A 113,108-nucleotide genomic window follows, 5' to 3' on the forward strand; every position below is an offset into this window, starting at 1 on the left:
AACTTAGTTTCTTCTTTTGCAATTTTGGCTTGTAAAAGACATTTGATAATTCTATTGTTTTTTTTGGCTTGTTTGTCAATTTCTTTTAAGGTTTTTAAAGAGTCTACACCGTGAATTAAATCTACAAAATGAGCCATATATTTTACCTTATTACGCTGTAAATGACCAATCATGTGCCATTGAATGTCTTTTGGTAAAACATCATATTTATCAACCATTTCCTGAATTTTATTCTCTCCAAAAATACGCTGACCAGCATCATAAGCTTCTTGTAAGTCTTTAATAGGTTTGGTTTTAGAAACTGCAACTAAGGTTACATTTTCAGGAATGGATTGCTTTATTTTTAATAAGTTTTCTTTAATCATATTTGGGTTCAAAAGTTCAGAGGTTCAAAAGTTTAAATTTTAAAAAGTTACAGAATTTTCTTTCTACTTAATACTAAGTACTTACTACTAATTACTTATTACTAATTACTAACTACTAACTAATAACCACTAATTCCTTAACAAAGTAATAATCTGTTTTGCCAATTCTAATCCTATTCTATCTTGCGCTTCTTTTGTTGCTGCACCAATATGCGGAGTTAAAGAAATTTCTGGATTCATTAATAACTGAACAGCGGGTGTTGGTTCTGTTTCAAAAACATCTAAACCCGCAAATTGTACTTTACCGCGTTCTATTGCTTTTACCAAATCTACTTCATGTAAAACTCCACCTCTAGACGTGTTTATGATTCCAACTCCATCTTTCATTGTATCAATTTCAGATTCAGTAATAATATAATCTTCTTGATCTGGTATATGTAAGGTTATAAAATCTGCTTCTTTTAATAGTTCTAGTTTATCGATGGTTTCAATAGTAAAAACAGCTTTTTGTCCATTAAAAAATTCTAATGTAATGGGCGCACTTTTTACATCGTCATCAGTTGCTAAGACATGCATTCCTATACCAATAGCTATTTTAGCAACTTCTTGTCCTATTCTTCCAAAGCCAATAATACCAATTGTTTTTCCTCTTAATTCCGTTCCTTGTGAATAGGCTTTTTTCAATGCATTAAAACGAGTATCTCCTTCTAAAGGCATTTCTCTGTTAGAAGAATGAAGAAAACGAACCATTCCGAATAAATGAGCAAAAACCAATTCTGCTACAGAACTAGAAGAAGCCTCTGGTGTATTAATTACCAACAATCCATTGTCTTCTGCATAATCAACATCAATATTATCTAAACCAACGCCACCACGACCAATTAATTTTAAACTAGGACATGCTTCTATTAATTCTTGTCTTACTTGAGTTGCACTTCGTACTAAGATTGCATCAATATTGTGTTCATTAATATAATTTTCTAATTGATTTTGAGCAACTTTTACTGTAATTACTTCAAATCCTCCTTTTTCTAAAGCATCTAATCCGCTTTTAGAAATTCCATCGTTTGCTAATATTTTCATTCTTAAATATGTTCAAAATTTAAAATTTATAGTTCAAAGTTTATTAATACTCAAAATTTTGAATATTAAATTTAAAACTTTAAACCTTTTTTACTAAGGCTTGCATTACATCTACCAAAGCTTGTACGCTATATAAAGGCAATGCGTTGTACATACTTGCTCTATAGCCACCAACACTTCTGTGTCCGTTTAATCCACTAATTCCTGCGGCTGCCCACATGGTATCGAATTTTTCTTTTAAAGATTCATCTGTTAACGTAAAAGTAGCATTCATTGTACTTCTATCTTCTTTGGCAACAACTCCTTTAAACAAAGGATTTCTGTCTATTTCTGTATATAAAAGTGCGGCTTTTTTATTGTTTACTTCTTCAATAAATTTAACACCACCTAAATCTTTTAACCACTGTAAGGTTAACATAGAAACATACACTGCAAATACAGAAGGGGTATTAAACATGCTGTCTTTATCTATGTGGATTTGATAATTTAACATAGATGGAATGTGTCTTTCTACTTTTCCTAAAATATCTTCTTTAATGATAATTAAAGTAGCTCCTGCAGGACCCATATTTTTTTGTGCACCGGCATAAATAAGGTCAAATTTTTCAAAGTCTAATTGGCGAGAAAAAATATCTGAACTCATGTCACAAACCAACGGAACATTTGTTTCAGGAAAACTTTTCATTTGTGTACCAGCAACTGTATTGTTACTTGTACAGTGAAAATAATCTGCATCTTCTGGTATTGTATATCCTTTAGGAATATAATTGTAACCTTTATCTTTAGAAGATGCTACTTCAATAACTTCACCAAATGCTTTTGCTTCTTTTTGAGCTTTATCTGCCCAAGTTCCTGTATTTAAATACGCTGCTTTTTTATCTAATAAATTATAAGCAACCATTAAAAATTCTAAACTTGCACCACCTTGTAAAAACAAGGCTTGGTATCCTTTATTTTCTAATCCTAACAATTCTAAGGCTAACGAACGTGCTTTTTCTATAACTGCTACAAAAGGTTTACTTCTGTGAGAAATTTCTATTAATGACAAATTATCATCATTAAAATTTAGAATTGCTTCTGATGCTTTTTGCAACACCTCCTGTGGTAAAATACAAGGACCTGCACTAAAATTATGTTTTTTCATACTCTTAAGTTCAATATTTAATGTTTAGATTCAAAGTGGTAACACTTTGAGAACTTTGCGAAAAACTTAGCGTCTTCGCGGTTAATTTTAAAACTTCTCTGCGAGAGTTATATGGTTGATAAAAATTCTAATGTATTTACACCATCTGCATAATCTGTTAATGCAGGATGCTGTGTTTGACCAAAAGCAATTTCATTTTCTATAAAATCTTTGGCTACAACACATTGAATCTTTTCTCTGTCTTGATGTAATTTTATTTTTAAATCTATTTCGTTGTCATAATATTCATAAAATATAGTTGCAATAGGAGAGGAGTAGCTTTCATCTTCTTTAATCATCAGAAATCCGTTTTCTAACAAATCAAACAAACTCATCAAATAAACTGCTTTGTTGTAGTCGTAATTATTAGCATACTTGGCATTTTCAATAATCTCTTTTTTAGCGTACATTCCTGTAAAAAATGCTTCAAAATTATAATTTTTTGGCACAAATAATTTAGAAACAGATCTACAGCCCAATCCAAAATATTGAAAAACATCATCAGATAAATTAATAAAATCTTCTGCAGTTTCATTTCCGGTGATAACAGCCACAGAATTTCTACTTTTTCTGATAATATTTGGTTTATTTTTGAAATAATATTCAAAATAACGCGCAGTATTATCGCTTCCGGTGGCGATTACTGCATCAAAATTTGACAATTTTTCTTCTGTAAAAGTGATTTTTCCTTTAAAATTAGGTTCAACATACTCTAAATACTTCGCTAAAAAGGGTAATAAATGTTTGTCGTTAGAAGATTGTTTTACCAACACTTCATGACCAGAAATTAATACGGATAAAAAATCATGAAAACCAACTAAAGGGATGTTTCCAGCCATAACAACGGCTACTTTTTTAGCTTGATTAGGGTTTAAATTAACACTTGTAATAAGTTTATTTAACTCTTTTTCATTCAGAGATTTACTCCAATTATTTAAGCTAAACAAAATATTCTCTTTTGTAAACCAGGAATTGTTTTCCTGCGCCAATTTAATTTGATGTAAAAACCCATCAAAAAAGATTTCGTTATAATCTACACCGTCAATTTTATGTGTTTTTTCGTTAGAAAACTGTCTTAAAAAGTCTCCTAATTTTACGAATGCAGAAATTCTATTTTGAATACTAATCATTTATTTTGGTTGTCTATTATTTTGGCTTTATTTTTGCAATTGCAAATGTACAAAAACAGAAAAGAAAATTATGGCAATTATTATAACAGATGAATGTATAAATTGTGGCGCTTGCGAACCTGAGTGTCCAAATACAGCAATATACGAAGGAGCAGATGATTGGAAATATTCTGATGGAACAGATTTAAAAGGTAAGGCAGTTTTACCAAATGGTAAATCTGTGAACGCAGATGAAGACCAAGAACCTGTTTCTGATGAAATATATTTTATTGTACCAGATAAGTGTACAGAATGTAAAGGTTTTCATGATGAACCACAATGTGCGGCAGTTTGCCCTGTAGATTGTTGTGTACCAGATGATGATGTGGTAGAAACTGAAGAAGAGTTGTTAGAAAAACAACGCTTTATGCATAATGAATAGGTTTGCTATCTAAAATAAAGATAAATAAAAACGCCGAAATCAATTTGATTTCGGCGTTTTTGTATTCTATATTAAATAAAGTTCTATAACTTAAATCCTATTCTAGCAAAGAAATAAGATCCATCTGATCCCATTTGTACAGAATCGGCTAAACCACCTTGATCTGTCCAACCATCAAATTGTGGAGTAGGGTAAATATTAAAAATATTATTACCTCCAATAGTAAAGTTTAATTTGTCTGTAAAAGCATAACTTAAACTTAAATCTGTTGTAATACTACTCTCATACGTATCTGTTGCAACTAGATAAAGAGCATCAGCTTCAGCTTGTGTAGTAGGAGGAGAATCAACCCATTGAAAATCTTGTAATTGTACTTCACTAAATTTAGTGAAATTAAGGGCGGCATTAAATTTTTTGTAAGTATAGCCTAAATTTAATCCAAATTTATGATCTGGAGCAGCAGCATTTAAATATGCTTGAGAGAATGGACTAAAGAAAGTTAATTCTGCTTCTTCTGCGCTTAAACCTAATTTAGTTTGTAAAGTTTCTGGAGTGTTAATGCTATTGATTTTAGTATCATTAAAGTTTCCTATTAAACCAATATTAATTATATGCTCATCAAATCTTTTCTTATAATTTAAAACAATATCTACACCTTGTGTTTTTGTGTCTACACCATTTGCAAAGAACTGTGCCGCATCAACACCTAAGTTTAAACTTGAAGCATCAAAATTGTCAGTTAAAATAATTCTATCATCAACAGTAATAGAATATGTATCAACAGTTGCTGTAAACCCACCCACTTTATAAGTAAATCCTAAACTTGTATTAAACGCTTTTTCTTCTTTAAGTTGTTCTATACCAAATGCTCTTGTAACAGTACTATTATTTGCTGATAATAAAGAAGGTAAAGAAACTCCGTTTACAATATTTGTAAATTTTAAATTATAATATAATTGAGCCAAAGAAGGTGCTCTAAATCCAGATGAAATAGATCCTCTGAATGATAAATTATCATTTACTTTATATCTAGAAGCTAATTTAAAATTAAAAGTACTTCCAAAATCGCTATAATCTTCATAACGAAGTGCCGCACCAACTAAGAATTTTTCTGTGAAATTTAATTCAGTATCAAAATAAACTCCCACATTTGTTCTACTTCTGTCTACTTCATTATCCGGACTGTATCCAGGAAAACCTTGAGACCCGCCAGATAATTCATCTCCATTACTATCTGTAGCAACAGTTTGAGTAGCAGGGTTTGTTAATAATATTCCATTATTATCATATAAACCATAAGAAGCTTCTTCTCCAGAAAAAATGATAAAATTTTCGGTTCTATATTCTAATCCAAATGCTAAGTTAACTCCACTCATTGCATCTTCTAAATACTTACTAAAATCAAGACCTGTTGTGTTTTGAGATAAACTGTGTCCTCCTGCATTAAAATCTGTTGGAGATGCATCTTTTAAAGAAGCGTTGTTAGAGTCTTTAATATAGTAATGGAATTTATTTGCTCCATAAGTATTATTAAAATCTACTTCCCATCCATTATTTAGTTTGTGTTTAATTCCGGCAGAAACAGAAACATCTGTAATGTTTGACGTAATTCTTGGTGTAAAACCGTTAGGGTAAATACTTTCTACTGCTCTGTTATCTCCATCAGCAAAACTACTTCTAGAAAATGCATAAGCATCAGTATCTCTAAAGTTTCTACCACCAAAGGCATATACTTCGGTATTATCATTAATAGGCAAATTAACATTTACCATAAAATTAAAACCATCAATTCCAGCACTTCCGTATCCTTTTCTCCAAGAAAAACCAGGTCTTAATGTTTTTTCTTTTGTTAATAATTCTGTAGTAAAATTAATAAAACCACCTTTATCATTTAGTTCAACACCATAATTTAAGTCTAATTTAAATGTACCACCGTCAAAACTTTTGTCTTTACCATCTAATCTATTTTTACCCTCAACATTAAATAAAGTTTCGCCTGTTGCATCAGACCAACCTTCACCAATTGCAGTACTATAAGCTCCGTAACCCATACTTCCAGATACGCCATCGGTATTGTCTTTAAGTACAATGTTTATAACTCCTGCAATTGCATCTGAACCGTATTGAGCAGAAGCACCGTCTCGTAAAACTTCAATTCTTTTAATGGCTGCGGCAGGAATTGCATTTAAATCGGTTCCTGAATTTCCACGACCTCTTGTACCAAATATATTTACTAATGATGATTGATGACGTCTTTTTCCGTTTATTAAAACTAATGTTTGATCTGGTCCTAAACCTCTTAAAGAAGCAGGTACAACATGATCTGCACCATCTGAACCAGATTGTTTGGTAGCATTGAATGAAGGTGCTGCATATTGTAAAATATCATTTATTTCAACTTTACCAGTTTTAGCAGCTAAGTCTTGCACATCAATAACATCTACAGGAACAGGAGTGTCTACCGCTGTTCTTTTAGCATTTCTTGAACCTACAATTATAACTTCGTCTAACTTTAAACCTTCTTTTAGCACAATATTAAAAATAGATTTACCATTTACATTTACAAAGGCAGTTTCGTATCCGGAAAAACTAACCACTAAGGTTGCGTTTTCTTTCACATTTAAAGTAAACTTACCATCAAAATCGGTAGATGTTCCATTGGTTGTTCCTTGTTCTAGTATACTTGCACCAGGTAGGAGTTGGTTTGCAGAATCATTTACTGTTCCCGAAATTTTCTTTTGAGAAAATGCCGTAGCAGAAAAAATAATTGCAAATAAAAAAAGTGTAATTTTTTTCATTTTTCTTCTTATTTTGAATTAATAATAGTCACAAATATATATTAATTCTAAACTTTATTAACAATTTTTTAACGGTTTGTTTAATGAAATTACGTCTTTTAAGTATTTATGTAAGTATAATAATAATTAACTCTTTTAGAACTTTAATGTTTATTTAAAATTCAAAAAAACCTATATTTGCAATCGCAAAATTTTAACAACATGAAAGCCGGAATTGTAGGATTACCAAACGTAGGAAAATCAACTTTATTTAACTGTTTATCAAATGCAAAAGCACAAAGTGCAAACTTTCCTTTTTGTACTATTGAGCCAAACTTAGGAGTTGTAAATGTGCCAGATTCACGTTTAAAAAAATTAGAAGAATTAGTAGTCCCAGAAAGAGTGCAAACTGCTACTGTAGAAATTGTAGATATTGCTGGTTTGGTAAAAGGAGCAAGTAAAGGTGAGGGTTTAGGAAATCAGTTTTTAGCAAATATTAGAGAAACAGACGCTATTTTACATGTGGTTCGTTGTTTTGATAATGATAATATTATTCATGTTGATAATTCTATAGACCCTGTTAGAGATAAAGAAACAATTGATTTTGAATTGCAATTAAAAGATTTAGAAACGGTTCAAAAACGATTAGAACGTGTAAAAAGAACGGCTAAAACTGGTAATAAAGAAGCGCAAGCTGAATTGGTAGTTTTGTTAAGAATTGAAGAAACTTTGTTAAAAGGTGTTTCTGTAAGAACTTTAGAGTTTTCTGAGAAAGAAATAGAATTTGTACAAGTTTTGCAATTTATTACAGCAAAGCCAGTATTGTATGTTTGTAATGTTGATGAAGCTTCTGCTGTATCAGGAAATGCTTATGTAGACAAAATTAAAGAAGCTGTAAAAGACGAAAATGCTGAAGTTATTGTTTTAGCAGTAGGTACAGAAGCAGATATTACAGAATTAGATGATTATGAAGAAAGACAAATGTTTTTAGCTGATATTGGCTTAGAAGAAGCTGGTGTTTCTAGATTGGTACGTTCTGCTTACAAATTGCTAAACTTACAAACGTATTTTACCGCAGGCGTAAAAGAAGTGAGAGCTTGGACAATTCCTATTGGTTCTACTGCACCACAAGCTGCAGGAGTTATCCATACAGATTTTGAAAAAGGTTTTATTAGAGCAGAAACTATTGCTTATACAGATTTTGTAACCTATGGTTCTGAAGCTAAGGTTAAAGAAGCTGGTAAAATGAAAGTAGAAGGTAAAGAATATATTGTAAAAGACGGTGATATTATGCATTTTAGATTTAATGTGTAAAATAAGTTTTTAATACAGATACACAAACGGAAACAAAAGGAGTCACTTAAAAAGTGACTCCTTTTTTTTATATAGAAAATAGTTCTTATTTTAACTAAAAGGCAATGTATGAAAAGGGTAGAAGTACTCTTTATTTTTATGTTACTTGATTATTAAATTTAGATTGTTATTTTTGTTTAAAAAAAATGATTTATGAAGAAAATTCTACAATTAACGGCAGCACTTTTTTTATTATTTTCATGTAGTAGCGTAAAATCTACTCAAGAAGCCATCAATAATGGCAATTACAATGAAGCAATTAATGTTGCTATTGCTAAATTAAAAAAGAACAAAACTAAAAAAGGAAATCAACCTTATGTTTTAATGCTAGAAGAAGCTTTTGCCAAAGCAACATCTAAAGATTTAGCAAGTATTAATTTTTTAAAAAAAGAGAACAATCCAGAAAATACAGAATCTATTTTTGTGTTGTATGAAAATTTAAAAAATAGGCAAGAAATTATTAAACCCTTACTGCCATTAACAATTACCAAACAAAATAGAAACGCTTCGTTTCAGTTTAATGATTATGATGATGAAATTATTGTAAATAAAAATCAATTATCAGATTTTTTATATACCAAAGCAAAAAAATTAATTGCTGCGGATACTAAGTTTGATTATAGAAGTGCTTATAACGATTTGGAATATTTAGATAAAATAAATCCAAATTTTAAAGATGTTTCTAATTTATTAAACATAGCACATCAAAAAGGTTTGGATTATGTGATTGTTTCCATGAAAAATGAAACCGAAAAAGTAATTCCAAAGAGGTTAGAAACAGATTTATTAAATTTTGATACCTATGGTTTAAATGATTTATGGACCGTATATCATGGAAGAAAAAACCCATTAATTGATTATGATTTTGGATTGGAATTAAATCTTAGAAATATAACAGTCTCTCCAGAACAAATTAAAGAAAAAGAAATTATAAAAGAAGAAAAGATAGTAGATGGTTTTACCTATCTTTTAGATGATAAAGGAAATTTAGTTTTAGATAAAGAAGGAAATAAAATTAAGGTAGATAAGTATGTAAATGTGCGATGTCAATTATACCAATTTACACAATTTAAATCTGCAAAAGTTGTAGGGCAAGTAAAATTTATAGATTTATATGAAAATCAAATATTACAAACGTATCCTATAGAAACTGAATTTGTTTTTCAACACATGTATGCTAACTACAAAGGAGATAAAAGAGCTTTAGATAAGTCTTATTTAGATCTAATTAATTTGCGTGTTGTTGCTTTTCCAAGCAATGAGCAAATGATTTATGATACAGGAGAAGACTTAAAATTACGACTAAAAAGTATTATTACAAGAAATAAATTTAGAAAATAGCAACAAATAAAAAAGCTGTCTCAAAAATATGTCAGACAGTTTTTTTAGCATTTACAACTATGCTTGGCACAAAAAGCTAGTAAATTAAACTAAATATGCAAATGCATCATCGTTATTAAATTCTACTTGTACGTGTTCTTTTATAGAAGTTGATAAAGAAATACCTTTAAAATCTGCCTTTACCGGATATTTTTTATGATTTCTATTCACCAATACAGCCGTTTTAAATCGTTTTAACGGAACGTCTAAAAAGTGTTTAATACCGTAAATTAAGGTGGTACCAGAATTTAAAACATCATCTACTAAAACCAGCGATTTGTTTTTATATTCCTTTACCTCTAGCGTGGTAGTAACCGTTTCTCTAGGATTTTTTTTATCAATAATAACTTCGCAAATTGTAGCCTTTATTGGTGATATTTCTTCTAGAATAGCAACTAATTTTTTAGCAAAAATAGAACCATTACCAATAATACCAGCAATAATTACCTCTTTTTCGGTAGTATTACTCTCGTAAATTTGGTAGGCAATCCTTCTTATTTTTTTATTAATTTCGGTAGAATTTAAAATAATATTGTTAGTAGTTGTCATAAATCTTCTTCTGTTGTGTCTTCTTGATAATCGTCAATATCCCTTCTGTCTTTTTTTGTAGGTCTTCCGGTACCTTTTTTTCGATAATAGTCTTTCGCAAATTTAAGCAATTCTGTTTTTTCAAACGCCTCTTTTGGTGTGATATCTTTTCGATACAAATCTACCAATTTTGCGCCAACTCTACTTTCTGGAATGTCTAAAACCTTTAATTGGTAATTAATTTGGTTTTTACGCACCATAATTTGTTCATCACCATAAATATCTCTAGAGGGTTTTACACTTTTTAAATCAATTTTAACTTGTCCCTTTTTACAAGCTGTTGTTGCCAAACTTCGGGTTTTAAAAACCCTAATGCACCATAAATATTTATCAATTCTCATAAAAACAGTTAAAATAATTGGTTTGTCTTTTTACAAAGGTATAAAAATGGTAAATTGCGCCCTTAAAATTTTACATTTAAATGAACAAAATAAAAAATATAATTGCGCTTGTAATTTTTACAATGCTAATTTATGCCTGCGGAAGTTCATCTTCTTCAGAAGTTGATACCTTTGATTATGAAGCACAAGCCTTAATAGATCAAGACACTTTAGTATCTTTCTTTCAGAAATTCTATTATGATAGCTCAATAGATTCTATTAAACCTATAGTTGCTGGCCAAACAGCGCTTTCTGATGATGATAATCTTAAAACAATGAACATTACAGAAAATGATATTGATTATAAATTATATGTTTATGTAAATAGAGTAGGTAATCCAGATCCTGTAAAAGATTTTCCTACAGTAATGGATTCTGTTCTTGTAAAATATTCTGGTATTAGAATAATTAGAACAGACAGTATTAGTAGTACTTTTGAAACTAATAATGGAGTTTGGTTTACTTTAAATAGTGTTATTAGAGGTTGGACTCACGGTTTTACTAATTTTAAAGGCGGTAAAAACATTACTAATAACGGACCTATTACGTATGAAAACGGAGGTAAAGGAGTTTTAATTATTCCTTCTGGTTTGGGGTATGGAAATACTGGAAGTACTAGTATTTTACCGAATGAAAATTTAATTTTTTATATAAATTTATTTGATATTGTAGAAAATACAGATGATGATAATGATGGTGTTCCTTCATATTTAGAAGATCCTGATGGTGATGGTGATCCAAGATTTGATGATACAGACGGAGATTTTATCCCAAATTATTTAGATACAGATGATGATAATGATGGTGTATTAACTAAAAATGAAGACACAAAAATAATAGATGGAAATCCTGCAAATGATTTTAGTGATCCTAACAATCCTACGCTTCCAGATTATTTAAATCCTGATATTACAGAAAGTAATTAATACAACGTAAAACGCAAATAAAAAAAGCTCTTGAAATTTTCAAGAGCTTTTTTTTACACTACTATTTATTGTTTTTATAAGAATTATAATTGTAGAGAAAGACCTATAATTATTTGATTAACTCTAGTATCAAATGCTCTATCTGTTGTGCCATCAAAAAAGGTAGATTCTGAGTCAGACAAACCTCTTTCCCAACGTATATCAATCCCAAATTTACCAAATGCTACTCCAGCACCCATTTGCACACCAACCGTAAAACCTTCTGATTCTACATCTTTAAAATCGCTAATATCAAAATCCGAATCTAAAATATATTGAAAAGAAGGACCGATAAAAATATTTGCAATTTTTAAAACTTTTGATCCTAATAAAACAGGAACATCAATTTTTTGAAAACTGTAGTTGGTGTTTTTAGCAGTGGTTCCACCAGGAGTAAATACAACTTCATTTTCTAAGCTTGTATATACTAATTCTGGTTTTACAAATAAACTAGAACCAGGTATGTTTAAACGCAACCATAGTCCTGCATGGTAACCCGTTTTGCCTTTTGCTCCAGAAAAAACATCTGTTTGTACGTCTTCTATAGAATTAGAATTGTAGTTAACCCCAGCTTTTATTCCAAATTCAGTTTGTGCGTTAGAAGTTTGACACAAACCACAAACTAGAAAAATTGCTACTATTACTTTTTTCATATTCTTATATTTAAAACTAAAATTTAAAAATGCTATTACAAGTAAAACGCTATTATTTTCTAGAAATTACTTTTTTCACTGCTTTTATAACAGCATTTGCATCTAAACCATATTTAGCCATTAATTCTTCTGGTGTACCAGATTCTCCAAAAGTATCATTTGTAGCAACAAATTCTTGAGGAGTAGGAGCGTTTAAAGCCAATGTTCTAGAAACACTTTCACCCAAACCACCTAATTTATTATGCTCTTCCGCAGTAACAATACAACCTGTTTTTGCCACAGATTTTAAGATAATTTCTTCATCTAAAGGCTTAATTGTATGAATGTTAATTACTTCTACAGAAATTCCTTCTGCTTCTAATTGTTCTGCGGCTTGTAAAGATTCCCAAACTAAATGACCTGTAGCAACAATAGTTACATCTGTACCTTCTGTTAATTGAATTCCTTTACCAATTACAAATTCTACATCTGGCATAAATACAGGTACTTTCGGACGACCAAAACGTAAATAAACAGGTCCATCAAAATCTGCAATTGCAATGGTAGCTGCTTTTGTTTGATTGTAATCACAAGGATTAATCACCGTCATTCCCGGTATCATTTTCATCAAACCAATATCTTCTAAAATTTGGTGTGTTGCGCCATCTTCACCTAAAGTAACACCAGCATGCGAAGCACAAATTTTTACATTTTTACCAGAATAGGCTACCGACTGACGAATTTGATCATACACTCTACCTGTAGAAAAGTTGGCAAATGTTCCTGTAAAAGGAATTTTTCCTCCAATTGTTAAACCTGCAGCAATACCAATCATATTTGCTTCTGCAATTCCTATTTGGAAAAATCTTTCAGGGTTTTCTTTAATAAATTGATCCATTTTTAAAGAACCAATCAAATCTGCACATAAAGCAACTACGTTAGGGTTTGTTCTTCCTAATTCAGTTAAACCATCTCCAAAACCTGAACGTGTGTCTTTTTTTTCTGTGTACGTGTATTTCTTCATTATAAATTTGTTATGTTGTAAACTTCGCGTAAAAATAAACTTTTATTTTACTTTAGAGAAATGAAAAGAGAAATATAGAAGAAAGACTTTTTAACATTTTGTAATAAAGTCTTTTAGAAACAAAAACAAGCTCTATAAAATTGAAATGTATCCTTTCTAAACCCCTAAGTTAAAGCAGAGTTATTTAATATGTAAAAAAAAACTCTTTTTTAAAAAAAAAGAGTTTTTGTTATTAAATTATAGATGTTTATTTATCTGTAACGTCTTTTTAAATTCCAAACTATAGAATTTGTACGGCTTAAATTTTTTGTGATTGTACCAACTTTATTTTCTGTGTTGGTTTTTTGATTACTTACTGTCATAATGTATTTAAATTTGAAGCTGCAAAATTAGTTTCTATTTACACCTTAGAAAACAACAGATTTAATGAGTTTGTGTGCTCAATTATCAATAGTAAAAATTGTATAAACTATTAAAAAACAATTATTTGTGTATAAATAAGAGCGTGTTTATATACTCATTAATGCTTTATAAAGTTTATGTACAGGCAAGCCTACCACGTTAAAATAGCTTCCTTCTAAATTATTTATGCCAATAAAACCTATCCATTCTTGAATGCCGTACGCGCCGGCTTTGTCAAAAGGTTTGTAATTGGTGATGTAATAATTGATTTCTTCATCAGACAACTCTTTAAATGAAACCGTAGTTTTATCACTTATAATTTTTTGAAAATTCTTATTCTTAATACTAATGGATGTAATTACTTCATGTTTTTTGCCAGATAAGGCTCTTAACATGTTAAAAGCGTCAGCAGCATTCTTGGGTTTGCCTAATGCCGTTTCCTGTAACCATACAATCGTATCAGATGTAATTAACAAATCCTTTTCCGTTAGATTTACAAATGCTTTCGATTTTAAATCTGCTAAAAATTCTGTAATGGCTGTACCCTTTAATTCTGATGGATAAAGTTCTTCAACTTCTTTTAATTGAATATTGAAATCGATATCTAAATCTTTAAAAAATTGTTGTCTTCTTGGCGATTTAGAAGCTAGAATTACATTGTATTCTTTTAGTTTTTCTCTTAACATTTATGTAAACTTAAATAAAATCATTGATAAAATTCCAAACAACATAATTACAGTTATCTGGTTGTGTAATTTAATAAACTCTTTTTTTCTTTGTGCTACGTATAATTGAAACATAAAATAGATTAGTGGAAATAGTATAAAAACAATTTCAAACAGTAAAAATAAAGGTTCATTCTTACTAAATTGTAACACAATTAAGAGAAATATAAACAAGATACAACTAAAGAAAAAAGCGACTTTAGAAGCTCTTTTTCTACCTAACAAAATGGCCATTGTTTTTGCTTTTATTTTGATGTCTCCATTAATATTTATAATATTTTTAATGTTTACTTTAATAAAACTAGTTAGTACAATAAAAGTAATATATGTAAGTACAATTATTAGCAAATAAATACCCGTACCAATGTTACTTATTACTTCTAAGAGATTGCTGTTTTGTACATGTGGTTCATTAAATAACACGGTAATACATAGCACCAAACTTAAAAATATAGAATGCAGAAGGTTTCCGATAATCAGTATTTTTTTTAGGTATTTGGCATATAAAAAAAGCAACAAAATAAGGCCCAAAAAAATGAAAGAATATTCAATGTTAGCAGAAGAAAAAGAAACAGAAATACCTAACATCAAACCTAAAAAACTAGTAATATAGAAATAAAACCATGCTTTTTTCTTAGAAATAGAATTTCCAATAATTACCTTTTTAGGGTTATTAATTTTAGTTGCTTCAACATTATAAATAGCATATACAATATAACCGACAGCAACACAACATAAAATACTACAAGCAAATATTATAAATTGATAATGGGTTAAAGTAATTCCTAAGTAGGTAGTGTGAATTAAATAATAATTTTGAAAACTAATGTCGCTAAAAAATATGGAATCTATGAGTGCATATTTGGTTAAAATCATTGTTAATAAAACCATTGATAGGTTTTTAAAACGAATGAGTTTAAAAAAATCCATTATCCGTTAAAACTCTTTTTTATTCGTGCTAAATCACGTTTTGAGTCACGGTCTTTTAACACTTCTCGTTTATCATGAGTTTGTTTTCCTTTTGCAAGAGCAATTTCTAACTTGGCAAAACCTCTGTCATTTATAAACAAACGCAAAGGAACAATAGTATTTCCTTTTGCTTCAACATCTTTTTTTAAGCTGCGTAATTCGCGTTTATTCATCAACAATCTACGTTCACTTTTTGGTTTGTGATTAAAATGATGACCAAACATATATTCTTGAATGTACATATTAACAATAAACAGTTCTCCACCTTCATTAAACTCACAAAAACTCTCAGTAATTCTTGCCTGACTTAATCTTATAGACTTTATTTCTGTACCAGTTAATTGAATACCAGCAACATATTTGTCTAGAATTTCAAATTCGAAACGAGCTTTTTTATTTTGTATGTTAATCTTCTTCTGAACAGCCATAGACTGGTTTTTATTTATATAATTTTAACAAAGATACATTTTTACTTTGTGCAAAGAAATGTAATTTTGAAATCTATTTTCGACCAAATAAAACAAAACCTAATGAGATATTTACTTGTAGTATTATTTGCCTTTTTAACTTCTTGTAATTCAACAGAAACAAGTTTAACTGCACAACAAATTATTGATAAAGCAATTGCTTATTCTGGAGCAGATAAAGCTGCAAATTCAGAAATAAAATTTAAGTTTAGAGACAAGGAATATTTAGCCAAAAGAAATAAAGGAAACTTTAGCTTAATTAGAGCGTTTAACAACACCAAAGATGTTTTAACAAATTCAGATTTTGAAAGATTTATCAATTCAGAAAAACAAATTCTATCTACTAAAGATTCCTTGAAATTTGCAAATGCTGTTAATTCGGTACATTATTTTTCTGTTTTGCCTTACGGATTAAACAACAAAGCTGTTCATAAAAAATTGCTACCATCGGCAACTGTAAATGGAAAAAACTATTATAAAGTAGAAATAACTTTTTCAGAAAATGGAGGAGGAGAAGACTTTGAAGATGTCTTTATTTATTGGATTGGTAAAAAGGATTTTTTAGTTGATTATTTAGCGTATTCTTATCATACAAACGGCGGAGGAAAAAGATTGAGAGTACTAAAAGAACAATGTGTAAAAAACGGAATTCGATTTGTAGATTTCCATAATTACAAACCTTTAAATGATGCAATTCCTTTAATTGATATTGATAAGGCGTTTGAAAATAATCAGCTAGAAAAAGTATCTGAGATTATTTTAAAAGATATTGAAGTAAAGATTCTTAAGTAAAATTAGTATTATTTTTTTATCATTGCGAAGTTTACTTTTTTGTAAACTGGGGCAATCTCTAAATAATAAATAACAGATTGCTTCGGGCCTGGAAATGACGTTAGTTAATGAGATACAGATTGCTTCGTGCCTCGCAATGACACTAGTGAATGTAAGAATTAAACTTCTAATCTACTTTTACAATTTTACTTGTTTTTTTATCCCCAGAAATGGTAACAATATATAGGTTAGCATTGTTATTATCGTCTATATCTTCATACTTTTTTTCTCCTATTATTTTGTTTACAAAAGCAGGAGTTGTATTGCTGTGTCCTACCACTAAAACGGTTTTACTGTTTGTATTAGCTTTAAAAATTGAATCGTACATTTTATTTGGATTGTACATTTGTATTTCTAAATTTTTACTTTTGGCTGTTGGGGTTGCAGTTTGTATGGTTCTTTTATAATTAGTAGAATACACAGCTTCTAACTGAATATCTTTAAAATAGGAAGACCATTTTTTAGCTCTTTCTAAACCTTTTTCATTCAATTCAGGATTTCTGTTTGTAGCATCTGTTCTGTCTTTTTCTGCATGTCTAATTAAATAATAGGTGGTGGTTTTATCTGAAGAACAAGCAGAGAATAAACTAATAGTAAAAATAAAAAGGAATAAAAACTTTTTCATAAGAGTAGGTTTAAAATACGAATATACTTAAAAAAGAAAAAGCGGTGTTTTTTAAAACACCACTTTTTCTAAACGAACTTTACTTTAAAAATTAATTCTCTACCAAATCAGACTGATTTCTAAAAACCAATGTATCATCAAAAGCATCTATTAAAATAATGCTATCTGTGGTTATTTTACCAGATAAAATTTCTTTAGAAAGCTGATTTAAAACCTCTTTCTGAATAACTCTTTTTACAGGTCTTGCTCCAAATTCTGGCTGATATCCTTTTTCTGCTAAATAAGTAATTGCTTCATCTGTAGCGTCTAAAGTGATTTCTTGTTTGCCAATCATTTTCTTTAAATGAGCTATTTGTAATTTTACAATTTCAAATATATTCGCTTTATTTAAAGGAGTAAACATAATTACATCATCAATTCTGTTTAAAAACTCTGGTCTTACAGCTTGTTTTAACAATGCTAAAACTTCAATTTTTGCCAACTCTGTAACGGCGTCTAAATCTGCTTTTGGATCGCTAAATTTTTCCTGAATTATATGACTTCCCATATTAGATGTCATAATAATTATGGTGTTTTTAAAATCTGCAACACGTCCTTTATTGTCTGTTAATCTTCCTTCATCTAACACTTGTAATAAAACATTAAAAGTATCTGGATGCGCTTTTTCTATTTCATCTAAAAGCACTACAGAATAAGGTCTTCTTCTAACAGCTTCTGTTAATTGTCCGCCTTCATCATAGCCCACATATCCCGGAGGCGCACCAACCAATCTACTTACAGCATGTTTCTCTTGATATTCACTCATATCAATTCGGGTCATTGCATTTTCGTCATCAAAAAGATATTCTGCTAAGGCTTTTGCTAATTCTGTTTTTCCTACACCTGTGGTTCCTAAAAACAAGAAACTACCAATGGGTTTATTTGGGTTTTGCAAACCAGCTCTAGAGCGCCTAACAGCATCAGAAACCGCAATTATTGCTTCTTCTTGGCCAACTACTCTTTTGTGTAATTGTTGTTCTAAACGTAACAATTTTTCGCGTTCAGACTGTATCATTTTTGTTACCGGAATTCCTGTCCATTTTGCTACAACTTCGGCAATATCATCGTAAGTTACTTCTTCTTTAATTAAAGATTTTTCAGATTGATTTTCTGACAAAACTTTTTGAAAACTTTCTAAATCTTCTTGCGCTTTTTTAATTTTACCATATCGTATTTCTGCAACTTTACCGTAATCTCCTTCGCGTTCTGCTTTTTCTGCTTCTAATTTAAAATCTTCTATAGCTGCTTTTGCGTTTTGTATATTATCTACAACTTCTTTTTCCGATTTCCATTTGGCATTAATTTCATTACGTTCTTCTTTTAAATTTGCTAAATCTGATCGTAAAGATTTTAATTTTGTTTCGTCCTTTTCACGTTTAATGGCTTCAATTTCAATTTCCAACTGCATCACTTTTCTATCCAAAACATCTAATTCTTCTGGTTTAGAATTGATTTCCATACGTAATTTTGCCATGGCTTCATCTATTAAATCAATAGCTTTATCTGGTAAAAACCGATTGGTAATATAGCGTTGAGATAATTCTACAGCACCTATAATAGCTTCATCTTTAATACGTACTTTGTGGTGTGTTTCATATTTATCTTTAATTCCTCTTAAAATAGAAATGGCACTTTCTGTATCTGGCTCATTCACTTGTACTTTTTGAAATCTACGTTCTAAAGCTTTGTCTTTTTCAAAGTATTTTTGATATTCATCTAAAGTTGTTGCCCCAATTGCACGCAACTCTCCACGCGCCAAAGCCGGTTTTAAAATATTTGCGGCATCCATTGCACCTTGTCCGCCACCGGCGCCAACAAGTGTATGAATTTCATCAATAAAAAGAACAATATCTCCATCGGCATTGGTTACCTCTTTAATCACGGCTTTTAAACGTTCTTCAAATTCTCCTTTGTATTTTGCGCCTGCAATTAATGCGCCCATATCTAAAGAAAAAATAAGTTTTCCTTTTAAATTTTCTGGCACATCTCCATCTACAATTCTGTGAGCCAAACCTTCTGCAATAGCCGTTTTTCCTGTTCCAGGTTCACCAACTAAAATGGGGTTGTTTTTTGTTCTTCGCGATAAAATTTGAAGCAAACGTCTAATTTCTTCATCTCTACCAATTACAGGATCTAATTTGCCGTTTTTAGCCAATTCATTTAAGTTTTTGGCATATTTATTTAAAGAATTATAGGTTTCTTCTTGACTTTGAGAAGTTACTCTTTCTCCTTTTCGTAATTCTTCTATGGCAGCTTTTAAGTGTTTTTCTGTAACACCTTGGTCTTTTAAAACTTGTGCAATATTACTTTTCGATTTAAAAATAGCCAAGATTAAATGTTCTATAGAAACATAATCATCTTTCATATTTTTAGCTATTACAGCTGCTTCTGTTAAGGTTTTACTAGCTTCTCTAGAAATCATTAATTCTGCACCACTAACTTTAGGTAAACTTTCTAACTGTTTGTCTAAAATTTGTGCTACTATATTATTATTGATGTTTAATTTTTTCAAAAGAAAAGGCAATACATTTTCATCAACCTGTGTTAATGCTTTAAAAATGTGCTCATTTTCTATTTGATTATGACCAAAACCTTGCGCAATCTGTTGCGCCATTTGTATGGTCTCTTGCGATTTTGTTGTGTAATTATTAAAGTTCATTTTCTTTTTTTTTATGATTTTACATGAGCGCTAGCTCATTTGTATTGTTTTATTTTCAATTAGTGTATAGGCAAATTCAATACCAATAAGAATTGTAACTAAATATACGTCAAATTGTCTTGTAAAGCACTGTGTTTACTGACTTTATGTCTTGTGAAAGTTTCCTATCTTTGTATCGACAAAGAACAAAAACAGCAAAATGGGTATATTTGATAGTATTTTTGGAGGAAAAAAAGATGAAACTGTAAAAGATGAAAAAAAGTCATACTTGCATTGGATTCCGTTAATTTCTTTAGAACAATTAGAAGTAATTAAAGAACAATCGAAAAATGAAACTATTTTAATTTTCAAACATTCTACACGTTGTGGAATTAGTAGTATGGTGATTAAAAAATTTGATAAATTATTTAAAGAAGAACATCAACATATAAAGGTGTATTATTTAGATTTATTAAATTATAGAAATATTTCTGATGAAGTAGGATATACGTTTCAAGTAATGCATCAATCTCCACAATTAATAGCCGTTAAAAATGGTGTTTCTGTGCAAAACTCTTCACATTATGACATCACTTTAACAGATTTAACAACAATTATATAGGATAAACTTGGAATAAACCTTATTTAAGTCTTATTTTTGTATTTCAAATTTATAATCCCTTGGTAGAAATAAGCACTTCAGAAAAAAAAGTAGGAAAAGAATTATACGGATATCAAAAAGACGCACTTCAAGAAATCTTTAGAAGGTTTGAAGACGCGCCTCAAGATTATCATCTTTTATATCAATTACCAACAGGAGGTGGTAAAACAGTTATCTTTTCTGAAATTGTAAGACGCTATTTAGAGAAGTTTAAAAAGAAAGTTTTAGTACTTACTCATAGAATTGAGTTGAGCAAGCAAACGTCTAAAATGCTGGTTGAATTTGGTGTAAAAAACAAAATAATTAACAGTACAGCAAAGTTAGATGACCAAGACAGTTTTAGTTGTTTTGTGGCCATGGTAGAAACTTTAAAGAATAGATTAAACGATGAAAAGTTAGATATTTCTGATATTGGACTAGTAATTGTTGATGAAGCGCACTACAATTCTTTTACCAAAATTTTTAAGTTTTTTGATCAATCTTTTGTTCTTGGTGTTACAGCAACGCCTTTAAGTTCTAACATAAAATTACCAATGTATGAGAACTATCAAGAATTATTTGTTGGAGAAACTATTCAGCATTTAATTGATCATGAATATTTAGCAAGTGCAAACTTGTATTCTTATAATGTTGGTTTAACTTCTTTAGAAGTTGGTGCAAACGGAGATTATACAGTAAAATCTTCTGAAGATTTATATACCAATTCAGACATGCTTTCTAAGTTGGTTGCTGCTTACGAAGAAACTGCAAAAGGCAAAAAAACCTTAATATTTAATAACGGTATTAATACGTCTATACAAGTGTATCATGCGTTTAAGAAAGCAGGATATCCTATTGCGCATTTAGACAATACCAACACCAGAAAAGAAAGAGATTTTATTTTAAAATGGTTTAAGAAAACGCCAAATGCAATAATTACATCTGTAAGTATTTTAACAACTGGTTTTGATGAACCCACTATTGAAGCTATTATTTTAAATAGAGCAACAAAATCTTTGACCTTATATTACCAAATGATTGGTCGTGGATCTAGAATTTTAAACGACAAAAATACGTTTGATGTTATAGATTTAGGAAACAACTTTCATAGATTTGGTGCTTGGGGAGCAGATTTAGACTGGCAAAAAATGTTTAAATCGCCAGATTATTATTTAGATACCATTCTTTCTGATGAAGATATAGAAAGTACTTTTAGATATGAATTGCCTTCTGATGTTAAAAAAGATTTTGCCAATTCTAAAGATTTGTATTTTGATATGAAATACGTGTATATAGATACAATACGTTCTGGTGAATCTTCTAAAAAAGTTTTAGAAAAATCGATAGTACATCATGCAAAAATGTGTATTGAAAATAGTGAAGATGTTTTTGATGCCTTAATTTTGGCAAAGAAACTAGGTGAGGAGATAGATGATAGAATAAACCGTTATGCAAAATGTATTTCTAAAAGTACACACAATTTTGTAACCTGGTTAAAAGATGATTATAGAAAGAAACTAAATGCTTATTTAAGAGCTAATTTTGATGAAGATTTTGAAGAAATTCATGGTCATCCACCAATTGAAGAATAGTACTTTAAATACAATATTAGTATTAAAAAAAGAGCTTAGATTGATGTATAAGCTCTTTTTTTATTTGTTTTCGGTAAGGGTATTGCGTATGAAAATTAGCGAATTTTATGTACTAATTTTCAGTTTAATATTGATCTTTATTTTATTATTATGCTTTTGTTTAAGGACTTATTCCGATATTTCTTATTACGTTGTTTTGCCAATAGCTTTTTTTTTGTACAGATTGTCATTCAGCGTTGGATTTTTACTGAATACTATTCATAAAATCAATATCTTGTTTTATTGCGTCCCACTTAAGAACTTCAATTTTTCGGCCTGGTCTAAACTCTAAAATATCTTTTCTATTAAAAGAAGTTAGTAGTTTTGCTAGAGTAGAACCCATACCAGCAGGTGCGATTAAAATTGAAAAAAGAGGTAAGGCTATACAAGAATATCCAATTAATTGTGATAAATCAATAAGTTTAAGTTGACCTATTTTGACTTCAACAAATACGAGTTCTACCTTATTTTCATATTCAATAAAACCAGTAATGTCTTGGCGTATTTTATAAGTTGTAAAATTAGGAAAAAAACGTTGATATTTTAATTTTATAATAAAATTTGACAAATCACTATCGTGAGTATCCAAAACAGTGATTTTTTTAGCTTTTCTACCAAAATCTCCTTTAAGTCTATTCTCAAGCCAAACTATTAAGTCTGGATATATTTCTATTTCGTTACTATACATAAGTTCTGCTTATAACAGTTTAAACACTTACAAATTTCCTTGTAAGCATCGAAGTGTTTACCTCCTATTTCTAAAGGTAAATCAGAATGGTTTTCATGGGGATGTGATGGCTTTGTTCTATTCCTTTTTGTTGTTCCATCGCACAACTCAATTGGAGTACTAAAATTATTTCGATTACTTTCAGCTAATTCTAATAATGCTTCTTCTTTATGCGAAATGTAAAATCCGATTTCTTGAAAATCGTCAGCAAAAATTTTCATTTGATGTTCTTTAGCCCAAGACTTATTCCCTTTTTTATTATTAGGATCTCTTAGATTTGGATGACCGTAATTTATATTTTGTACTGGAATTTCTAAAGACTGAATTAAACGACAAAGTTGTGGCGGTAAGTGCCAATTCTTATGAGTAACCTCTATATAAACTCTATACCTTTTAGGTTGGTCTTTTGAAAAACCAAAATAATTTGAAGCTCTTACATATGCTGTTACATCGCTTACACCTCTTAGAAATTCTTTCTTATTGATTTCTGTTGATTCAAATATTGGTTCTGGTACTTGAAAATCGTGATAACTAAAACGTGTTCCGTTGATTAAAAATTTTATGAATAACCAAGCAATATCTTCTCTGTCCCATTTTAAAACTAAAGAAATCTTTTTGTCTGCGACATCTTTACCAACGTTAATCCCCATATTTTGAAGCCGAACAACTACTTTATCTAAACTTGTCTGAATATGTAATTTTTGGTCAAAAGTTTTGTTTATTGCAGTTGACTTTAAGGTTTTGTATTCAAAATCAATGATAATTCTTTTAACATCCTGATTATATTGGATTTCTCCTCTACCTGTAATCAATCCTAACAAGTACGAAATATCAGGAGTCAAAAAATTAGAAATTTTATTTTTTTCCATTTAGCCTATTTTTTATTTTGGTTGTCAAATATTATTTCTTTATATATTTTGTCAGCAATTGCTTTTGCCATAAGTGGTGGAACTGCATTGCCGATTTGGGCTCTAACGGCTACTTTGGGCCCATAAAAAATATAATTATCATCAAATGATTGTAATCTAGCAGCTTCCCTTGGAGTAATAGACCTATTTAAAAAAGGATGATTATTTTTTCCATTTGATGCTGCATCAAATCTTGTATCAATTGTTGGTGATGGTTTATGCCACTCTAATCTACCATAAGTAGATTTAAATTGTTGTTTACCTAATAATTCTTTTGGTAAATATTCTTTACCTTTTTCAGGAGGTATCATTTTAAGTTTATTTATAGCTACCAAAGCGTGATTAGATGCTTTATGATTGTATAGTTTATCACTATTTTCTCTCATCATTTTTTGATATTTAGAGTTAGGTTCATTTTTATATTCTTGTTCGAAACTCCCCTCATTTGAATCTAAATAAGCTAAATCAAAAATTGCATCTTTAACATTGACTGAACATTTGACAGTTGGAAGAGGAAGAGAAATTTTTTTTATTTTACTGCATATAAATATTGCTCTTTCTCTTGTCTGAGGAACACCAAAGTCAGTTGCTTTAAGAATACCAACATCTAAGTGATAACCTAGTTTTTTTATTTCAGATTTTATTTGATCTTTAAACCAACCTTTTGAGGTAGAAAGTATGCTTTTAACATTTTCAATTATAAAAACATCAGGCTGAATTACTTTAACGAAATTCAAATATTCAATAAATAAAAAATTACGATGATCCTCGAGTCCTAGTTTTTTTCCTTTCAATGAATACCCTTGACAAGGTGGACCACCAACAATCATATTGACGCCTTTTTTTATTGACAAATCAATAACTTTCTTTTTTACAGAATCATCTTTTATATCACCTACTATAACCTGTACCTCAGGCATGTTTTTTTTTAAAGTTATTGCTAATCTCTCATTTATATCTAAAGCGACCATAGTCTTAAAGTGTGGGTTTTTGTGAATGCCATAAGACATACCACCAGCTCCACAGAATAAATCCAATATTTTAAAATCAATTTTTTTCAACAATTTTTTTGTTTTTTATTAGAATTCTTTTGAAGGTTTCTTTTCCTTTAACTATTGGTTTAAATAAATCAAACTCATTGTCTGAGCCATGATTTGCTTCTCCAATTATTTCAAATTGATCTTCATTATGGTATTTAAGAAAAGTTATAGGAACCCCCATTATTCCAGTGTAATTCATTGGTATTTCAGCTACTTTTGAAACATTAATTGCATCGTAGTTGTCATACTTAGGGTGTTTTTTTGGACAATAAAAAGATGTAAGTATTAAATCTTTATGTTTTCTTTCGTTATCTAGGTTAGTTAGCCACATTGCGTTTCCTAAACTTCTCCATTTTTGTCCATTATCATCAATCCAAAAACGTGTTTTTCTGGGAGGAGTGTCATTGGGAACTTTAAAGGACATATCACCGAATCGATACCCAATCCATGCTTTTCCTTTTTTTATCAAAGGAAACACATTTTTATAAGTTATAGCATTTTGATTTCCAATTAATAAATATTTTTTGTTGTATTTCACTAGTAGCGAGAACAATATTGTGAATTTTGAAAAAGGTGGATTAGTGACTACAATATCTGATTCTTTTAAATATTTAATACATTCTTCACTTCGAAAATCACCGTCACCATTTAATTTTTTTACATTTCCCTTTTCATTTAAATAACTTAAGACTTCTTCATCTCTTATTGGTTCCTCAAAATCAGCAGAAATGTTTTTAACAATTAAAACATAAGCAGACTTATTGTTTGCTTTAATATTATTATTGTCAAATATGTTAAGGTTCTCAACTAAACGAGAGCCTTTATATGAAGTACAAATCAATTTTTTTAATTTCAAAATATTGAAATATTTCAAAAAATATTTTGCAAAAGCAGATTCATAAGGGTCATCACAGTTACAGAAAACTACTTTTCCTTCAAAATGTTTAGCATAATGACTTACTTCTTCTTTTACTGTTTTATAGTCAGTATACCATTCATCAGTATTATGTGAGTGCTTTGCTTTATTTAAAATTGAATTACCCAACATAACTTTTACTATGTTTCACATTATTTATAATTTTCACAAATATACACCCTATTTTTAGTATTTGACCTAACTTAAGACGATTATGAGGTCGTTTTAATGAGTTAAAATCGGCGTTAGCTAATTTCGTTTTTTTTAATTAAAAAGTCAATAGTAAAAACAACTATTTTTAGATGTTTTTTTAAGACAAAAGATGTTTTTTTCACTTTTAATTAGTTGATTTCATCAAAATTAGTGAGCTTAAACGTTTTTAACACCTGTTTTTAAAGGGAAAAATGAACTTAAAAAATATTTATATTTTTTTTTGACTTTTGTTATTTGTATTAAAAAAAAAATTACTTTTGATTAACTTATTTAAGTAAAATGTTTAGTTTTTCTTATTTCGGATATAGCTCTCAATCGGAGAATGATAGTTACATAGCATTTTGGAAATGCAACGAAAAAATTAAGGTATCTCCATTTTCAATTCTTCAAGAATTGCAGCTTTTCTCAAAGTTGCATGTTGTTTACTTGCAAATATTACAGTGATAATTTCCTTTTTTATTAAGGTTACAATTTCTATTCTAAAACAGTTGTTTTTAGTTCAGACAGATTTATCATGCAATTAATTTAAAAAACAAAAGTGAACACAAAATACATAGATTTAATTGAGCAAACGTTCGATTTCCCACAAGAAGAATTCAAGACAGAAAATAATAAATTATTTTGGCATGGAATTAATTTAATGGAATTAACCGCCAAATATGGTGCACCATTAAAATTTACATACCTGCCAAAAATTTCAGAAAACATCAATAAGGCAAAAGGTTGGTTTCAAAATAGCATAGAAAAACATGACTATAAAGGAAAATACTTTTACTGTTATTGTACTAAAAGCTCACATTTTAAACACGTTTTAAATGAAGCTTTAAAAAATGATATTCATATAGAAACATCTTCTGCATTTGACATAGATATTATCAACAAACTTAAAAAAGAAGGTAAAATAAAAGACACAACCTATGTAATTTGTAATGGTTTTAAAAGAGAACAATACATAAAAAATATTGGTAATTTAATTAATTCAGGTCATCAAAACTGTATTCCTATCATTGATAATTATGAAGAGTTAAATCTTTTATTAGATGAAACTGAAAAGAAACTAAATGTTGGTATTAGAATAGCTTCAGAAGAAGAACCAAAATTTGAGTTTTATACATCTAGATTGGGTATTGGTTACAAAAACATCGTTTCTTTTTACGAACGTGAAATTGCTACAAACAAACAAGTAGATTTAAAAATGCTCCATTTTTTTATCAATACAGGTATAAAAGATAATGCCTATTATTGGAACGAATTAATGAAATGTTTAAATGTATACATCAACCTTAAAAAGGTGTGTCCTACTTTAGATAGTTTAAATATTGGAGGTGGTTTTCCTATTAAAAATTCTTTGGTTTTTGACTTTGATTATGAATATATGATTGATGAAATTATCAATCAAATTAATGAAACTTGTAAAGAAGCAGGAGTAGAAGTACCAAATATTTTTACAGAATTTGGAAGCTTTACCGTAGGCGAATCTGGCGCAGCAATTTATGAAGTTTTATATCAGAAAAAACAAAATGATAGAGAACGTTGGAATATGATAAACTCATCTTTTATAACAACATTACCAGATTCTTGGGCCATTAATAAACGGTTTATAATGTTGCCAATTAACAAATGGAACAAACCTTATGAGCGTGTTCTATTAGGCGGTTTAACTTGTGATAGCGATGATTATTACAACTCTGAACAACACATTAACGCTATTTATTTACCGGTTTATGAAAAAGAAAATCCGTTATATATTGGTTTTTTTAACACAGGTGCATATCAAGAATCAATTGGCGGTTTTGGTGGGTTACAGCATTGCTTAATACCACATCCAAAACATTTAATACTTGATAGAGATGAAGAAGGAAACATTACCACAAGAATATTTAAAGAACAACAAAAAAGCAGCGAATTACTATCTATATTAGGCTATGGAGAAGAAGTTCAAAAAGAAAACGAATCAAAAAAAATAGCGAAACAAGAAGTGCAATAACACTCATTAAAAACAACATGAATACAAATAAAACTTATGCAGGAATTTCACAAGAGTTTGGAAACCTGTCAACATCAAAAATAGTAGTTATTCCCGTTCCTTATGATGGAACAAGTACTTGGCAAAAAGGTGCAGACAAAGGCCCTCAAGCATTTTTAGAAGCTTCAGAAAATATGGAATTATATGACATAGAAACAGATTCTGAAGTATATAAAGAAGGTGTTTATTTGGCAGACGCAATTACAGAAAATTCGTCACCAGAAGCAATGGTAGATGAAGTTCATCAAATAACAAAAAAGTACATCAACAGAAATAAATTTGTAACAGTTTTTGGTGGAGAACATTCTGTTTCTATTGGAACCATTAGAGCTTTTAATGAGTGCTTTAGTAGTTTAACAGTATTGCATATAGATGCGCATGCAGATTTAAGAAAAGAATACGAAGGTTCTAAATGCAACCATGCGTGTGCTGTGTATGAAGCAAATCAAAATACAAATTTAATACAAGTAGGTATTAGAAGTATGGATATTTCTGAAAAAAGAGTAATGAATCCAGACAAAGTATTTTTTGCACATGATATGGCTGTCAATGAAGATTGGATAGATGATGTTGTAGATCAATTAACTGAAAATGTTTTTATTACCTTTGATTTAGATGCCTTAGATCCATCAATAATGCCTTCTACAGGAACACCAGAACCTGGAGGTTTGTTGTATTATGAAACATTAGCGTTTTTAAAAGAAGTTTTTGAGCAAAAAAATGTTGTCGGTTTTGATATGGTAGAATTATGCCCAAATGCAACTGAAAAGTCATCAGATTTTTTAGCAGCAAAATTATTTTACAAAATGTTAAGTTACAAGTTTGCTTCAAATGATACTACGTATGACAATGGAGATGATGACAATAAATCAAATCCGTTTAATAAGTTATCAAAGTTTAAAGATGATAATGATGATTATTAATCTGATATAATGATTAAAAATATTGAAAATATAGAGCTTCACTATTTAACTTTAACTGATTATAAACAGTTTAAAGAAGCAATGATTCAGGCATATTCTAGTATGCCAGGATCTTATTGGAGTGAAGATCAAATTAAGTCTTTAATAGGTAAATTTCCAGAAGGACAAGTTGTTATAAAAATAAATGGTGATTTGGCAGGTTGTGCGCTTTCTATTAAATTAGATTATGATAGTTTTGATGATCAACATACTTATGAAGACATTACCGGTAATTATACTTTTGACACTCATGATGATCAAGGTGATGTATTATACGGAATAGATGTTTTTATAAAAAAAGAATACAGAGGTTTACGTTTAGGTAGAAGATTGTATGATTATAGAAAAGAACTAGCAGAAAAACTGAATTTAAGAGGCATTGCCTTCGGAGGTAGAATTCCGAATTATCATAAATATGCAGCAACTTTATCACCAAAAGAATATATAAACTGTGTAAAACGTAAAGAAATTCATGATCCGGTTTTAAATTTTCAAATTTCTAATGATTTTCATCCATCTAAAATTTTGAAAGGATATTTAGAAGGTGATAAAAATTCTGGTGAATTTGCTGTTTTGTTAGAATGGGATAATATTTATTATGAAAAGAAGTCTAAAAAAGCTGCAAGTAAGAAAAAAGTAGTTCGTTTAGGATTAATTCAATGGCAAATGCGTTTGTATAAAAATTTGGAAGAATTAATGCAACAGGCAGAATATTTTGTAGATGCAGTTGCTGCTTATCGTTCAGATTTTGCGTTGTTTCCAGAGTTTTTTAATGCACCTTTAATGGCAGACAATAATCACTTGCCAGAATCGCAAGCTATTAGAGAATTGGCAAAATACACACCAAAGATTGTTGAAAAATTTTCTGAATTAGCAATTACCTACAACATTAATATTATTACTGGTAGTATGCCAGAAATTAAAGATGACTTGTTGTACAACGCGGGTTATATCTGTAAAAGAGACGGTTCTACAGAACGATATGAAAAATTACATGTAACACCAGATGAAGCAAAAGTTTGGGGAATGCAAGGCGGAAATGAGTTAAAAACCTTTGATACTGATTGCGGTAAAATTGGCGTATTAATTTGTTACGATTCAGAATTTCCAGAATTAAGTAGACTTTTAGCAGAAGAAGGCATGGATATTTTATTTGTTCCTTTTTTAACTGATACTCAAAACGGATATTCTAGAGTTAGGTATTGTGCGCAAGCAAGAGCCATAGAAAATGAATGTTATGTGGCCATTGCTGGTAGTGTTGGTAATTTACCAAAAGTAAATAATATGGATATACAATATGCACAATCTATGGTATTTACTCCTTGCGACTTTTCTTTTCCCGCAAACGGAATAAAAGCAGAGGCAACCACCAACACAGAAATGATTTTAATTGCCGATGTAGATTTGGATTTATTAAAAGATTTGAATAAGTTTGGTAGCGTACGTAATTTAAAAGATAGAAGAAAAGACATATTTGAAGTTAGAAAACTTCCAAAAAAATAAAAAAGTATTACGATAAGTTGGTGTTAAATAACTAATTATAATGATTAACATCTCGATACAAAATTTCTGAAAAAGAAATTTCACTCGATGTGACAGTCATAATTTTAATACGAATAACTATGATGTCAGTTCGAGTGATTTTTCTATTTTGAAAAATCGTATCGAGAACATTAAAAAAAAATAAAAAAATAAAATGAGCAAACCAATTACAAATTTTATAGAAAAATACTTTTTACACTTTAATGCAGCAGCTTTGGTAGATGCAGCAAAAGGGTATGAAGCACAATTAAATAAAGGATCTAAAATGTTAGTTTCCTTAGCCGGAGCAATGAGCACGGCAGAATTAGGAAAGATTTTTGCTGAAATGATTCGCAAAGATAAAGTACAAATTATCTCTTGTACAGGTGCAAATTTAGAAGAAGATGTTATGAATTTAGTAGCACATTCTCACTACAAACGTGTACCAAATTACAGAGATTTAACGCCACAAGATGAGTGGGATTTATTAGAAAAAGGCCTAAACCGAGTTACAGATACTTGCATACCAGAAGAAGAAGCTTTTAGAAGAATTCAAGAACATATTGTAAAAATTTGGAAAGAAGCAGAAGCAAACGGAGAACGTTTTTTACCACATGAATACATGTACAAATTGTTGTTGTCTGGTGTTTTAGAACAATACTATGAAATAGACATTAAAGATTCTTGGATGTATGCGGCAGCAGAAAAAAACTTGCCTATTATTTGTCCGGGTTGGGAAGATTCTACCATGGGAAATATTTTTGCTTCTTATGTTTTAAAAGGAGAATTAAAAGCAAGCACCGTAAAATCTGGAATTGAATACATGACTTTTCTTGCAGATTGGTATACAAATAATTCAGAAAACGGAATTGGATTCTTTCAAATAGGAGGAGGAATTGCTGGAGATTTCCCTATTTGTGTAGTGCCAATGTTGTACCAAGATATGGAAAAACCAGAAACACCTTTCTGGAGTTATTTCTGTCAGATTTCAGATTCAACTACAAGTTATGGTTCGTATTCTGGTGCAGTACCTAACGAAAAAATTACTTGGGGTAAATTAGATATTGATACACCAAAGTTTATTATAGAAAGTGATGCAACCATTGTTGCTCCATTAATTTTTGCATATTTATTAGAAATGTAGCATCGTAGATGCTTTTAATATAAAAGTTGAATATTAATTTTAAAGTATAGTGTTATTCCGTAACGAGTCTTTATTGACGCTTGAGGAATCTCATATTAATTGAATAAATTATTATAAAATGAAACGAGTAATTGTAGAATACGCCAAATTAACCACCGATATATTAGATATGTTGGTAGAAAAATATCCTGACGGTTATGATTATGAGGATATTATCTCCTTTAAAAATGCAAAAGGAGAAACCATAAAAGCTGTAGAAGTTAAAACTGAAGATACAGTTTATCTAGTAAAAATTAGTTCTAAACTAGAGCAAACTATGGAAGATTATGCAGAAGATGAAGACTCTTTTGATGAAGATGATGATTTAAACGTAGAAGATCTTGATGATGATGATGATGAGAAATAACTCATTTTAGAACGCTTATAAAAAAATAGCTTGGAATTTTTCCAAGCTATTTTTTTTGTATTAAAGTATTTCTAAGAAGCCTTTTTGGTTGTGGAATGTTTTATAAAACATATAAATTCAATCTGTTTTTTTTCGATATTTAGTAAAGAAAATTAAAAAAGGTGGTTTTAAAATACCTTTTTTTTTATTAGATAGAAGTCCGTTTACAAGGCGTTTTTTATGGAAGTATTTAAGAAATAGCGCTTTAAAAACTACATGTTTTTAACATAATTTCTATTTAAAAGAAACTTAAATTTTAGTATTTTTATAGCTATTATTCAAAACAAAATAACATGAAGAAAATATTCCTTACAATTCTAGTAATAATGATTTCATTTCCGTCAGCAATGGCAAATGAAGGCATGTGGTTTCTAATGCATATAGACCGTTTAAACCATAGAGATATGCAAAAAATGGGCTTACAATTAACTTCTGAAGAAATTTACAGCATTAATAATAAAAGTTTAAAAGATGCTATTGTACAATTTAATGGAGGTTGTACAGCAAGTATTATATCAGAAAACGGATTGGTGTTAACAAATCATCATTGTGGTTACAGTGCTATTGCAGAATTATCAACAGCAGAACAAAATCATTTAAAAAATGGATATTGGGCAAGTTCTTTAGAAGAAGAAATGAAACCAGAAAGTTTATACGTTCGTTTTTTTGTTAGAATGGACGATGTTTCTAAACGTATTTTATCACTTGTAAATGATCAAATGAGTGAAAAAGAACGTGAAGCAACCATAAACAAAGAAATTGCTAAAATAGAACAAGAAAATAATGAAGGAGGAAAATACACAGTTTCTGTACGTCCTTTTTATCAAGGAAATGAGTATTATTACTTTGTTTATGAAGATTATAAAGATGTTAGATTAGTGGGAACACCTCCAGAAAATGTTGGTAAATATGGTGGAGATACAGACAATTGGGAATGGCCAAGACATACTGGAGATTTTTCTTTATTCAGAATTTATGCAGATGAAAACGGAGAGCCAGCAGAATATTCAAAAGCAAATGTGCCTTTAAAAGCAAAATACCATTTACCTGTTAATATTGCTGGGGTAGAAGAAAATGATTTTGCCATGATTTTAGGATATCCTGGTAGAACAAACCGTTGGATGCCAGCACAAGGTGTAGAACAAAATGTAAAATATGCATATCCTGCTTGGGTTGAAGGCTCTAAATTAAGTATGGATGTGATGAAAAAATACATGAATGAAAGTGATGAAGTAAATTTAATGTATGCGTCTTCCTATGCTGGTATTGCTAACTATTGGAAAAATAGAGGCGGAATGATTACAGCGCTAACCGAACATAAAACAGTAGAAAAGAAAAGCAAAACGGAAGCCAAGTTTGAAAAGTGGGCAAAAAAGAAAAAAAATAAAGATACCTACGGAAATGTTATAGAAAACATTAATAATTATTATCAATTAACAAACGAAAAAACGAAACAAACCAATTATCTATTAGGAATGTTACGTTCTAGTAAATTTGCTATTTTACCGTACAGACTTGGCGCTGCATTAAAACAATATACAGGTGCTAATGAGGCAGAACGTAAAAATATGTTGCCAAGATTACAAGCGGTAGTAGAAAGTTCTTATAAAGATTTTCACTTACCATTAGAAGAGGAAGTTTTAGCCAAACAATTGGGTTTATTGGCATCAAAATCTAATTATCCTTTACCAGAACTGGTAGCTAAAATAGGAAAAGAAAGCAACAATGATTTTTCTGCATATACAAAAGCTATTTTTAAACTGAGTATGTTTACTTCAAAAGAAGGAGTAGAAGCTTATTTACAATATCCAGATGAGGCTATCTTAAACAGCGATCCTTTACTTCAATTATCTTCACAATTATTAGATAAATATAGAGAGAGTCCGGAAAGTTTAGTACAACCAGAAAACGATTTTCAAGCGTCTTTTAGGTTGTTAGTTCAAGGTTTGCGTGAGTCTGGTTTAAGTAAAATAGAATATCCTGATGCAAATTCTACCTTAAGATTATCTTACGGAAAAGTGAGAGCGTTACCTGCAGATAAAAGAAACGATGCTAATGAAAATAACTACACTACTTTTCAAGGTATGATTAAAAAGTACAAGCCAAATGATAGTGAGTTTGATCTAGATCAAAGCATGTTAGATATCTACGAAAAGAAAGATTATGGGCGTTATGCAAATAAACGTGGTCAATTACCAGTAAATTTTTTAACAGATAATGATATTACTGGTGGTAACTCTGGTTCTCCTGTAATTAATGGAAAAGGTGAGTTAATTGGTTTGGCTTTTGATGGTAATATTGAAGCAATGGCCGGAGATGTAATCTTTGATTCAAAATTACAACGTACCATAAATGTTGATATTAGATATGTACTTTGGTTGATAGACAAATATTCTAAAGCAAAACATATTGTAGATGAATTGACTATTATTACCAAATAAAAATTAAATAAATTACTTTATTTACAATTCACAAAAAAAGCGGTCTGAAATTCAGATCGCTTTTTTTTACGTTACTTATTTAAATAGAAAAATATATTTATTAATTGTTGATAGCGTTTGTTTCTACTAAAAATATTTTTATCAAGAATAAATTTATAAAGTACTGAAGAAGTTTTTTAATAGAAAGAAAACATCAATCTAAAGATTATTTTGATAAATTCTTAATTTTATAAAGTAAACCTCCATAAAAAGTAGAAAGATTAGACTTTATTTGGGTTTTCATTTTAATTCTTGATAAGTATAATTTTGTTTTAGAATCCATTTTTCTAAGGTAAGATTTTCGCACCCATAATTGATCTCCAGCAATATGATTTACTTTATTTAATTGACATACAAAACCACGATTACTTAGAAAATTTTCAATATCTTTTTTCAAAGCTTGGTCTTTATATAAAGAAATTTTTTCTACCTCTAGCCAAATACTTTTTATGTTTTTCAACATATTTTTTCCACCTTGTAAAACCATTAATTCCGCTCCTTGAACATCCATGTGAATAAAATCGATGGAAGTTACCTTTTTAGTTTCGCAAAAATTATCTAAAGTGGTTGTTTTTATAGTAATTGTTTCTTTAAATTTTAACCAAGGATGAATTTCCTTTGTTTTATCAGGTTTATATAAAGAAGAACTTTTATTACCAAAATCAGATGAATTATCATCAGGTTTTTCTTTATTTGGAGGATGACCAGAAGAGAGATAAAAAGTAGCTTCACCAATTTCAAAAGAGAGTCCTAACTGAAAAGGGTATAGCGTTTTTAAATTGTGTTTCTCTTTATTTTTTAGTACTTTTTCAAAGTTTTTAGGAACTGGTTCAAAAGTAAAAATTTCGGCATTAGAGAAAATGGATAAATAGCGCACGCTACTTAATCCTTCGCAAGCGCCAATATCAAAGAATGTTAGTTTTTCATTTGTATTAAAAAGCTTGGTAACCACTTTTTCATGTAAAGATAATTTTGTCATAAACTAAATCGTTAATAAGGATCATTTAGCAGGTAATATAGTACCAATACATTCACCAAAACCTATTCTTATTTTATCATTTTTACAATGAGCACGCATAATTACGGTATCGTTATCATTGATAAATTTACGTTCTGTACCATCTTTTAATGTAATAGGATTTTTACCTTTCCAAGTTAATTCTAACATAGAACCATAACTATCTTTTGTTGGTCCAGAAATGGTACCAGACCCCATTAAATCTCCAGCTTCTACAGGACAACCGTTTACAGTATGATGTGCCAATTGTTGAGACATGGTCCAATACATGTACTTAAAGTTAGAGTTGGCAACTATGGTTTCTACGCCGTTTTCTGGTTTAATTCCTACTTGTAAATGAATATCATAACTTCCTTTTCTTTTTTGCTTTAAATAGGGTAGCGGCTCATAAACTTGTTTCGGATTCTCTACTCTAAAAGGTTCTAAAGCATCTAATGTTACTATCCAAGGAGAAATGGTAGAGGCAAAGTTTTTTCCTAAAAACGGACCTAAAGGCACGTATTCCCAAGCTTGAATGTCTCTAGCAGACCAATCGTTAAATTGTACCAATCCAAAAATATATTCTTCAGTTTCTTCTATAGGTATTCTTTCGCCTAAAACATTTGCATCTGTAGTAATAAACGCCATTTCTAGTTCAAAATCTAATAATTTAGTTGGCCCAAATCCTGGTGTGTTACTTCCCTCAGCAGGTTTCATTTGTCCGTAAGGTCTTCTAATTTTTGTTCCAGAAGGCACAATAGAAGAACTTCTACCATGATAACCTATAGGTACATGTAACCAATTTGGCAGCAATGCATTTTCTGGATCTCTAAATAACGAACCTACATTTGTAGCGTGCTCTTTACTTGCGTAGAAATCTGTATAATCTCCTACAGCAACAGGCAATAACATTTCTACTTCATCCATTCTAAAGATAATTTTATCTTTATGATTGGCATTGTCACGCAATTTTCCGTTGGTAACATCAAAAACTTCTGCAATTCTATTTCTAACCAAACGCCAAGTTTTTCTACCATCGGCAATAAAATCGTTTAAATTATCTTGTAGAAAAATATCATCTGTTAACGGTATGCCTTCAAAATAACCTAATTGATGAAATGCACCTAAGTCAATGGCAAAATCTCCAATTCTACTACCTATGGTAATAATATCATCTCTGGTGATAAAAACACCAAACGGAATATTCTGAATTGGGAAGTCTGAATCTTTATGTACTTTAAGCCAAGATTTTCTTTTTGGATTATTTGCTGATATGATCATTATACGATGGATTTATTTTTCCTCAAACCTAAACATTTTTTTTTCGTTTAAAAAATAAATTCACAACATAAAATGTATTTTTAACAGTACTTTACTCTTAAAAATAAAATAATCTACTAAAAAACATAAAATATCATTAAAAATTTATTTTTTACGAATCTGTTTTTTGCTATTTTTGCAATTCTTTAAAAACAACTAAAATAATGCAACTAGACAATCAAATTTTCGACTTAATAGAGGAGGAAAAAGAAAGACAATTAAATGGTTTAGAGTTAATTGCTTCAGAAAACTTTGTAAGTGATCAAGTAATGAGAGCTCAAGGTTCTATTTTAACAAATAAATATGCTGAAGGATATCCTGGTAAAAGATATTATGGAGGTTGTGAAGTAGTAGATGTTATTGAGCAAATTGCCATAGACAGAGCTAAAGAATTGTTTGGCGCAGAATATGTAAATGTTCAGCCACATTCTGGTTCTCAAGCAAATACAGCAGTTTATGCAGCTTGTTTAAAACCAGGCGATACCGTTTTAGGTTTCGATTTATCACATGGTGGGCATTTAACTCATGGTTCTCCTGTTAACTTTTCTGGAAAATTATACAACCCTGTTTTTTATGGAGTTGTTAAAGAAACAGGAATTATAGATTACAATCATTTAGCTGCACAAGCAAAAGAGCACAAACCAAAATTAATTATTGCTGGTGCTTCTGCGTATTCAAGAGATATCGATTTTAAGAAATTTAGAGAAGTTGCAGATAGCGTAGGTGCTATTTTAATGGCAGATATTTCTCATCCTGCTGGTTTAATTGCCAAAGGAATTTTAAATGATCCAATTCCTCATTGTCATATTGTTACAACTACAACTCACAAAACATTGCGTGGGCCAAGAGGTGGTATGATTATGATTGGTAAAGATTTCGACAATCCTTTTGGTGAAACTTTAAAAAGTGGAAAACCTAAAAAGATGTCTACTTTAATTAATTCTTCTGTTTTTCCTGGAAATCAAGGTGGACCTTTAGAGCATGTTATTGCTGCTAAAGCGGTTGCTTTTGGTGAAGCTTTAACAGATGAGTTTTTAGAATATCAATTACAAGTAAAAGCAAATGCTGCAGAAATGGCAAAAGAATTTGTTGCAAAAGGATATGATATTATCTCTGGCGGAACAGACAACCACTGTATGTTAATAGATTTACGTAATAAAGATATTTCTGGTAAAGATGCAGAAATTGCACTTGGTAAAGCAGATATTACTGTTAACAAAAACATGGTTCCTTTTGATGATAAAAGTCCGTTTGTAACTTCAGGAATCCGTATTGGAACTGCTGCAATTACTACTCGTGGTTTAGAAGAACAAGATATGAAAGCTGTTGTTAACTTTATTGATGAAGCAATACAAAATGCGGATAATGAAGAAGCGTTACACGCCATTGGCGAACGTGTTTCTCATATGATGAGTGCAAGAAGATTATTTGTAATGTAACCAACTAATGGTTTTAAGTTTCTTACTCTAAATGAGTAGAATATATATAATAATAAAGCATCAAGTTCATTCTTGATGCTTTTTTCTTTTAATTTTTGTTTGTAAATTTGAATCTAATTAGTTTTAGATTATGATAAAAAAAATAACCTTTTTAATTGTATTGGTCTCTAATTTATGTTGGTCTCAACTACAATTTACAGAGATAGCAACAGGTTCTAATTTAGACTTTTCTTTTGGAGCAGGTGTTTATGGTGGTGGCGTTTCTTTTGCTGATTATAATAATGATGGTTGGGATGATTTAAGCATTGCAACAGAATCTGGTAAAGCAGTACGTTTTTTTAAAAATAATGCTGGCACATTTGTAGAAGATTCTAGTTTTATTGTGAATACGGGTAATGTAGAAACCAAACAAATTATTTGGGTAGATTTTGATAATGATGGCGATAAAGATTTGTTTTTAACAAGTAGAGAAGGAATTATAAAGTTATTTAGAAATAATGGAAATTTATCTTTTCAAGATATTTCTGTACAAGCAGGATTAACTTCTTTTGCATCTGCAACTTGGGGAGCTTCTTTTGGCGATTTTAATAATGATGGTTTTTTAGATATTTTTCTTGCTTTTTTAAAAACAGGAGACACGCAACCTAATGCGTTGTTAAAAAATAACGGAAACGGTACTTTTACCAATGTTAGTGCAAGTGCTGGAATTAATCAAATAAATGATCCCACCTTTTGTTCGGCCTTTTTTGATTATAATAATGATGGTTGGCAAGATATTTTTGTAACCAATCATAAATACGATCAAAGTTATTTGTATAAAAATAATGGCGATGAAACTTTTACAGATGTAAGCATACCAACAGGTGCAAATATTTCTGCAGACGGAATGTCATCTACCATAGGAGATTACAACAATGATGGCTGGTTTGATATTTATGTTACCAATTCGCCCATTGGAAATGTTCATTTAAAAAATAACGGAAATGATACTTTTTCTAGAGTAGAAGATCAAATGAATACCAAATTTTCTAACGTTTCTTGGGGAGCTGTTTTTTTAGATGCAGATAATGATTCTTTTTTAGATTTATATGTAAGCGGACAAGAAGATGGCACAGATAACAAATTACCTTCTGCTTTCTATAAAAACAACAACAATCAAAACTTTTCAATTCCTGCTAATATTGGGTTTGAAAACGATAAAAGAAGAAGCTTTTCGAATGCAATTGGTGATGTTAATAATGATGGATTTCCAGAAATTTTTGTTGTAAATGAGCTTCATAGTAATTTTCTTTGGAAAAATGAAACCATAAACACGAACAACTGGTTAAAAGTAAAATTGGTAGGTGTTGCTAGTAATAAAGACGGAATTGGGAATAGAATAGAGGTTTTTGCAAATGGAAAATCTCAATTTAGATACACGCTTTGCGGAGAAGGGTATTTAGGTCAAAACTCTAGTTATGAGTTTTTTGGTTTGGCAAATGCTGCTTCTATAGATTATATAAAAGTAACCTGGAATACAACAGGTATTGTAGAAACCATAAACAATGTAGGCATAAACAATGCTATAACTATTGAAGAAGGAAATGGTGTTTTAAACACCAAATCATTTGAAAATACTACAATTAATGTATTTCCAAATCCGAGTGTAAATGGTGTTTTTACACTTTCTCTTCCAGAAAATAATAACTTTAAAACAATAGTTGTTTTTGATGCTTCTGGTAGAAAAATTCTTTCGAAATCTACAACGGAAATCACCTCAGAAATAAATTTATCTAGCTTTTCTATGGGTGTTTATTTTGTTAAAATACAGTCTATTACGCAATCTCAAACTTTAAAAATTATCAAAAAATAATATTTTTGTTTGATTAATTTCTCTTCTTGTGTGCCTAATTTCTTAGTGATATTTATCATTTTTATTGTGTAGTTAATTTCCGAACTTCGTAATGATAAATACCATTATTATGGGATCGCAATCTGTTACAGCAATTAAAACACAAAAAGATCGTAAAGATTTTGTGCGTCATTTACTCAATGATATAGAGGCTTTTGAGTATATGATTGAAAACAACTTGTTTGAAACCGGAATTAAACGGGTAGGAGCAGAACAAGAATTATGTATTGTAGATAAAGATTTTAGACCTTCTGCAAATGCTCTAGAAATTCTAGATAAAATTAATGATCCGCATTATACCACAGAGTTAGCTTTATTCAATTTAGAAATTAATTTAGATCCGTTAGAATTAAAAAACACCTGTTTTTCTGACATGGAAAAAGAATTAACGGCGTTTTTAGAAAAAGGGTACAAAGCGGCAGAAGAAACAAATAACAATAAATTTATCCTTACAGGCATTCTTCCAACTTTAAGAATAAAAGACTTAGATTTTAAAAATGTTACTCCTTTAAAACGGTATAAAACAATCAATAAAATTATCAAGAAAATTAGGGGAGATGATTTTAAAATTCATATTCAAGGTGTAGATGAACTTATATTAAAACATAAATCTATTTTATTTGAAGCTTGTAACACCAGTTTTCAAGTGCACTTACAAATTAGTCCAGAAGAGGCAATAGATAAATATAATTGGTCACAAGCAATTTCCGGACCTTTATTATCAATAATGACAAATTCTCCTCTCTTATTAGGAAAAGAATTGTGGAGCGAAACAAGAATAGCTCTTTTTCAACAAAGTATAGATTTACGCAACGTTACTCATTTTTCTAGAGAACAAAAACCCAGAGTTTCCTTTGGCAACAGTTGGGTTAAAGATTCCATTTTAGAATTGTTTACAGATGATATTTCTAGATATCCGCCAATAGTTTCTTCAAATTTTGAAGAAAACTCTTTAAAAGCGGTTAAAAAAGGAATTATGCCAAAATTAAAGGCATTAAATCTGCATAATGGAACTTTGTACAAATGGAATAGGTTGTGTTATGGTGTGCATGAAAATAGTGCACATATTCGTATAGAAAACAGGTACATTCCCTCAGGACCAAGTGTTAAAGATGAAATTGCCAATGCACTTTTATGGGTTGGTGTTATGCAAGGAATGCCAAAACAGTATGAGAAAATTTGGAGAAAAATGCCTTTTTATGATGCTCGAGGAAATTTTATAAATGCAGCAAGATCTGGTATAAACACCTATTTTAATTGGTTTGGAAAAGGCATTTCTGCAAAAAAGTTACTAGAGAACATTTTACTACCAATGGCAAAAGAAGGCTTGTTAAAATCTGAAATTGATGAAGCAGAAATTGATTATTATTTAGGCATTATTCAAAAAAGAATTGATACAAGTACAACAGGTAGCAAATGGCTTATTAGAAACAAACGAATATTAAGAAATGATGTTTCTAACTATGAAGCCAATGTTATTTTAACAGAACATATTTATAAAAATCAAATTTCTAATAAAACCGTATCCGACTGGGATTCTATAGATTTTTATGATTCTAAAAGTGATAATAAATACGACAAAGTTTACAAAATAATGTCTACCAGTCTTTTTGTTGTACATGAAAATGATTTGGTGGCTTTGGCTCAAAAAATAATGAGTTGGAAACAAATTAATCATATTCCAGTGGTAAATAAACACAATAAAATAGTTGGAATTATTGAAAAAAATGATTTTAAAGAACTTGATTTTTCATCAAAAAAAGTAAAGAATATGGTGGCCAAAAGTATCATGAACACCAATTTTGATAGCGCGCATCCAGAAGCATCTTATAAAAAAGCAAAGGAGCTAATTTTAAACACAAAAAACACCTGTGTAGTAGTTATATCTGAAGATAAATTAGTTGGTCTTTTCACTAAAAGTGATTTAGAGAAAATCGAAAAAATAAAAACAAATCATGGAAAATCTGATAGAAATTGAATCCTTTCATAAAAAAAATATTGTTCAAAGAGTTATTGGTCATGTAAAAGGTGCTAAAAAATCTCCAACAATTATTGCTTTTGGCGGTATTCATGGTAATGAACCTGCCGGAATTAATGCCTTGCAACAAGTTTTTAAAAGGATAAAAGATGAAAATATTAGTCTGATTGGTAATTTCTATGGAATTTCTGGAAATATCAATGCTATTTCTGAAAATATTCGTTTTAAAAATGTTGATTTAAACAGAATTTGGACCAAAGAAGAAATTCTAAAATTGCCTTTAAATAAAGAACTTTACGAAGAATCTAAAGAGCAATATGAAATTTATATCATTATAAAGGATATTTTAAAGAAAGAAAAAGGACCCTTTTATTTTTTAGATTTACATACTACCTCTTCAGTAACTGAACCTTTTATCACCATTAGCGATTCTTTAAATAATAGAAATTTTTCTTCTCATTTTACCATTCCTACTATTTTAGGAATCGAAGAATATTTAGACGGACCTTTATTAACTTATATTAATGAATTTGGCCATATTTCTGTAGGTTTTGAAGCCGGACAACATGAAAGTGCTGTGTCTGTAGATAATTGTATTGCCTTTTTATGGTTGGCATTGGTAGCTTCTAAATGTGTAAAAAAGGAGGAAATAAAAAATTACGATTTCTATAAAAATTCATTAACCTTATTTAGTGAAGATCAAGATTTTTATAAGATTGATTTCAAATATTCCATCAAACCATTTGAAGTTTTTAAAATGGTAAAAGGTTATAAAAATTTTAGAGAAATTGTAAAACATGAATTGTTAGCCCATAGTAATGGTAATGAAATTCAGTCTCATATTAAAGGTAAAATTTTTATGCCTTTATATCAAAAAAAAGGAGATGATGGTTTTTTTATTATTTCAAGAATTTCTAAATTTTGGTTAAAAACATCTAGAATAGCAAGAAAACTTCGTTTTCATAATTTTCTAAAACTTTTACCAGGAGTTTCTTCGGATAAAAATAACTCCTATACATTAATTGTAAACCCAAAAACGGCACAGTTTTTAGCCACGGATATCTTTCATTTATTTGGATATAGAAAAAAGATACTAAAAAATGATAAATTATACTTTATAAAAAGAGATCGGAAAATTAGTGAGTTTATCTAATCTTCTAAACTTGCTCTTTTAATAATATTTTCAGGAATAGATTTTTTGGCTTTAGCTCCCATTTTCTTTAGCTTTTCTACGCTATTTATTAAGTTTCCTCTACCGTCAAAAAGTTTGTTCATGGCATTAGAATATTCTTTTTTACTATCATCTATACGTTTACCAATTCCAACTAAATCACCTAAAAGGTTTTGAAATTTATCATACAAAGCACCAGCTTGTCTTGCAATTTCAATGGCATTTCTTTGTTGTTTTTCATTATTCCACATAGAATCTATTGTTCTTAAGGTTGCCAAAAGGGTAGAAGGCGTAACAATAACAATATTTTTTTCAAAAGCCTTGTTGTATAAATGGTTATCGGTATTTATGGCAACGGCAAAAGCGGGTTCTATGGGTATAAAAAGTAAGACAAAATCTGGCGATTCAATTTTATACAAATCTTCATATTTTTTTTCACTTAATTGGGCTACATGTCTGCTTAAAGAGGCAACGTGGTCTTTTAAAAATTGAGCTTTTAAAACTTCATCATCTTCATTTACAAATTGCTCATAAGCGGTTAAGGAAACTTTAGAATCTACAATCATTTTCTTGTTATCTGGTAAATGAATTACCACATCTGGCAATACTCGTTTGCCTTCATCATTGTTAAAGCTTTGCTGCACAAAGTATTCTCTATCTTTCTCTAAACCAGACTTTTCTAAAACTCTTTCTAATACTAATTCGCCCCAGTTTCCTTGCATTTTATTATCGCCTTTTAATGCTTTTGTTAGGTTGATAGTTTCCTTACTCATTTGCAAATTCATCTCTTTTAAACCTATAATTTGCTGACGTAAAGCGGCGTGATAATCGATACTTTCTTTGTGTGTTTTATCCACTTTATCTTCAAAAACTTTTATTTTTTCTTGCAGCGGATTTAAAATTAATTTTAGGTTTTCTTTGTTTTGTTGGGTGAATTTATTCGATTTTTCTTCCAAAATTTTATTGGCAAGGATTTCAAAATCGTTGGTAAATTTCTTCTGTAATTCTGCTACTTCAATTTTATGTTCATCCAACTTTAGTTGTAAAGTATTAATTTCAGCGTCTTGCCGTGTATTTATAGTAAGTAAACGTTCTTTTTCTTGCTGATTGTTTTTAACCTCCATTTGCAACTCTATATAATTATTGTCTACAATTTCTTTAGATTGCGCAATTAAAGAAGCACGTTCTTCTAAAGTAGCTTTTTCTTTGCCTGAAGATAATTTGGTGAGTAATGTTCCTATAAAAAAGCCAATTAAAGCAAAAAGTAGTGCAATTATTAAGTAAATAATCAATTCGTTCATTTTGTTAATTTAAGTTCTTAAATTTATTACATTATATTGCAAAACAAAACCTTTAAAGAAGGATTTTGTTAACATATAAATATTTAGATGAAAACAATTGCCAGATTTATATTTTTTACACTTTTAGGATGGAAAATAGAAAATATTTTTCCTTCAACACCTAAAAAATATGTTGTTATTGCTGCGCCACATACAAGTTGGGTAGATTTTCCTGTAGCTATTTTAACAAGAATGAGTTTAGGAACTATGATTCATTTTATAGGTAAAAATTCGTTGTTTAAATCGCCTTTTGGTTTTATGTTTAGAGCACTAGGAGGAACACCTGTAGATAGAACTAAAAGTAATAATTTGGTAGATGCCGTTATTGATGTTTTTAATGCTAAGGAAGAGTTTAGACTGGCTTTATCTCCAGAAGGAACAAGAAAAAAAGTAGAAAAATGGAAAACCGGCTTTTATTATATTGCCAAAGGAGCCAATGTGCCAATTGTTATGGCAACTTTAGATTTTGAAAATAAGAAAGTTAAAATTTCTGAACCTTATTACACAACGGATAATAAAGAGAAAGATTTTGAGTTTTTTCGCAGCTTTTTTAAAGATGTCAAAGGAAAACATCCAGAATTGTCTTAACAAGGGGTTTAGAAACCCCTTGGAAAAATGGTTTGTTGCGTTTTTTAAGCTAGAACTAACCATAAATTATATATGGAATTATCCTTAGTTATTTTATTTTGTAAGTTGATAATTGTTTACAAGAACAGAAGCAGATATGTGTAAAATACGTTCTAATTCTCGTATCATTTCAACAGTCAATTTTTTCTTTTTGTTCAAAACTTCAGAAACTCTACTTTTTCCTCCGATTACACCAACCAAATCTTTTTGTTTAAGGTTCATTTCTTCCATCCTGATTTTAATGGCCTCAATTGGGTCTGGTGATTCAATTGGATAATATTTGTTTTCAAAATTTTCAATTAATAAAGATAAAATTTCAGCTTCGTCTCCTTTTTTTGAATTTGGAGAAGCATCAAAAATTAACTCAAGCCTTTCGAGAGCTTTATCGTAGTCTTTTTCTGTTTTGATAGGTTTAATTTCCATAATTCAGTATTTTATATTGTGTCAGCATCAATTTTATCATATTCAGCGTGAGTGCCAACAAACCGAATAAATGCCCATTGTCTGATATAGTTAAATTTTACGATAAGTCTATATGAATTTCCTTTTATATTAAAAACAACCCTACTGTCTTTTAAAATACTAGCATTGATGTACCTTTCTTTTACTTCATTTGGAGAATTCCAATTTGAGTTTTTTGCAGTTTCATACCAGGTTTTTAAATATTGTTCTGAGTCTGAGTGCTTTTCCCAGAATTCTCTTAAAGTTCTTTTTGCTATTATTCGTTTCACATTTTATTATCAATTGCAAATATAAACAAAAGTTCTCAAAAAAAGAACTTTTTATTGATTTTGCCATTATAGGGTAACTTGCAAATATTAATTATTTTTTTGCTACTTTTTTTGCAATACCTACAATTACTTCTGTTGCTTTTATCATAGATTCAACAGGAATGTATTCAAATCTTCCATGAAAATTATGTCCACCAGCAAAAATATTAGGACAGGGCAAACCTTTAAATGAAAGTTGAGAGCCATCTGTACCACCACGTATGGGTTTAATCAAAGGAGTAATGCCAATTTCTTTCATAACTTCTTCTACAATATCTACAATATGCATTACAGGAACAATTTTTTCTTTCATGTTAAAATACTGATTTTTAATTTCAACATGAATCAAATCTTGTTCTAAACGTTCATTAAAATCGAAGGCAATTTTTTGTAGTAAATACTTCCTTTTTTCAAACAAATCTAAATCATGATCTCTTATAATGTACTCTAAAACAGTTTCTTCTACATTTCCTTTTATGTCATGCAAATGGAAAAAACCTTCATAGTCTGTCGTTTTTTCTGGTACTTCTTTTTGTGGTAGTGCATTTATAAACTCAGAAGCAATAAGCATAGAATTTATCATTTTACCTTTTGCATAACCAGGATGTACAATTTTTCCGGTGATGCTTACTTTGGCACTTGCGGCATTAAAATTTTCGTATTCTAATTCGCCAATTTGACTTCCATCCATGGTGTACGCCCAATCTGCGCCAAATTTTTTCACATCAAATAAATGAGCACCTTTACCAACTTCTTCATCTGGCGTAAAGCAAATTCGTATGTTTCCGTGTTTAATTTCTGGATGGTTTATTAAATATTCCATTGCGGTTACAATTTCGGTAACACCAGCTTTATCATCAGCGCCCAACAAAGTTGTTCCGTCAGTGGTAATAATGGTTTGTCCTTTGTATTGTAGTAAATCATCAAAATAGTCTGGAGACAAAACAATGTTTTTTTCTTCGTTTAAAACAATGGTATTTCCTTGGTAGTTTTCTACAATTTGCGGGTTCACATTTTTACCTGTAAAATCTGGGCTTGTATCAATATGTGCTACAAAACCAATGGTTGCTACTTCATAATCTAAATTGCTTGGCAAGGTTGCCATGATGTAGCAATTTTCATCCAACTCTACATCTTTTAATCCAATTGTTTTTAAATCTTCTACCAAAACCTTGGCTAAATTCCATTGTTTTTCTGTACTGGGAAAAGCAGGATTGTTTGGGTCAGATTCAGTATCTATTGTAACGTATTTTACAAAACGGTCTGTAATATGTTTTTTATCAATCATTTTTAGTCGATTATTTTTATTTTATCTATAAGTGTAAACGCATTGCAAAGTCTTTGATTCACTAAAGAATCTCCATAAACTTCAACTTTTGCCAATATAAAATTTTCTTCATTTATTTTTATAAATGCCTTGCAAACTTGATAGGTGAACTTTCCTTTTAAACCTTTTGAAAGGGTATAAAAAGCAGGTTTTTTTAACAATTTTGTTTCTTTAGTTTTTGTTTGAATTAATTTTTTAGACAAACTTTCTTGTTCTTCTTTTAGTTTAAAAGTAGTATCAAAAATACTCTTTTTATTGATAAAAGTAATGTCTAAAAGCATGGTTTCTGTGAGTTGTTTTGTAGTATCTGCTGTAAATATTGAAGATTGAACAGCATCATAATACAATTGAGTTTTCCATGTTTTGGGAAATTGTACAGAAAACAACTTTTTTACATCAACAATCTCTTCTAAATTAGGAAATGCAGCTGTTTTGCAATTAAAATCTTTACTAATTTCTGATTTGTTATTACACGATAAAAATAGGAGTGAAGCTGCAATAATTACTTGATAAATCTTCATAGGTTATTTTAATACTAGTTTACCAATTTTATTATTTCCACCAAGCCAAGCAGACGATTTATCTACAAACTGAATGGTATAATATGCTTCTTTAGAAACATCTTTCCAAGTTATTCCTGCATCCTTAGAATATGAAACCCCTGTTTTGCCAACAGCAAAAATTTCTTGTCCGTTGGTGTTTGGTACATATTGTACGCAACTTTTATAAGAAGGATTTTTTCCATCAGCAACTATAGACCACGTAATACCGCCATCTATTGTAACAGCTTTATTCGCTTTATTTTCAGTTGGTTTAGAGTAATCTCCGCCAATTATAATTCCGTTATTCTTATCGGCAAAATCTATAGAATAAATACCTTGTGGGCCGTTTCCTTGAATAATAGGCGTGTTATGTATTTGCCACGTTTCCCCATAATCCTCAGATTTTAAAATACGTGCTTTTTTTCCTCCGGTAGCAATCCAAACAGTACTTCCTAACGTTTTAATATTGGTATTGCTTGCTGCAAAAAAAGCTTCGCCTTCCTCAAAATTCGGAAGTTTAGAACAATCAATTTTATGCCAAGAATTACCCGCGTCATTTGATACTATAATAGAGGCGCAGTTTTCTGTTGGATCTCCTACGGCAATTCCGTGTTTTTTATCATCAAAAAAAGCAATGGCATCATAAAATACTTTTTCATGGTTTTCTGTGTATACAAGTTGTGTGCTATCTTTAGAAATTTTATACAATAAAGCAGGGTTTTGAATAGAAAGCACAAATTTGTTAGCGTTGTTTATGGCTAAACTTCTAAAATGTGGTACTATAGAATCTTTAAAAATGATAAATTCTGTTGTCCAAGATTTACCGTTGTCATCTGTAAAACCAACATCGCCCATTGAGCCTGCATAGTACATAGATGTATTATTGATAGCTTGTATAGCCCTTATGCTTGTGCTGTCCATTTTAATTTCTTTGATGGAAATAGCTTCTATATTTCTAGGTTTATATTCTGATTTACAGGAAGTATATAAAAGTAAAGCGAAAATAAATACAGTAATTCTTTTCATTTTTATATTTTTATAAAAACTTTGGTTATGTTAACGACTAAAGTAAACAAATCATTTTAAGATGACTAAAAAAGCATTGGTAATTTCTGGAGGAGGAAGTAAAGGAGCATTTGCAGGAGGAGTTGCGCAATATTTAATGAAAAAGGAAGGCAAAGATTATGATTTGTATATTGGTACTTCTACCGGAAGCTTAATGGTTTCTCATTTGGCTTTGGGGATGTTAGATTCTTTAAAAGAACTTTATACCAACGTAAGCCAAGAATCTATTTTTAGTAACAATCCTTTTAAAATAAGGAAAGTGGCTGGCGAGAAAGTGATTAGCATTAATCACTTAAATACTTTCTGGAACTTTTTAAACGGAAGAAAAACCTTTGGAGAGAGCAAAAATCTACGTTCTTTAATTAAGAATAAAATTACAAAAGAAATGTATGAGGCCATTAGAAGCAACCAAAAAGAAGTGGTTGTTACGGTTTCTAATTTAACGGCAAATCAAATTGAATACAAATCTATAAATGATTGTTCTTATGATGATTTTTGTGATTGGATCTGGGGTTCTTGTAATTATGTACCTTTTATGAGTTTGTTAGAGAAAAATTCTTGTCAGTATGCAGATGGTGGTTTTGGTTCATTAGTGCCAATAAGAGAGGCAATTTTAAGAGGGGCAACAGAAATTGACGCCATTATATTAGAAACGGAAGTTACTCAATTTAATAGATTGCCTTCAAAAAATCCGTTTTCATTGCTTTTTGATGTGTTTGATTTTATGCTTACACATGTTGAAAGACACAATATTACAATTGGTAAGTTGGCAGCAAACAATAAAAATGTACAGTTAAATTTATATTATACACCTACGGTTTTAACCACTAATTCGCTGGTTTTTGATCAGAAATTAATGAGAAGTTGGTGGAAATCTGGATACAAATACGCAAAAACCAAAAGAGAAGAATTAATGAGTGAATTTAGACCAGATGTTTTAACGGACAAAGAAATTGAAGATGGTGTTGTTGATGTAGAAGAATTAAATATCTAACGCGTTCATCAACATAAAAGGTAAAGTTGAATGTTTAAGGTCGATTTATCCTCTTGAGTATAATAAATAACCACCGCCAATAATTAATAAAGGAGCAGCTATAGATAATAAGATAATTGTCCATCGATATAAACCCCAAAAAGAAATAATTTTTCTATCATCAGTTTTTTTAGAATACACAATATGTACAACATCACCAACCCTATAAGAAGCAGGTTTAGAACTAACATTGCTTTTAAAAGTGATGGTGTTGTTTAATTTGTCTTTGTATTCAAAAACAGGTGTGTATGTATAACCGTCATCGCTACTTTTTCTAATTAAGTCTATTACTTTTCCTTTTGTTTTAACGCCTTCTAAAATTAAATATTTAGATTTATTATACTCTTTTAAAGCAAAATAGATGAATACTAAGGAAATTACAAAGAATCCTCCGTACAAATAGTCTATTGTTTTCATTTTACAAAAGTTTGACTTTACTATTTTTATTTTAAATCTACATACATATTATTACTAGTTGGCATTGCAAGTTTAGAATTAAATACTTCTTTAAAATCTAAGCTATTTGCTCTATTATAAGGTTTTGCACCAGAAAGAATATAAGTAATTGTAGTTTCTAATAAAGGGTCTGAAAGCTCGCCTAAAACGCCCAAATTTCCATAATTTTCCTTTTGTTCTATTCCTGGTAAGGTTGTTCCTGGTGTAAAACCTTCTGGTTTGTTTTGTCCGTCTTTATTAGTAATTTCTAACACCAAAGGTTGCAGTGCATAACTGTGATTTGGATTTAAATCATTTCCATTTCTTTTTAAATTTTCAGAGTCGTACAAAGTAATAGAACCTACTTGTTTACCCACTGTTGTAACACCTACTAACCTTACATCAATATAAGAACTTAAAGCGTTTATAACCAATTCAGAAGCAGATGCAGAACTGCCAGAAACTATAAAATAAACCTTAGACAATCCTAAACTATTTATAGTTTCTTTAATAGCTCCGTTATTTATTTGATTTGTAAAATTGTTAATTAAATCGCTAGGTTCTGAATTCTTAATTACTTTTTCATTCCAATCTAATTTTGAATACAATTGTCCGTTAAATTGTCCTGTAACCATAGAACCCAAATAAGTTGCTGTTCTTACAGATCCTCCGCCATTATAGCGTAAATCTATAATTAACTCATCTACTTTTGGCGAATTAAAAAGATTAAAAACAGCATTTAATTGATCGTCATAAGAACTTGCAAATTGATTGTACATTAAATAACCTATTCGTTTTTTTCCAGCAGTTATTACTTTAGAAACGGCAATAGGATTTTCTTGCAATTCTGTTTTTACTAATGAAACAGAAGTGTTATTAGCGGTTGGATTACCATCGTTATATGCTGCAAAACCCAATGAATACGTATTACTATCGCCAAATAACAAACTTAAATAATTAGATTCTGTTAACAACGTACCGTTTACGGAATTAAAAAGCATGCCCCTTTTAAGTCCTTTGGCAGCGGCATCAGAATTCGGAATTACATAACGTACATAGCCGTAAATATTGTCTGGATTGTTTTGATAACGAACCAAGCCAAATTCCATACCGTTACTTGTTGAAATTCCTTGAAAAGCATTTTCTAGTGCAATATAATCATCTACAATCCAAGAAAAACGATCTGCTGGTGTGTATAAAACACTTTCAAAAACATTTTTGGGTGAAGAAAAAGTTCTAAAATGCGTGTACAATTCATCATAGGTTTTAAATCTGTCATCTGCCAAATCTGGTACATCTTGTTGCCATAAATAATAGGCATTCATTCCTTTCCAAATAAAATAATTGATATCATCATCAGTTGTAGGTTCAATGCTGTTAACGTTGTCTTCTGAAGAACACGCACTTCCGAAAACGAGCAGCAAAGCTAAAAAACTGAATTGCAAAATTTTTGTCATATTAATTGGTATTTGGTAAATGTTGATTGATAAAAACACCGTTGTCTATCTCTCTTTGTGCTGCAACAGTATTGCAAACATATTCAAAATTATCTTGGTCACAAGTTGAATTGCCTATGTTTCCTGATGAAATATAATTTAAAACACGATCTAAAAGAGGATCTGATCTTTCCCCTAAAACACCTAAATTTAAAATGTCTTCATTAGCACACAAATCAATATTTGGCGAAAAACCATTTGCATAAGTTTCGTCGGAATTATTTAAAAAAGTTAACACAATAGGTTGTAGCGCCACTGTATGACTCATGTTTCTATTGGCAAAATTATAATCTTCCGAATTGTAAAGTGTTATTGAACCTGTATTGTTTCCTATAGTTTGATTGCCTATTATATGCACATTTATATATGGTTTTAAACTATTCATTAATAATTCTATTGCAGAAGATCCTGAAAAATTATTTCCGTTTAAAATAAAATAAACATCAGTTAATTGTACGCTGTTAATTTCTGTTGAAATATTTAACCTTGTTGGAAATTTGGTAACTATAGAGTCTGGTTGATTTGCCAAAAACCAAGATTGTGCTTTAGTATTCCATTCTTCTTTTATAGCTATTTCATCTATAAAATCACCATTAATCATACTTGCAATTTGCGTAATGTTTTTCGCAAAACCACCACTACCAATGTTGTAGCGAAAGTCTATTATTAATTTATTAACAGATTGATTTTTAATATTTAAGAATGCGTTATTTAAATCAGTAATATAATCACCTGAAAAATTATTATTATACATTAAATACCCTACATTGTCTGTTGCCACAGGAATTACTTTCTCTAAAAAAATGGGTAAAACGTCGTAGCTTTCTTTTTTTAAAGTAACTGATTTTCCATTGGGCGTAACGGTAATTCCATCAAAATTAACCATGCCTAAAGTATAGTCTGAAGTATTGTTTAATAACAAGTTTTCGTAATTTGTAACGGTAAGTTGTGTACCATTTACGGTGTTAAAAAATTCACCTCTTGTAAGGTTTTTTAGTTCTGCATCAGAATTTGGCAATACATAATATACAAAAGCAACAATGTTTTCTGTGCTTCCTGGTTCTAAAATTGCACCAAACTCAAAACCATTTACTTGATTTATAGGGGCTTCATCAAAAATAATATTGTAATCTTCTAGAATGTTGCTTTTTGTGTCGCCAGCTAATAATAAGTTGGCAAATAAATCAGATTCTGTTTCAAAGGTATTTAAATAGGTGTTTATTTCTTGATCGGAATTAAAGCGTCTGTCCGACAAATCTTCAATTTGATCTTGATGTAAATAATAGGCGTTTAGGCCTTTCCAAACAAAATCTCGCAAGACCAAATCATCAGGAACTTCATATTCTTTGGTACAATTAAAGAAAAGAGCTAGCATAAAGAGCAATGAAACTGTTTTAAAAGTGTTTTTCATCAAAAGAAATTAAAAGTTTACCGTTAAATCCAAATCAACATGTATATTCATTTGGTATAAAACAAACGCAATTTAAACATATTTAGTATTATTTTTAATGATTGATGTAACAAAATATATGATCTCTCGTCGTAATGATGTAAACCCACTAAAAAGAAAAGGTTTAATTAGAGGTTTACACAATTAATCAACCAAAACAAATGAACCAATCAGACTTTTTAAAAGTTGTTTTACCATTTAAGGATAAGGTATTTAGGTTAGCAAAAAGACTTTTAGTTTCTACGGAAGAAGCAGAAGATGCAACCCAAGAACTTTTTTTTAAGTTATGGAAGAATAAAACAAAAATAGCTGATTACAAAAATGTTGAAGCGTTTGCAATGACCATGACAAAAAATTATTGTTATGATAGATTAAAAAGTAAACAAGCAAGTAATTTAACTTTAGTACACAGCAATTATAAGGAAAATGAAACACCTTTAGACAAACAAGTAGAACATCAAGACAGTGTAAACCAAGTGCATAAATTGATAGAAGACTTACCAGAACAACAAAAAATTATTATTCAATTAAGAGATATTGAACAATATAATTTTGATGAAATCTGTAAAATGGTAGATATGAAACCCACCGCAGTGCGGGTTGCATTATCAAGAGCAAGAAAAACAATACGAGAAGCATTAATTAAAAAACACAACTATGGAGTTAGCTAACATAGAAAAATTAATAGAAAAATACTTAAACGCAGAAACTACTTTGCAAGAAGAAACAACCCTAAAAAACTACTTTACAGGAGGGAATGTGGCACAACACTTGCAAGAATATGAATATATGTTTAGTTATTTTAAAGCAGGTAAAGATGAAACTTACACCAAAACCATCAAATTAGAACCTAAGAAATCTAAAAAAAGAAATTTGAAATGGTTGTCTGTAGCAGCATCAGTAGTCCTTTTGTTTAGTGTGTTTATTGGCAAGAACCAATACAAAAGATACCAAGCAGAAAAACAATTTAATCAAGTTAGCGATGCTTTAAAATTGTTATCTACAAACCTTCAGAAAGGAGAAGTTGCAGTCGCTAATTTGTATGTGTATGAAGATACCGTAAATAAAATATTAAAATAAATTTAAGTAAACAAGTAAAACCAAGTAAACACAGAAATTATGAAAAAAATAGCAATATTAATAGCGTTACTAATTGTACCAATTGTAACCAGCGCACAATCATTTTTTGATAAATTAGAAGATATGAATGGGGTAGATGTGGTAGTTGTTACCAAAGATGCTTTTGATTTAATATCAAAATTTAAAAGTGTAAAAATAGATGACAATGAAGGGATGAAAGTCTTTGAAATGATTCAAGATTTAAAAGAATTTAAATTATTCTCTACAAAAGATGCAAGCATAGCAGATAAAATGGATGTGATGACACAAACTGCCATCAAATCGCAAAACTTAACTCAGTTAATGCGCGTAAAAAGTGATGACTCTAGAGTTAAAATTTACGTAAAATCTACAAAAAACAAAGATTATGTAAGTGAGGTGTTAATGTTTATTAAAGGAGTAAGTAAGCAAACAGGCAATCAATCTGAAGCTGTAATTGTTTCTTTAACAGGTAACATTGATATTAATAAAATGTCTGATTTAGCAGATACTTTTACCAAAGGAAAAAAGTAAATAAACCAAGATTTTAAAGTCGGGTTTTAAAAACTCGACTTTATTTTTATCAATTTAAAATGCAAACCATGAAAAAATTAACCACCCTATTTTCTCTTATATTTCTAGTACTTTTTGCTAGCTCTTGTAAGAATGAAAAATCGTTGCAAAGTTATTTAGTAGAAAGCCAAGAAAAAGCAGGATTTATTAATTTAGATATTCCTACAAGTTTTTTACAGTTAAAATCAAATAATGTTTCTGATGAAGTACAAGAAACATTAAACAGTATTAGAAAAGTAAATGTACTTGCTTTGCCAATTAAAGGAAATGAAGCGGCTTATGAAGTTGAAATAGCCAAATTAAAAAGTATTTTTAAAGACAATAAAGAGTATAAAACATTAATGTCTATGAAAGCCAAAGGGATGAGTGTAAAATTGTTTTACACCGGTAATACAGAATCTATAGACGAAGTAATTGCCTTTGGTTATGGTAAAGAAGCTGGAGTTGGAATAGCTAGATTGCTAGGAGACAACATGAATCCTGCTAAAATTATTGAAATGATGAACAGCGTTAAATTTGACGGAGACAGCGTAAACTTAGAACAATTGAGTGCAATTTTTAAATGAAAATAAACGATAACTTTTAAGTATTAAAAAGCCATGATTTCAATTGAAATTTTGGCTTTTTACATGTTGATACGTATACAAAACACAGTGGTATAAAGTGTTTTAAATGAACTTAAAATGGTTATTGCCGACTGCTACTGTAAACGATACAACTTCAACGTCTTTTTAACTGCTAATTAACAACTTCACTATTTTTATTTCTTATTTTTGCTTTTTTAAGAAAATGATGTTTATGAAAATTCAAAAAAGCCTGTTGTTTTTATTTTTAATGCTAACTTTTGTTGGTTTTTCTCAAAGTACAACAACGTACAGAGCAGAAAAAGATAAGGTTCACAATTTAATACACACCAAATTAAAAGTCGATTTTAATTTTAAAGAAAAACAATTAAACGGAGAAGCTTGGATTACGGCAAAACCTCATTTTTATACAACTAATAAAATTGAATTGGATGCAAAAGCAATGCTTATTCATAAAGTTTCTTTTGAAGAAAAAACCTTAAGTTACAATTATGATGGTACTAAGTTGTTGATAGATTTACCAAAAGAATACACTAGAAATCAAGAGTTTACTATTTACGTTAAATATACTGCACGCCCAGAAAAAGTAAAACAAAAAGGATCTGCTGCTATTACAGATGCCAAAGGATTGTATTTTATAAATGCCGATGGTTTAGATAAAAAGAAACCTACTCAAATCTGGACACAAGGAGAAACGGAAGCGAATAGTTGTTGGTTTCCTACCATAGATAGTCCAAATCAGAAAACATCACAAGAACTTTATATTACAGTACCCAATAAGTTTGTTACCCTTTCTAACGGAGAACTTGTTTCTCAAACAAAAAACGGAACCAATAGAACAGATTATTGGAAAATGGATCAAAAACATGCGCCATATTTGTTTTTTATGGGCGTTGGAGAATTTGAAATAATTAAAGACAATTACAAAAATATTCCGGTTGATTATTACGTAGAAAAAGAATATGCGCCATACGCAAAAGATATTTTCGGAAAAACACCTGCAATGATGGCATTCTTTTCTACTATTTTAGGTGTAGAATATCCATGGAATAAATACAGTCAGATTGTGGGTAGAGATTATGTTTCTGGCGCAATGGAGAACACCACAGCTGTAATTCATGGAGAACAAGCTTACCAAAAACCAGGACAATTAATTGATGATAATGTGCAAGAAAATACAATTGCACATGAGTTGTTTCATCATTGGTTTGGAGATTTAGTTACTACAGAAAGTTGGTCTAACTTAACTTTAAATGAATCTTTTGCTAATTATAGCGAATATTTATGGAGAGAACATGCATACGGAAAATTAGATGCAGACATGCATTTGTTTGAAGATACAAAGATGTATTTAGATGGTCAGGATTTTGACAAACATTTGGTGCGTTTTAATTATGACGACAAGGAAGATATGTTCGATTTGGTGAGTTATAATAAAGGTGGCGCAATTTTACACATGTTGCGTAACTATTTAGGTGATGAAGCTTTTTTTGAAGGATTAAAAAACTATTTGACAGCATTTAAATACCAAGCAGCAGAAGCTCATCAACTAAGATTAACACTTGAAAAAGTAACAGGAAAAGATTTGAATTGGTTTTTTAATCAATGGTATTTTGGCAGCGGACACCCAAAAATTGAGGTTTCTTATGATTATAACACCATTCAAAATACGGTTACAGTTAACTTGATTCAGTTGCAAAGAAATCCTTTTAAATTTCCGTTTGCTATCGATATTTTTGAAAAAGGAAAAAGAACGCGTCACAATGTTTTTGTTGAAGGTAAAGATGCTTCTTTTACATTTCCATATACAAAACAACCCACCCTAATTCAAGTAAATGCAGATGGTGTTTTATTGTGTGAAATTACTGAAAATAAAGTACTAAGCGATTATATTTTTCAGCTTAAAAATGCCGAAAATTTTGCACACAGAAGAGAAGCTTTGCTAGAAGTTGCTCAAAAACAAGAAGAAAAAGACGCTTTTAATGCGATAGAGGAAGCGTTGGAAGATGCTTCGTATAAAATTAGAATATTAGCTTTAGAAAACATCGATTTAATTAATAAGTTTTCTAAAAAGTCTGCCATTAAAAAAATTACGCAAATGGCAAATAATGATTCGAAAACGTTGGTGCAGGCTGCCGCGATAGAAACATTAGGAAAATTAACAGATCCTGAATTAAAATCATTTTTTGCGAAAGCATTAGAGAGTACATCTTATGCCGTTTTAGGGAATGGTTTGGTGGCAATGTATTATGTTGATAAACCGTTGGCTATAGCAAAATCTAAAGAATTACCAGATGAAGTGCGTAAGATTTTAGCAACACCTTTAACGCGTATTTTTATTGAAGAAAAAGATGTAAATGAGTTGCCTTTTATAGCAAAAAGTGTGTTGTCTGGTATGTTTTTAAATGGTGATGATACCACAAAGGTACTGTATCAAAAGGCGTTTAAGCAAATTTCTGAAAGTGATAATTCTGAAGCAATTCAAAACATTGTAGATGATATGGTGGTAAAAGGAGGTCAGTTTAAATCTTTTAATTTTGATAAAGTGGTTATTAATTTAATGAGAACCATGATTCAAGAACAAGAGAAAAAAAATACAGCTACAAGTATTAAAAATACAGAAATAATAAAAGAAGCCATGGCTAAATTATTGTAGTTTTATTATGTAAAAAATCATTATTATTTATCATATTAAAATAGTGAATCACTAATAAAAAGAGGTTTTATACATGTTTTTAGCATGCATAAAACCTCTTACTATTTATAAAAGTATTTGTTGCAATTATTATTTAGGTATTGTAAAGTAGAACGTGGTTCCTTTATCAATTTCACTTTCAACCCAAACCTCTCCGTTATAAAAACGAATTACTTTTTTTACAATAGAAAGCCCAATTCCAGATTTAGCATCACTTTCATCTACACTTTGAAATAGTTCAAATATTTTTTTGAAATATTTTTCCTCAATTCCTTTTCCATTGTCTCTGATGTAGAATTCCCAAAACACCCCTTTTTCTGTGACACCAATTTCTATTTTCCCTTTTTCATCAACAATACTTTTTATCGCATTTTGAACTAAATTTTGAAAAACTTGTAGAATTCTATGTTTATTCCCTTTTATAGTTGGTAGGTTTTTATCAACAATAATTTCTATAGACTTTGGCACCACCATTAATTTTACAAGTTCGTTTACCAAATGAAATGTATTAATATCATATTCTGCCATTTCATTGTTGTCTATGCTAGAATATTTTAAAATCCCCGTAATTAGAGATTCCATTTTTTCTAGATTTTCTAGAATTAATTGAGAATACATTTTACTTTCATCTGTTAACTTATTTTCTACATCTCTTTCAATCCAATTAGTTAAGGTATAAATACTTTGTAACGGTGTTTTTAAATCGTGAGAAACAATATGAGCATAGCTATTTAACTCAGTGTTTTTAAGTTCTAGGTTTTTTAAAAGCTCTTCTCGTGCTTTGTTTGCTTTTAAAATATCGTCTGATTGTTTTTCTATTTGTTTTACCAAATTAATAGATTCGTTAATTTCTGATGTATTTTCTATGGAGTCAATATTTAAAATATTAGTTATGTAATTAAGACTTATAATTACTTTTTTAAGATTTTTACTTTCTTTTTGTGCGTCTATTCTTTCAGTAATATCTGTAACAGCACCTATTACATTGATAATTTCATTGTCTTTATTTAATAAAACGGAAACATTTAAATCTCCCCAAATTACAGTTTTGTCTTTTCTGATATAGCGTTTTTCTATATTATAAGAATCAATTTCTCTTTTTATGAGTTTGTCAAATTTTTGAAGATCTGTATTCAAATCGGCCGGATGCGTAAATTCAGCAAAAGTCATTTTTTTTAGCTCATTTTCTGAATATCCTAAAATATCTTGAAGTTTTTTATTGGTGAATTCTGGTGTTCCTTTTAAATCTATTAAAGTAATTCCAATACCTGCATTGTTAAAAATGGAATAAAATTTTCTTTCTGTAAGTTTTAACTCTTCTAGCTTAATAGTTAGTGTTTTTTGAAGTTTATTTTTTAACCCCTCTAATTCGTTATTTGTATTTTTTAATTCTTTATATTGTATACGTAATCGATTGTTGTAATACTGCAATCCTATTAATACAAGTAAAATTAATAAAAGTATAATTATACTAGAGACGCTTTCATAAACGGTATAAATAAACTGAGATTCCTTTACTTTTTGTAAATCAATTTTATGAATAAGAATAAGAGATCTACTGCCTTTAAAGTGATTGTTTTTTGTGCTATTACCGTCTATTGTTATTTTTTTATAGACATAAAGATTGTCATTATAAATGTCACTTCCAGAATTATTTTGTTGCATTTTACTCCACATTCTTTTATGTGTATTGTAAAAAGCTAAACTGTCTGAATTTTTAGTAATATGACTAAAGCTTTTATGTTCATCATTAGAAATTAAGGGATAACCTTCGGAAGTACTTAGTCCAAAACTAGCATATTTAAGATTGTTTTGCACAGATAATTTTTGAAACAAGTTGTGTATAAAATAATTGATCACAATAACTCCATTCCATTTACCTGTTGGTGTATATACCTTTTTAGCAACTCTAAGTACCGGATTATAAGGAATTTCAATTTTTCCATATTCCATATTCAAATCAATATTAGAAAAATAGATGTTGTCTTTTTCTAGCTTTTTGGCATTTTGAAAATAATATCGCTTGCTTTTATCTTGAAGTTTATCAAACTCTTTAATTTTTACAGAATGAATACTATCAAAATCAACACGTATAATTTCATGCCCTAAAGTGTCTATAAAACGTACTTGGTCATAGGTTGATTGTAATTCGGATAAATGAAGAAAAAAACTTGATAATTTATTTTTATTAGGTTGAGTGCCTTCCTTAAAATCTTTGTTAAATTGCCATTGAATAATATCTATATCTGCTGCTAGATATTTGTACATATCATTAATAACTATTTCTTTTGCATTCAAATCATTTGCAGCACCATTTTTAATAATTTCCAATTGATTTTCAGTAATTATTTTGTAATAATTATGAATAAGTAAATAACTAATTACAGCCAAAGGAATAAAAAAAAGGAAGAGCTTTTTAATATTTATAAATTTCATTCTTAGTATTTTAAGGAAATATAAAATTTAGTTTTATAAAATCAAAATCTATTGTAAGGCCTATTGATTCAGGTAAATTACTAAAACATTCAATTTTTTTAAATTTAGAGTAAAAGAATTACATACTAAAGTATTTCTTAGAATTTGTTATTTTTTGATTTTTTTTAAGGAGTGTTTTTGTAGAAAATCAGAAGGATTTGTATGGGAAATAGATGGAAAAGTTGTTGTAACTTATCGTTTTAAAAAAATTCAATATGATAAAATAGTACAATTACTTTACTTCTCATCGTTTTATTTCCGAGCTTAAAACCAAGAAAAAGGGGAAAAGATTCCCCCTAAAAGAAGTTGTAATTCCAGAACATTGGTACAAAATGTTCGTAAAAATTGTGTAGTTTTATAAAAAGTAATCTCAGGAATTGTTTTTCTAAAAGATTACCTTATTTAAAAGGTTATGAGAGCTTTTTTAAGGCTGCTATGATTTCTTCTGGTTCAGAACGTATTCTGTAATCTATATTAACATAGTTCCACAAAACAACACCATTTTGCCCTACAATAAATGTAGCGGGAATAGGCAATATGCTTCCATCTCCATTATTTATTTTATCTAAATCTAAACCTCTATCTTCACGCATGTGTGCTACTAAAAACTCAGGCACTTTCCATGCAACTCCATATTGCGTCGCAATTTTTGCATCTTGATCTGACAATACCGTAAAATCCATTTCGCTAATTTCACTTTTGGTTAATGAGCCGACTGGTACTTGCGGACTAATAGCAACAAGGGAAGTGCCCAATGCATGAATTTCGCTTAATCTAGCTTGTAATGCCCTTAATTGTAAGTTGCAATACGGACACCAATCGCCACGATAAAAGGTAATTACAAGTGTCCCTTTTTTTAATAAGGTATCTAATGATATTATTTCTCCGTTAGCGTTTGGTAACCTAAAATTGGTGGCTTTTTGTCCAACTTTAAGTGCATTTTTTCCCTCTTCAAAAGCTTTTGCGTTTTCAATAACAGCATCAACACCTTTCATAAATTCAGGTTTTGCATTTCGTCCTGCTGCTACTTTAGCTTCTGTTTGTTCTCTTAAAGTTTTCATTATCTTATGTGGTTTTTTCTGATATTTCAAATGTAAATATTTATAATGCCGCTATATGTGAAATTAATACTAAAACTTAAAAATTGAGCTTTTTAAATGTTGAACGGCATTGTTTTTTGAAAACTTTATTCAGATTTGTGTACAATATTAAAAACTTGTGGCCTAAAAACCCAAAAGTGAAATTATTGGCTACGCATCATTTTCACGACATGGAAAAAAATGCAGATGTTCCTTTTGAATATGAAAATTATACGACTTTTTTAAATAAAGTGATAATTTCTTAGTTATTCAAAATTAACTTTCAGTTCAATTTCAGGTTCCATAAAATAGGTAAAAACAACAGCACTTTGATGAAAAGGTTTTTTTAATAAAAATTGATGAGCAACCGTTAAAGAAGATTCGTTTCTGGTTAACCAAATATCTTTGTAAATATGAATAGTAGTATCAATAATAAAAGCATCATAAAGGTTCATATTTAATGTTGAAAAATTAATTTTTAACTCATGTAATTGTGCAGGAATATGTTCTGAATTACTATGTAGTAGTATTGCTTCACGCGCATTTAAAATACATCCAAGCTGGTGGTTTTTTTGATTTATTTCGTCTTTATTATTTGAGATAAAAGACATATTTAAGAGTACATTTTCCGGAATTACAATAATATCCTCATTAAATTGAGGAAGCAAATTAATTAAAATAGGAACATAACATTCTCTATACAATAACGCATCTAACGTTTCGCTAATAAGGATGTCAAATTTTTTAGCCTCAGGCACATTAAATGTAATTGCATCTGCTGTATAAAATTCATTAATATAATTAGACATTTCAAGAGAAATGAGTAATTTTTTGGCAGATATCACAGAATTTTTATTTATTTCTAACAAGGTAAACTGTACTTCTTTTGCTTTAAAATAAGGGGCTACCAAAGTTAATAGCGTTGCATAAGGACCACAACCAGCATAAAAAATTTGAATTGTTTTATGGGGTTGTTTTTTCTGTTTCTCTAAAATAGCAGAAACAATTGCTTTTAAAAATTTAATAGTTCTTTTGTAGTCTATTAAACATTGCGCAGCAAAATTTAAACCTAATGCTTTTCCTTTTGCAGCGGGAATTGCTGCCATGTTTTCTATAGAAAAATCAAAACCTGTAATAGAAGTAATTTCTTGAAAATATGCATGAATTTTATTCAGACTTTTTTCAGCCTCTAAGTCGCTAATGGAATTGCTTAAAACTTCAGAAATTAAGTTTTTAATTTCGCTTACTACTTTATTTTCAATCATTTTTTATCATCCATTTATTAATACAATGCTATTGCTAGCTAATTTAAGGTTTTCAGTTGAAAAAAGAAACAAGTAGAAATACCTTATTTAAATGAACGGAATAGATTTTTAAAAAAGCAAATACAATTTTAACTACAGTTCCCTTATCAGATAGTATCTTTGCCCTTTATTTAATTATATGCCAATAAATACACTTTTAATAACACCACCTTTTACGCAATTAAATACGGCGTATCCTGCAACTGCATACATCAAAGGTTTTTTAGATGCTAAAGAAGTGCCAACTACGCAAATAGATTTAAGTATTGAGTTGTTTACGGCAGTGTTTACAAAAGAATTTATAGATGCTATTTTTAAACAAGCAAAAATGCTTGGCAATAAAGAGTTTTCTTTGGTTTGGCAACAAAAGGAAGACTATATTAATAAAGTAGATTCTGTAATGAATTATTTACGTGTGCAAGAAGTTACAGCCGCGTATCAAATTGTACATAAAGATTATTTACCACACGGACACAGGCGCATAAAATTAGACAAAGATTTAAGTACCGAATTTGGAAAATTAGGAATTTTAGACAAAGCAAAACACATTGCTACGCTGTTTGTAGAAGAATTGGGCGATTTTATAAACGCCAATGTAGATGAGTTTTTCTCGTTTACGCGTTATGCAGAACAAATAGGTAGAGCAGCTTCTAGTTTTGATGAATTATACGAATGTTTGCAATTTGAAACTACATTAATAGAAGATGAATTGCTGTATTTGTTAAACGAGCAATTACAACAAAATTCGTATGATTTAATTTGTTTTACAATCCCTTTTCCCGGTAATTTATTTTCCGCTTTGCGATGTGCTCAGTTTATAAAACAAGAATATCCTGCTATAAAAATAGGTTTTGGAGGCGGTTATTGTAATACTGAATTAAGACGATTATCAGATCCTAGAATTTTTGATTTTATAGATTTTATCACCTTAGACGATGGTGAAGGACCGTTGTTAAGAATTACCGAATTTTTAGAGGGAAAAATAGGCGAGGAGCAGCTAGAAAGAACTTATATCTGTAAAAAAAATACCGTTATTTATCAGGATAAATTACCAAACACCATTTTTCATCATAAAAATTTACCTGCGCCAAGTTATGTTGGTTTGCCAACAGCAAAATATTTGTCTTTTTTAGATGTGATGAATCCGATGCACAGAATGTGGTCTGATGGTAAGTGGAATAAACTCACCATTTCTCATGGTTGTTATTGGAAAAAATGTAGTTTTTGTGATGTAAATTTAGATTATATCAGCAATTATCAAAATACTACCGCAGATGATTTGGTAGATAAAATTGAAAAAATAATTTCAGAAACCGGAATTACAGGTTTTCATTTTGTAGATGAAGCTGCTCCTCCAAAAATGCTAAGAGCGTTGGCTAATAAGTTAATAGAACGCAAAGTATACATCACTTGGTGGACCAACATTCGTTTCGAGAAAACATTTAATGCAGAATTGTGTACGTTATTATCTAAATCGGGTTGTATTGCAGTTACTGGCGGATTGGAGGTTGCTTCAGATAGGTTGTTGGTAAAGATGAAAAAAGGTGTAGATATTGGTCAGGTTGCCAGAGTTACCAAGGCTTTTGCTGATGAAAACATTATGGTACACGCCTATTTAATGTTTGGTTTTCCTACGGAAACAGCCCAAGAAACTATTGATTCTTTAGAAGTTGTACGTCAATTGTTTTACAATAATTGCATTCAATCTGCATTTTGGCATCAGTTTGCGTGTACAAGTCATAGTCCGGTTGGTAAAAATCCCGCTGAATTTGAGATTAACATTATTGGTCCAGAATTTAAAGGTTTTGCAGAAAACGATTTGTATCATGAAGATCCAACAGGAGCAGAACATCACTTGTATAGCGTTGGTTTAAATAGCGCCTTAAACAACTACTTAAATCACAAAGGATTTGAAATTCCGTTACACGAATATTTCGATTTTAAAGTGCCTAAAATTACTGTTAAAAGTACAATGATAGAAAAATGCTTGAAAGAGTAAAAGATTTCTTTTTTTAGAAGCTATTTGCAACTTAGAATTTATCTTGATAACACCTTTAACTTTTTACTTCTGTTCTCGATACAAATTGGATCATTTTTCTCAAATTCACTAGCACTGACACTAAAAAGTACACCGTTTCAATCTGAGGTAATTTTGTTTGCAAATTGTAGTATTTCTATTGCCAATTTGAGCGCAGGCGAGAACTATGTTTTACTGAAAACAACTTCCACTGTCATTTCGACGAAAGGAGAAATCTCATAACAAAAAAAAATTATAACGGCATAACCTTATCCGATTTCTCTCACTGATTAAAAAGACCTTTTCTTTTTCTAAATACAGATTACTTCATTCGTACCTCATTCGTAATGACAAAATTATATGCGTTATTTTGTATACGTAACTTTGCAAAATAACATACAGAAAATTTCTAACTTAACTCGAATCAAAAATAATTGTCATTATTAGTTTATGAGGCAATCTTTAGAAGCTATTTCAAGAAGTTTCATTGCAATAGATGCATATAACTTTGCAGATTATTTCTATTATTTTTGAAATTCTGGAAATAAAAAAAAACGCTCAGGGAAACCTGAGCGTTTAAGAAAAAGCATCTCTTCTTTATCTAATAATTAATTTCTTGGTAAATGATTTATTGTTTTCACGTATGGTTACAAAATATATTCCTTTGGATAAATCTCTTACTGAAACTTGAATTTTTTGTTCACCAAAGTTGAAATCTTTAGAAGCGATTTTTTTTACTTCTTTACCGAATATATTGTACATCACTATATCGGCTTGTGCAGGTTCTTCTAGATTAAATCTTAAGGTGAAATTATTTTCAGCAGGGTTTGGATACACAGTAAAAGCTTTAAAAACACTTTCCTGTTTAATTGAAAGTGCTGCAGTTAAGGGTTCTATTGCTGCATTTAAAATATCTCTTTGACCAACGATTGGATCACTATTTGCAACAAAACCAATAACCGAAATATTGCTTTCATCAAAACTTTCCGGAATTGTATAGGTAAAAGTTTCTGAATAAGAACTTCCAGGAACAACGTTTGCAGGAATTACACCTGCATTACCATAAGGTCCAGGTTCGTTAGCACGTAGTACAAATCTATGGCTGTACCCCACAATTGGATCTCCAGCTCCTTGATATGGATGTCCTGCGGTGTCATTGTAATAATTTGCTTGATTATATTCTTGACCTCCAGTAACATTATCTTCAGTAATTTGCATCACAAAACGCAAATCACCTGAAACATAATCTACAAAATTACCTGTTATAGTAGCAGTTATTGTGCGTGTTGCCGAGTTGTAACTATTAGAAACTTCTATTTCTACAGGGGTGTATCTTGCCATTTCAGAAGTTACGTTTGAAGACCATGAAGTACGACTTTGATCTTCATTCGGTTCACCTGTAAAAACTTTTCTATTAATCATTCCTCCTGGGTAAGAACCACCGCTGAATTCTGTTGTAATTCCATCTGCGTATTCCATAACATCAGAAGAGTGAATAGAAATAGGAATTAGGTTATCTGGATATTGGTCTAGAATTGTACTCACAACTTCCGCTCCATCTGGACAAAAACCGCACCATGTACCTGTAAATTGTTCTAAAACTACATTCACTTTTGTAGCACTTCTTGTTAGGTAGTTAGATGCATTTCCATTTAAGGTAAAATTATTTAAAGAACCATTGTTTGTATCTAACTCGTCTTGTAAGGTAGTTACTCCTGTATTGTCTAAACCTCCTTGCCCGTGGTCAAATTTATAATTATGTATAAGGTTTGTTTGAGGAAGAAATAATTCTTTATTCATATTAGCGCTAATTTCTGGTGCTGTTCTAATAGTATTCCATATTCTTAAATCATCAATACTTCCATCAAAGAATTGTGTTTCATTTGTTTTTGTTCCTATTGTCATTGCATTATTATTACCTGTAGTTGAAGTGCTAGCTCCTGCACTTAAAGGTGCCAAAACTCCATTAATATAAATTTGAATTTCTTCCGTTGAGTGGTTCCATGTTATGGCAACATGAGCCCATTTATTAAGTTCTAAAGAATCAGTTGTTATTTCTCCTGAAACATTACTTACATACCCTAAAATTTCGCCATTATTTCCAAAAGAAATTGAGACAAAGTTATTCGCATCTAACTGTGCAAATAAAATGCGTGAAAATTGAAATGTTTCTGGAAAAACCCAAGCCTCTATGGTAATGTCATTATTTGGGATGTCTGAAAATATAGCGGGAAGCGCAGTTGAAACATAATCATTAGTTCCATCAAAGTTTAGGTAGTTAGAATTAGTTATAGACTCATCAACTGTAATCCAATTAGAAGAAGTGCCTGTTAAGGCAAAATTGATTAACGAACCGTTATTTGTATTTAAGTTATCGTTTAAAGTGGTAATACCAGTATTGTCTAAACCTCCTTGTCCTTGATTAAATTTATAATTATTTATAAGATTTGTTTTAGAACCTGAAATTGAAATATTCATATTAGCATTAATTTCAGGAGCTGTTCTAATAGCATTCCATATTCTTAAATCATCAATACTTCCGTCAAAGTATTGAGTTTCATTAGTTTTTGCTCCTATTGTCATTGCATTATCATTACCTGTAGTTGAAGTGCTAGTTCCTGCACCTAAAGGTGCCAAAACTCCATTAATATAAATTTGAATTTCTTCCGTTGAGTGGTTCCATGTTATGGCAACATGAGACCATTTATTAAGTTCTAAAGAATCGGTTGTTATTTCTCCTGAAACATTACTTACATACCCTAAAATTTCGCCATTATTTCCAAAAGAAATTGAGACAAAGTTATTCGCATCTAACTGTGCAAATAATATGCGTGAAAATTGAAATGTTTCTGGAAAAACCCAAGCCTCTATGGTAATGTCATTATTTGGGATGTCTGAAAAAACAGAGGGTAATGAGGTTGAAACATAATCATTAGTTCCATCAAAGTTAAGAGCGTTATAATTTTGTGAATGTAAGCAGTGAAAACTTGCCAAGTAGATTAGTAAAATAATGTAATTTTTTTTCATAATAATTAGATTTAAGTATTTGGTTATTAGTAGTATATAAAGTTATTAATTTTTTTTTAAAAAAACAACAAGGAAAAACCCCTTAATTTATTAAAATAAGATATTCATGAGCTTTGTTAAAAGGCGTAAAAAGCTGTAAATCAGTATTTAGGTTTTTTAATTTTTGCAAAGTAGCAATTGAATTGATTGCAATTTCTATTTCTTAAGAAAGCAATAATTGATAAAAAAGTTTTTGTTGAAGTTCATAATTGAACTTCAATTTTTTAAATTAAACAGCTTTCATCTTTTAGTTCTTAATGTTTACTGTTTTATTCAAAATATGACCTTATAAATATAATTTTTAGGCTATTTATCTATCAAAAAACATCAGCATAAAATAGTGTACTATTTATGCTGATGAAATTTTATTTTATCATTCGTAGTAATTGCTTTTATTTTATTAAAACCTAGGGATTTTTTAAATTCTTATTTTCTTTTTTAAGATTCCTGATTCTGTTGCAACCTGAACAATATAAATACCACTGTTAAGATTTGGCAATGCTATATCATTAACACCTTGTCCTTCAAACGAAGTGTTTACCACTTGTTTACCAATAATATCGAATATACGAACATTTGAAAATCCATTTTGAACCCCAACAATTCGTAAATTATTTTTATCCAAAGTATAAACACTAAGGTTTTTTAGAATAAACTCATTTGTATTTAAAGTACCATTACTTGTGTGTAAATAAAAGCGTCCAATTCCATTTAATTCACTAGAAAGTGTGGTGGCAAAACCAGAAGTTGCATCTATTTTTGTAAATGAATTTTCAACTTTATCTTCTAAATAGATATTCATTCCATTAGGTAGATTTATGGCAGAAGCAGTAATTGTGATTTCCGAGCCTGCAGCTGCTTTTATTCCAATAGGAATAATCATGTTTTCATAATTGGCAGTTGGTAAGGATTGTATTCCTAAGTTTTTTCCTGTACCATTGGCAACGGCATGTGTATAGATTTCAAAAGAGTTAGCAGCCCCATTAAAAATTGAACTATCATAACCAGAATCAAATGCTGTTGTTGTTCCTTCGATATAGAAAATATCTGTATCTCTAGTTAAAGTTCCGTCTGTTAGTGTTAATTTAATTTCAGGCCTCGTAATTTCAGTTTTTTGAAAAGTATCTGTGTTTACATGTTTTTGCATAGCTTCCGTAAAAGAAAACGTATTAGATCCATTAGATTTTACAAAGAAACTTTGAGCTGGCGCAATATGAAACGAAGGAGAAGCATGATTAAATTGGTCATAAGTATTGGTTGCTTGATCCCATATCCATATTGTAGCCTCTGTTAAAAAGTCATTATCTGTATCATTTACTTTTAAGATATTAATAGCATCTGAGGCATTGTTTGCTGCTAAATAAGACGGATAAGGATTTCCTATCAAATTATAAGCATTCAAATTAGATGTGATGCCAACACCTACGCCTGCATCATTTACATCTAGTGTTCCTGTAAAAGAAATATCTCCTATAGCTTGCATTTTTACAGTATACCCTGTTCCTGAATTAAATAAATCTGAAGTATCATTTGTGCCAATGCCATCTACTTGACCTAATGTATAATAACTCCAGCTTTGGGCAACAGAATTATCATAAGGAGCAATGGCAACTTTTCTAGCTTCACCAACGCCAGAACCTATGACTGGAGATTCATTTGTATAAAAATCTACAATAGTTTGTCCAATAACAGGCGAAGATACCATGTACCAATTGGTAGTTGGTATATTTCTGTTATAAATAATGTTTCCAGAAAAAGTAGATTGTGCAATTAAAGAGCTACTAGAATTCATAGTAACTGAATTTACAGTAACTGCAGTACTAGCGGTTGGGTAGTTTGTTAATCCGCTAGGAATTATAACGTTTGTTGTTGCGGCAGGAACTCCATCACTCCAGTTAGTAGTTGTATCCCAATTGGTATCAGTAACTCCTGTCCAACTAGTAGAAATTGGTGTTCCTGTTATGGCGATATTGTCTATAAAAGTAGCATTGTCTCCGATGCCATATTTATGTGAACCTTCAAAACCAATGGTTATAACTGAACCAGCATACGCTGTTAAATTAACACTTTTTGTACTCCAAGTTTCAGTGCCATCAGACTGATAAATAGCAACTTCTGTTCCGTTTATGGTAATTCTAAAATTGGAATAGTTGCTATTATATTTGTGTAATTGTTTTAAGTCGAAACCAAGCGATAATGTTGAAAAATTAGTAGCATCTACACATAATGAAACCTCAGATTTAAAATAAGGATTCACTAGGTTTTTAAAAGCAGTTGTGCTACTTGGTATATAAAAATAAGGAGAAGATGTAGTTGGTCCAACGCCAAAACCATAAAAAGCCAATCCGTTAGTGCTTCCATTACCTGCAGCGGCATTTAATGCTACATAGTTTTTCATGGTAGAAGTTTTTTTAAACCTCCCTAAATCACTTGCGCCATTTTCAAAATCTTCTAAATAAGGGATAGAAACCGCACCTACTGCAATTTCATAATTTTTAGTTTCAACATCTGTACCACCAACATTATTAGCGGAAAGACTAACGCTATAGCTACCAGGTGTTGTATAAGTGTGAGTTGGGGTTTGGGTTGTTGCTGTGTTGCCATCTCCAAAATCCCATGACCAAGAAGTAGCATTGCCTGTTGTTAAATTAGAAAACTCAACATCTAAACTATTTGTACAATTATTAAGATCTGGAAAACTACGAAAATTAGTTTCAAGAGTAGAAGTAGGGCAGTTTAAATAAGATCTGTCATTGTCTATAGATGCTAACATTCTTGCATATTGCTCATCTGTAAAAACAACTCTACAGCCTTTAGCAGAGTAGGACATAATATTACTAACAGGAGGTGTGTATGTTTGGCCATTTCCGTCTGTATTGGTGCCTGTATAAACGCAGTTATAAATATCTACTTTACCACTTAGACTTGGGTCTGCCGGTGTGTCGCAAACAACATCTCCTTTAGAAGAGCAATTAGACCCATCTACCAATTCTGCTCCTAAATAAGTTTCATGTGTATGATACGCATTAAAATAATGTCCAACTTCATGTGCAAATGTACTTCCATTCATAGCGCAAATTTCTGGTAAAATTGCAAAATCTAAACCACCAGGAAATTGAGCATGCCCACAAATAGAAGTACCAGAACTTGTAACTGAATTTGCAATATAAATATTTAAAACATTCGCCACCCCATGTGCTGTGTGTAGTGCTGTCATTTCTGATTTATCATAATCATAATAATTATCATCATCTATATAGTTTATAGTACTACATTGATAAAGATAAATACCTCCTTCAGAATAATAATTATTAGCTACTTCTAAGGCAATTTCTAAATCAGCTACGGAAATACCTCCAGTACCTGCTGTGGTTCTAATAATATGCAATTGAATAGGTACAAATCTAATGTTAGATGTTAATTTTGAAGCACTTTTTCTAAAATTAGCAACTTCATTTATGTAAGTCTGTCTTTGGTTTTTCCAATTTAGGTTTGATTTGTTTTGATACTCAGAATTTGAGTCTACCGATAAAACGGTACCACAAGGATGTTCGGCAGGATTCGTATTTTCTACTTGACCAAAACTAAGGGTAATACTGAAGTAGAAAATAATTGTGTAAATAAGTTTAAAATAAGTAGTGTTTTTCATAGCGCACTTTTTTTTAGTTTTCTTTATGGTTATATTAATTGGTTGTTTAATTCTATTAACTACGGATTATACGTGTAATTAAGGACAGGAAATCTATTTCTTTTGCAATAAAATTTATCGCCAGAATTTGCATTTATTTAAAATACATTGCACTAATATAATTTATTTTGAAATAAAAAGCTGTACTTTACTGCGTTTATTAAAAAAAATAGCATACAAATCATAATCAATTTTCTATAATTTTAGTGGCAATTTGTGAAATTTCATCAATAATTTTTAGTTGTTTAATTTGTCTTTTAAAATTCTTTTTAGGTGATAAAAATCATAATTTATAAATTATATAATTAAGTACTTTGCGTAATAATTTAATCTTTAAAAAGCATAAGAATGTTACAAAACAGAAGAATTTATTTACCACCTTTAAGTCTTATTGGACCTGGTGCATTAGATGATTTAGGAGAAGAGTTAAAAAGCTTACATTTTAAAAAAGCCCTATTTGTTACAGATAAAATTTTAGTAAAATTAGGGGTTGCTCAAAAGGTACTTGATGTTATAAAATCATCAAACTTAGAAGTTGTTGTTTTTGACGATGTGCACCCAAATCCAACTGTAAAAAATGTTGATGATGGTTTGTCTCTTTTGAAAGAACATTCTTGCGATTTTATTTTAACTCTAGGAGGAGGTTCTCCTCAAGATTGTGGAAAAGCTATTGGAATATTAGCTACAAACGGAGGAGAAATTGGAGATTATGAAGGTATTCACTTATCTAAACATAAATCTTTACCTTTAATAGCTATTAATACTACGGCAGGTACAGCGAGTGAAGTAACTATTAATTACGTTATTACCGATGAAAAACGCCATATAAAAATGGTAATGGTAGATAAAAACTGTTTGGTTTCTATTGCTGTAAACGATCCAATATTGATGTTAGGTAAGCCTGCGTCTTTAACGGCTGCTACAGGTATGGATGCTTTAACGCACGCTGTTGAAACTTATGTAACAAAAGGTGCTTTTGGTTGGTCTGATGCATTGGCATTGGAAGCGATTAAATTGATTTCACAAAGTTTAGAAATTGCTGTTGTTGATGGTAAAAACCTAGAAGCAAGAAGTAAAATGGCTTGGGGACAGTTTATTGCGGGTCAAGCGTTTTCTAATGCAGGTTTAGGTTTTGTGCATTCTATGGCGCATCAATTAGGAGGAATGTATGATATGCCTCATGGTGTTGCAAATGCTATTTTGTTACCACACGTAGAAAAATTTAATATTCCGGCATGTGCTCATAAATTAAAAAAAGTAGCAAGAGCTATGGGCGTTGGTGTTTTAGAAATGAGTGATACTCAAGGTGCTAATGCAGCTATTGAAGCCATTAAAGCATTGTCAAAATCTGTAGGAATTCCTTCTGGTTTAAGCGAGTTTAATGTAAAAGAAGAGGATTTTGAAGAAATGGCAAAAAATGCCTTAGCTGATGTTTGTACTGGCGGAAATCCAAGAGAAGTTACTTTAGAAGATACAATAGCTCTTTATAAAGCAGCTATGTAAAATTATAAATTTGTATAATAATAAGATACACTTGTTTGTATTACAAAATGCCACTTTATTTTTATAATGTGGCATTTTATGTATGTACTATCTAAAAGAATAAACTATAATGCAGCAAGCAGATGATGTCTCTGCACTTAGATTTTTATTAATTGCAAGGCTTTTATGTAAAACTTCAAAATCTATTTTTATACCTTTATTTTAATCTATTATAAGATGTTTACACTTTCTAATTTTTGAAGGTTTTGTTTCAGTATTTTAAATTTAGAAGAATTTGCAGCTACCTTATTTAATTCTAAAAGATGCCATTGAATAAAAACGTCATAATTAATCTTTAATTTATGAGACATTGTTTTCTTTATACCTTTCCATGATGAATGATCATGTTGAGAAGGAATTTCAAAATCATAATGTACTTGCAACATTTTATTTTTACAATTAGGACAGGTAATATTTAGTTTTTTAAATGCTGCATTCACGTATTTTACAATATCTTTCTTTTCTTCAGAAATATAATAGTCTTGCATTAAATTAGATAAATCGGTATTTTTTGAAAACTTCATATCTTCATCAGAAGCACGTTTAAATCCTTTTTGACATTTTAAACAAATATAATGTCTTTTATAATTTTTTTTCGATAACCATTCAAAGCCCATAGATGTGTACTTTTAAATTTATTCATTATTTTTTATACTCATCAAAAGTTCCATCGTCATAAAAAACTACAATACGTTGTATTTTTTTTCCATTTGAACTAGAACTGTCATTAAATAAAGATGGAGCAGAAGCAAGGTGAGTTTCTTCACTTTTAGGAAAACTTCCTTTGCCATTTAACAACCAATACATATCTACATCTTTAAATTCTGAGGTCACCTTAAGAATAAAATCTAAACTTGGTTTATTTCTTCCAGAGAGAATATGAGAAATGCTAGAGCGCTGAACTCCTATTTTATCAGCAAACATAGAGGCTGATAATTGATGAAAATCCATCACTTTTTTTAAACGTGTTGTAAATTCTAAAATGTTTACCATTGTAATGTTCTTGCTTTATACAAATGTAAATAATCTAAATGAAGCAACAAAGAACTTGTTTGTGAAATAAATATTTGCCAATAACTATGTTAAAGTATCACTTTATGTAAATTACATATATCGTTGAAATATAATTAGTTGTTTTATATTAATAAGATAAAACTATAATGAATTAGCTATCTGTGCTTAGTCATATTTGATGGATGCATCACGGTTTACAAAAGTAACAAACAACGGTTGTTTTAAAGTTTACATTTGTAACATGGTCGTAAATTACAATTGTAACTTTTTTACATGATTACAATTGTAAACAAATTTAGTTACTGAAATACTTTATTTTACAGGTTTAAATCTTCTTTAAAAAACTACCATTTTCTTTCTTATATAAAATTTGAAATACAAAATTTCATAAAATCATTACTACTACATTATGGTAGTTGGCTTTCAAAAATTCTTTATTTTTGAAAAAAATACTTTACTTAATTATGAACACCTTATCAACTACTTTTTTAGAAGAAATCTATACTGATCAAAAAGAATATTCTTTACAAGGAAAATGGATAACATATAATGACATTGAAAAACTATTTTCTAAATACGAATCTAAATTTGTAGTTACTCAAATAGGAACATCCGAAGAAGACAGACCAATATTGCAATTAAAAATTGGTACTGGTTCAAAGAAAATATTAGTGTGGTCTCAAATGCATGGAAATGAAAGTACAGGTACAAAAGCCATGTTTGATCTTTTAAACTGTTTTAATGAATCCTCAGAAAATACATTTACTCAAATATTAAAAGAATGTACGTTGGTTTTTATACCCATGTTAAATCCTGATGGAGCAAAAGCATACACAAGAGTAAATGCAAATAACATAGACTTAAATAGAGATGCTGTAAATAAAGTTGCCAAAGAAAGCAAATTATTACGCAGTATTTTAGAAGACTTTAACCCTCAATTTTGCTTTAATTTACATGATCAAAGAACTATTTTTGGCGTAGAAGGAACCAAAAACCCTGCAACAATTTCCTTTTTAGCACCTTCTGAAGAAATTACAAGAGCACTTACCAAAGGCAGAATTGCAACAATGAACGTTATTGTTAGCATGAATGCGATGTTGCAAAATATAATTCCGAATTTTGTAGGTAGATATACAGACGAGTTTTACCCAACAGCTACCGGAGATAACTTTCAAAAACTGGGTTATAATACCATTTTAATAGAATCAGGTCATTATCCTAATGATTATGAAAGAGAAGAATCTCGTAGATATACATTTTATGCTATGCTGCAAGGAATTCATCATATTGCAAATTCATTCATCTTTAAAAACTATAAAGAATACTTTGAGATTCCTAATAATGATAAAATTTTCTATGACGTAATTCACAGATATTCAGACTCCAAAAAGGATATTGCATATCAATATGAAGACAAGATTGTAGAAGGTAGATTTGTTTCAAAATTAAACAAAGTTGATGAAAATAGTTTAAATTTAAAGATTGGACACTCCGAAATCGTTTTCGAGGATAATATTAATTAAGTATTTGTTAGTTTTTTACTTGTTTAATTAAATTTAATTCATAAATTTGCATAGTAAATTGAATAATACGTAAAATATGAAAAAATTTATTTTAGATGAAATCGATCATCAAATTTTAGATATCTTAATTGAAAATGCAAGAACCCCCTTTACAGATATTGCAAAACAGTTATTAGTTTCTGCGGGAACTATTCATGTTCGTGTAAAAAAAATGGAGGATGAAGGTATTATTCAAGGTTCTACCTTAACTTTAAATTACGAAAAGATGGGCTATTCTTTTATAGCACACGTGGGTGTGTTTTTAGAAAAAACATCGATGACACAAAATGTAATTGAAGATTTAAGAAAAATATCTAACGTTACCGTAGCTTATGTAACTGCAGGAAAATACAATATTTTCTGTAAAGTAAGAGCAAAAGGAACCAATGACGCTAAAGATATTATCTATAGAATAGATGATATTCCTGGTGTAAACAGAACGGAAACTATGATTGCTCTTGAAGAAAGCATCAATGATAAAAAGAGAATGATGCATGCAATTTTTCAAGACTTGTAGTAGCACTTTGGTTAAAAATTTAAAAAAATCCTTATCAGTAAAATGATAAGGATTTTTTTTATGGAATGTATATCTTTATTCCTATGTTTGTTTATATAATTATGAAATCTTTAATTTATGTCTGCTAAAATTGATTTTATTAAAAATTCTATTCAAAACAAAACACTCTTAAAACTCTACAAAGAGATGTTAAAACCTCGTTTAATTGAGGAAAAAATGCTGATTCTTTTACGTCAAGGAAAAATCTCTAAATGGTTTTCTGGTATTGGTCAAGAAGCCATTTCGGTGGGCGTTACCCATGCGTTAGAAAAAGACGAATATATTTTACCAATGCACAGAAATTTAGGTGTTTTTACAACTAGAGATATTCCTTTGCACAGACTATTTTCTCAGTGGCAAGGTAAAATGAATGGCTTTACAAAAGGTAGAGATAGAAGTTTTCATTTTGGTACCCAAGCCTATAATATAGTGGGAATGATTTCTCATTTAGGACCACAATTAGGAGTTGCAGACGGAATAGCATTGGCCAATTTGTTAAAGAAAAACAATAAAATTTGTGCTGTTTTTACAGGAGAAGGCGCCACAAGTGAAGGTGATTTTCATGAAGCTTTAAACGTAGCGGCTGTTTGGAGTTTACCCGTTTTATTTTGTGTAGAAAATAATGGCTACGGATTATCTACACCCACCAAAGAGCAATTTTTGTGCAAGAATATTGCAGATAAAGGAATTGGTTACGGAATGGAAAGCCATATAATTGATGGAAATAACATTCTTGAAGTTTACACAAAAGTGGATGAAATAGCCAAAAGTGTAAGAAAAAATCCAAGACCTATTTTACTTGAATTTAAAACATTTAGAATGCGTGGTCATGAAGAAGCAAGTGGTACTAAATATGTTCCGCAAGCGGATTTAGATTTTTGGGGAGCAAAAGATCCCTTAGAAAATTATCAAGAATTTTTAATAAAAGAAAAAATTCTAACGGAAAAACTCGAAGTTTCTTTAAAAGAAGAAATACTACACGAAATTAATGAACATTTACAGATTGCTTTTCAAGAACAAAAAGTAACGCCAAATTTAGAATCTGAGCTGAATGATATGTATAAAAATCATCAATTTACAGCTATTAAACCATCAAAAGAGACTAAAAATATACGTTTTGTTGATGCTATTTCAGAAGGATTGTATCAATCTATGGAAAAATATCCAGATTTAGTAATCATGGGACAAGATGTTGCAGATTATGGTGGTGTTTTTAAAATAACCGATGGTTTTGTTTCAAAATTTGGAAAAGAACGCGTTCGAAATACACCAATTTGCGAATCTGCTATTGTATCTGCAAGTTATGGTTTGTCTGTAAATGGCGTAAAATCTGTGGTGGAAATGCAATTTGCAGATTTTGTATCATCAGGTTTTAATCCGATTGTAAATTTATTAGCAAAATCTCATTATCGCTGGCAACAAAACGCAGATGTTGTTATAAGAATGCCTTGCGGAGCAGGAATAGGAGCAGGACCTTTTCATAGTCAAACAAATGAAGCTTGGTTTACAAAAACACCCGGTTTAAAAGTTGTGTATCCTGCATTTCCTCAAGATGCAAAAGGATTGCTTATTGAAGCAATTAACGACCCAAATCCTGTGCTATTTTTTGAGCACAAAGCCTTGTATAGAACTGTATATAATGATGTTTCAGAAAATTATTATACCACAGAAATTGGCAAAGCTGCATTGTTAAAAGAAGGTACGCAAATTACACTAATTAGTTACGGCGCTGGTATTCATTGGGTTTTAGAAGTCTTAGAAAAACATGCTACGATTTCTGCGGATGTAATAGATTTAAGAACATTACAACCTTTAGATGTTGAAACAATTTATGCATCTATCAAAAAAACAGGGAAAGGAATTATAGTACAAGAAGATTCTGCTTTTGGCGGAATTGCAAGTGATATTTCTGCATTAATTACAGAAAATTGCTTCGAATTTTTAGATGGCCCTATAAAAAGAGTCGCTAGTTTAGAAACACCTATTCCTTTTGATAAGGAGTTAGAAAATCAATATTTGGGAAAAAATAGGTTAGAAAAAACTCTTTTAGAATTGTTAGCGTATTAAAAATGGTATTCCGAAGGAAACTTAGAATTATGGAATTTTTAAAGTATAAATTCTAAAAAAAACTATTTAGAAGCATCGCTTAAAAGTTTAACATTTTTGTATTTGCCTTAGTATTAAAAAACTATTATTTTTAGAAATTAAAATATCAATGATGAATAACAAACAAATAATTTTTAAAAATCGTCCACAAGGAATTCCAGATAAAAATACTTGGCAATTAGAAGACCACCCAATTCCAGAACTAGAGGAAGGAGAAATTTTAATTCAACAACATTATGTTTCATTAGATCCTGCAATGCGTGGTTGGCTAAATGATACCAAATCATACATTCCGCCGGTTGCAATAGATAGTGTAATGCGTGCAGGTTCTATAGGTAAAGTTGTTAAAAATAACGGCAATCCTAATTTTCAAATAGGAGATTGTATTTCTGGTTGGGGAGGTGTACAACAATATATAGTTTCCGATGGAGAAGGCTGTTTTAAAGTGGATGAAAAGGTAGCATCGATGCCCACTTTTTTAGGCACATTAGGTATGCCAGGAATGACCGCTTATTTTGGTATTATAGAAGTTGCAAAAATTAAAGAAGGAGATATTGTTTTGGTTTCTGGCGCTGCAGGTGCTGTTGGAAGTATTGTTGGGCAAATTGCTAAAATTAAAGGCTGTAGAGTAATTGGAATTACTGGTGGAAAAGAAAAATGCGATTATATTGTTAATGAATTAGGTTTTGACGCTGCTATAGATTACAAATCTGAAAATATATACACTGCTTTAAAAGAAAAATGCCCAAAAGGAATTGATGTTTATTTTGACAATGTTGGTGGTGTTATTTTAGATGCGGCATTAAGTAAATTAAGAATGCATGCAACTGTAGTACTTTGTGGTGCAATTTCGCAATACAACAACAAGAAAAAAATTAATGGTCCTAGTAATTATTTATCACTTTTAGTAACCCGCTCTACCATGAAAGGCATGGTAGTTATAGATTACGCTAAAGATTTTGGCAAAGCAGCAAAACAAATGGGAACTTGGTTGCAAGAAGGAAAACTAAAGTCTAGAGAAGATATTTATAATGGAATTGAAAATTTTCAGGATACTTACAATAGATTGTTTTCTGGGGATAAAAAAGGAAAATTAATTTTAAAAGTGATAGAAGAATAGTGGAATTAGAACATTTTTTTCAATGTCCACATTGTTGGTCAGAAATATCTATGATTCTAGACGCAAGCGTACATCAACAAACATATATAGAAGATTGCGAAGTTTGCTGCAATCCCATAGAAATTACGCCAAATTTTGAAAATGGAGAATTGATTGGTTTTAATTCAAATTCTATTGAACAATAATTTTTGTTTTTATTAGAAGCTAATTCCTGCTTTCCGTTATATCTTTTTTCTTCTGTTCTCGATACAAATTTGCAAAAAAGCAAATTCACTCGAACTGCCAGAAAAAAGGATGCCACTTCAATCAGGGCTAGACTTGTTTGCCAACTTTTATCCTTTATTGAAGTTCTATGCTTTATTAATTACTGTGAAATAATATCTACCTACAAAAGAGGATTTTTCCAAGAAAACTTCTTATACAAAGCTATCCAATCTGTGGGAAAAGGAGCAATTAGACACAATTTGGCTGAAGTAAAAGGATGTGAAAATTCTAATTTTCCAGCATGTAAAAACATGTTTTTCCATCCAAATTTTTCTTCAAACATCATGTTGTGGTTTTTATCTCCATATTTTGGGTCACCAATTAATGGATGACTTATTTTATTAGCATGTACACGTAATTGATGCATTCTTCCTGTTTTTGGCATTAATTCTACCAAACTATAACGAGAAGAATCATAAGGTTTCACAGGAATTTCAAGAGTAACTTTTTCTAGAGTATGTAAATATGTTAAGGCTTCTTTATGCACATTTGCATCACGTCCTTTTACCGGCGAATCTATTGTTTTCTCAGTAGGAGCGTGGCCTCTAACAATACCAAAATATGTTTTCTGAATTTCGTTATTTGTAAATAATTCTTGAAATTTTGATACAAATTGAGTCTCTTTAGCCAACAAAATAATGCCTGATGTTTTTCTATCTAAACGATGAATAGGATAAAATTTACCTCCAATTTGTTCATCTAATAATTGCAAAAGAGATTTTTCATCAGATACATTTCTAGAATGATACGCATGATGAACCACAACATTATTTGGTTTTGAAACACAAATAATATATTCATCTTGATAAATAACATTGATTTCCATAAAGAATTATAATAATTTTTTAAGTTGGTATTCTAATTCTGTAATGGTAATTTTTTCTTTAATAATACCTCCGTTACCATCAATTAAAACCATATAAGGAATTGAACGAATGCCATACATGGAAGATATTCTGCCATAATCATCAAAAACATGATTCCAGCTTAACATATTGTCTTGCTCAATTCCATTTTTCCAATCTTCAGTATTTTTATCTTCAGAGACCGTTAAAATTGTAAAACCTTTGTTTTTGTATTTATTATACAATTCTCTAACTCTAGGAGTTACCATTCTACAAGGTCCACACCAACTTGCCCAAAAATCTACTAAAATTACTTTTTTTCCTTTTATAACAGACTGTAAAGAAACTACTTCGCCCTGTAAGCCATCGCCAGTAAACATAATAGCCGGTTTTCTATATATCTTTTTAGCCGCTTTTACTCTTTTTTCATCTGCCAATTTTTGGTCATAAATTGTTTGTAATTTTCTTATTTCTTCAGTTAAAACAGTATGTAAAACACTAGATTCTATAATTTTAGAATTGCTTTTAATCATTTTTAATTCCTCTAAACTAAAATTGAAATTGGTAGCTAATAGGGTAGAAGACAACAAATTATTTGCGTTGTCTATGACATAATCGGTATTTATTTTTTTAAGTGTTTTGTTTATTCCTTTAATAGATTTTTTTAAATCTTTTTTTGAAATTTTATCAACCATAAAAGAATCTAACAACATTAATTTTTGTGCATTTAATTCTATTTTTAAAGCGTTAAATACCTGTTGTTTTGAGTTTAAATCACCACCAATAATTGTAGTATTTTTATCATTTATAAAAACGGTAAACTTGCCATTTTCTATAATAACAGGATGTTTTTTAATTGCGTTTTGTAGTTGTAAATGATATGCTGAAGCCGATTTTACAAAACCTTTAAATTGAAAAATATGATCAACTACTTTAGAAGAGTCTATTTTTTCGTTTTTCTCATTCATTAGATAAACAAGAGATGAATTACTAGTTGTTGGCAACGTACCATCAATAGTATACCCTGTAGGTGTTTTTTCTGTTTTATCAACTGAATTACAAGAAGTTAATAGAAAAAAAACACAACTTGTTAGGACTATTAATGTGCGCATAAAAATATATTTAATTTTGATATCCTCTAATAATTGCACAAAATACTAATATTTCTACAGTTTTTATATTTAATTTTTAGACTTTTGATAAAATAAAGACGATTTTTTTTTTCGAGAATAAAATTGAATGTAGAATTGATTGTTTAAGGATGCTTCTTTTAATTTTTCCTTACTTTAAGTAAAACAATTAAGAGTAATGAAATAGCACCACAAACAAAAAAACCGATAAATAAAGGCAAAGGAGTATTGGTAATATAGCTACCTATAAAAGTTGCAATAGGCACTGCCATCATGGTAGAAACAAAACCATTAATTGCCGCACCAACACCGGCAATATGCCCAATAGGTTCCATGGCTAATGCTCTTGTATTTCCGAATAGGAAGCCAATAGAAAAAAATTGAAAACCAAAAAATAGTAATAAAATATAAATATTAGGGTTTGCTTCACCGGAATAAAGTACAATGTACAAAAGTGAAACTACAGTAAACATTACAGTAAATAAGGAAACCAATTTAAGCATCCCTAATTTTACAACCAATTTACCGTTTAAAAAAGTAGCCAATCCTATGCTTATGGCTAAACAGGCAAAAATAAAAGGAAATTCTTCTTCTAAATGGTATTGTGTTACAAAAATATGTTGACTAGCACTTAAATACACCATAAAAGAACCAGTTATAAAACCAGAAAATATGGTGAAAATTACAGCGTATTTATACTTTACAAATTCTTTAAGTCCATCCACAAAAAGAGCAAACCTAAACTTCTTTCTTTTTTCTATTGCCAACGTTTCTGGTTGTCTTTTCCAAACCCAAAGTATGATAAAAACCCCTATAATTAACTGACTATAAAATATAGATTTCCAGCCATAAGCATCTAATAATAATTTACCCAAAGCAGGGGCAACAACAGGTATTAAGATAAAAATAACGGTGATAAAAGACATCACCCTTGCCATATAATTACCGCTAAATCGATCTCTTACCATTGCAATACTAATGGTTCTTGGGGCAGACAAACCAACTCCTTGTAATAGTCTACCAACAATCATCATTTCTAAATTTGTTGCAAAAAGACAAATAAAACTGGCTAAAACAAACACCGTAAAACCTATATAAATTATAGGTTTTCTTCCAAAACTATCAGATAAAGGGCCAGAAACAAGTTGTCCAAAACCAATACCTAAAAAAATCATGGTTATAAATAACTGATTGTTTTTTGGATCTACAATGTGTATGGTTTTGCTAATATCTGAAATTGCCGGTAGTAATGCATCAATAGCAAAAGCCACTAAAGACATTAAAGAAGCCATTACAATAATAAATTCTGATTCTGATTTTTGCCTTATTTTCACGCGGCAAAAGTAGTTTTATTTAACCTTTAAGAAGGGATAAAACTCTTAAAATAAACAAAAAAAAGGTTGCTGATAGGCAACCTTTACACATTAAAAATATGATTCAAATTATTCAGTTCCTATTTGTTCTATTAAATTATCATTTCCGATTCCTTTTGGGTTCCTTCCCCATTTATTTGAACCATTTTTACTATCCATACATGTAAGAATTAACAACCAAAAATTTCCTATATACGGTATTAGGCATAATAAACACCACATTCCGCTTTTACCAATATCATGTAAACGTCTTACTGTTACAGCAAAATATGGAATTATTGTTGCTAAAACATAGAGAACAAGAGTACCAAGAACAATCATGCTTACGTCTTCATCAGAATAAAAACCAGCGCCAGAAAAGCCTAATAAAAAACCAAAGAAAAATAGTAATATAGAATGAAACAGGGTAAACATCCAAAACTCTTTACGTCTTGCTCTACCCTTAAAATCTGTATACTGCCTCCAAACCTTTACATACCAATTCATTCTATTGTTTTTATTCTTTTCCTATTTCAGAAACCTCTAAACCTGCTTTTTCAAACTCAATATCTAAACCACCTGTTTTCTTTAATATAAAATTAAGAAGTAAAGCACCTAACCAGCCCGCTATAAAACCAATAAAAAAGTAAAGAATAGGTGCTAAAATAACCATAAAAAAACTACCACCAATAATACCAAATGCTTCATTTCCTCCCATTCCTAGTCCAAAAATAGTGCTAAATAAAAACACAATGCTTAACATTATAAATGAAAACAATGCCATTATAGCGCCAGAAATAACATCATATTTAATGGCATCAATTTTTTTTAATTTTAATTTTAAATTATTCATACTAATTTTTTGCAAGTTAAATAGTTCTCAAATATATAGAAATTTAAAAAAGTCCTCTTGTTTTTAGTTCTAAATATTTGTTGATAGTGTCTCCTGTTAAGTTTTCTGGTTTTGTAAGCACAGATTGTATGCCATATTTTTTTAATTCATTTACAATACGTTTTTTTTCATACATAAATTTTTCAGCAATAATAGTATCATATACATCTTGTATATTCTTAGTCTGAAGGTTTTTTAAGGTATCTAAGGCGGTGTTTTCAAAGAAAACTACCAAAACCAAATGGTTTTTTGCCAAGGCGCGTAAGTAGGAGAGTTGTCTATTTAAACCATCCATGGTTTCAAAATTAGTATAGAGAATGAGTAAACTTCTATGGGTAATTTTTCTTTTTACAACAGTGTACAAAGTACTAAAATCAGATTCTGAGAAATCAGTTTTTATGTTGTACAATGCTTCTGAAATTAAATTCATTTGTGCATTTCTTCTTTCTGCAACTACCCAATCTTCTAGTTTGGTAGAAAATGATAACATACCTGCCTTGTCTTGTTTTCTTAACACTACATTGCTAATTGCCAAGGTTGCATTTACGGCATAATCTAACAAGGTTAATCCGTTAAAGTGCATTTGCATTGCTCTGCCTTTATCTATAATGGAATAAACAGGTTGAGATTTTTCTTCTACATATTGGTTAATCATCAACTGGTTTCTTTTTGCAGTTGCTTTCCAATTTAGGGTTCTAATATCATCGCCAGAAACATATTCTTTTATTTGTTCAAACTCTAAAGAATGACCAATTCTGCGTATTTTTTTTGTTCCGTAAGAAACAGCACTATTTGTAAATGCTTTAAAATCAAACTCTCGTAATTTTAAAAAAGAAGGATAACATTTTAGAACTGTTTCATCTGCCAAAACATATTTTCTAGTCACCAATTGCAAAGGGGAATTTGTATAAATATTTACATTTCCAAAATTATAAATACCTCTTTCTGTTGGTTTTAAATTGTACTGTATTTTTTTTTCTTCTTTAGATTTTATGCTTGTAGTAAAAGTAAAATTATGTTTTTGAAATTGAAATGGTAATTCTTCTATAATAGACAAGAAAACCGTAAAACCATACTTGTTTTTTATGATTACAGCAATCGTATTTTGATCGCCATTAGACAATCTCTCTGGTAAAAACCGTTCTAAAACTATTGCCTTTTCTGATTTGTATAACAAAAAACCATCAATAAAAACCAAAATTGTGATCACCAAAAACAAAATTTTGGAAACCTCAAAAATAAAGGGAGTAAAAAATCCTACCACAAATAAAAGCGCTATAATGGCTAGTATGTAGAAAAACCTATTGTTTAGAAATAAAGTGTTGTATAAATGTTTCAAAAAATGTGTAATTGTATTTTGCTATCTTTTTGTGTCTTGTAATTAAATATGTTTACCTCGGAATCTCTACAGATTCTATAATTTGTGTTATAATTTGTGTACTTGTTAAACCTTCCATTTCTCTTTCTGGCGTTACTATTACACGGTGTTTTAAAACAGGAATGGTAGCCCTTTTAATATCTTCTGGGGTTACAAAATCTCTACCCTCTATGGCTGCAAATGCTTTGGATGCACCTAAAATAGCAATACTTGCTCTTGGTGATGCACCTAAATATAAAAACGAATTTGTGCGCGTATTTACCACAATATTGGCAATGTATTTTAACAAGGTTTCTTCTATACTAACTTTTTTGATAAGTGCTCTAAATGCTACAATTTCTTTGCCTGAAATTACGGTTTCAATTTTACCAATTTTGGTGGCATTTTCTAAGGATTGTTCACGTCTTATTATTTCAAATTCTTCTTCGCTATTTGGATATTCTATGTTTATTTTGAATAAAAAACGGTCTAATTGTGCCTCTGGCAAACGATAAGTTCCTTCTTGTTCAATAGGGTTTTGGGTTGCTAAAACAATAAATGGTGCGTCCATTTTATAGGTGTTTCCGTCTATAGTAACTTGCTGTTCTTCCATCACCTCAAATAAAGCTGCTTGTGTTTTTGCAGGCGCTCTATTTATTTCATCAATTAAAATCATAGAAGAGAAAATTGGGCCTTTTTTAAACTCAAATTCTGAAGTTTGTAAATTATATACAGAAGTTCCTAAAATATCCGAAGGCATTAAATCTGGTGTAAATTGAATTCTACTAAAACCTACATCAATGGTTTTAGACAACAATTTTGCCGTAATGGTTTTTGCCACGCCAGGAACACCTTCTATTAATACATGTCCTTTTGCTAAAAGCGCTACTATTAACAAATCCATCATGTCTGTCTGGCCTACAATTACTTTTTGCAATTGCTGTTTTATTTTAAAAACACTTTCTTGTAATTCAGACAAATCAATTCTACTTTCAAAAGCCACTTTTTGAGTAGTTTCATCTGTACTAGAAGGTGTTTCTATTTTATTTTCTGCTGATGGGTTGTTCTGTTGTTCTTCCATAATCTATTTTTTGAAAAAATTTTCTATCATTTTATGCAATACCATTAGTTCTTCTTCCGAACAATCTAATTTTTTATCTAAGGTAATAATTGTATGAATTAAATACTTGGTTTTTTGAAGTTCATTGCCAGATTTAGCAGCTAATTTTTCAATAAAACTCTTGTTTAATTTTGAGGTGTCAATTAAATATTTTGATCTTACTTTTTCTAAAAAGTAGGTAATTTTTTTCTGTGCTATATTTTTATGATCTTCTTCTTTTAAATATAAATTGGCAATGGTTTGTGTAAATGCAACAGTAGAATTTACTAAAGGTTTTATCATCGGAATTGGGCGTTGTTTTCTTCTTGCATTGAACAACATAAAAAGTAAGGAACCAAAAAGTGTCACAAATAAAAACCAACTTAAAGATTGGTGTTGTAAGAAAAATTTAAAAATAGATTCTTTCCTATCTTTATTTTCAGAAGCATATTTACTTGTTTTTATCTGAGTATCCCATAAAATAGTTTCAGAAGGCAAATAAGAAAGTACATTTTCAGCATAAGCTTCCTTATCTTTCAAGAGATTATAATTGGTAAAAACAACCGGATTGCAATGCAAATAAATAGCACCTTTACCACGATAAATTTTTATAAAATTGGGCACTTTTTCGCCATCAATTACAGTAGTTCCTAATACAATAGTGTTGTTTTCATTATACTGTAAAAAATAGTGTCTTCTACTATTTCTATCGAAATGAAAAGGTTGATTTCTAAAAGCAGAATTCTCTAAATAATACTCACCTCTTAATTTTCGTAAATCTTGAACGGTAAACGCACTTTTATCTAAATTATTGGTGGTAAATTCTAAGTTTTCTTTTAAAGAATCACTAAAATAATTCAGCGATAAAAAGATGGTATTTCCTTCTTTTACATGCTCTAATAAGCTGTTAACTCCGTTTTCAGTTAGCTTTATAGCACTGTTTTTTATACAGATATACGTACTCCGATTTTTATTTGCATCTAAAGAATCTATAAAAAAATCATACACATTTTCTTTTAAAGTAATTACTTTTTTATTCTCAAAAAGGTACTGTATTTCATTGTAGATTATGTAGGTGCCAAAAGGACTTTTCTCTTTTTCCTTAAAATTTTCTTCCCAGTTGGTTTTGTTACAAGCAAATAATTGCAATAAAACCAAAAGGATAACACTTTTCTTTATGTAGTTAAAACCCATCAAAATTGTGAATTTATAAAAGATTTGTATTCCTTTTCTAAGTTATCAAATATGTTTTTATCAATAGAAAATTGACCATACCAAACATAAGAATAGGCATAAGAAAGGTATGAAAATTGTTTTTTAATATTCAAATTTTCAATTTCTAAAAGATATTCTGTATTTGTTTTTTCTTTGTGGTAATCAATGAATTTATTTGTTGATAACTGTCTTAAAACCAGCAAATAATAATACCTCACAGCCAATCTATATTCATTGTTTTGTATGGCTTTTTTAAGCAAAGAATCAAGGTCTATTTCATGGATATCTTCCTCTTCATAAAATAGTTTTTGATTGCTTTTTTTTCCTTTCGATTTAAAATTCCAAAAACCAATTTCAGAACCCAAAAATGTTTTAAGAATGATAAAAATAATAATTGCGCCTAACAAATATGGGAAAATATATTTCATAAAATAGCCCAATCCGTTAAAAAAAGCCAACGTGGTAGGAGAGGGGGCGTCATTTTCTTTTTCTGCTTCCTTTTCTTCGGTATAAGTAAAGTCCCTACCAGAATATTTTTCTTTTAAATTCTCTTGAAACTCTTTTTTTGAAACATAGTTGATGTCTTTTTTATAAACGGTGGTGTCTATAAATTTCTCCACAAGTAACGTATCTACAAGCTGTTCTTGAGAAAAACCAACCAAACTAGGCAGCAATAGCGCCATAAAAAGTAGCTTTTTTATCATTATCTGAGACCGTGTTTTTTAGCTACATAAAATGGCAAAACCAAATAATAATAACTGATGGAAACTAGGCTAAATATAATAATAGCAAAACAAAAAATGGTGGGCATAATATTAGAAAAACGCGTAATATAGCCTTCTAAAAATGCTGCAATAATAGTAAACGGAATGGTGCTAATAAAAATATAAAAAGCATTTTTAACGCCAATTTTAAAAGATTCTATCCGTTTTAGCGTTCCCGGAAATAAAATACTTGCGCCAATAATATATCCGGCGGCGGCTTCTATAATCATTCCAAAAATTTCGTAGGTTCCATGAATCCAGATTCCTTTAATACTATCAAAAAAACTATTGTTTTGATAAAAAAATGCTTGAAAAACAGCCACCATAATTCCATTGTAAACAATGTAAAAAACGGTGCCAATACCCACAAACAATCCAGATAAAAACATGTTTAATCCAACACGTTGGTTATTGTCATAAATTCCTATAAAAGTTCCCCAATTGCTACCTCCTTTATAAATTGCCATAGCATCGCCACTTTCTATATTTTCTAAGGTTTTATTTACATAATTATTTCCTAAAACCTGTCTTGCAAAAGTAGCATCATTAAAAGTAGAGAGGATTCCTATAAAAAAGAAGCAAAAGAAAATAATAAAAGAAAGGTAAATGTATTTTCTATATTGATAGGAGAGAAGTGGCACTTTATCAAAAAAGAAATATAAAAACACATTTTTATCTCTTCTTTTTGAGTGATACACCTTGTCGAAACTAGTTTTAGCCAACTTATTTAAATACAAAGTTACCTTACTTTTTGGGTAATAAGTTTGTGCATATACCAAATCATTCATGATTTTTATATGTAGGTTGGCTATGTCATCTGGACTATTTTTCTTTTTATTTGAATTTATATGTTCAAATTCAAGCCATTTTTCTTTATTTTGCTTTATAAAAGCGACCTCTCTCATTAAGAGCGAATTTAACTATTGCATGAAAACACTCCAAATAAAAACGGCACAAAATGTAAACATAAATTTTGCCTTGGCAAATGTAGGGCAACGCCTTTTGGCCTTTGGTATAGATAATCTTATAAAATTTGCATATCTGTATTTTGTAATACATCTATTAAATTTTAAATTAATAGACACAAACCTAGAAGGAGATCCTTGGACCTTAAGAGCCTTAGACGTTTTACTATTTTTACCCATCACATTTTATTCTTTATATTCAGAATTACTTATGGATGGACAAACTGTTGGGAAAAAATTACTAAAAATTAAAGTGATAAATATTGATGGATTTAAACCCGCAACTACAGATTTTATTATGCGCTGGTTTTTAAGAATTGTAGATTTTAATCTCTTTATGTTAATCTTTGTGTATGTTGCTTCTATGGGTTTAAACAACGAATATGAATGGTTAATTATTATCTTTTTTTTTGGAAAAAGTGTTGGTTTTTTGTTGATATTATTCACCAAAAACCAACAGCGTTTTGGAGATATTATTGCAAATACAGTGGTTATTTATACAAAAGATGATGTACAATTTACGGAAACAATTCTAGAGGAAATTTCTAATAAATATGTGCCAACGTACGCTAATGTGATTAAATTATCTGATAATGATGCCAGAATTATTAAGGAAACCTTTAAAATGGCTGCCAAACATCAAGATGTTGAAACCTTGGTAAAATTACGAGCTAAAATTATAGAAGTTACAGGCATACAAAGCAAAGAAAAGAGTGACACTAAATTTATAGATACTGTATTAAAAGATTATAATTTCTATACTCAAAATATGTAATCTTCAATTAAAACCTAACAAAAATCATATTTTAATAATTTTAAAGTTTTTAAATTTATAGGGCTAACGTATAAATAAAGCTTTATGAAAATATATGATGATAAACACATTAAAAACGTTGTGTTTGTAGGTGCACATAATAGTGGTAAAACCACTTTGGCAGAAACCATGCAATTTGAGGCAGGCATACTCAACAGAAGAGGAAGCATAGAAAATAAAAACACCGTTTCAGATTATCATGAAATAGAGCATGAAAGGCAAACTTCTGTATTTGCAACACCTTTACATACCGAATGGAGAAATTATAAGATCAATATTATTGATACTCCTGGCTTAGATGATTATATAGGCGAAATTATTTCTTCCATTAGAGTTTCCGACACCATAACTATGGTGATCAACGCAAAGTATGGCGTAGAAATTGGCACAGAAATTATTTGGAATTATATTGATAAATACCACAAACCAACGCTTTTTGTAGTAAACCAAATAGACCAAAATTTGGCTGATTTTGAAGCAAGCTATAAAAGCATCAAAAAATTAGTGGGCAACAGTGCTATTAAAATTCAATATCCTTTAAAAGTAGCTGGTAGCCAATGCATTATTGATGTTTTAAAAATGAAAATGTATAAATTTGGCAAAGAAGGAGGAAAGCCAGAAAAATTAGAGATTCCAGAAAATCAACAAGCAATTGCCAATCAGCTGCACAACGAATTGGTAGAAAAAGCAGCTGAAAATGATGAAGATTTGATGGAACTTTTCTTTGAAAAAGGCACTTTAAATGAAGATGAAATGAGAGCAGGAATTAAAGCAGGAATGTTAAATCATGATGTTTTTCCTGTTTTTTGCGTTTCTGCCATTAATGATATGGGAACAGGTAGATTAATGGGTTTTATAGACAATGTTGCACCAGCAGCTGCAGATTTAAAACCAGAACAAAGTGTTGAAGGAAATGAAATAAAACGAGACAAAGATGCAGCGCCTGTTTTGTTTGTTTTTAAAACAATTTATCAACCTAATTTAGGGCAAATTAACTTTTTTAAAGTAAAAGCCGGTGAAGTACACCTAAATGACAAATTGATCAATAGTAGCAATGGAGAAACAGAAACTATCAATCAATTATTTATTATGGATGGTAAAAATAAAGAAGCCGTTCAAAAATTATCTACAGGAGATATTGGTGCTACCACCAAATTAAAGTTTACTGAAACCAATGATACTTTAGCAACCGAAGAAGGTTTTACAATAAAACCAATTCAATATCCAGATGCTAGAGTTACCAAAGCTGTTTTTGCAGAAAACGTAAAAGATGAAGAAAAACTAAGTGATTCTTTAAAACGTTTGCAAAGTCAAGACCCAACTATTGTGATCAGTTATTCTAATGAAACCAAAGAAACTTTACTCAGTTGTCAAGGTGAATTGCATTTGGCAACCATTACCTGGATTTTAGAGAATATGTATGGCATAAAAGCCGAATTTAAAAGACCTAAAATTCAATATAGAGAAACCATACAGCGTTCTGCTACAGCAAATTACCGACATAAAAAACAATCTGGAGGATCTGGACAATTTGCTCAAGTTCACATTAAAATAGAACCTTGGCAAGAAGAAATGCCAGAACCAGAAGGCTTTAATATTAGAGGTAAAGAAGTGCTAACATTACCTTGGGGAGGAAAATTAGTTTTCTATAATTGTATTGTGGGTGGCGCTATAGACACGCGGTATTTACCGGCTGTTGTCAAGGGAATTTTAGAAGTAATGGAAGCTGGTCCGTTAACAAATTCCTTTGCTAGGGATGTACGAGTATTGTTGTATGATGGAAAAATGCATGCTGTAGATTCGAATGATATTTCTTTTAAAATAGCTGCAGCACACGCTTTTAAAGAAGCCTTTTTAAAAGCAAATCCTAGGTTGTTAGAACCTACAAAAGAAATCTATGTAAAAGTACCCGAGCAAATGGTGGGCAATGTTATGACCGAATTGCAATCTAGAAGATCTATGATATTGGGCATTGAAACTCAAGACAATTATCAGATTTTAAAATGCATAACACCAGCAGCAGAATTGTTTGGTTTTTCTTCTGCATTGCGTTCTATTACACAAGGAAAAGCAACGTTTAGTTCCCAATTTTCATCCTATCAAACAGTACCGGCGAATGTTCAAAAAGAATTAATAGCACAAAAAGTATAATTTAAATAGACAAGAATATGCAAACTCAAGTATCACATTTAAGCGATTTAAAATTTAATTTAGAAACCTGGAGAAGAGAATTGCGTTTTCATTTTAATGAAATGGATACGTTTGAAGAAAAACTAGAAGAAATAGCGGCTAGGGAATACAATAAAAGTGCTTCAATTTCTATAGAGCAATTTCAAAATAGAATATTAATTGAAAAAGATGCCATTTCTAAATTAAAACATAGATGTAAAAGTAAAATGGCAAATCTGAATAAAGTGCATGATTACGGAAATGGTTTTGAAACAAAATTCCAAAGCGATCATAGACCTTTAATGGAAGATATGAGAACTTATATTAAAATGCATTACGAATTAAAAGAAGAAATGATGACGTTTTTCTTAAATTGGTTGGAATAAGTGCTTCTATAGAATACTGATAGAATACTGAATGCTAAAAACCACATGCAATAGAAGTGTGTGGTTTTTCTTGTTCTTAAAAACTCTATTTAACATAATATAAATTATAGTACAAATGTATTTCATAAATTAGATAGCTATAATTCTATATTATGTAAAATATCCCAGAATGTTTAGTTCTTCGTAAGAAACGTTTGTACTTCGGTCATTAAACTAATAAGCGGTTTGCTTCGCAGCGTTTATAAAACATTTGTATCTATAATTAGCCGTTATGTAAAATAGCCGCTACCAATCGCTCGATTGTTTTATAAAATCAAATTGCTCTGGCAATTTATTTTACACACAATTATCCAACGCTTGCCAACTCCAAAATAAAAGCTAACCTTTTTGCTCTAATTAAAAATCGCGTATTCGATAAAATGTACGTAATAAAAAATTTTAGACGATTCTCGTAAGCTTGCCACAAGAGTATAAAATTTAAGAAAAATAAATTTCTATACACTTGTTATATTTAGAACTTCAATTAATCTTCCTTTTAATGTTTCATTATCTTTTGTCTTGAAACAAAAGAAACAAAAATTCAAGGCTGCATATAATTTTGGAAACAATTAACAGCTCATTCGCTATATTTTAGGAAACCTTGTAACTGGTTAACATTCCTTTGAAATCCCTTTATAATTGAAACTCTTAAATATCTGTATTACTAAACCCCTAAAATATGGATGCTCTTTTCTCCTATTGTTTTGACCAAAATTTTATGAGGCCAACAAACCCTTTAATAAATGCAAAAAACCACCATAAAGGTGGCTTTTTGTTATTTTAAAGAACCGTTCTAGCCAAATCTACTAATGCCCCATTTAATTATATTCTAGTGGAGCATACAGGAATCGAACCCGTTTCTGTTCAGTCTTTTCATTCCTATGATCTATAGGAATAATATTGTTTTTAGTTTTAAAGCAGGCATTTAAGCCTGCCTTAAACTACTTCAATTATCTATCCAACATCTGAATAACCATCATCATATATGATTTCAATTATCTCATCATCTGTTAGGACTCTTAATCTGCCATTTAAATGGTCAGTTTTGTAATCAACTAATAATTTACCAAAATGGATTGTCCAATTAGTTAAAGATGCTTTAGACAGAGGATATTGAGACTTAACATCTCTTATTAGTATTTTACCATCTTTACCTGTAGGACTAACATCCTTTAGCATTTTGGTATCATTGCTAACAAATTGTCTTATTGCATATCTATAAAAACAGCTTACATTTTTTCCAGCTGAATTTTCTAATCTAACAATATTTTTAGGTATAAAAATTATTGGCTTACCAAAGTATTCAGGCAATTCAACTTTTTTAGTTACCCATTTTAAAGTGCTAATATCAAAAATGTCCTTCTGAACAAAGGCTTTCATAGGTATTTTATGAATTCTACATTGCTCTTGAGTAAACTCAATTAAAACAGATTTAATAATTTTAGTTGTTATGTCAGAAATTCGATCAGAACTAATATCTTCAAAAAACAATTCAATATCAGCAAAATGGCTTAAAACACCAGTTTTTACTGCTATATTATTGTAAATTGTGTCGGCTATTCTTTGTCTTAATTTATTTCCAACTGAATTTCCATAATCCTTACTAAATGCATAACCTAGTCTTGTTTCGTTAGGCTCACTTAATCCTGATAATAAGTAATCCGCACTACTAAAAGATTTTTGTTTTACGTTTTTTAGTAATTCACTCCAGAAAACTTCTAAATGCTTTTGCATTTTTTTTGCTAAAGGTGTTCCCAAGCTTTCAATCAACCTTGGATCTACAAACAATAAGTTGTCTGTATTTAATCTGATATCAACAAAGTCTAATTTTTGCTGTTGATATCCTAACTTATAATATTCTGATATATTCATATCTCTATATATATTTTAAAATTGTTATGTATTAACACTATTGCTAATACTTATTTTATAAAAGCAATTATTGCTTTTATTACGTTTCTCTATATTTTAAAATTTACTTTCTAGGATATGATATTTTTAATTTATATTTATTTTAACATTGTTATTAACAATTTATTTTTATATTTGCACACTGATAACGTCGAAAATTATCTTTTAAATAAACTTTTAAAACTTATAAATCACTAATAATAAAGGTCCTAAGCCTCGAAAATTAGACGTACTTATTTGTTTTAACTGCAACAAACAATAGCTGAGTTTAGCACAAAATTCGTGCCAAATGTCTTGTTTAAGACATTATGGCATTTTTTTATGCAGTTTCGTTAAATATTTACTGACAGAATCGTGCAAAATTCAATAAATGACAGACAAATAGCATTTTGGCATACTAAACCATTCCACACATATTATGCTTCCCTCCTACGTCGTCGCATAAAAAGTGTTTCATTAACATTGTAGAAGAAACTTTTAAGAATAAATTTTTTCAAGATACTGTGAACAACTTTCGCTTTTTACCAAAGCAAAGTAACATAATGCAGTACATTATAATACATTTATATAGTAGTTTTCTGTATAGCCGTATTTCACGGATATTTAACATAATTGTAGCTATAGTGCCTTTAGGTCTTCTATATCGTCAACAATTATGTTAAAAGAAATCGACTTTAGGTGATTCACGAATACCAAAGTCGTTTGTAAACAATACTTATATAATCTATTTTGTATAAATGGCATATTCGGTACAATGGTCAAATAAATTTCAAATACGCGATTCTCAGGCAGGTTTATTTTTTGTACAAAACCATGTTATTTTTAAAATAAGCTGTCTATATTTTAACAATGTCCATTTTTGTCAACTTTTTAGAAAAGTATATATTTTATGAAATTGAGTTTTTACGAGATTCACGAACTCCTTTAAAGTTTTTGCTAATAATTAAAATATATGAGTAAAAATAAAATGCAATGCACTGGTTCTATATGGTGGTTATAATTCACTTTTTTTTACAGTGTTAATTATATTATGTTAAATACAAAACCATTTAGAAAAATTTATAATCTATGATTATGCTATTTTAAAAACTTATCCAATGGATTAATTCTTAAAAATAATGTCTTGAAACACTATTTAGTGAAAGCTAAATACCTAAAACAAAAATTCAAGGCTGCATATAATTTTGGAAACAATTAACGGCATTCGCTATATTTTAGACTATTTGCTGTTAAGAAAATGTACAGTGTACATTTTTAGGCAAATACGATTTGAAGGATGATTTTACTAAAGAACTCCAAAACATCTTACGACTTCCCTATTGTATTTCATTCGAATCATCCACTGGATAATTCTCTTGAAATAGCCTATTGTTTTTACCAAAATTTTATGAGGCCAAGTTTAACATTGAGATTCTATTTTACATAATGTTATTAATTAAGTCCAAATCAAAATCAGTAAAACCACTCCATTGAGCGTTATTAATTGAATAATTACCTTCTCTTATATAATGTATATATTCTGAACTAACGGCTTTCTTAAAATCATCAAAGGAATCCAAATCACTATAATCATCAACTTGTAAAAAAATAGAACCAAAATTTTCAAAATACTCTTTTTCCTGACTATTTAGAATATCTAAACAGCACACATCCATATTAATATTTTGACAATTGCGAATCGTAATTGAATAATCACCTTCAATTGAATGAAATTCTGAAAGTAAGTCATGTATTTTATAGTCTTCTCCTCTTCCAAACTCCTTCTCTACTCCAATTAAAAATGGAATTGTCAGTCCAGAACCTACAGGTTCTTTAGTAACGCACCAATAATATAAAACTTTATACCAAATATAATCTTCCATTTAGTAATACTTTTAAGAGCTAATTATTTAAAATAATAACACTTTCCCTTAATTTATCGATATCTGGACTAAATCTAGTTTTTCTTTTGAGTATTTCGCGTAATACCCCAATTTCCTTTAATTTCCATCCAACCTTTGTTGCGATATCTGCTAATATTAAATCCACTGGTATGTGTTCATTTGCATAAGCTGAAGTAGAAACTACAAACCATAAACTTGCACCTTTATCTGCCTTTTGTTTTAAATCCATAAAAATCGCTTGCATATCCTCAAAATAAGCGGAAATCATATCCGGAATATTTTTATGCATTAATAAGTCTTTCTTATCTGATATTTTTTTAAAAACCTCATTAAAGTGAATACCAAAGTCATTTATTTTTGGCTTATTCCAATTCACTTGAACGTGTGATCTAACTGTTTTATATCTTAAGCTTCTAAGCTCTTCGCTCGAATTTATAAAACCACTTAAAAACAGTTCTGGTCTATATATATCAGTATAATCAAATGTGTTTAAATAAGGTGGCGACGTTATACATAGCTTAAATTTAAAATCAAGTTTCTTTACTAATTTTCTTGAATCGCCAGTTTTTATAATTGGCTTAGTCTCAACTTTATTCTCCAAATCTTGTTCTATGATATTTAAATTATCTTGTAATGATTCTAAAAATGAAGTTTTATCATAATTCAGATTTTCCCAATTATTCTTATATCTTAAACACTTTCCATCTTTTTTAGCATTGCTGTTTTTCATTATAGCAGAAACTAATGCAAGCTTCGCTAGTTTCGAACTTTTATTACTGTGTCCTAAGTTATTATATCCACCTGCAAAAGCTTGTAAAACATCTTTATTAAATAGCCATTTATTTTTACCTCTGTGATTATTTTCAGTAAATGTTGAATAGTTTTCTAAATGAGAGATTCCTCCTTTTTCAGAATTCATCATAATTAAATCTGAGACTTTTCTAAAGTTTTTTTCTGTGAAATTTGTAGCCTTAACTTGAGATAGGAAACTTGTAAATGGATTAACTTCAAAACCTAAAGAATTGATACCTCTCATCGCAGCTGTTAATGTAACAGTACCACTCCCATTAAAAGGGTCTAGTACAATATCATTTTCAGAAATATCACTTTCCTCTATAGCTTTATTAACAAGTGCAGGAGAAAAACCTTCTTTATAAAAATACCATCTGTGCCGAGCAAGACTTCTTGTATCTCCAGCGTTAGATGTACCTTTATTATTTAACTCAAAATCTTTGTTTAAATTTGAATTCATTAGTTACTTAAATTGGCATTTAAAAAGAATCTTTGTGGTTTAGCATAATCATCTCTTTGTTCCTCATATTTCGGGTTATATTCAATTTTTTTATCTTTATAAAAATCAACATCTTCAGTAGTTAATTCACTTATTGGGTTATCAATTTTTTTACGTCTAGCATCAAAAACAACTAAATATCCATTAGAAATCATATTTGGGTTTTGTTGTGCATATTCATCTAAGTAATCTACTAATTGCTTAGCCCCATCTAATGCTCTACTTTGACTATAACTAGTATTGCTAATAGATTTTCCAAGCCATTTGATTTCAATAAATGCTATATGCTTAGTAGAGTTCCAAAAAACTTTAATATCTACGGGATTCTTTTCATTTACATTTTGTTCTGGCATAACTTCTTTTAGGCCACGCAATCTATATTTCAAAAATTGACATAAAGAATCTCTCATTATTCCTTCTGAAGCACCTTTCGCTATTTTAATTTTGTAATCATCATGCCAAATGCCTTGTAGAATTTTACACGATGTATTCTTTGCAACGTTTGTTTTGTAAAACTCAAGTGATTCATCTAAACTTTTAAATGTATTTGGTGCAAAATAACTATCAATGCCATTAAGAGGTTCTAATAAATCTTTATCCGTTTTATTATGAAAATATTCAAATTCATCAATTTTCTCATAAATTATAGCAACATTTTTAATGGAATTAGTATCAATTACATCCTCAGAAAAGAAAATTTTACCAGATTCAGTAAATTCCAAAAAAATTGAAGGAGACGAAGAATCTGTTACCAATTCTAGGGATGAATTTAGTTCTTCTATATTTCCAACTAGTTTGTCATTAATCTTTATGTGTTTTTCTAGAGACGTAATAATCTTAATGTTTTTAAATTTTCTAACATCAATGACTTCATATACAGATTTAATTTTAGTGGCTAGAAATAATGCTCTATCTATTCCTTTGCTACCAAAATCTTTTTCGAGTTTAGCGACGAATAAGTTTATTATAACCTTATTGTAATCAATTTCCATTAGCCTATCTGATGATTTAAATTTCCTGAAAGCCAAGTGAAAGCTGGAATTAATAAAGACTCATACTCATTGTTTATTGCTGTTCTTAATTCTTCAAATTGTTCATATAATAAGTTTGTTGCAAAATCAGATTCTTCAAGTAGTAAGACACTTGTTTTTCTTTTTGCACTCGCAAGAACTGGTTCATTCAACAATGCTGTTCTTATAACTCCAAAAGGTGCTAATGTTATGCAATTTAATGAAGCGTCTAAATATCGTTTTCGATTTGAATAAATTGACAACTGATTTGACATTTTATCAATAAATTCATTACCAGCTGTATCAGTATTAAAGTACTTACCATTAAGGGAGTTTTGTTTTATCATATTTCTAGACGATAGTATCTCCATTGAATTATTCAATTCAATACTATATGGGTAACCTGAGCTGTTTTTTGAAAAGAAATAACCCCAATCGCTAGAATTATTTCCATCATATATTGACAACAGACATCCCAAATAGGATAAAATTTGAATTTCGTTTATCGAAAAATCATCTATTTTAGTCTCTAAATTTTGCCCGAGATAAAGCACGTCAAATAATGCAAAGTGTTTCATCTATTAATTTAAAATTTCTTCTATCCTTTGATAGGCTTTAATGATTTTTTCTTCCTCTTGATATTGAACTTCAGAAAGATGAGTCCATTCAGTCATCCTTTCTAACTGCATTTTAGATGACTTACACTTATTTGCGAGCTCAATTAATAATTGTGAAGTATTAATATTTGCTGTCATAATTAGATTAAAACCTAAACCGACAAAATCACCAAACATTTTACCAGCTCTACTTTCATAAGCGATGTCTAAAGAACCTTCTGGTGTATCAACTAGAAGTGTTGCTTCTTTACAAGAGTGCTCTATTAAAGCCATTCTTAATGCTATATCTATGAAATACCTTTGACTCTCTGATAATTGAAAAAAATCACTTCGTTCAGTATCTTCGATTATCAAAACTAATGTTGAACCTTTAGAACTATTTCTAAGTTTTAAATCAACTTCTAAACCCAAAAAATTATGAGCATACTTATTAAATAATGGGATAAACTCCTCTTCAGCTTTATTATAACCTTTGTTCAATTCTCTTTCAATTTTTTTGAATTCCTTTTCTAAACTAGCTTTTTCTACTCTTATTTCTTCAATTTCAGCTGTTTTATCACGAATCTGATTTTCATAAACTTTTAAAACTCCGGAATAATCGCTTTTTGCTAACTCTCTTAATGTATTGAGAATATCTCCATATTCTTTTTCTAGTTCAAATATTCGCTTTGAATTTTTTATAAGTTCATCATTCGCTATTTTAATTTCAGATTCAATTCTAACTTTAGTCGTTTGTTCTGCTTTAATTTTATCTTCTATTACAGAAATTGCTTTATCAAAAATCTTTAACTCTTCAAAACCTACGCCTTTATCAACTTCTTTTTTACAAAAGCCATCTTTTATTAAATCATAAAATATTTTGAAATTCTCGTCTGTTTTTTTGTTATCACAAATTTCTTTTTTTAACTCAAGAAGACTAGTAATTATTCTTGGATCGTTAAGGAAATTTTTATCATTGTTATCAGAAAACAAATTATCAAAAGTTGATTGATATTCTGCTTTCTTTTGAGAAAGCTCATATGACTTTTCTGCAATAATATGGTTGGCTTGCGATAGCTTATTTTTTGACTGAACTATATTTTTATCTAATTCAATATTTTCTAAATCTAGTTTCTCAAATTCTTCTTGAATTCCATCAGGTAGTTTTAAGTCTTGTCCATCAGCTATATTTGCTTTTAAATTCTCAACGTCTTTTACAAGCTTATTTTTGTGATATACATAATTACGAATATTAGAACCAAATCGCTTTATGTCTTTTCGTAGTTCATTTGCTTTTTTAGCTTGATTCGTGTCAACTCCAAAAAACAAGTATAGCGATGTTTCCATTAAATCATTATTCCAAAACAATAAATAATGATGTTCATCAAAACTTAAAACAAAATGTTGTAAAAAAACAAATTGATCAAAACTAGTAAGTTTAATATCTCCCGTAATATATTGACAATAAGAAGAGAAAAGTTCACTATTGGATAAACCTTTTGGAACAGTATCAACATCATCAATTTTTCTAGTGAATAACGTTAGTTCTTCACTTTCAAACAAAGGTCTTTGTATGTCATAAGTCACATTGTCAATTGAAAATGTTAAACGAATATTACTCACGTTTCTATCAATTTCATTTACTCTGCCATCAAAATATTTATTTGCAAATTTTTTATTTACGCTATAAAATTTAGATGTTGAAACTATAGAAGTGAATTCCTTAGATGGATCAATTACAATTCCTGTAAGTCCATAATTAATTAAATTTAAAAAAGTTGACTTACCTAAACCATTAGCACCAGCAAGGCAAAAAACTCCATCTATGATATCTAAATCTATATTACCTTCTTTTTCATAAAGGGAAAAATTGTTTATTGATATTGATTTTAATTTTGGGAATGAAAACATTCTGATTTTAAATGAGTTATAGTTATTGAATAATCGCTTGAAAAGATAGTATAAAAATCTTACTTGATAAAACATTAATTTGACTTTCTAGCCATTCCCCACATATTACGCTTCCCTCCTACGTTGTCGCATAAAAAGTGTTCCATTAACATTGTATAAGAAAAATTTCAGAAGAAAAAAATAAAGAAACTGTTATAACAACTTTCGCTTTTAACCAAAACAAAGCAACCTCTTAACAACTTCGAGACAGGCGTCACGCAGCACATTATAATACAAATGTATAGTACCCAAACAACTAATTATAAAATACTTTTAACTTAGTAATTAAACCATCAAGATCTATGTCTTTATTTGCAGGTATTATTAGTTCTTCGCTATGTTTTAAAGTTACATCTGTATAATAGAATGTAAAATTAATTCCATAGAATGGATCATTAATTATTTTCACTTTTGACAAACCTGAAAGCGGAAAATCCCAATTATGGAAATAACCATTAACATAAGCATATTTTACCCCGATTAAAACTTGTCCATCGCCTTTTGAATTTTTTATTTTGTAATAAAAAGGCATAGCAAATGCAAAAAATGATAAAAACACAATAAGACCAAGGAACACCATAAACATGGCAAATTTTCCCTCGTCTATGACTAAAATAAAAACACCAAAAACAACCATAGCTATGGCTACAATTGAAAAAAGAATAAACATGTTTTTGCCAACTTTTTGTTTATATAAATAATGGGCATATTCTTTTTTTTGATGAGCGCTTAATGTCCATTCTGCCAATAACTGTTCTCCATGTATTAAGTTTTGTAATTTATTTTCTCTACTTTTAAACATATATCCTGTAATTAATGACGCCATTAAAAAGAAAATAGAAATCATTACAACTGCAGGATGAATAGGTAAAATAGCTACATCGAGAAATGCTAGTAGAATAATGAGTATAAAAAAGGTAGCACTATACCTAGCCTTTTTAACAACGCTAGATTGATTGTTCTCTAGAGTTATCTTATGATTAATTTTATCAATTCTATTTTTTGCATCACTTGAAATTAGATTAGACTCTGGTTTCTTTGTGATTGATTTGGATACATTCTTACTTTTTGTATCCTCCATAATTTTTGCACCACAATGAATGCAAAATTTAGCACCATCGTTTAGTTTTTCACCGCAGTTTGTACATAATTTCATAATTCTATTTTTTAAATTATTGTAATTCGTTTTACTATTTATTCCCTTTAAATAGTAAAATTATATTTGAAGCAAACAAACCAATAAGTAACAAAGTAACAACCGAAAAGTATGCTAAGTCTTCTACTATTATTGCAATTAATAAAAGGAGTTGAAGTACTAAAACAATCTTAGTAAGTAAATTGTATGGTTTTTCTTTTTTTCTTCTAAAAAAAACAATTCCAAGAATTAATATTGAAAATATTAAAACACCCGTAACTTCTTCAGATTGAATCCCTAAAAGAAGTAATAAACCATTAAGAATTGCATAAATCCACGTCCATTTATTAAATTTATTAGTGTCCTCTATTTGTAATTCTGTTGCACTTGTAGTGGTCTTTTTCTTTGATTCAAATACTTCAGAAATTGGACTAGAACTTTTTGGAGTTTTTGGTGCAACTGTTTCTTTTAATTTAGATTTCACAGAATTAGTAGCTTCATTTTCTATGCTTTTTACCACACCTTTTTTCATCTTTCTTTTTGGTGGTGGTCTTCTTTTGTTTTTCTTTAAATCTTCTGTTATTGCTGTTCCGCAATTGGGACAGAACTTAGAATTATTTTTATTATCAGTTCCACAATTAGTACAGTATGCCATGATGTTATGTTTTTAGTTTAATTTATTACCACAATTAGAGCAAAATTTAGTCCCCGGAATAACAGATGATCCACAGTTTGAGCAGAAATTAATTTTTTTACGGGGTTCTTTTTGATCTATTGCTGTATTTGGTTTATCAGCTACATTCATAAAATTTGAAAGGAGATTTGGCAATTGTTCGCCATCAATATTAAATAAACTGTAATTTTTATTATTTTCATTTACTAAAACAAATAAACTATCTGCTTGAAATAGATATAACTTTGTGGCTATAGGTTCACTTTCAATAACAAAACCTCTGTCCCACCATGCTAAAGCATTCATAATGCCTACGAGCTCCTTACCAACAAAATAAACATCCTCTTTTTCTGATTGCTCTAAATACCCGGCTAAAGCCTTATTGACCAAAACTAGTATTGCCGTTTCAATTTCCTCTATTGTTGGAATTTTATGTTCCGATAATTTTTGCCAATGCCCCCACCAAGTATATTCTTCTTTCCTTTGACTACTGTTTTTAATTAATTGCAACAGTGAATCGGGTGTAAAAACAAACAATTCATCGGGTGTATAAGTACTATTAGGGATGGGATTTTTCTCTATAAATAGTTCTAATAATGAGACAATTATAAACCATTCGTCTTTTGATAAATTATTTAGTTGTGGTAATTTGTAGGCAAAAGATTTATAAGGCACATACTTTTCGGTAAGATTATCAACAAATTCTTTTTTTGTTTTAAATGTTTCAAACCGTATGGCATTGTATTTATTGAACTCAAATAAAGACACTTTATCTAAGGTTTGATTGTAATACAAATTATTTGAACTAAATACTCTTCTCCGAGCAATTTTTTTTAGTTGGTAAACCTTTGAAAAATTTTCTAACAGTCTCCAGTTCTCATCGTCTAATGAGTCTATATCAGGTATTTTTCTCCAACTGATGTCTTCATCATCAGCTAGTGTTGAGTTTGAAAATTCAGCGCCTAGCAGATTAAGAATGGCATTCTCCGATACTCCCTTTTTTTGAGCAAATTGTACAAATTCATGAGGTAAATACTCCATAATTATGACATTTTTTTAGTTTTGTGTAAATCCTTTTATCTTGTCAAAAAAACTTGGTTGTTCAACATTTCCTAAGTCCGTTATTTTATCTTTTAGATGATTTGCTACATCATCAATATCTTTGTAATTCAACTTATTTAATGCTTCTTTAAATTTTTTCATTTTTACAGGTGTTTGTTCCTTTGTTACCTTTGCTTTTTCAATCAAAGACATGGCTTTTTCTAATTTTTTCTCAATTTTCGGAACCTTGTATCCTTGTTTTTTATAACTTTTATATATTTTCTTTAATGAAGAAACTCCTTTTTTAGCTTGGGCAATTTTTTCAGGTCCTTTATTATTTAGCACCTTATTCAAAATCATATCTCCTTGACTTTTTGGAGATTTTAATGTGCTTTTGCCAGCATATACTTTTTTAATGTGTGAGTCTGAAATATACTCTCCTGTCTTTGGATCAATAAAATTCTTACCATAATCTCTACTGGCTTCATTATCATGTTGATTAGTAATTCGTTGCTGGTGATCTTCAAAATTTTTCTTAGCTGAAACATTTGAAGGTTTATCTGTTAGGTTACCGAATATATTTTCAGATTTAGATTTGATATCATCTAACTGTTTTCCTTTAAATTCTAACATAACATCTTTGCCGTTTTTAAGTCTTATACGCCGTCTTGGACATAAATCTCTATCTGTATTAACACCTGTTGGATCTACAGGCCCTGGAGTTCTAAAATCATCTAGTTGATAATCAGAAAGCTTTCCTCCAAATTTCTTTACCATTTCTTGTTTTAGTGCTCTATCATGTTGGTCATAAATTTTTTTTCGAGATCTCACAAAGGCACTTTTTTGCGCATCTGTTCCGTGCTCCTTAATAGTTCTAACCTTAGCAGGATCTTTCATGATTTTAGAAACCTCAGATTTGTCGAGATATTTCAACTTTAATTTTGGATCTGTATGCGTTTTTTTATCAAAATTATCTAAGAATTCCTTGTCTTCAGTAGCTATTTTCTTTGATTTCTTTGGGTCTGTTGTGTTCGGGTATGCTCCTTTGCCTTTCTGAAGATGATTGACTAGTTTGAGTCCTCCGCATTTATCGGGGTTGGCAATTATATATTTGCTTGTTTTATCGATAAACATAGCCAATGTAATTTGAGTTGCTGTTGCTTTTATGGCTTCGACCATAGACTCCGTTCTATACAGATTTATAGCAAACTGAATGCCTACAAATATTGCCCATGCAAGAGGTTTGTTTTTTACAGCCAAACCAATAGTCTCTGGAGTAATTAATTTTCCCTGAGTTACATCAAATAAAGTATATATAATTTTTTGATATTGCTGATCTTTGAATTTTTCAATGGTTCCTTCGTCATTTCTGTAATACACTATGGCATCATAAATAATTTCTTTGACAACAGATATGGGCACTAAAAGTAACATGCCTACTTTACCATACACACGAAAATAGACAATCATTAAAATACTTACACAAACATCACTTGCCATTTTTGCCCAATAGCGTACTTCTATACAAAGTGTGTACCACTCATCAAGGTTTTTATACCCAGCTTCACCTTGCAAAAGAATTAAATCTTGAGCTATTTCCCATACCCTATTTCTAAACTCAACCAAACCTTCAACATCTAAGAAAACCCCTTCTACTTCTAAGTTTCTAAGAAGTATTTCTCTAGTCTCACCATAAGGAATATGTTTGTTAATAATGAATTTACAATTCTCATAAGCTTCATTCCAAGTTGGTATAACTTTTCCAATATCTAGTGTTTTTAACTGAACAGTAAATTCAACTTGAAAATTTTCAGGATTTTTAGTTTCAAAAGGAATTGGAGCCGACACTTTGTACTTTAAATAAACCACACGGCCATCTGCAGGAATCTCATTTTCCGATTGGAAAATATAGGTATTACTTGTTTCTGAATGTCCCCATTCCTTCTCTGAAAATTCAGGTTTAAAAACGCCGTTAACATTTATAGCGATATCATCGGTTGTGGCTAATTCTAATTTAAGATTCTTTAATCCATCAATATCAACAATAATCTCATCTTTTTCTTTATGATATGTATAGAGTTCAAACACCAATTCATTTTTTACTTTACCATTTGCCAATACCTCTATTTGACTTTCAGAATTTACACCATTTTGAATAAACAATCCTTCCCTAGAAACCAGTACGTAAATATGTCTTTCTAATGCTTTTTCTTCTTTTTGTTGTGCAGAAATTACTAGTAGTTTTCGTATAAATTGCTCTCCTTCTTTTGGTAATAAAATAGGACCTGTTAAAGCTATTTTTACTTCTGAATCTTTAACATCTTGCAAATCAATAGTGCTAAGAGGCTTTTTATCAACCGTCTCGTAATCCTTCATATAAACAGCCTTAAATTTCCATGGTTTAGTACCATCGCAATCTTTTATATTGGCTTTAATGGTAATTTTAGACTGTTCTTTTGTAGCAAGAAAACTAACTTGTTCAAGATCCGTTTCTAATTTACAATCTATAAGATCTATTTTTAAATTGTTTTCTAGACGTATATTTTTCTCTTCTTCTTCATAATCTACATAAATACCTAAAGTAACCGATTTAGGAGGATGTGAAATATCATAATCTTCCGCAGGGTCAGAGGCGCCCACAAGAATAGCTGCCCAACCTTCATCAAAATACGGCCCTTCATCTAATAAATCTACCCATCGATCTTTTGAATTATCGAATTTTATTTTTTTCGTTAATTCTGGAATATCGTTATCCTCTTCATCCACTACTTGTGCAAAACATGTTAAGTTTTGGTCAATATTTGGACGCAGACTTCGTATGTTATCTGGAGCAGTTTCAATGATGAGGCGTTTTTGCATTCCGGCTGTTATCCGTACTCGTTTTTGATAGGTATGTCCGTCAACATTTGTTGCAACCGTAATATAGAATTGATTTTCTTTAGGCTTATCTTTTAATGTAATTTGACTGTTTAGTGTTCCAGCCGCACTAAAAGGCATCACCTTAAGTGCTTTTTCTGAACATTGAATTTTTATGGTAGCATTGGCGAGTGATTTTCCTTTTTCCGTAATTTTCCACACTTTTGCTGTTAAGTTTTTTGTTTCGTCTAGTTTTAGATAAAATGCTTCTGTATTTAACTGTAAGATATATTCTGCTACTTCCTTTTTTTCTTTCGGTTTCTTTTTGTTGCCTGTTGATGTGGCTTTCTTCTTTTTTTTAATTCTATTTCTGATAGCCAATAAGCCCGCTGCGGTAAGAGCTCCAATAACAATTGTTAATAAACCACTGTCATCATCATCATCATAGTCCTCGTCAATCTTGTTTGGATTGTTGTCTATCCAAGGAGAAGTTTTTTTATTTGAATTTTGGTTATTTTTTGTACTGCTAATCCAGCCAGGTGAGAGATAAACAAGGTCTTGTTCTTCTAAACGCGAAGCCGTTGCATTTTTATCGCCTTTTTTAACACCTTTCATCAGAACACCTTCAAATTTAAATGTACTCGTGTTATAATCAAACTTTAAAATAGCTGCATATTTAATATTTCTTTGTGGTGATGAATAGGTACAGCTATTAATTACAATAACATGATTTGCCACATCACCATTGTCTGACCAAGGAGTATGCATTTTTTGCCAATTCCCCACATTACAATAGCTATATGCTTTAGCTCTGTACTCATTATATGCACGATTTATTTCTGCATTTGTTGGCATACGAGACCAATTCTTTATCAATGCTATTCTTACATTCCCTTCAGATGCTCTTACTAAACTTTGTGAATATAAATTAGTTGAACCTACTATTAAAAAAAGAAATAATACTACGCAAAGCCTTTTCATACTCATGAATTTATTAAATCGACAAAAATTATTTAGTAGTGAAAAGCTGAATAAAAAATTTACAGAGAGTGCTTTTTCAATGGCACGTACTACTCCTCTTTTTTTCTTTTTGATAAAAGAGTTATATTTTAAAGTGGTAATATCTTGTTGATTAAATTTTCGCACACAAACTCCGTAAAAGAGAGCTCCTTTATTTAGTTTGTTTCCGCAATTAGAACAGATTATAGATTTCATAGTATTCCTTTTAAATAATTAAACACTACACTCTAGACAATATTTTTCATCTTCAATTGCAACATAATTGCAACCAAGTAATTATTTTATTCAATTTCTACTAGATTTATTTTTTCTCCGCTTTAGCGTAGCAATATTTTTCCTTTTTGGAATTTTTAGCGTCACATTTTAAGCAGAAAGTTTCTGTCATGACAATGAAATTTTTAAGAATTAATCTAAAAAATCAATTCTTGAATTGTAGTAAAAAAGTAATTACTTTAAGAATAATAAACAATGATAATTATCATTTTTGATTTAAAAAAAGAACAGATTAACCAAGTATATAAATAGAAACATTTCAGGTAAAAAAGTTCTATAACTTTTTATACTGATCAACACCCATAATTGCAGGAATTGTATATTATTTGGAAAATTTTGGAATTATTATGATGCTAAAAAGCTATCCGGATTTGAACATGAATATTGCAAACCTAACTAATATATTTTCAGTTATAAAAATCATTTTAACTAGTATATTTTTTAATGCATTGCTTGTAGTTTTAATAATACTAGGAATTAAAGTATTCAACAGAAAAACAAATGCTATCATCTTAAAAAATAATGCGTAATTTAGTGCTAAATCAAAAGTATTCTCTTTTGCCAACATTCGATTTTCCTTCGGATAATCATCATACACAAAACCGTAACTTTTGATACAAAAATGCGTTACCAATTTTATAGAGAAACTGAGTAAATAATGAATCAAGAAGTAGAAAAATATCTGAATAGCCTTAAAAAATGGAAAGAGGAAGTTACAAAACTTCGTGAAATTATTCTAGAAACTGGACTAAAAGAAACGTTTAAATGGATGCATCCGTGCTATAGAGACAACGGAAAAAACATTGTTTTAATTCACGAGTTTAAAGATTACTGTGCAATTCTTTTTCATAAAGGAGTTTTACTAAAAGACGTTGAGAATATTTTAACACAGCAAACCCAAAACGTACAATCTGCAAGACAAATACGATTTACAGACCACTCAGAAATATGTAAACTTGAACCCTTCATAAAGCAATATATTGATGAAGCCATCAGAATTGAAAAATCAGGGAAAAAAGTACCAAAGAAAAAAACTTCCGATTTCGAAATTCCCAAAGAGTTACAACAGATATTTGAGGAAAATAGTGATTTTAAAAAAGCATTTACCAATTTAACACCTGGAAGAAAAAGAGGTTATCTTTTGCATTTTGACAAACCAAAACAATCTAAAACGAAATTATCTAGAATAGAAAAAAATATAGAGAGAATTAAAGATGGATATGGTTTACATGATTGTACTTGCGGATTATCGAAACGAAAACCAAACTGCGATGGTTCTCACAAACAATTAATATTATAGAGTTAATCATTTTTAAATAAGCTTGTATAGTAATACCAAAACACTTTTAATTACCGCTATCTGTAAAAGTGATTTCGAACAATATTCTTTTAGATAATTCTTATTTTTCGTTGACGAAAAACAATTTTGAAAAGGTAAAAAGTGTATCTCTAGATACTTTAGATGGAAAACATTTATTAAGCTTTTCTAATAAAAACATCTTGGATAATAAGTGTAATCTGGGAAATTTATCTAATGGAATTTACTTGATAATTATAAACACTAACCAAGTAGTAATTTCAAAACATTTAATTAAAAATTAGAAGTCAATGAAGTGCATTTATGAGAATTTCATTACAGGCTTTTTTTCCGACTATTTATACATACTTTCCGATACAATACCTTTAGGATTATAGCAACAGTTTACTTGTTTAAAAACTTCATTTGCATACTATTTTCTAACTTTAGTATATTACAAACCCCCATTATTAATTTTATTCTTTAAAAATGATACAATTTCATCAGACGTATAGGCATTGGCAAAATTTTTACTTGAGAGTTTCCTATAAATAGTTAATGAATTTTCATCATTTACTTCAGTTTCTTTTAAATTAAAATCAAAAGATACTAAATCTTCAAATTGATATTTGTTCACTAATTTATTAGAACCTGTTGACTTATTTGAATAACCATTGTTGAAGTATTTGGGTGATTGGGTTACATAAAAAACATTATTAGTTTGATTTATTTCATTGCTATTTCCTTTATCAATATACAAAACCAGGTAATAACTACCAGTAACTTGGGGCATAAAATAGTCCCAAAACACATAAGGTTTTCCCAAAGACAGTTGACCTAATAAATCTCCTGGGGCAAGATTGTAGTTTAATAGAGAATAATTTGCATTTACATTTTGAAAACTATTTGACGGAATTGCTGTTGTAAACTCGCCTCTAAAAATTGTTCCATAATTATTGGCATTAAATGCATTTACCCATAAATAATAAATATTCCAATTACTTGATGCCAACATGGTTTGATTGCCTATGTTTTTTACATCAAAAAAAGCTCTTCGCGCATTGGTGTATGGAGAAATATTTGGATAAAGAGTGACATCAGAAGTTACTAAAGCAGTTAGGTCTGGACCACCAGAACTGGTAGTAGGCGGATTATTATTTGTATTATTATCATTAAAAGCTACAAACAAAGACCTTTGTCCATTTTGAATACAAAATTTATTGACTAGAAAATTATAATCTATCCATAAATAGCCATTATCACCCCAATAAGTACCCCATGAATTTACAATTCGAAATGCATTTCTTGAGTCGTCATAGCCTCCAATTACCATTGCATGTCCTCCCTCCTCACCTGTATAATTAAGATTATTAAGTACAGAATTACCTTTTAAATTTGTAAACTCGTAATTTACCATTGCTCCAATTACAACTGGTATTCCTTGGGCTAAATATTCTTTAATTTCATTAACAGAACCTTGAATTCTACGGAAATTCTTAATCCTATTTGATGAGGCCATAGCAGCACTTCCTGGTGAATTATAAAGGCATATTTCCTTATACGGAACATTTGCAAGAGTGTTTACTCCTCTAGATATTAATACATTAAATGCATCATCAAAGTAGGTTCCATTTTCACAAGATCTTAGAGATGCATCAATAGAGAAAAAAAGGTCGGTTGGAGAATATTGATTATTAAAAGACTGAATTTGGGAAGCTGTGAGATTTTTATCTACTGCATCAAGATATGTTTTATTATAATATCCTGTAGCCCAAGCAACACATGTTCCTAAATTTCCTTGATGACCAATTGGCGGAAATTTAGGTGTTAAGTCAATATTTGCAGGCAATGAACCTCCTGATTGATAGTTACTGTAATTTATTGCTACAGGAATAGTTTGTGTAAAATCTTCCTGATTATCCCAACCTGTTCCAAATAAGATAGTATTATTAGAGGGATTTTCATTCTCAACTTCTTCCGTCTCACAATCACAAGAGTAAAAAATAATAAGAAAGTTGAATAATATCAGTTTTAATGTTCTGAATTTCATTAAGTATATATTATAAATTAATAATTAAAAAACTAATAAAGAGTAATTAAAAAATGCTACCATTAGTATCGTTAATTGGGAGAATTAATTACTACATATAAAACAATTGTTATAAATATAACCTGTTGTGCATTATGATAAAATTCTGTCAATTCGAGTGAATTTTACGATTGAAATGAGTAAAATTTGTATCGAGAACCTGTCTGCCGACAGGCAGGTAAGAATTTTAGCATTAAAAAAGTTCTCGATACAATTTTTCGTTCCTCAAAATCACTCGAACTGACATTTTGTGATGAAATAAATTTATAATGCACAACAGGTTAAATATAAGTAAAATTTATCAATAACAACTCCAGATCCATTTCGCTTCTCTCCTATTCTTTCTACTATGCTCAAAATAAGCTTGTTGCCTAAAAAGTGTATTTCATCATGTCTTTTTTATTGTTTTTATAGGAATTCTTGAACCTCATAAATTCAGTATCATTACATTTTTTAAAAAGATTTTAGCCTAAAAAATAAAGATATTATAGAAGTTTAGAGTTTGCTTTAAGCAAAGCAACAAGCTTAAAAGCTACCTTCTAAAAATTTAGCAGTTTTTAATGATATTTACATTTAGTATAGTATTCAAATACAATTGTCTACAAGATAATTGCATATTGATGGTCTAAAATACGTTGGGTCACGTTCCTATTGTTTTTCTAAATTTTATTGGGATATCCCTAATAATTTAACCAAAAAGCAATATATTTATGGACTTATAACGAGTTGGCAAAAACTCGGGAAAAGCGCCGAAATAAAGATTGTTTTTATAATTTTACTTTTGGCAATTCCACTCTTTACA

The 113,108-nt window shown here is 29.8% G+C and carries 94 protein-coding genes (1 of these 94 only partly in view); 37 read left to right on the plus strand and 57 right to left on the minus strand.

Translation table 11 applies throughout. From position 1 onward, the window contains the following. The 4 genes from ACSHW5_RS01680 to ACSHW5_RS01695 form a co-directional block, all read right to left on the minus strand. Positions 1-365 carry the 5' portion of a YggS family pyridoxal phosphate-dependent enzyme gene (locus ACSHW5_RS01680; protein WP_435674369.1) on the minus strand. 307 nt of this gene lie to the left of the window's left edge, so the window shows 365 of its 672 coding nt (coding positions 1-365); the start codon lies at positions 363-365; its stop codon lies beyond the left edge, outside the window. A gap of 129 nt (positions 366-494) precedes the next feature. Further along, a complete protein-coding gene (locus ACSHW5_RS01685; RefSeq protein WP_435674370.1) occupies positions 495-1,448 on the minus strand; it encodes a D-2-hydroxyacid dehydrogenase in 954 nt (317 codons plus the stop codon). 79 nt (positions 1,449-1,527) lie between these two features. Beyond that, positions 1,528-2,592: a 3-phosphoserine/phosphohydroxythreonine transaminase gene (gene serC / locus ACSHW5_RS01690; protein ID WP_435674371.1), complete on the minus strand. Its 1,065-nt coding sequence runs from the start codon at positions 2,590-2,592 to the stop codon at positions 1,528-1,530. Between the two features lie 107 nt (positions 2,593-2,699). Continuing rightward, the gene (locus tag ACSHW5_RS01695; protein ID WP_435674372.1) at positions 2,700-3,761 is read right to left on the minus strand and encodes an acyl-CoA reductase; all 1,062 of its coding nucleotides are present in this window, start codon (positions 3,759-3,761) and stop codon (positions 2,700-2,702) included. A gap of 70 nt (positions 3,762-3,831) precedes the next feature. On the opposite strand from ACSHW5_RS01695, the gene ACSHW5_RS01700 reads away from it, so the two are divergent. Then, on the plus strand, positions 3,832-4,182 hold the full coding sequence (locus ACSHW5_RS01700; protein ID WP_435674373.1) for a 4Fe-4S dicluster domain-containing protein: 351 nt from the start codon (positions 3,832-3,834) through the stop codon (positions 4,180-4,182). Between the two features lie 83 nt (positions 4,183-4,265). Here ACSHW5_RS01700 and ACSHW5_RS01705 read toward each other — a convergent pair whose 3' ends face one another. Then, the gene (locus ACSHW5_RS01705; protein WP_435674374.1) at positions 4,266-6,980 is read right to left on the minus strand and encodes a TonB-dependent receptor; all 2,715 of its coding nucleotides are present in this window, start codon (positions 6,978-6,980) and stop codon (positions 4,266-4,268) included. Between the two features lie 201 nt (positions 6,981-7,181). On the opposite strand from ACSHW5_RS01705, the gene ychF reads away from it, so the two are divergent. Together ychF and ACSHW5_RS01715 are read left to right on the plus strand one after the other, a co-directional pair. After that, the gene (ychF, locus tag ACSHW5_RS01710; RefSeq protein ID WP_435674375.1) at positions 7,182-8,273 is read left to right on the plus strand and encodes a redox-regulated ATPase YchF; all 1,092 of its coding nucleotides are present in this window, start codon (positions 7,182-7,184) and stop codon (positions 8,271-8,273) included. A 192-nt stretch (positions 8,274-8,465) separates the two neighbouring features. Then, positions 8,466-9,653 (plus strand): hypothetical protein, encoded by a 1,188-nt coding sequence (locus ACSHW5_RS01715; RefSeq protein WP_435674376.1) that lies wholly within the window; start codon positions 8,466-8,468, stop codon positions 9,651-9,653. Between the two features lie 84 nt (positions 9,654-9,737). Here the strand turns inward: ACSHW5_RS01715 and ACSHW5_RS01720 are convergent, their stop codons facing one another. Together ACSHW5_RS01720 and ACSHW5_RS01725 are read right to left on the minus strand one after the other, a co-directional pair. Further along, the gene (locus ACSHW5_RS01720) at positions 9,738-10,241 is read right to left on the minus strand and encodes a phosphoribosyltransferase family protein (protein WP_435674377.1); all 504 of its coding nucleotides are present in this window, start codon (positions 10,239-10,241) and stop codon (positions 9,738-9,740) included. Beyond that, positions 10,238-10,621, minus strand: coding sequence for an RNA-binding S4 domain-containing protein (locus ACSHW5_RS01725; protein WP_435674378.1), 384 nt, complete (start codon positions 10,619-10,621; stop codon positions 10,238-10,240). Before ACSHW5_RS01725 ends, ACSHW5_RS01720 begins: the two co-directional genes overlap by 4 nt. Before the next feature lie 80 nt (positions 10,622-10,701). Here ACSHW5_RS01725 and ACSHW5_RS01730 point away from each other — a divergent pair, with 80 nt between their 5' ends. Continuing rightward, positions 10,702-11,586 carry an FKBP-type peptidyl-prolyl cis-trans isomerase gene (locus ACSHW5_RS01730; protein WP_435674379.1) on the plus strand — a complete coding sequence of 295 codons (885 nt, stop codon included), beginning with the start codon at positions 10,702-10,704 and terminating at the stop codon, positions 11,584-11,586. A gap of 83 nt (positions 11,587-11,669) precedes the next feature. Here ACSHW5_RS01730 and ACSHW5_RS01735 read toward each other — a convergent pair whose 3' ends face one another. The 5 genes from ACSHW5_RS01735 to smpB all read right to left on the minus strand — a co-directional run bounded on the left by ACSHW5_RS01735 (position 11,670) and on the right by smpB (position 15,805). Further along, entirely contained in the window at positions 11,670-12,278 is a 609-nt protein-coding gene (locus ACSHW5_RS01735) for a porin family protein (RefSeq protein WP_435674380.1), read from the minus strand. 52 nt (positions 12,279-12,330) lie between these two features. Further along, positions 12,331-13,281 carry a transketolase family protein gene (locus tag ACSHW5_RS01740; RefSeq protein ID WP_435674381.1) on the minus strand — a complete coding sequence of 317 codons (951 nt, stop codon included), beginning with the start codon at positions 13,279-13,281 and terminating at the stop codon, positions 12,331-12,333. A 509-nt stretch (positions 13,282-13,790) separates the two neighbouring features. Further along, complete coding sequence (locus ACSHW5_RS01745; RefSeq protein WP_435674382.1) at positions 13,791-14,369, minus strand: Maf family nucleotide pyrophosphatase; 579 nt, start codon at positions 14,367-14,369, stop codon at positions 13,791-13,793. Further along, positions 14,370-15,299, minus strand: coding sequence for a UbiA family prenyltransferase (locus ACSHW5_RS01750; RefSeq protein WP_435674383.1), 930 nt, complete (start codon positions 15,297-15,299; stop codon positions 14,370-14,372). A 38-nt stretch (positions 15,300-15,337) separates the two neighbouring features. Beyond that, positions 15,338-15,805, minus strand: a complete 468-nt coding sequence (gene smpB / locus ACSHW5_RS01755; RefSeq protein WP_435674384.1) for an SsrA-binding protein SmpB — start codon at positions 15,803-15,805, stop codon at positions 15,338-15,340. A gap of 102 nt (positions 15,806-15,907) precedes the next feature. Here smpB and ACSHW5_RS01760 point away from each other — a divergent pair, with 102 nt between their 5' ends. Then, positions 15,908-16,636 (plus strand): DUF6503 family protein, encoded by a 729-nt coding sequence (locus ACSHW5_RS01760; protein WP_435674385.1) that lies wholly within the window; start codon positions 15,908-15,910, stop codon positions 16,634-16,636. Between the two features lie 166 nt (positions 16,637-16,802). Here ACSHW5_RS01760 and ACSHW5_RS01765 read toward each other — a convergent pair whose 3' ends face one another. Together ACSHW5_RS01765 and clpB are read right to left on the minus strand one after the other, a co-directional pair. Further along, on the minus strand, positions 16,803-17,300 hold the full coding sequence (locus ACSHW5_RS01765; protein WP_435674386.1) for a SixA phosphatase family protein: 498 nt from the start codon (positions 17,298-17,300) through the stop codon (positions 16,803-16,805). 91 nt (positions 17,301-17,391) lie between these two features. Then, positions 17,392-19,998, minus strand: coding sequence for an ATP-dependent chaperone ClpB (gene clpB / locus ACSHW5_RS01770; protein WP_435674387.1), 2,607 nt, complete (start codon positions 19,996-19,998; stop codon positions 17,392-17,394). 199 nt (positions 19,999-20,197) lie between these two features. Here clpB and ytxJ point away from each other — a divergent pair, with 199 nt between their 5' ends. Next, the gene (gene ytxJ, locus ACSHW5_RS01775) at positions 20,198-20,599 is read left to right on the plus strand and encodes a bacillithiol system redox-active protein YtxJ (protein WP_435674388.1); all 402 of its coding nucleotides are present in this window, start codon (positions 20,198-20,200) and stop codon (positions 20,597-20,599) included. A gap of 59 nt (positions 20,600-20,658) precedes the next feature. Next, on the plus strand, positions 20,659-22,209 hold the full coding sequence (locus ACSHW5_RS01780; protein ID WP_435674389.1) for a DEAD/DEAH box helicase: 1,551 nt from the start codon (positions 20,659-20,661) through the stop codon (positions 22,207-22,209). 244 nt (positions 22,210-22,453) lie between these two features. On the opposite strand, the gene ACSHW5_RS01785 is transcribed toward ACSHW5_RS01780, so the two are convergent. Genes ACSHW5_RS01785 through ACSHW5_RS01800 form a run of 4 tightly spaced genes read right to left on the minus strand, consistent with a single transcriptional unit; the run spans position 22,454 to position 25,971 of the window. Beyond that, on the minus strand, positions 22,454-22,936 hold the full coding sequence (locus ACSHW5_RS01785) for a hypothetical protein (protein ID WP_435674390.1): 483 nt from the start codon (positions 22,934-22,936) through the stop codon (positions 22,454-22,456). Continuing rightward, entirely contained in the window at positions 22,918-23,844 is a 927-nt protein-coding gene (locus ACSHW5_RS01790) for a hypothetical protein (protein ID WP_435674391.1), read from the minus strand. The genes ACSHW5_RS01785 and ACSHW5_RS01790 overlap by 19 nt, the downstream gene beginning before the upstream one ends. A gap of 5 nt (positions 23,845-23,849) precedes the next feature. After that, a complete protein-coding gene (locus ACSHW5_RS01795) occupies positions 23,850-24,944 on the minus strand; it encodes a DNA cytosine methyltransferase (RefSeq protein ID WP_435674392.1) in 1,095 nt (364 codons plus the stop codon). Then, on the minus strand, positions 24,931-25,971 hold the full coding sequence (locus tag ACSHW5_RS01800) for an adenine-specific methyltransferase EcoRI family protein (RefSeq protein WP_435674393.1): 1,041 nt from the start codon (positions 25,969-25,971) through the stop codon (positions 24,931-24,933). The genes ACSHW5_RS01795 and ACSHW5_RS01800 overlap by 14 nt, the downstream gene beginning before the upstream one ends. Before the next feature lie 619 nt (positions 25,972-26,590). On the opposite strand from ACSHW5_RS01800, the gene ACSHW5_RS01805 reads away from it, so the two are divergent. The 6 genes from ACSHW5_RS01805 to ACSHW5_RS01830 all read left to right on the plus strand — a co-directional run bounded on the left by ACSHW5_RS01805 (position 26,591) and on the right by ACSHW5_RS01830 (position 34,591). Continuing rightward, positions 26,591-28,039, plus strand: coding sequence for an arginine decarboxylase (locus tag ACSHW5_RS01805; RefSeq protein ID WP_435674394.1), 1,449 nt, complete (start codon positions 26,591-26,593; stop codon positions 28,037-28,039). Positions 28,040-28,056: 17 nt separating this feature from the next. Then, positions 28,057-29,001, plus strand: coding sequence for an agmatinase (speB, locus tag ACSHW5_RS01810; protein ID WP_435674395.1), 945 nt, complete (start codon positions 28,057-28,059; stop codon positions 28,999-29,001). 9 nt (positions 29,002-29,010) lie between these two features. Next, the gene (locus ACSHW5_RS01815; RefSeq protein ID WP_435674396.1) at positions 29,011-30,543 is read left to right on the plus strand and encodes a bifunctional GNAT family N-acetyltransferase/carbon-nitrogen hydrolase family protein; all 1,533 of its coding nucleotides are present in this window, start codon (positions 29,011-29,013) and stop codon (positions 30,541-30,543) included. A gap of 193 nt (positions 30,544-30,736) precedes the next feature. Next, positions 30,737-31,705: a deoxyhypusine synthase family protein gene (locus tag ACSHW5_RS01820; RefSeq protein ID WP_203392322.1), complete on the plus strand. Its 969-nt coding sequence runs from the start codon at positions 30,737-30,739 to the stop codon at positions 31,703-31,705. A gap of 118 nt (positions 31,706-31,823) precedes the next feature. Further along, positions 31,824-32,111, plus strand: coding sequence for a hypothetical protein (locus ACSHW5_RS01825; RefSeq protein ID WP_435674397.1), 288 nt, complete (start codon positions 31,824-31,826; stop codon positions 32,109-32,111). 332 nt (positions 32,112-32,443) lie between these two features. Then, positions 32,444-34,591 carry a S46 family peptidase gene (locus tag ACSHW5_RS01830; protein WP_435674398.1) on the plus strand — a complete coding sequence of 716 codons (2,148 nt, stop codon included), beginning with the start codon at positions 32,444-32,446 and terminating at the stop codon, positions 34,589-34,591. A 205-nt stretch (positions 34,592-34,796) separates the two neighbouring features. On the opposite strand, the gene ACSHW5_RS01835 is transcribed toward ACSHW5_RS01830, so the two are convergent. Next, positions 34,797-35,609 (minus strand): FkbM family methyltransferase, encoded by an 813-nt coding sequence (locus ACSHW5_RS01835; protein ID WP_435674399.1) that lies wholly within the window; start codon positions 35,607-35,609, stop codon positions 34,797-34,799. Positions 35,610-35,630: 21 nt separating this feature from the next. Then, a complete protein-coding gene (fahA, locus tag ACSHW5_RS01840) occupies positions 35,631-36,908 on the minus strand; it encodes a fumarylacetoacetase (protein WP_435674400.1) in 1,278 nt (425 codons plus the stop codon). A gap of 203 nt (positions 36,909-37,111) precedes the next feature. Here fahA and glyA point away from each other — a divergent pair, with 203 nt between their 5' ends. The 4 genes from glyA (at position 37,112) to ACSHW5_RS01860 (ending at position 43,408) form a co-directional block, all read left to right on the plus strand. Further along, entirely contained in the window at positions 37,112-38,386 is a 1,275-nt protein-coding gene (gene glyA, locus ACSHW5_RS01845) for a serine hydroxymethyltransferase (RefSeq protein WP_435674401.1), read from the plus strand. Positions 38,387-38,516: 130 nt separating this feature from the next. Continuing rightward, on the plus strand, positions 38,517-40,238 hold the full coding sequence (locus ACSHW5_RS01850; RefSeq protein WP_435674402.1) for an FG-GAP-like repeat-containing protein: 1,722 nt from the start codon (positions 38,517-38,519) through the stop codon (positions 40,236-40,238). A 109-nt stretch (positions 40,239-40,347) separates the two neighbouring features. After that, a complete protein-coding gene (locus tag ACSHW5_RS01855) occupies positions 40,348-42,255 on the plus strand; it encodes a CBS domain-containing protein (protein WP_435674403.1) in 1,908 nt (635 codons plus the stop codon). Beyond that, positions 42,233-43,408 carry an aspartoacylase gene (locus ACSHW5_RS01860; protein WP_435674404.1) on the plus strand — a complete coding sequence of 392 codons (1,176 nt, stop codon included), beginning with the start codon at positions 42,233-42,235 and terminating at the stop codon, positions 43,406-43,408. The genes ACSHW5_RS01855 and ACSHW5_RS01860 overlap by 23 nt, the downstream gene beginning before the upstream one ends. Here ACSHW5_RS01860 and ACSHW5_RS01865 read toward each other — a convergent pair. Next, positions 43,405-44,727, minus strand: a complete 1,323-nt coding sequence (locus ACSHW5_RS01865; RefSeq protein ID WP_435674405.1) for a DNA recombination protein RmuC — start codon at positions 44,725-44,727, stop codon at positions 43,405-43,407. The genes ACSHW5_RS01860 and ACSHW5_RS01865 overlap by 4 nt on opposite strands. An 87-nt stretch (positions 44,728-44,814) precedes the next feature. Between ACSHW5_RS01865 and ACSHW5_RS01870 the strand changes: the two genes are divergently transcribed. After that, entirely contained in the window at positions 44,815-45,354 is a 540-nt protein-coding gene (locus ACSHW5_RS01870; protein WP_435674406.1) for a 1-acyl-sn-glycerol-3-phosphate acyltransferase, read from the plus strand. A gap of 93 nt (positions 45,355-45,447) precedes the next feature. On the opposite strand, the gene ACSHW5_RS01875 is transcribed toward ACSHW5_RS01870, so the two are convergent. From ACSHW5_RS01875 to ACSHW5_RS01895, 5 genes are all read right to left on the minus strand, one after another. After that, the gene (locus ACSHW5_RS01875) at positions 45,448-45,816 is read right to left on the minus strand and encodes a helix-turn-helix domain-containing protein (RefSeq protein ID WP_435674407.1); all 369 of its coding nucleotides are present in this window, start codon (positions 45,814-45,816) and stop codon (positions 45,448-45,450) included. Positions 45,817-45,827: 11 nt separating this feature from the next. Next, the gene (locus ACSHW5_RS01880) at positions 45,828-46,124 is read right to left on the minus strand and encodes a type II toxin-antitoxin system HigB family toxin (RefSeq protein WP_435674408.1); all 297 of its coding nucleotides are present in this window, start codon (positions 46,122-46,124) and stop codon (positions 45,828-45,830) included. Positions 46,125-46,215: 91 nt separating this feature from the next. Next, positions 46,216-47,451 (minus strand): peptidase T, encoded by a 1,236-nt coding sequence (gene pepT / locus ACSHW5_RS01885; protein ID WP_435674409.1) that lies wholly within the window; start codon positions 47,449-47,451, stop codon positions 46,216-46,218. Between the two features lie 2 nt (positions 47,452-47,453). Next, positions 47,454-48,011, minus strand: coding sequence for a hypothetical protein (locus tag ACSHW5_RS01890; RefSeq protein WP_435674410.1), 558 nt, complete (start codon positions 48,009-48,011; stop codon positions 47,454-47,456). 3 nt (positions 48,012-48,014) lie between these two features. Next, entirely contained in the window at positions 48,015-49,058 is a 1,044-nt protein-coding gene (locus ACSHW5_RS01895; protein ID WP_435674411.1) for a WD40/YVTN/BNR-like repeat-containing protein, read from the minus strand. Between the two features lie 61 nt (positions 49,059-49,119). Here ACSHW5_RS01895 and ACSHW5_RS01900 point away from each other — a divergent pair, with 61 nt between their 5' ends. After that, complete coding sequence (locus ACSHW5_RS01900) at positions 49,120-50,091, plus strand: patatin-like phospholipase family protein (RefSeq protein WP_435674412.1); 972 nt, start codon at positions 49,120-49,122, stop codon at positions 50,089-50,091. A gap of 45 nt (positions 50,092-50,136) precedes the next feature. On the opposite strand, the gene ACSHW5_RS01905 is transcribed toward ACSHW5_RS01900, so the two are convergent. The 3 genes from ACSHW5_RS01905 to ACSHW5_RS01915 are packed head-to-tail and all read right to left on the minus strand — an operon-like array spanning position 50,137 to position 53,472. Next, positions 50,137-50,547 carry a DUF3592 domain-containing protein gene (locus ACSHW5_RS01905; protein ID WP_435674413.1) on the minus strand — a complete coding sequence of 137 codons (411 nt, stop codon included), beginning with the start codon at positions 50,545-50,547 and terminating at the stop codon, positions 50,137-50,139. A 26-nt stretch (positions 50,548-50,573) separates the two neighbouring features. Next, entirely contained in the window at positions 50,574-52,022 is a 1,449-nt protein-coding gene (locus ACSHW5_RS01910; RefSeq protein ID WP_435674414.1) for a S41 family peptidase, read from the minus strand. Position 52,023: 1 nt separating this feature from the next. Continuing rightward, positions 52,024-53,472: a S41 family peptidase gene (locus ACSHW5_RS01915; protein ID WP_435674415.1), complete on the minus strand. Its 1,449-nt coding sequence runs from the start codon at positions 53,470-53,472 to the stop codon at positions 52,024-52,026. Between the two features lie 200 nt (positions 53,473-53,672). Here ACSHW5_RS01915 and ACSHW5_RS01920 point away from each other — a divergent pair, with 200 nt between their 5' ends. The 5 genes from ACSHW5_RS01920 (at position 53,673) to ACSHW5_RS01940 (ending at position 58,422) form a co-directional block, all read left to right on the plus strand. Further along, entirely contained in the window at positions 53,673-54,182 is a 510-nt protein-coding gene (locus ACSHW5_RS01920; RefSeq protein WP_435674416.1) for an RNA polymerase sigma factor, read from the plus strand. Beyond that, a complete protein-coding gene (locus ACSHW5_RS01925) occupies positions 54,169-54,591 on the plus strand; it encodes a hypothetical protein (protein WP_435674417.1) in 423 nt (140 codons plus the stop codon). Before ACSHW5_RS01920 ends, ACSHW5_RS01925 begins: the two co-directional genes overlap by 14 nt. 39 nt (positions 54,592-54,630) lie before the next feature. Next, positions 54,631-55,143, plus strand: coding sequence for a DUF4252 domain-containing protein (locus tag ACSHW5_RS01930; protein ID WP_435674418.1), 513 nt, complete (start codon positions 54,631-54,633; stop codon positions 55,141-55,143). A gap of 68 nt (positions 55,144-55,211) precedes the next feature. Continuing rightward, on the plus strand, positions 55,212-55,748 hold the full coding sequence (locus ACSHW5_RS01935; protein ID WP_435674419.1) for a DUF4252 domain-containing protein: 537 nt from the start codon (positions 55,212-55,214) through the stop codon (positions 55,746-55,748). Between the two features lie 232 nt (positions 55,749-55,980). Further along, on the plus strand, positions 55,981-58,422 hold the full coding sequence (locus ACSHW5_RS01940) for a M1 family aminopeptidase (RefSeq protein WP_435674420.1): 2,442 nt from the start codon (positions 55,981-55,983) through the stop codon (positions 58,420-58,422). Between the two features lie 129 nt (positions 58,423-58,551). Here the strand turns inward: ACSHW5_RS01940 and ACSHW5_RS01945 are convergent, their stop codons facing one another. Both ACSHW5_RS01945 and ACSHW5_RS01950 read right to left on the minus strand, forming a co-directional pair. Then, positions 58,552-60,897, minus strand: a complete 2,346-nt coding sequence (locus ACSHW5_RS01945; protein WP_435674421.1) for an ATP-binding protein — start codon at positions 60,895-60,897, stop codon at positions 58,552-58,554. A 449-nt stretch (positions 60,898-61,346) separates the two neighbouring features. Further along, a complete protein-coding gene (locus tag ACSHW5_RS01950; RefSeq protein ID WP_435674422.1) occupies positions 61,347-61,997 on the minus strand; it encodes a peroxiredoxin-like family protein in 651 nt (216 codons plus the stop codon). Positions 61,998-62,113: 116 nt separating this feature from the next. Here ACSHW5_RS01950 and ACSHW5_RS01955 point away from each other — a divergent pair, with 116 nt between their 5' ends. Next, positions 62,114-62,281, plus strand: a complete 168-nt coding sequence (locus ACSHW5_RS01955) for a hypothetical protein (RefSeq protein ID WP_435674423.1) — start codon at positions 62,114-62,116, stop codon at positions 62,279-62,281. Here the strand turns inward: ACSHW5_RS01955 and ACSHW5_RS01960 are convergent, their stop codons facing one another. After that, positions 62,282-63,280 carry a phytanoyl-CoA dioxygenase gene (locus ACSHW5_RS01960; RefSeq protein WP_435674424.1) on the minus strand — a complete coding sequence of 333 codons (999 nt, stop codon included), beginning with the start codon at positions 63,278-63,280 and terminating at the stop codon, positions 62,282-62,284. It abuts the gene before it with no gap. Between the two features lie 178 nt (positions 63,281-63,458). On the opposite strand from ACSHW5_RS01960, the gene ACSHW5_RS01965 reads away from it, so the two are divergent. Further along, on the plus strand, positions 63,459-65,318 hold the full coding sequence (locus ACSHW5_RS01965) for a B12-binding domain-containing radical SAM protein (protein WP_435674425.1): 1,860 nt from the start codon (positions 63,459-63,461) through the stop codon (positions 65,316-65,318). Positions 65,319-65,933: 615 nt separating this feature from the next. Here the strand turns inward: ACSHW5_RS01965 and ACSHW5_RS01970 are convergent. Beyond that, positions 65,934-68,363 (minus strand): LamG-like jellyroll fold domain-containing protein, encoded by a 2,430-nt coding sequence (locus ACSHW5_RS01970; protein WP_435674426.1) that lies wholly within the window; start codon positions 68,361-68,363, stop codon positions 65,934-65,936. Between the two features lie 457 nt (positions 68,364-68,820). Then, positions 68,821-72,051 carry a PKD domain-containing protein gene (locus tag ACSHW5_RS01975; protein WP_435674427.1) on the minus strand — a complete coding sequence of 1,077 codons (3,231 nt, stop codon included), beginning with the start codon at positions 72,049-72,051 and terminating at the stop codon, positions 68,821-68,823. Positions 72,052-72,438: 387 nt separating this feature from the next. Here ACSHW5_RS01975 and ACSHW5_RS01980 point away from each other — a divergent pair, with 387 nt between their 5' ends. Next, complete coding sequence (locus tag ACSHW5_RS01980; protein ID WP_435674428.1) at positions 72,439-73,593, plus strand: iron-containing alcohol dehydrogenase; 1,155 nt, start codon at positions 72,439-72,441, stop codon at positions 73,591-73,593. A 209-nt stretch (positions 73,594-73,802) separates the two neighbouring features. Here the strand turns inward: ACSHW5_RS01980 and ACSHW5_RS01985 are convergent, their stop codons facing one another. Then, positions 73,803-74,249, minus strand: coding sequence for a hypothetical protein (locus ACSHW5_RS01985; protein ID WP_435674429.1), 447 nt, complete (start codon positions 74,247-74,249; stop codon positions 73,803-73,805). A 25-nt stretch (positions 74,250-74,274) separates the two neighbouring features. After that, positions 74,275-74,625, minus strand: a complete 351-nt coding sequence (locus ACSHW5_RS01990; protein WP_435674430.1) for a helix-turn-helix domain-containing protein — start codon at positions 74,623-74,625, stop codon at positions 74,275-74,277. Between the two features lie 461 nt (positions 74,626-75,086). Between ACSHW5_RS01990 and ACSHW5_RS01995 the strand changes: the two genes are divergently transcribed. The 5 genes from ACSHW5_RS01995 to ACSHW5_RS02015 all read left to right on the plus strand — a co-directional run bounded on the left by ACSHW5_RS01995 (position 75,087) and on the right by ACSHW5_RS02015 (position 80,175). Beyond that, entirely contained in the window at positions 75,087-76,169 is a 1,083-nt protein-coding gene (locus ACSHW5_RS01995) for a M14 family zinc carboxypeptidase (RefSeq protein ID WP_435674431.1), read from the plus strand. Between the two features lie 76 nt (positions 76,170-76,245). After that, the gene (locus ACSHW5_RS02000; protein ID WP_435674432.1) at positions 76,246-76,725 is read left to right on the plus strand and encodes an Lrp/AsnC family transcriptional regulator; all 480 of its coding nucleotides are present in this window, start codon (positions 76,246-76,248) and stop codon (positions 76,723-76,725) included. 117 nt (positions 76,726-76,842) lie between these two features. Further along, entirely contained in the window at positions 76,843-78,831 is a 1,989-nt protein-coding gene (locus ACSHW5_RS02005) for an alpha-ketoacid dehydrogenase subunit alpha/beta (protein ID WP_435674433.1), read from the plus strand. A gap of 151 nt (positions 78,832-78,982) precedes the next feature. Further along, positions 78,983-79,990 (plus strand): NADP-dependent oxidoreductase, encoded by a 1,008-nt coding sequence (locus ACSHW5_RS02010; protein ID WP_435674434.1) that lies wholly within the window; start codon positions 78,983-78,985, stop codon positions 79,988-79,990. After that, positions 79,990-80,175 carry a CPXCG motif-containing cysteine-rich protein gene (locus ACSHW5_RS02015; RefSeq protein WP_435674435.1) on the plus strand — a complete coding sequence of 62 codons (186 nt, stop codon included), beginning with the start codon at positions 79,990-79,992 and terminating at the stop codon, positions 80,173-80,175. The genes ACSHW5_RS02010 and ACSHW5_RS02015 overlap by 1 nt, the downstream gene beginning before the upstream one ends. 200 nt (positions 80,176-80,375) lie before the next feature. Here ACSHW5_RS02015 and ACSHW5_RS02020 read toward each other — a convergent pair whose 3' ends face one another. The 10 genes from ACSHW5_RS02020 to ACSHW5_RS02065 all read right to left on the minus strand — a co-directional run bounded on the left by ACSHW5_RS02020 (position 80,376) and on the right by ACSHW5_RS02065 (position 89,813). Continuing rightward, the gene (locus ACSHW5_RS02020; RefSeq protein ID WP_435674436.1) at positions 80,376-81,080 is read right to left on the minus strand and encodes a pseudouridine synthase; all 705 of its coding nucleotides are present in this window, start codon (positions 81,078-81,080) and stop codon (positions 80,376-80,378) included. A gap of 6 nt (positions 81,081-81,086) precedes the next feature. After that, positions 81,087-82,211 carry a thioredoxin-like domain-containing protein gene (locus tag ACSHW5_RS02025; protein ID WP_435674437.1) on the minus strand — a complete coding sequence of 375 codons (1,125 nt, stop codon included), beginning with the start codon at positions 82,209-82,211 and terminating at the stop codon, positions 81,087-81,089. Between the two features lie 158 nt (positions 82,212-82,369). Continuing rightward, positions 82,370-83,563, minus strand: a complete 1,194-nt coding sequence (locus tag ACSHW5_RS02030; protein WP_435674438.1) for a multidrug effflux MFS transporter — start codon at positions 83,561-83,563, stop codon at positions 82,370-82,372. Positions 83,564-83,671: 108 nt separating this feature from the next. Continuing rightward, the gene (locus tag ACSHW5_RS02035) at positions 83,672-84,088 is read right to left on the minus strand and encodes a DUF805 domain-containing protein (protein WP_435674439.1); all 417 of its coding nucleotides are present in this window, start codon (positions 84,086-84,088) and stop codon (positions 83,672-83,674) included. Between the two features lie 10 nt (positions 84,089-84,098). Further along, on the minus strand, positions 84,099-84,434 hold the full coding sequence (locus tag ACSHW5_RS02040) for a hypothetical protein (protein WP_435674440.1): 336 nt from the start codon (positions 84,432-84,434) through the stop codon (positions 84,099-84,101). A gap of 43 nt (positions 84,435-84,477) precedes the next feature. Next, complete coding sequence (locus tag ACSHW5_RS02045) at positions 84,478-85,692, minus strand: DUF58 domain-containing protein (RefSeq protein WP_435674461.1); 1,215 nt, start codon at positions 85,690-85,692, stop codon at positions 84,478-84,480. Positions 85,693-85,864: 172 nt separating this feature from the next. Next, positions 85,865-86,911: an AAA family ATPase gene (locus ACSHW5_RS02050; protein WP_435674441.1), complete on the minus strand. Its 1,047-nt coding sequence runs from the start codon at positions 86,909-86,911 to the stop codon at positions 85,865-85,867. A gap of 3 nt (positions 86,912-86,914) precedes the next feature. After that, positions 86,915-88,123, minus strand: a complete 1,209-nt coding sequence (locus ACSHW5_RS02055) for a DUF4350 domain-containing protein (protein WP_435674442.1) — start codon at positions 88,121-88,123, stop codon at positions 86,915-86,917. Continuing rightward, positions 88,123-88,848: a hypothetical protein gene (locus ACSHW5_RS02060; RefSeq protein ID WP_435674443.1), complete on the minus strand. Its 726-nt coding sequence runs from the start codon at positions 88,846-88,848 to the stop codon at positions 88,123-88,125. The genes ACSHW5_RS02055 and ACSHW5_RS02060 overlap by 1 nt, the downstream gene beginning before the upstream one ends. After that, positions 88,848-89,813, minus strand: a complete 966-nt coding sequence (locus ACSHW5_RS02065) for a stage II sporulation protein M (protein ID WP_435674444.1) — start codon at positions 89,811-89,813, stop codon at positions 88,848-88,850. Before ACSHW5_RS02065 ends, ACSHW5_RS02060 begins: the two co-directional genes overlap by 1 nt. A gap of 22 nt (positions 89,814-89,835) precedes the next feature. On the opposite strand from ACSHW5_RS02065, the gene ACSHW5_RS02070 reads away from it, so the two are divergent. The 3 genes from ACSHW5_RS02070 to ACSHW5_RS02080 all read left to right on the plus strand — a co-directional run bounded on the left by ACSHW5_RS02070 (position 89,836) and on the right by ACSHW5_RS02080 (position 93,242). Beyond that, positions 89,836-90,648, plus strand: coding sequence for an RDD family protein (locus ACSHW5_RS02070; protein ID WP_435674445.1), 813 nt, complete (start codon positions 89,836-89,838; stop codon positions 90,646-90,648). Between the two features lie 84 nt (positions 90,649-90,732). Next, positions 90,733-92,838, plus strand: a complete 2,106-nt coding sequence (locus tag ACSHW5_RS02075) for an elongation factor G (RefSeq protein WP_435674446.1) — start codon at positions 90,733-90,735, stop codon at positions 92,836-92,838. A 17-nt stretch (positions 92,839-92,855) separates the two neighbouring features. Beyond that, positions 92,856-93,242: a hypothetical protein gene (locus ACSHW5_RS02080; protein WP_435674447.1), complete on the plus strand. Its 387-nt coding sequence runs from the start codon at positions 92,856-92,858 to the stop codon at positions 93,240-93,242. Between the two features lie 993 nt (positions 93,243-94,235). Here the strand turns inward: ACSHW5_RS02080 and ACSHW5_RS02085 are convergent. The 10 genes from ACSHW5_RS02085 to ACSHW5_RS02130 all read right to left on the minus strand — a co-directional run bounded on the left by ACSHW5_RS02085 (position 94,236) and on the right by ACSHW5_RS02130 (position 108,842). Continuing rightward, entirely contained in the window at positions 94,236-95,153 is a 918-nt protein-coding gene (locus ACSHW5_RS02085) for a hypothetical protein (RefSeq protein WP_435674448.1), read from the minus strand. Positions 95,154-96,610: 1,457 nt separating this feature from the next. Next, entirely contained in the window at positions 96,611-97,054 is a 444-nt protein-coding gene (locus tag ACSHW5_RS02090) for a hypothetical protein (RefSeq protein ID WP_435674449.1), read from the minus strand. A gap of 19 nt (positions 97,055-97,073) precedes the next feature. Beyond that, positions 97,074-98,327: a DNA methyltransferase gene (locus tag ACSHW5_RS02095; RefSeq protein WP_435674450.1), complete on the minus strand. Its 1,254-nt coding sequence runs from the start codon at positions 98,325-98,327 to the stop codon at positions 97,074-97,076. Then, on the minus strand, positions 98,327-99,358 hold the full coding sequence (locus ACSHW5_RS02100; protein WP_435674451.1) for a hypothetical protein: 1,032 nt from the start codon (positions 99,356-99,358) through the stop codon (positions 98,327-98,329). Before ACSHW5_RS02100 ends, ACSHW5_RS02095 begins: the two co-directional genes overlap by 1 nt. Beyond that, positions 99,358-99,954 (minus strand): hypothetical protein, encoded by a 597-nt coding sequence (locus tag ACSHW5_RS02105; RefSeq protein ID WP_435674452.1) that lies wholly within the window; start codon positions 99,952-99,954, stop codon positions 99,358-99,360. Before ACSHW5_RS02105 ends, ACSHW5_RS02100 begins: the two co-directional genes overlap by 1 nt. A 3-nt stretch (positions 99,955-99,957) precedes the next feature. Next, a complete protein-coding gene (locus tag ACSHW5_RS02110; RefSeq protein ID WP_435674453.1) occupies positions 99,958-101,883 on the minus strand; it encodes a hypothetical protein in 1,926 nt (641 codons plus the stop codon). A 295-nt stretch (positions 101,884-102,178) separates the two neighbouring features. Then, on the minus strand, positions 102,179-103,078 hold the full coding sequence (locus ACSHW5_RS02115; protein WP_435674454.1) for a zinc-ribbon domain-containing protein: 900 nt from the start codon (positions 103,076-103,078) through the stop codon (positions 102,179-102,181). Between the two features lie 34 nt (positions 103,079-103,112). Further along, on the minus strand, positions 103,113-103,712 hold the full coding sequence (locus ACSHW5_RS02120; RefSeq protein WP_435674455.1) for a zinc-ribbon domain-containing protein: 600 nt from the start codon (positions 103,710-103,712) through the stop codon (positions 103,113-103,115). A 12-nt stretch (positions 103,713-103,724) separates the two neighbouring features. Beyond that, positions 103,725-104,771: a zinc ribbon domain-containing protein gene (locus ACSHW5_RS02125; RefSeq protein WP_435674456.1), complete on the minus strand. Its 1,047-nt coding sequence runs from the start codon at positions 104,769-104,771 to the stop codon at positions 103,725-103,727. A 15-nt stretch (positions 104,772-104,786) separates the two neighbouring features. Next, entirely contained in the window at positions 104,787-108,842 is a 4,056-nt protein-coding gene (locus ACSHW5_RS02130; RefSeq protein WP_435674457.1) for a hypothetical protein, read from the minus strand. 736 nt (positions 108,843-109,578) lie between these two features. Between ACSHW5_RS02130 and ACSHW5_RS02135 the strand changes: the two genes are divergently transcribed. Both ACSHW5_RS02135 and ACSHW5_RS02140 read left to right on the plus strand, forming a co-directional pair. Further along, positions 109,579-110,220, plus strand: coding sequence for a DUF1801 domain-containing protein (locus ACSHW5_RS02135; protein ID WP_435674458.1), 642 nt, complete (start codon positions 109,579-109,581; stop codon positions 110,218-110,220). Between the two features lie 68 nt (positions 110,221-110,288). Further along, the gene (locus tag ACSHW5_RS02140; RefSeq protein WP_435674459.1) at positions 110,289-110,522 is read left to right on the plus strand and encodes a T9SS type A sorting domain-containing protein; all 234 of its coding nucleotides are present in this window, start codon (positions 110,289-110,291) and stop codon (positions 110,520-110,522) included. 149 nt (positions 110,523-110,671) lie between these two features. Here the strand turns inward: ACSHW5_RS02140 and ACSHW5_RS02145 are convergent, their stop codons facing one another. After that, positions 110,672-112,267 carry a C1 family peptidase gene (locus ACSHW5_RS02145; protein ID WP_435674460.1) on the minus strand — a complete coding sequence of 532 codons (1,596 nt, stop codon included), beginning with the start codon at positions 112,265-112,267 and terminating at the stop codon, positions 110,672-110,674. Between the last annotated feature and the right edge of the window lie 841 nt (positions 112,268-113,108).

The sequence above is a fragment of the Polaribacter sp. genome, from assembly GCF_051251875.1.
In the GTDB taxonomy this organism is placed as follows: domain Bacteria; phylum Bacteroidota; class Bacteroidia; order Flavobacteriales; family Flavobacteriaceae; genus Polaribacter.

Bases quoted from the DNA above. Each gene is read 5' to 3' on its own strand.
- ACSHW5_RS01905 (WP_435674413.1), bottom strand. From the start codon at position 50,547: ATGAAAACAATAGACTATTTGTACGGAGGATTCTTTGTAATTTCCTTA.
- ACSHW5_RS02020 (WP_435674436.1), bottom strand. From the start codon at position 81,080: ATGGAAATCAATGTTATTTATCAAGATGAATATATTATTTGTGTTTCA.
- ACSHW5_RS01785 (WP_435674390.1), bottom strand. From the start codon at position 22,936: ATGTATAGTAACGAAATAGAAATATATCCAGACTTAATAGTTTGGCTT.
- ACSHW5_RS02060 (WP_435674443.1), bottom strand. From the start codon at position 88,848: ATGATAAAAAAGCTACTTTTTATGGCGCTATTGCTGCCTAGTTTGGTT.
- ACSHW5_RS02110 (WP_435674453.1), bottom strand. From the start codon at position 101,883: ATGTTTTCATTCCCAAAATTAAAATCAATATCAATAAACAATTTTTCC.
- ACSHW5_RS01970 (WP_435674426.1), bottom strand. From the start codon at position 68,363: ATGAAAAAAAATTACATTATTTTACTAATCTACTTGGCAAGTTTTCAC.
- ACSHW5_RS01750 (WP_435674383.1), bottom strand. From the start codon at position 15,299: ATGGTTTTATTAACAATGATTTTAACCAAATATGCACTCATAGATTCC.
- ACSHW5_RS02135 (WP_435674458.1), top strand. From the start codon at position 109,579: ATGAATCAAGAAGTAGAAAAATATCTGAATAGCCTTAAAAAATGGAAA.
- ACSHW5_RS01945 (WP_435674421.1), bottom strand. From the start codon at position 60,897: ATGAAATTTATAAATATTAAAAAGCTCTTCCTTTTTTTTATTCCTTTG.
- ychF (WP_435674375.1), top strand. From the start codon at position 7,182: ATGAAAGCCGGAATTGTAGGATTACCAAACGTAGGAAAATCAACTTTA.
- ACSHW5_RS01705 (WP_435674374.1), bottom strand. From the start codon at position 6,980: ATGAAAAAAATTACACTTTTTTTATTTGCAATTATTTTTTCTGCTACG.
- ACSHW5_RS02000 (WP_435674432.1), top strand. From the start codon at position 76,246: ATGAAAAAATTTATTTTAGATGAAATCGATCATCAAATTTTAGATATC.
- ACSHW5_RS01735 (WP_435674380.1), bottom strand. From the start codon at position 12,278: ATGAAAAAAGTAATAGTAGCAATTTTTCTAGTTTGTGGTTTGTGTCAA.
- ACSHW5_RS01960 (WP_435674424.1), bottom strand. From the start codon at position 63,280: ATGATTGAAAATAAAGTAGTAAGCGAAATTAAAAACTTAATTTCTGAA.
- ACSHW5_RS01990 (WP_435674430.1), bottom strand. From the start codon at position 74,625: ATGGTAAACATTTTAGAATTTACAACACGTTTAAAAAAAGTGATGGAT.
- ACSHW5_RS01695 (WP_435674372.1), bottom strand. From the start codon at position 3,761: ATGATTAGTATTCAAAATAGAATTTCTGCATTCGTAAAATTAGGAGAC.
- ACSHW5_RS02090 (WP_435674449.1), bottom strand. From the start codon at position 97,054: ATGGAAGATTATATTTGGTATAAAGTTTTATATTATTGGTGCGTTACT.
- ACSHW5_RS02105 (WP_435674452.1), bottom strand. From the start codon at position 99,954: ATGAAACACTTTGCATTATTTGACGTGCTTTATCTCGGGCAAAATTTA.
- ACSHW5_RS01815 (WP_435674396.1), top strand. From the start codon at position 29,011: ATGATTAAAAATATTGAAAATATAGAGCTTCACTATTTAACTTTAACT.
- ACSHW5_RS02095 (WP_435674450.1), bottom strand. From the start codon at position 98,327: ATGAATTCAAATTTAAACAAAGATTTTGAGTTAAATAATAAAGGTACA.
- ACSHW5_RS02080 (WP_435674447.1), top strand. From the start codon at position 92,856: ATGCAAACTCAAGTATCACATTTAAGCGATTTAAAATTTAATTTAGAA.
- ACSHW5_RS01910 (WP_435674414.1), bottom strand. From the start codon at position 52,022: ATGACAAAAATTTTGCAATTCAGTTTTTTAGCTTTGCTGCTCGTTTTC.
- ACSHW5_RS01935 (WP_435674419.1), top strand. From the start codon at position 55,212: ATGAAAAAATTAACCACCCTATTTTCTCTTATATTTCTAGTACTTTTT.
- ACSHW5_RS01700 (WP_435674373.1), top strand. From the start codon at position 3,832: ATGGCAATTATTATAACAGATGAATGTATAAATTGTGGCGCTTGCGAA.
- ACSHW5_RS01790 (WP_435674391.1), bottom strand. From the start codon at position 23,844: ATGGAAAAAAATAAAATTTCTAATTTTTTGACTCCTGATATTTCGTAC.
- ACSHW5_RS01865 (WP_435674405.1), bottom strand. From the start codon at position 44,727: ATGAACGAATTGATTATTTACTTAATAATTGCACTACTTTTTGCTTTA.
- ACSHW5_RS02035 (WP_435674439.1), bottom strand. From the start codon at position 84,088: ATGAATTGGTATGTAAAGGTTTGGAGGCAGTATACAGATTTTAAGGGT.
- clpB (WP_435674387.1), bottom strand. From the start codon at position 19,998: ATGAACTTTAATAATTACACAACAAAATCGCAAGAGACCATACAAATG.
- ACSHW5_RS01800 (WP_435674393.1), bottom strand. From the start codon at position 25,971: ATGTTGGGTAATTCAATTTTAAATAAAGCAAAGCACTCACATAATACT.
- ACSHW5_RS02055 (WP_435674442.1), bottom strand. From the start codon at position 88,123: ATGGGTTTTAACTACATAAAGAAAAGTGTTATCCTTTTGGTTTTATTG.
- ACSHW5_RS01685 (WP_435674370.1), bottom strand. From the start codon at position 1,448: ATGAAAATATTAGCAAACGATGGAATTTCTAAAAGCGGATTAGATGCT.
- ACSHW5_RS01860 (WP_435674404.1), top strand. From the start codon at position 42,233: ATGGAAAATCTGATAGAAATTGAATCCTTTCATAAAAAAAATATTGTT.
- ACSHW5_RS01985 (WP_435674429.1), bottom strand. From the start codon at position 74,249: ATGGGCTTTGAATGGTTATCGAAAAAAAATTATAAAAGACATTATATT.
- ACSHW5_RS01950 (WP_435674422.1), bottom strand. From the start codon at position 61,997: ATGAAAACTTTAAGAGAACAAACAGAAGCTAAAGTAGCAGCAGGACGA.
- ACSHW5_RS01830 (WP_435674398.1), top strand. From the start codon at position 32,444: ATGAAGAAAATATTCCTTACAATTCTAGTAATAATGATTTCATTTCCG.
- ACSHW5_RS01760 (WP_435674385.1), top strand. From the start codon at position 15,908: ATGAGATATTTACTTGTAGTATTATTTGCCTTTTTAACTTCTTGTAAT.
- ACSHW5_RS01720 (WP_435674377.1), bottom strand. From the start codon at position 10,241: ATGACAACTACTAACAATATTATTTTAAATTCTACCGAAATTAATAAA.
- ACSHW5_RS01900 (WP_435674412.1), top strand. From the start codon at position 49,120: ATGACTAAAAAAGCATTGGTAATTTCTGGAGGAGGAAGTAAAGGAGCA.
- serC (WP_435674371.1), bottom strand. From the start codon at position 2,592: ATGAAAAAACATAATTTTAGTGCAGGTCCTTGTATTTTACCACAGGAG.
- ACSHW5_RS02025 (WP_435674437.1), bottom strand. From the start codon at position 82,211: ATGCGCACATTAATAGTCCTAACAAGTTGTGTTTTTTTTCTATTAACT.
- ACSHW5_RS01725 (WP_435674378.1), bottom strand. From the start codon at position 10,621: ATGAGAATTGATAAATATTTATGGTGCATTAGGGTTTTTAAAACCCGA.
- ytxJ (WP_435674388.1), top strand. From the start codon at position 20,198: ATGGGTATATTTGATAGTATTTTTGGAGGAAAAAAAGATGAAACTGTA.
- ACSHW5_RS02145 (WP_435674460.1), bottom strand. From the start codon at position 112,267: ATGAAATTCAGAACATTAAAACTGATATTATTCAACTTTCTTATTATT.
- ACSHW5_RS01765 (WP_435674386.1), bottom strand. From the start codon at position 17,300: ATGAAAAAGTTTTTATTCCTTTTTATTTTTACTATTAGTTTATTCTCT.
- ACSHW5_RS02100 (WP_435674451.1), bottom strand. From the start codon at position 99,358: ATGGAAATTGATTACAATAAGGTTATAATAAACTTATTCGTCGCTAAA.
- ACSHW5_RS02120 (WP_435674455.1), bottom strand. From the start codon at position 103,712: ATGGCATACTGTACTAATTGTGGAACTGATAATAAAAATAATTCTAAG.
- pepT (WP_435674409.1), bottom strand. From the start codon at position 47,451: ATGATTGATAAAAAACATATTACAGACCGTTTTGTAAAATACGTTACA.
- ACSHW5_RS01730 (WP_435674379.1), top strand. From the start codon at position 10,702: ATGAACAAAATAAAAAATATAATTGCGCTTGTAATTTTTACAATGCTA.
- ACSHW5_RS02005 (WP_435674433.1), top strand. From the start codon at position 76,843: ATGTCTGCTAAAATTGATTTTATTAAAAATTCTATTCAAAACAAAACA.
- ACSHW5_RS02115 (WP_435674454.1), bottom strand. From the start codon at position 103,078: ATGAAATTATGTACAAACTGCGGTGAAAAACTAAACGATGGTGCTAAA.
- ACSHW5_RS01925 (WP_435674417.1), top strand. From the start codon at position 54,169: ATGGAGTTAGCTAACATAGAAAAATTAATAGAAAAATACTTAAACGCA.
- ACSHW5_RS01930 (WP_435674418.1), top strand. From the start codon at position 54,631: ATGAAAAAAATAGCAATATTAATAGCGTTACTAATTGTACCAATTGTA.
- ACSHW5_RS02010 (WP_435674434.1), top strand. From the start codon at position 78,983: ATGAATAACAAACAAATAATTTTTAAAAATCGTCCACAAGGAATTCCA.
- ACSHW5_RS02050 (WP_435674441.1), bottom strand. From the start codon at position 86,911: ATGGAAGAACAACAGAACAACCCATCAGCAGAAAATAAAATAGAAACA.
- ACSHW5_RS02065 (WP_435674444.1), bottom strand. From the start codon at position 89,813: ATGAGAGAGGTCGCTTTTATAAAGCAAAATAAAGAAAAATGGCTTGAA.
- glyA (WP_435674401.1), top strand. From the start codon at position 37,112: ATGCAACTAGACAATCAAATTTTCGACTTAATAGAGGAGGAAAAAGAA.
- ACSHW5_RS01870 (WP_435674406.1), top strand. From the start codon at position 44,815: ATGAAAACAATTGCCAGATTTATATTTTTTACACTTTTAGGATGGAAA.
- ACSHW5_RS01745 (WP_435674382.1), bottom strand. From the start codon at position 14,369: ATGTTAAGAGAAAAACTAAAAGAATACAATGTAATTCTAGCTTCTAAA.
- ACSHW5_RS01965 (WP_435674425.1), top strand. From the start codon at position 63,459: ATGCCAATAAATACACTTTTAATAACACCACCTTTTACGCAATTAAAT.
- ACSHW5_RS02040 (WP_435674440.1), bottom strand. From the start codon at position 84,434: ATGAATAATTTAAAATTAAAATTAAAAAAAATTGATGCCATTAAATAT.
- ACSHW5_RS02075 (WP_435674446.1), top strand. From the start codon at position 90,733: ATGAAAATATATGATGATAAACACATTAAAAACGTTGTGTTTGTAGGT.
- ACSHW5_RS01980 (WP_435674428.1), top strand. From the start codon at position 72,439: ATGTTACAAAACAGAAGAATTTATTTACCACCTTTAAGTCTTATTGGA.
- ACSHW5_RS02070 (WP_435674445.1), top strand. From the start codon at position 89,836: ATGAAAACACTCCAAATAAAAACGGCACAAAATGTAAACATAAATTTT.
- ACSHW5_RS01920 (WP_435674416.1), top strand. From the start codon at position 53,673: ATGAACCAATCAGACTTTTTAAAAGTTGTTTTACCATTTAAGGATAAG.
- speB (WP_435674395.1), top strand. From the start codon at position 28,057: ATGAATACAAATAAAACTTATGCAGGAATTTCACAAGAGTTTGGAAAC.
- ACSHW5_RS02085 (WP_435674448.1), bottom strand. From the start codon at position 95,153: ATGAATATATCAGAATATTATAAGTTAGGATATCAACAGCAAAAATTA.
- ACSHW5_RS01940 (WP_435674420.1), top strand. From the start codon at position 55,981: ATGAAAATTCAAAAAAGCCTGTTGTTTTTATTTTTAATGCTAACTTTT.
- ACSHW5_RS01825 (WP_435674397.1), top strand. From the start codon at position 31,824: ATGAAACGAGTAATTGTAGAATACGCCAAATTAACCACCGATATATTA.
- fahA (WP_435674400.1), bottom strand. From the start codon at position 36,908: ATGATCATATCAGCAAATAATCCAAAAAGAAAATCTTGGCTTAAAGTA.
- ACSHW5_RS01915 (WP_435674415.1), bottom strand. From the start codon at position 53,472: ATGAAAAACACTTTTAAAACAGTTTCATTGCTCTTTATGCTAGCTCTT.
- ACSHW5_RS02130 (WP_435674457.1), bottom strand. From the start codon at position 108,842: ATGAAATCTATAATCTGTTCTAATTGCGGAAACAAACTAAATAAAGGA.
- ACSHW5_RS01975 (WP_435674427.1), bottom strand. From the start codon at position 72,051: ATGAAAAACACTACTTATTTTAAACTTATTTACACAATTATTTTCTAC.
- ACSHW5_RS01740 (WP_435674381.1), bottom strand. From the start codon at position 13,281: ATGAAGAAATACACGTACACAGAAAAAAAAGACACACGTTCAGGTTTT.
- ACSHW5_RS01855 (WP_435674403.1), top strand. From the start codon at position 40,348: ATGGGATCGCAATCTGTTACAGCAATTAAAACACAAAAAGATCGTAAA.
- smpB (WP_435674384.1), bottom strand. From the start codon at position 15,805: ATGGCTGTTCAGAAGAAGATTAACATACAAAATAAAAAAGCTCGTTTC.
- ACSHW5_RS01835 (WP_435674399.1), bottom strand. From the start codon at position 35,609: ATGACAAAATTATCTTTACATGAAAAAGTGGTTACCAAGCTTTTTAAT.
- ACSHW5_RS01820 (WP_203392322.1), top strand. From the start codon at position 30,737: ATGAGCAAACCAATTACAAATTTTATAGAAAAATACTTTTTACACTTT.
- ACSHW5_RS01895 (WP_435674411.1), bottom strand. From the start codon at position 49,058: ATGAAAAGAATTACTGTATTTATTTTCGCTTTACTTTTATATACTTCC.
- ACSHW5_RS01850 (WP_435674402.1), top strand. From the start codon at position 38,517: ATGATAAAAAAAATAACCTTTTTAATTGTATTGGTCTCTAATTTATGT.
- ACSHW5_RS01890 (WP_435674410.1), bottom strand. From the start codon at position 48,011: ATGAAGATTTATCAAGTAATTATTGCAGCTTCACTCCTATTTTTATCG.
- ACSHW5_RS01875 (WP_435674407.1), bottom strand. From the start codon at position 45,816: ATGGAAATTAAACCTATCAAAACAGAAAAAGACTACGATAAAGCTCTC.
- ACSHW5_RS01715 (WP_435674376.1), top strand. From the start codon at position 8,466: ATGAAGAAAATTCTACAATTAACGGCAGCACTTTTTTTATTATTTTCA.
- ACSHW5_RS02125 (WP_435674456.1), bottom strand. From the start codon at position 104,771: ATGGAGTATTTACCTCATGAATTTGTACAATTTGCTCAAAAAAAGGGA.